The sequence below is a fragment of the Coleofasciculus sp. FACHB-542 genome, from assembly GCF_014695825.1.
Lineage (GTDB): Bacteria > Cyanobacteriota > Cyanobacteriia > Cyanobacteriales > FACHB-T130 > FACHB-T130.
Map to the genome: position 1 here is coordinate 1 of NZ_JACJPB010000026.1, position 115,343 is coordinate 115,343.

Consider the following 115,343-nt stretch of genomic DNA (forward strand, 5'->3'; position numbering starts at 1 on the left):
GTATTTCATTAGTTTTACTTATGAATTACCCGGGGTGAGCGTAGAAGACAGGTGAGCGAGCGCATAATTTCAGACCTCATATTACCCCAGCGACGACTTTTGCAAGAGGTCTATTGAATTACTCAAGCAAGCGGGTGCTACCAAGTCGCAAGATTTTTAATGAGAAGATGTAGCGATCGCATTCACCTTCCTGCCAGCACAAACAAAAAACGGGGATGAGTCACCTCATCCCCATATCCTGAATAGTTTTGAATTAATTCAAAACTCAAAACTATTTACAAAGTCGGCACAAATTGCTCTTTTTCTGGTACATCTGTGTACTCAGCAACAATTTGGCGAAACTCTTCACCGTCAATGGTTTCCTTCTCAATCAACAAGTCTACGAGTCGATCGATGACTTCCCGATTTTCGCTCATGATCTTGCAGGCATCTTTGTAGCATTTAGCAACAATTGACCGCACTTGCACATCAATCTGGGAAGCAATTTCCTCAGAATACTCGCTACGGCTCGTCCAATCGCGTCCCAAGAACACTTCACCACTCTGGCTTTCTAGGGACAGTGGGCCGAGGGTAGACATTCCAAACCGCGTAACCATCTGCCGTGCCAAACCTGTCACCTGTTGCAAGTCTCCGCCAGCACCTGTAGTAATCTCGGAATCACCAAAGATGACTTCCTCCGCCGCACGTCCGCCCAAAGCGCCCGTAATGCGTGCCAATAGCTGGGATCTGGAGATTAAGCCTTGATCTTCATTGGGAGTGAACCAGGTTAAGCCACGCGCTTGACCCCGTGGCACGAGGGTGACTTTTTGGACTGGGTCGTGGTCGGTCACTAGGGTACCGACGATTGCGTGTCCTACTTCGTGGTAGGCAATCAGTCGCTTGCTCTTGCTATCCACCAGCGGCGTGCCTTCCATCCCCGCTACCACCCGGTCAACGGCGTCGTTGATTTCCATCATCGTGATGGCCTCTTTGCGACGGCGAGCGGTCAAGATAGCAGCTTCGTTGAGCAGGTTCGCTAAGTCAGCACCTGTGAAGCCTGGAGTGCGTCGGGCGATCGCTTCTAAGGAAACTTCGGGAGCAATTTTTTTGTTCCGTCCGTGGACTTCCAGAACCGCAAGGCGTCCCTTCAGATCCGGTGCATCCACCATCACTTGTCGGTCAAAACGTCCCGGACGCAACAGCGCCGAATCCAGAACATCGGGACGGTTGGTCGCGGCAATGATAATAATTCCGGTATTGCCTTCAAACCCGTCCATTTCTGTCAAGAGCTGGTTGAGGGTTTGTTCCCGTTCGTCGTTCCCACCGCCGATGCCTGCCCCTCTTTGCCGTCCGACGGCATCGATTTCATCAATGAAGATTAAGCAGGGAGCGTTTTCTTTGGCTTTTTTGAATAAGTCCCGGACGCGGGATGCACCGACGCCGACGAACATCTCCACAAATTCCGAACCGGAGATGCTGAAGAAGGGAACCCCGGCTTCTCCTGCGATCGCTTTAGCGAGTAATGTTTTCCCAGTTCCGGGAGGACCAATTAACAGGACGCCTTTGGGAATTTTCGCACCTACGGCGGTGAATTTCTCTGGGAGTTTGAGGAAGGTGACGACTTCTTCAAGTTCTTCTTTGGCTTCTTCGATTCCGGCGACGTCGTCAAATTTGACGCCGGTTTTGGCTTCCATCTGAAATCTAGCTTTTGATTTCCCGAAGTTCATGGCTTGCCCAGGACCGCCAGGAATGTTGCTAGAGCGACGGAATAGGAAGAACAGCCCAGCAATCAACAAAATCGGAAAAATTAAATTCCCCAAAAATCCCCAGATCGCTCCATCATTGCGAGCGGGATGGGTATCAAAGCTGATATTTGCGTTTCTGAGCTTAGCAATCAATTCTGGGGCAGTGGTTGGCAAATCTACCCGCAGCCGTTGGATGCGGTTATCCAGATCCGGATCGACGGCTTCGACAATTGCTGTCCGACCCCCATCGTAGAGGTCAACACTGGTAACTCTTTGGGCATCTAGGTATTCCAGAAAGCGCCCATAGGTCATGCGGGTACTAGCAGTGTTTTTGCCCATATCGGTGGGAGCAGCAGCAAATGCCCCTTGCCAGAGGAAAAACCCTATGACTAAGGCAGGTAATGTCCAAAGTACTAATATTCTCCAGGAAAATTTCATAAATCGGTTGTCTCTAGATACGGCTAATAGAAGCAGATTCAGCGCAGATAAAGCGTTATCACAAACAAGGGATGAGAGCTGATTGAAGGAACTGAAACATTCCTTTTTTTACCTAATTGAGCAAGACTTTAGGCAGGAAATCCCAGCCAAAAGCTGGATTTGCTACCACCAGGACATTTAGGCTTGTCCCTATAGGGCGAACATTGGCACCTTAAACGTGAACTTAATTAAATTTAACTTAATTCTCATCATTGGATCAACTGACTGCTTTGCTTATATCCTTTGAGGACTTTTGTCAAGAGAAATAATCATTGCAGATATTCATCTGTGCGAATCTACGCCCACGCCTGAATATCTTGCAATGAATCAGGAAAATAACCTTCCTCCAAAGGATTGACGCGCCTGCTTCCCAGTTTCAATTCTGGTAAGACAGACGCGCCAGTTGGCTTGAAGCGAGCGCCATCAAACTGAGAAACCCAGTTTCTTTAAGAAACTGGGTTTTTATGAGAGTCAAGGAGAGACGACTAGGCAGGACTTCCAGCCAGTAGTAACCTAGTAGGTTTCTACGTGCCAACGACCAGCCTTCTTGATCGTTCTTTGGTATTCGCTCCAAGTCACCCCATCCTTGGCAGCAGCGGCGGAGAGGGCTTCATCAATGCCCCCTTCCATACCCTTCAAACCGCAGATATAGGTGTGGGTATTCTCTTGCTGAATCATTTTCCAGAGTTCATCAGCGTGTTCAGCCACCCGATCCTGAATGTACATTCTGCCGCCTTCGGGGTTTTTCTGTTCCCGGCTGATGGCATAGGTGAGGCGGAAGTTTTCAGGGTACTGCTGTTGCAGTTCTTCAAGTTCTTCCTTGTACAGGATGTTGGGGCTGGTGGGAATCCCGAAAATGAGCCAAGCTAAACCCTTGTATTCGTAGTCGGTGTTAACTGCTCTTTCATTTTCCTTGAACATCCGCCACAGGTAAGCGCGGAATGGCGCAATACCCGTTCCGGTTGCCAACATGATCACGTTGACATTCGGATCTTCTGGTAACAACATTTCTTTACCAGTTGGTCCGGTAATTTTCACATCGTCCCCAACCTGGAGATTGCACAGATGGGTAGAGCAAACACCATAGACCATTTCGCCCGTTTCTGGATGCTTATACTCTAGTTGCCGGACACACAGCGATACAGTCTTGTCATCAACCTTGTCGCCATGACGAGTCGAGGCAATCGAGTACAGTCTTAGTTTGTGGGGTTTGCCCTTGTTGTCATTTCCCGGCGGGATGATGCCAATACTTTGACCTTCTAAATAACGGAGATCCCCTTGGGAGATGTCAAAGATCAGGTGACGAACGGTGCCGATCCCAGCCTCACCAACTAACTCTTCATTACTCAGACACTTACCAATAAAGGGATTATTCGGGCGGTAGATATTAACGGGAATATCTTTTTCCGTTTTTTCCTTCGCTTGAGTCATAGGCTTACTCTCTTTTGGTGCTTGAGTGTCCTGTGCGACGGTTTGCGAAGTGGCAGGAGCATTCGTTGCACTTGACTCAACGCTTGCGGCAGCAGGGGAGCTGGGGGAGCTACCCTTAGAGCCATTTGCTCCGTTGTCAGCACCCAGAGGGTGGATGCTGACAATTTTGCCGCCCAAACGAGCGATCCGTTGCATTTCTTGATTCATGCGATTGTAGGGCACTGTGATAAACACGCTGCCACTACGACGAATCGGGTAGTTTACGTTGTCAGTTGCTTCGTTCTGACGCAGGCCCACCACTTCATAAACAAAGACGCGGCTACCAGATTCTGAATTGGCAGTACCGTTGGCTGCTGTGGAATTGTACATTGCTCTTAAATATCTCCGAACCCACCTTCTGTTAACATTCTGCTACAAAGCGGTCTTTCCACCACATATCGCTCTGCTGACCGAGGGCAGGTAAAAGAGGGCAATGACTGAATCTGGATAGTTTCTGGATAGTTAACGTCGCTAATATTAGGGATATTCTTCCTCGCCGGATGGCGATTGGGAAACCCTTCGCTAGCTTTTTTTAGGGTAGCCAGCAATTTATTTAAATAATGTCTCCATTGAGTCAATTTAATTTTTCCTTTCTAAAAATGCACGGCACGCCGTAGCATAAATACTGAGCGAGATGATTCCACTGGGGTTAGCTTGTAGCGTCTATCCCGTTCTGGTAAGATACTGTGTAACATCTAGTATTAAATACTTACTGGACGAAGCTTGAGTCTTCCCCAACGGGCCTTACTCTAGGGTGCTGTAAGCTCCTACTGGTTATGCCTTCTTGCTGTGTCGCAAGAGCTGCAAGAGTAACCAACGGGGTGCCCTCCGGGCTGAGGATTTAGATTGCTTAAAACTCAATGAGAAAAAATTTTTTGCGTTAGAGGGAAGCTATGACCAGTCAGCTGGATCGCGTGGTTCTAATTGGTGTTGCTGGAGACTCCGGATGCGGTAAATCTACATTTTTGCGCCGATTAACAGATTTGTTTGGGGAAGATTTCGTCACGGTGATTTGCCTGGACGATTACCATAGCCTGGATCGGAAACAGCGCAAAGAAACTGGAATTACGGCGCTGAACCCCAAGGCGAATAACTTCGATCTGATGGCCGAGCAGATCAAAGCGCTCAAGAACGGTCAGTCCATTGAAAAGCCAATTTACAACCACGAAACCGGCGAGATCGATCCTCCAGAGCGAGTCGATCCTAACCATATTATTGTGATTGAGGGGCTTCATCCTTTGTATGATGAGCGGGTGCGATCGCTCCTCGACTTCAGCGTTTATCTCGACATCAGCGATGACGTTAAGATTGCCTGGAAGATTCAGCGGGATATGGCTGAGCGCGGGCACCGATACGAAGACGTACTCGCTGCCATCAACGCTCGCCGCCCAGATTTTACTGCCTACATCGAGCCGCAGAAGGAACACGCTGACGTTGTGATCCAGGTGTTGCCGACGCAATTAGTCAAGGAAGAGAAGGTAGGTCAAATCCTGCGGGTGCGCTTGCTTCAGCGCGATGGCGTGGAAGGCTTTGAGCCAGCTTATCTATTTGATGAAGGGTCTACGATTGATTGGAGACCCTGCGGTCGTAAGCTAACCTGCGGCTACCCTGGCATCAAGATGTACTATGGCCCAGACTCTTACTATGGTCATGAGGTGTCCGTTCTGGAAGTAGATGGTCAGTTCGACAAGCTAGAGGAAGTCATCTACATTGAAAGCCACCTCAGCAAGACTGCGGCTAAGTACCACGGGGAACTGACCGAACTGTTGCTCAAGCATCGGGAATATCCAGGCTCTAATAACGGAACTGGCTTGTTCCAAGTGCTGGTCGGTCTGAAGATGCGGGCAACCTACGAGCGGTTAACGTCTGGAAAGAGCCAACCGTTGGCAGCGACGAAAGTATAAACTAGACCCCCAAGGGTAGGGATGCACGCTCGTGAGTCCCTACGACTGCGTTCAAAGCCTTCTAGCAAGGGCTATCTAAGTGAATTGCTGACGCGAGAGACTGACAAAAGGCTCTCGCATTTTATTTTAGGTATCTAGGTTTTAATAGAGATATAAATTTTGGGATTGGGTTGAGTAGAAATATGAGAGTGTGGGTTGCCAGTTTTTTGCTGCTGTTTGGCTTTGCAGAAATCTATCAGTGGTTGAAACAGTTCACGCTGCCGTTGCCGGTGTATATTCTGGGAGGTGCGTTTTTAGCGATCGCATCTAACTACGACAAACTATCTAGCTTTCCTTTTTTGCGAAGCCACGAAGACGAACCAGCGTCGATTAAAGACCAGACGCCGCTAGCCATGCGTTCTGTTTCTAGCCAATCTCCATCGAACCTCACGCCTCAATCGCCTCGTCCTATTTCTTTCAAAATCGAAAAGAAGAGGGAGAAAGGTGCGAATAGCAGCCACTCAATATAGTGCTGCTGGGTTGGGGAATTATAATGTTTACCGGCTTACCGAAAGGATTAAGAGCCAGCAACCACCGTTGAGTAAAGCAGTGAGAACTGCACCAATAATCACTCCTTTCATCAATCCCCATCTTTGTTGCCGTCTTAGAGAAAAACTAATTGGAATTACATAGAGAAATTGAAATAAACCAATACAAAGAATTGGTATTCCCAAAATTGGAGTAGCCGTAGTAAAAACAGATAAAAATACCACAATAACAAAAACTAAAATATTTATTCCTAATAGTAGGAATATACCGCCAATTATTCCGGAAATTTCATTTATCGACCTCATAATCTTGTTCCTATAAAGATAAGCTTTTTGCTCCTAGATCGTTGGGTTCTAAGATATAGCGTTTTACAAAGAACTAAAGTACAGTAAATAACAGCCCCCATTTAATAAAGCGGTAAGAACTGCACAAATAATCACCCCTTTCACCATTGCCCGTCGCTGTCGCCGTCTTAGCCAAAAAATAAGCGGAATCACATATAAAAGCTGCCATAAGAATATAGAAATAGCAGAAAACGCCCAAACGATTAAAATAGCGTATCCTCCTCCTAGCAAAGCAGCAATAGGAAAACTTACTAAAAATACTGCTAGACCGGCGATAAGATGCATACCTAATAACAACAGCATTCCGGAAAGTACCCCAAGAAATTCATTTTGATGTTCCATAAAACTCCTGCTGAATCAAATTAATATTTGTTGTTAATAATGGTTTTAGATAGATTAAACCAAGAGGGGACGATTATTAACCAAGTGATATCCAGCACTTCCCTCGCGGTAAAACATATTAAACGTATCAAATGGAATAATCCTCCCATCGGGATGCACAATGTGGATACAGGAACGCTTCACAGAACGGACATCGAAGTTAAAGGGGTCGAGAAACTGTACAATCATCACCCGGAATATATTTTCGTAGGTAATTCCTTCAGGAACAGGTAGTAGTGGCAAGCAACAAAGTAACTGTTTTAAAGATGTTGCAGAAGATGCGGGTGAATGGCTAGTGGAAAACAAATTAAAAATATTTCGCTTTAGCTCATCATCCTGTTCATAAAGAACAGAATTTGGCATGATTTTTACAAAATTATTTGGCTCCAAAAGCCCAGTTAAGGGTATCACTTTGCCCTTAACTTTTAGCGCGTAAGCCATTGCTAAACAATCGGGATGGCAAGGAACTGGGAGAATATCTTCTGGTTTAAAATAGGGACTCTGCTGTAAGATAGAGCGACGAACTTCTGTGAGAGTGTAGCGATCGCGCTCATGCTCAAATCCCTCCAGACGCCCTGCTGCCTGAATCGGTTGAAAGGTAACACCCCGCACGCATCGCTGTTGCAAGGCGTATTCAATGATTTTGCCAACTTCGCCGTCGTTTAGCCCTTTTTTCAGGGTAACGACCAAAGTTGTCGAAATGTTAAACTCGTTGAGATGCGCGATCGCTTGTTCCCGAATCTCTCGCAAATCTGCCCCCCGTAACTCCTTTAATGCTGCCGCCTCAAAGCTATCAAATTGGAGATAGACTTCAATTCCGGGCATATATTGACTTAAGCGATCGCAAAAATTTCGGTCTTTGGCAATTTTAATACCATTGGTATTGATCATTAAATGGCGAATTGGCTTACTTTTAGTAATATCCAGAATTTTAAAAAACTCTGGATGAATCGTTGGTTCGCCCCCACTAATTTGCACAACCTGGGGTTCTCCTTCATTCGCCACCACCGCATCAATCATTCTTTCAATTTGCTCTAAGGTGCGATGACGCCGGGATTGACTAGAATGTTGAGAAACTTCTTCTGTGCCCGAATCTGCGTAACAAATTGGGCAGGAAAGATTGCAGCGATCTGTTACTTCTACTAAAGTTAAACAGCTATGTTGTTCGTGATCGGGGCAAAGTCCGCAGTCATAGGGGCAGCCATATTTTATGGGAGTATTAAATTTAAGCGGCATATCCCCTGGTTTGATAAATTCCTGGGAGAGTTTGTAATAATCGATATCATCAGCAATTAAGACTTCTTGATGTCCGTGGGTAGGACAGTGCTTTACCAGGTAAACGCAATCATCTCGAAAAATAATTTTTGCCTCAACTTTAACCAGACATTTAGAGCAAACGCTGTTAGTTAAAGCATAGAAAAGGTAGTTTCGGGTAGGCATATATTTTTTGTTAAAATGATTACAATCGGTTGATCGGCTTTTTTTATTGATATTAGGTGTATAGATTCACAGGTTTCCAATTATAGGAAAATGCTTCGTTATCATTTGCAACTCAGTTATAAGGTTTAAGAGAAGAGATCGATCGTTGGAGAAATTAAAGGTTAAAGTGTTGGCATTACCAATTAGATAAGTTGTTTTTCAAGTCCATTGGATGTGTCCTAAATTATTAATTTCTGATTTTAGGTTTATCAATCCTTCCATTGTATTTAGTTCGGCAACGCCAGATAGCGTTTGAGATATCTCTTTAAGTTATTTCAAGAAACTACTTATTTCCTCAGTCCGTATATCACCCGAAAAATTAGCGTGATAGCCAGGTAAAATTATCCAAGTTTCTGAATTAATCCAATTTTTATCCCAATAATTGTCTGTATCGAGATTGTTATTCCTTGAATATCAATGATTACTTTTTCTTGCTTTCCCTTGATAGTAAATTGCATTGGATGATTGAAAAACGAACAATTTTAGAATACTGCTCCGATAATATAAAATTCCCAATAAACAAGCAAGTTGAATAGCACTCAGTCCCAAAATAGGGTGAGAATCGGGTTTTAGAAAATCTATTAAAAAGCGAAAACTCAAATAAGAAATCATGTAAAACTTAAATAATTCGCCTTCTTGCCGATAGTAGCGGCTGCGAATTTGTAAAAATATCATTAAAATTAGTAAAAAAATAACTTCATATAATTGAGTCGGATGCCGGGGAATGCCATCACCAAAATCTACTCCCCAAGGTAATTGAGTGGGAATGCCGTAAGTGCGATCGCTTAATCCCGTCAAAAAGCAGCCAATCCGTCCCACCGCCGTTCCCACAATCAAGGGATAAACAAAAACATCGCCGGTAGATCGATTGACACCAATCATTTTCTTGGTAATTTCTACACCAATCAATCCACCGAGTAACGCCCCTACGACCGTTTTTCCTTGAAGGAGAACCAAAAAGAATAGTTGCCAATTATTCCCAATTAAATCGATGTGCTGTAGTAAAACCAGCGCTTTCGCACCGACTAGCGCCCCTACCAAGCCACCGACAATTACCGAACTGCGCTGCGTGGGTGCGATCGCGTCTTTGCGAGCATTTTTGATTAATAAACGGAAAGCGATCGCATACGCCAACGACTCAAACAAAATATGAGGGTGAATCCGCACCGAACCCAGCCACAAATAAACCGGGAAACTCATTATTTGTATCTCCGCTTGAGGATAGTGCCTCCTCGTGGCTTGAAAATATACCCGACAAGCCCTGTTGCCTGGAGCTAGACAGAGGTTGCCTAGACGATATCATACCCACCCAAGCTTGTAGAAGCTATATTTCCTGGAACTCTTCACAGAAGATTGCTATCCTCTGCTAAAGGATTAAAAATTTCTTGCCAGCAATATATGGCAAGGCATTTTACATGCAAAATCTAAATCTTCCGCATGAAAATTGTTAATAACTGTCAAGTAATAAATAAAAAACTATATGATGTGTAAACATGCATCGCCAGATTTGAGAATTAATCAGGACTAGAGTCTCCGTCAACATCAGGGAAAGCATCAAGGAGATGATTTGAGCGAACTAGGTAGGTAAAGTGAAAAATGGCAATCCCAGCGGCAGAATCCCCAATTACCGAGAGCAGCAAAGTGGAAGCAGAGAATAATCGTTTCTTCACGCTCTCACTGGATATGTTTTTCATCGCTGGTTTCGACGGCTATTTCAAGCGACTGAACCCGATGTGCGAAAAAACGCTCCTGTTCACATCTGAGGAATTTCTAGCCAAGCCGTGGATTGCATTTATTCATCCCAAAGACCGGGAATCTACGCTGGTTCAATTGCAGGAACTATCCAGCACCGGGGAGACGGTCACTTTTGAAAACCGCTTTCGCTGCAAAGACGGAACCTACAAATGGCTGCTGTGGAATGCCGCCCTGTGCGCGGAAGAACAATTAATTTACGCCGCTGCCCGTGACATTACCGAGCGCAAACAGGCAGAAGAGGAACTACGGCAAAGCGAAGAGCGTTTCCGCTTGTTAATCAAAAATGTCAAAGACTATGCAATTTATATGCTCGATACCAGTGGGAAAGTTATTAGTTGGAACAAAGGGGCGGAGAGGCTGAACGGGTATCAGGCAGAGGAAATTATTGGTCGGCATTTCTCCTGCTTTTTTCCTTCCAGCGAGAGCAGGAGCGGCAAACCTGAGCAAGTTCTACAAAAGGCAGCATTAGACGGTCGGTGTGAATGGGAAACTTTACGCTTACACCAAGACGGGTCGCAGTTTTGGGCAAATGTTGTCGTGACAGCTTTACGAAGTGAAGATGGACGGCTGCGCGGCTTTGCCACAATAACGAGGGATATCACCGAACGCAAGCGATCGCAAGCAGCGCTGGAACAAGCAAATAACGACTTAGAAAGACGAGTCGAGGAACGCACCGCTGAATTAAAAGCCGCCAATGAGCTGCTAAAGAGGGAAGTTAAAGAGCGTCAGCAAGCGGAGAAAGCTTTGCGACAATCAGAAGCGCAATTGCGAGAAAAAGCAGCAAAGCTAAAACAAGCCTTAAGCGAATTAAAACAAACTCAAACCCAGCTGATTCAAAGTGCAAAAATGTCCAGTCTGGGACAATTGGTTGCTGGTATTGCCCACGAAATCAACAATCCTGTCAGTTTCATCTACGGGAATCTCGACTACGCCATTCACTATATTCAAAGCTTGATCGAGTTGTTGCAACTTTATGGAAAACACTCCCCCGAACCCCCTGAGGAAATCCAGGATCTGATAGATGAAATCGATCTCGATTTCGTGATCGCAGATATGCCGAAACTGCTGTCCTCAATGAAGTTAGGGGCTGACCGCATTCGGCAAATTGTCGCCTCTCTGCGGAACTTCTCGCGCCATGACCAAGCAGAAAAGAAGTCGGTCAACATTCACGAAGGCATTGACAACACTCTGAGATTGCTGCAAGACCGCTTAAAAGCTACCGCTACCCATCCGGCGATCGAGGTCGTTAAAGAATATGGCGACCTACCATTGGTGGAGTGCTATGCCGGTCAGTTCAACCAGGTATTAATGAATATCCTCAATAATGCGATTGATGCCCTGGAGGAGGCAGAGGGACCCAGAAGCAAAGGGGCACAGGAGATGGTATCTCCCTGGCTTTCTGGCTCCCCGGCTCCTCAGTCTTGTATTCGGATTTGTACCGAGGTCAAAGACAGCGATCGCATCGCCATCCGGATTGCTGATAATGGCCCTGGGATGAACGAGGAAGTCCGTCGTAAGTTATTTGACCCCTTCTTTACCACGAAACCGATAGGCACAGGTACGGGACTCGGCTTGTCCATTAGCTATCAGATTGTCGTCGAAAAGCACGGCGGTCAATTGACTTGTGTTTCCGAACCGGGAAAGGGGGCAGAGTTTTTAATTGAAATTCCGATTCGGCAGACTCGTTCGGAACCAGCTCTGTCTCGGTGCGCCTGAGAAACAATTAAAAGTTAGAAATTAAAGTTTTAATTGACTTGACAAACCCACTTCCAAAGCGGGTGACTTTGTCCTTGCTGGCGAATCCGATATACCTGTTGCTCTAAGCGATGTTGTTCCCGACTGGATATTCCTAGTAAAATATTCCGGCTTTGCCACACCAATACAGAAGCTGTCATGCCAATGCACAAAGCAAGTCCCAGAGCTGGCAGTGGATTGTAATAAAGTCCATATCGCACTGCCGCCCAGGTAAAGTATTCCCGCAATAGAAAAATTGGGTAGCGCAAGCCCCAGAGACTCAAGGGACCAATGGTAATCCAAAGCAACCCGGCGACCAACCACCTGCCGTAGACAGTCAGCCGGTGTAACCTTTGCACTTGCTGTTGGAAGCTTGGATCATCGGCATGGCTGAGGGGGTTGCGGGTCAGAGGTTCAGAAGGGCACAGGGGTAGAGGAGAAGTTGAATCTAGATTATCCTGTACTTCCCCGCTCTCCGGCTCTCCAGCTCCTCTGCGCCCTTGCTCCCAGCGATCGTCTCTTGCCTGATTCATTGCTTCTTGCCTTATGCCCTTCAGATTTCATCAGAAGCTTTGGGTTCCGTTGCCGCAATAGCGATCGCTTGACCCGTCCGTTCTCTCCACCAAGCTAAAAGGGTGCTCGAAATGAAGATACTGGAATAAGCACCGGCGGCAAACCCAACAATCAGAGCTAAGGCAAAGTTTTTCAGCGTTTCTCCACCAAAGAAAAAGATGGAAAACAAAGTCAGCAACACTGTAAAGGTGGTGTTAATCGAACGAGTCAGGGTTTGATTAACCGCGTCTTCGACAATCTGGTTAATATGCTCTCCAGGATTCAGTTTAATGACTTCCCGAACCCGGTCGTAGATCACCACCGTATCGTTGACCGAGAAACCGATGATAGTCAAGATAGCGACGACAAATAAGCTATCTACCTCAGTACCGAACACCAAGCTCAAGATGGCGAAAAACCCCAGGGTGATCAAAACATCGTGGAGCAAGGCAACAAAGGCGAACAAGGAGTAATCGAACTGGAAGCGAAAGGTCAGGTAAACAAAAATACCCACGAAGGAGAGCAAGATAGCCAGTAGACCAGAGGCAAACAACTGGCGTCCAAGGGTAGGGCCAACCGTGTCTATCTGAGTCTTTTGGGGATCGAAGGCTCTGAGTTGGTTTAAGGCATTTTGCAGTTTGGTACGTTGGTTAACATCCAACGCTTTGGTGCGGATGGACAAACCCGGCTGAGTTTGCCCTAAAGCGTTTTGAGTTAAAGCTTGGATGCTACTGTCACCCAAACCCTGAGCTGCGATAACTTCCCGAACTGCCCCGATATCAATCGGTTTATCGCAGTTATTTGGTTTAGAACAGTCGAGTTCAAACTGTAACCGCGTACCGCCGACAAAATCTAAACTGGGACGTAACGGCGCACCAATCTGCGTCCAGTTGATTGCCATTGCAATCAGCCCAACCAGGATAAGGACGGCAGAAATCGTCCACCAGAGCGATCGCCGTTTGATTAGATTTAGTTTCATGATCCTACCCCTGGCTCAGACTTCCTTGATGCTGGTAGATTTGGACAAAACCATTGTGGCTTGCGTAATTCTGGAAAGCTGATGGCTGTCATGAGCAGGGTGCGACTACAAGTAATCGCTGTAAACATACTCACTAAAACTCCAATTGCTAGCGTCAGAGCAAACCCTTTGACCAAACCCGAACCCAGCCAAAACATAAAACCACAAGCAATTAACGTCGTTACGTTACCGTCCAAAATGCTGGAAAATGCCCGATAAAAACCAGATTCTACCGAGCGATATAAACTCTTCCCGGCTCTTAATTCTTCTCGCGTCCGCTCAAAAATCAGTACATTGGCATCTACTGCCATCCCGATACTGAGAATAAAACCAGCAATCCCAGGGAGAGTCAAGGTAACGCCGAGTAAAACAAAGGCAGATAAGCACAATAGCGAATATATGAATAGGGCTATCCCAGCAATTGCCCCCGGTAAGCGGTAATAGACACCGATGAAGATCAACACTAGAATCAGACCGCCGATAGAAGCGTTGATACTGCTTTGGACACTATCTCGCCCCAGGGTTGCCCCCACGGTACGGTTTTCAATGATTTCCACTGGGTAGGGTAGGGCACCGCCCCGCAGCTGGACGACTAGCTCGTTGGCTTCTTCTAAGCTAAAGTTGCCTGTAATCTCGGCACCGCCGCCGCTGATGCCTTCTTGGGCATACTTCACTTCAACGGTAGCAGCGCTGAGCAGTTCTTCATCTAAGAAGATTCCTAAAGTGCGTCCCGTCCCAGCAATATTTTTGGTCAACTGGGCAAAGCGTCCGCCTCCTTCAGGATCAAAGGAAATGTTGACACTCCAGTTGTCGCTCGTCTGAAAAGGTCGAGCGGTGGCTCCTGTGAGGTTTTTGCCTGTAAGTGGGGGGTTGGTGCGCTCAAACAAAGCTGCGATCGCTTGGTTACTCCGCTGGAGAGCTTCCTGATTTTTCGCGATCTCCGCTTCATCTTTCGTCTTTCTCAACTCATCCTGCTTCGCTTTTAATTCCCGTCGCAGCTGTTGTTCAATTTGCAACTGGGTTTCCGAACCCGGTTTTTGTTCGCGGAAATCCAATTGAGCAGTGCCACCCAGCACCCGTTCTGCTTGCTCCGGATCGCTGACCCCCGGTAGCTGCACCAAAACCTGGTCTTGTCCGACCGTTTGCACGATTGCTTCAGAGACCCCAAGACCGTTAATCCGGTTCTCTACGACTTTCTGAACTGCTTCTAAATCTTCTCGCGTGATTTCTTTGCCTTCAGTGGGTTTCACCTGAAGCGTCAGTTGCGATCCCCCTTGAAGGTCTAATCCCAGCCGAATTGGAATCCTGGCAAGCACGGTGATAGAAGCAATCACCAGAACCAGAATTAAGGCTAATAAAGAACGCTGTCTCTGCATACCACGACCCGCTCAAACAAATGCTATGATAATCCCTTTTGGGCTGGTCGATCCGGATTGATTGTCAGCGGGCATTAGTCATTAGTCATTCGTCATTAGTAATTGACTTCGACTAGGGACTAAGGACTAATGACCGATCACACTTGGAGTGCCATCATCTTTTGCACGGCTTCCACAATTTGCTCTGGTTGGACAATCGTCAACCGCTCCAGCGCTCCGTTATAAGGTGTGGGAATATCCTGGGAAGATAGGCGCAGAACGGGCGCATCTAGCTCATCAAATAGCCGATCGTTAATTGAAGCTGTCAATTCTGCCGCAATTCCGCCGGTTTTCATGCATTCCTCCACGATAATCACCCGGTGGGTTTTCCGCACGGAAGCACCGATGGTATCGAAATCCAGCGGCTTGAGGGAAATTAGGTCAATTACTTCCGGATCGAAACCTTCTTTTTCCATCTGTTTTGCCGCTTGCATCACATGGTGACGCATCCGCGAATAAGTGAGGATCGTGACATCCTTGCCTTGCCGCACGACTTCTGCCTTATCTAGGGGCAGCACATATTCTTCCTCTGGTAAATCTTCTTTCAAGTTGTAGAGGAGGACGTGTTCAAAGAATAAAACCGGATTATCGTCGCGGATGGCAGCCTTTAACAATCCTTTGGCGTTGTAAGGTGTGGAGCAGGCGACAATTTTTAAACCTGGCACCGCTTGGAAATAAGCTTCTAGTCGCTGAGAGTGTTCGGCACCCAATTGACGACCGACGCCACCTGGCCCCCGAATCACCATCGGAATTTTGAAGTTGCCGCCGGAGGTATAGCGCAGCATTCCAGCGTTGTTAGAGATTTGGTTGAAGGCAAGGAGCAAAAAGCCCATGTTCATGCCTTCGATAATTGGTCTGAGACCTGTCATTGCAGCGCCCACTGCCATGCCGGTGAAGCTGTTTTCGGCAATGGGGGTGTCGAGTACGCGCAAGTCACCATATTTTTTGTACAGGTCTCTGGTGACTTTGTACGAGCCGCCATAGTGACCGACATCTTCACCAAGGACAAATACGGCTGAGTCGCGTGCCATTTCTTCGTCTATGGCTGCGCGGAGGGCGTTGAAGAATAAAGTTTCTGCCATCGGTACAGTAGAGGAGAGGAGTTTGATCGGGTCAGATTAGGATTTTAACCTCTTGAGGCTCTAGAATTTTGCCAGCGATCGCACATCGCTCTGGATTGATGAACCGGAAGCGATCGCACTTTGTTCATCGGCAAATCTATCGTAGTATTGACAAAAGCTTAAAAATATGCAAAAACCCGTTTTCTCAAAGAAGACGGGTTTTATGGGAAAATTATGATTAATCAACCTACAGCTTTCTTGACTTCACGTACCTTTTAAGAGCCACGCAAGTAAAAAGTGAAACTCAAACAATTTTTCCTTTTTACTTTTCCCTTTTTTAAAGCAGGCGGAAGGTGAAGGGATAGCGGTAGGGTTGATCGGGATTACCCAAACAGTGAGTAATTGCCAGAATCGTCAGTGCCCAATGAACGATAAACCCGATAGGTCCGAGGATAAAGCCCAATAAACCAAGGGTGATAAAAGTTAAGAAGGCAATAATCGCTCCATAGAACCAAACATTGAAGTGAAAGTTGATTGCTTCTTTGGCATTGTCTTTCACAACTGGATCATCGGATACAAATAACATCGCGACGGGTATCCCGATAGACACCAGTGTCGTACTAAGAAAGATCGAGCCATGAGATAGTACCGACAACAACTTTCGCTTGTCCGTGTCGTACATCTAAACCCCCTAATGCTTCTGTTGCGTTGCCTCTAGTCAAGACTGTAACACGCGATCGCTGGGGGTGAGCCGCACGCTAGCGAACGGCTTTCCGTACCCGAAAGACACAAAAGCTTCTGGTACTAAAGCAGAGAGAAGTTATCCTGAAACAGCGGCAGAATTTCGGTCACTGACCGCAGCCGTTTGCCGATGTTGCTGCCGAATTGGAATCGCGATTGCGAACTCCGCCCCCTGTCCCGGTGCTGAAACGCATTTCAAGCTGCCGCCGTGTTTTTCGACTACAATTTGATAACTGATAGATAACCCCAAACCTGTGCCGCTACCAACAGGTTTAGTTGTAAAGAAGGGGTCAAAAAGCTTTTGGCGTACCTCCTCCGTTATCCCAAGACCATTATCAGAAATCCGAACCACAACTTGACGATCGTCTTGAACTTCAGTGCGAATCCGAATCCAAGGCAGGGGCACTGGGGAACAAAGCTGCTGGGGAGAGTGTACCAAATTCTCCTCTGCACTTCTGCGCCTCTGTGCCTCTGCCTCTTCCAAGGCATCAATTGCATTGGTGATGATATTTATAAATACTTGATTCAGTTGCCTCGCATAACACTCGATAGGGGGCAGATTACCATACTCTTTAATAATTTCAATCGCTGGGCGTCCCAGTTTCCCTTTCAGGCGGTTTTGCAGGATCAGCAGCGTACTGTCAATGCCTTCGTGGAGATTAACCGCCTTCACCTCTGCCTCATCCAAGCGCGAGAAGTTTCGCAACGATAAGACAATTTCGCGGATACGGTTCGTCCCCGCCTTCATTGAGGACAGCATTTTGGGTAAGTCTTCCTGAAGAAAATCTAAGTCAAGGTTCTCCACGACTGCGGCAATTTCAGGAACAGGTTCGCAATCGTGTTGCTGATAGAGGCGAATCAGATGTAGTAATTCTTTTGTATATTGGTCGGTGTGAATTAGATTGGCGTAAATAAAGTTAATAGGGTTATTAATTTCGTGAGCAACACCAGCAACCAATTGACCCAAGCTAGACATTTTTTCGCTCTGAATCAATTGAGATTGGGTTTGTTTCAACTCACATAAGGTTTTTTCTAGATGAAGTGTCTGTTCTCTTAATTGCGCTTCCGATTTTTGTAAAGCGATTTCTGCCTGCTTGCGTTCGCGAAGCGCGGCTTGCCGTTCGCTAATATTGCGTACTATTACCAAAGCTTCTGATTCTAAGCTACGCGCATACCGAGCCTCATAATCGTGCTGGTTGCCGTCTAGGGAAGTCATTTGATACTCGTAGAGTTGTGTTTCACCGGAAGCGATCGCTTTCGATACGTTGTACATGGTAGCTTCAGCCAACTCAGCAGGTAATACCTCCCACACGCTTTTCCCCAAAAAGTGACTGGGAGGCATCGCCAGAGCATCTTCTCTAGGCGCTTGAAAGTCCATAAAAGTCCCATCACTACAAATCCGAAACAACATATCCGGTAGGGCTTGGATGAAGGCGCGATTTTTCGCTTCACTTTCCCGCAATGCCGCCTCTACTTGCTTGCGTTGAGTAATGTCGCTTGCTACGACTACAATCCCTTTACGGCTTCCATCTGGGTTGAATAAGGGCACCTTGGCGACATCAAACTTCTTCGCTGAACCATCGGGTAATAAAATCTCTTCTTCGTAATGGCTAATGGTTTCTGCACGCCACGCTCTTTCATCGGATTCTTGACAACCAAAAAGAGCTTCCTGATAAAATTCTGTATATTCTTCTAGTTCTGCGTCTGTCTTACCCTGATAATCGACACCTTCGAGCTGAAAAAGCTTCAGTCCTTCTTGATTCGAGATCAGCCAGCGTCCTTCACCGTCTTTCATATTCACCACGTTCGGAACCGCATCAATCAGGGTATTTAGCCAGTATTCTTGACTTCGCAGCTGCGCCTCTATCTGCTGACGTTCCTGAATTTCTGATTTCAGTCGGCGGTTGGCTTCCTCGATCTGAGCGGGACTGGGCAGTGCTAGGATGTTAGGAATCAATGACATCAATACGATACCTGTCGCCACAGAAATCACAGCAGCTACAGCTTTCACTAACCCTGACAGCCAATACATTGGGTGCCATAGGGTCCAGATTTCCAACACATGACTTGTCCCACAAGCGATGATGAAGCTGCCAAACAACAGAAATACCCAATCAAAGGGCAAATCGCCTCGCTTGCGGACAATGTAAACCAACAGCAGCGGAATTGAATAATAAGCCAGGGCGATTAAACCATCTGACAGAATATGCAGCCACACTAGCCCTGTTTTCCATAAGTAGCAGTGTCCGTGCGGGATAAATTGCCCGGAAGTAAAAAGATTGTGCAAGAGTGATGGCATAAAGTCTCCTTGGGGTTGCTACTTTATAGCTAGATATCGATATAGCTAGATATCGCTTGCTCGCGAGAGTTGGCATGGGCAGGTCTGCACCGGATAAATTACAGTTGTTTTGTAATCTGGCAAAAAGACGGTTGGTTTCTTAGCGTAGAACTTAAAAAAAAACTTGCTTTGCTTAGCGCCTTGTATTTGGATTCGTCAGCAGTGCGTAATTTTTGATAGGAGACGAGTATTAACGGAATATATCCGCTTAGAATTAAATTAAGTAGATAGATATAAAGAAAGTGCAACCTTAAACGAAACTTCCCTGCGTTCTCAGTTCACCCACAAGTCGGGGGAAGAAGGGTGAGAATTTTTATTGACGAAAGAGAGAAACTTTCTCCCTTTCTTGGGGCGAAAAGTCTAAACAGAGGAAACCTCTGTTAGCATTAGGTTCTCGCGAATGGAGGAGCAAAGCTTGTCAACACAGCAGGCGAATGGGCAAGGTCTTCCGGTTAATTGGACTTACCTCCTTAGACAAAACTGCTAGCGAATTGCGGCTAGCAGGAGTGAATCTAAATTTTTGATGAAGGTGAGAGTTGTTAATCGAGAATGTTACTGAAAGAAGCGATCGCGTCTTAGTCCAATCGGAACCCTAGAACGAATAAAAGTAAAAAGGCTATCTCCGGTTTGGGTTGTTCCGTCTGTTGTATACGGATACGCTTCATCGTTTCACAATCTAACCTTTTATAATTTTTGTTGAAAGTACCGAACCAGGCATCCGAATGTTTACTGATTTCCAGTCCCCAGAAGCAACCACTCAATCTGAAATACAAGCAGCGGTTGAGCGTCGGCGTAACTTTGCGATTATTTCTCACCCTGACGCCGGTAAAACGACGCTGACCGAAAAGCTGTTGCTGTACGGAGGTGCGATTCACGAAGCGGGGGCGGTGAAGGCGCGTCGAGCGCAAAAAAAGGCAACTTCTGACTGGATGGAGATGGAGCAACAGCGAGGAATTTCGATTACCTCGACGGTGTTGCAGTTTGCATATCACAACTGTCAGATTAATTTGCTGGATACTCCGGGACACCAAGATTTCAGTGAAGATACGTATCGGACGCTGGCGGCAGCAGATAATGCGGTGATGCTGATTGACGCAGCGAAAGGTTTGGAACCGCAAACACGGAAGCTATTTGAAGTATGCCGGATGAGAAAAATCCCCATCTTCACTTTTGTGAATAAACTCGACCGCCCCGGACGGGAACCATTGGAACTGCTGGATGAAATTGAGCAGGAATTGGGATTGCAAACCTATGCCGTAAACTGGCCAATAGGAATGGGCGATCGCTTCAAGGGCGTCTACGACCGACGGCAGCAGAAAATTCACCTATTTGAGCGCAGCGCACATGGCAAGCGGGAAGCCCTGGATACCGTTGTAGACGTGGGAGATCCCCGAATTGAAGAACTGCTAGAGCAAGAACTTTACTATCAGCTCAAAGAAGATTTAGAACTCCTGGAAGGCGTTGGCTCAGAACTGGATCTAGACCTAGTTCATCAAGGCACAATGACGCCCGTGTTCTTTGGTAGCGCCATGACCAACTTTGGGGTGGAGTTATTTTTGGATGCTTTTCTCGACTACGCCCTCAAACCCGGTTCAAGGCTAAGCAGCAATGGGGCAATTCCACCGACTTATCCAGAATTCACTGGTTTTGTCTTCAAGCTGCAAGCCAATATGGACCCGAAGCACCGCGACAGAATAGCATTTGTCCGCGTCTGTACCGGCAAGTTTGAAAAAGACATGACGGTGAATCATGCCCGTACTGGCAAAACTGTTCGTTTGTCTCGTCCTCAGAAACTATTTGCCCAAGATAGAGAATCGATTGAAGAAGCGTATCCCGGCGATGTCATTGGATTGAACAATCCGGGCGTCTTTGCGATTGGGGATACGATTTATACGGGTCAGAAGCTGGAGTATGAAGGGATTCCCTGCTTCTCGCCAGAATTGTTTGCTTATCTGAAAAACCCCAACCCTTCTAAGTTCAAGCAATTTCACAAGGGCGTCTCGGAATTGCGGGAAGAAGGTGCAGTGCAAATCATGTACTCCGTGGATGAAGGCAAACGCGACCCAATTCTAGCAGCGGTGGGACAATTGCAATTTGAGGTAGTGCAATTTCGCTTGCAGAATGAATACAGTGTTGAAACTCACACAGAATTATTGCCTTATAGTGTGGCTCGTTGGGTAGCCGGTGGCTGGGAGGCTCTGCAAAAAGTGGGACGTCTTTTCAACACCGTAACGGTGAAGGATAGCTGGGGGCGTCCGGTGCTGTTGTTCCGAAACGAATGGAATTGTCAGCAGGTGCAAGCGGATCATCCAGAGTTGAAGTTAAATTCTGTAGCGCCTGTAGCGGCGGGGCAACAACCAGTAGATTTTTGACCCAAGCGCTTGGTGAAAGCCAATACCTCACTGGTTTCCTGGGTCATGATTGATGTTTCCCAGCCTGAAACAGGCTGGGTGCCACTGTCCCGCCGGAGCCGGATATCAAAAAAGGTGGACACTTGCCCACCTTACCTACTCTCATCTTCCGTTTTATCTAGAAAGGGCGGGGTTTCCCCGCCCCTACTATTAGGCGTTCGTGTTAATACTCAGCAGCACCTCACCTTTGATCATCCGTTGGGCGGCATCGAGGAGCGCTTCTTCCAGATAAGGCTTGGTAAAGTAGCCCTTGGCTCCCAACTGAGCTGCCATTTGCTGGTGCTTGCTAGCGCCACGAGAAGTTAGCATGGCTACCGGCAGATGGTTGAGGCTGGGGTCTTTCTGAATCCGTGAGAGCAACTCCAGTCCGTCCATGCGAGGCATTTCAATGTCGCAGAAGACAATCTCGCAAGGCAGACCCGACCGAAGTTTATCCCAAGCTTCTTGACCGTCACGGGCTTGTTCCACTCGGTATCCTGCCTTGTTAAAGGTCATGGAGAGAAGTTCGCGCACCGTAATTGAGTCATCTACAATCAAGACCATCGGATCGGTCTTCACTGCTGGAGCCTCTACAGGAAGGGAAACACCCGCCTTATCCCACAGAGAAACGTTACGGTCTTTGCCAATCCGACCCGTCGCTAAGTCAATCAGCTCTAGAACGTCAGCAATGGGCATGATCCGACCATCCCCTAAGACAGTAGCACCTGCGACGCCTAGGGGCTTGGGCACAGGGCCTTCCAGTTGCTTAATCACAATTTCTTGTTCTCCCAGCACCTGATCTACTTGGACGGCGATAAAATTGCCAGCACTGCGTAGCACGACAACCGAAATCATGTCATCTTCCCTGTTTCCACCATAAACGGTGCCTCGACTGAGGTGACGCTGGTAGGTCAGTAGTTCCTCTAGAGGTTGGAAGGGCATGAGAGAGTCGCGCCAAGAGATACAGGTCTCACCTTCTGAGTTCGTTTGAATGCGGTCTTGGGGCACATCCAACATATCTTCCACCCCATCCATCGGGAAGGCAATGCGAGCTTTGTCACTCAGGCAACAAAGTGCTTTGCAAATACTTAAGGTAAGGGGCAGACGAACGGTAAAGGTAGTGCCCTTGCCTAGGGTGGAGTCTGTTGTGATTACACCGCGAATTTCGTTCAAACTGGTGCAAACCACATCCATCCCGACGCCGCGACCTGAGAAGTCATCGGCTTTGTCTTTGGTACTAAAACCAGGATGGAAGAGCAGATCGTAGACTTCCAGACGGGTCATGGACTTGGCTTCAGATGCGGTAATCAGCCCTTTTTCGACTGCCTTTGCCTTTACCCGTTCTGAATCAATGCCTGCGCCATCATCCGAGACGGAGATAACGGTTTGGTTGCCTTGATGGAAGGCTCGGATGGTAATCCGACCTACGGGAGGCTTTCCAGCGGCTATACGCACTTCTGGCGGTTCAATGCCGTGAGTGATGGCATTGTTCACCAGGTGCGTCATCGGGTCGTAGAGGTGTTCTAGGATCACTTTATCGATCAAGGTTTCCCGACCCTCAATTTGTAGCTCGGCTTGTTTGCCGCACTTCAGAGAAATCTCGCGGACGGCACGGGGCAAGCGGTCGGCAGTTTGGGCAAAAGGCACCATGCGCGATCGCGTCAATCCTTCTTGCAACTGAGTCGTCACCTGCCGCAGCATCCGGGCGACCTGGTCAGTTTCATCAACGAGGAATTCAATGTCAGCCGCCGACTCTCGGACGCGGACAATTAGCTCAATGATTTCTTGGGAAAGGCTGTGGAAAGGCGTAAACAGATCGAGTTCCAATTCACCCAAACCAAAACGGCTGTTGGCGGGAGCCTCCTGCGCTGCCGACGTATGGTCAGGTCGGGCGTTGAACCGATTGCTTTGACGACTGGCGAGTAGAGAGCTTTCTAGGAGCGATCGCTCATACCGATCCTGCATCCTCGCTCCCACGTCACTGAGTTGCTGTACCTGGTGCAGCAAGTTATCCAGAAATTGTCGCAGGCGTTCTTGATCCTGTTCCAAAGTGTTCCGGTTCACCACTAATTCCCCCACCAGGTTGCTGAGGTTGTCTAGGTGCTTAACCGGCACCCGCATGGTCTGTTCAAACACTTTAACCGGACGGGGACGATTAACCGGGCGAACTTGGCCTGGGCTTGTTTTCACACTACGTGGCCCACCCATCGTCTCCTCAGCCTGTCCCAACAGTTCCTCCAAATCCCCAAATCCATCGTCAAGGGCGTCTGCGGATGTAGCTGTTTCAGCTATCGGCTTCGTAGGAGAACGCTGCGATTGAGCAAATTGAGGAACAAGCTGAGGTTCATCATCCCCCAAGAGAGCTTCCAAGTCAGCAAACTCATTCATGTCTTCTGCATCAAAAGCCGCTGGCACGGATTCCTCTTCGCCTAGCAGTGCTTCCAACTCGTCAAACTCATCGTTACTTGCCAAGTTAGATGCTGGTTCTGCGAACACTTCCTCACCCAACATTGCCTCTAATTCGTCAAACTCATCGTTTTCCACTAATGAGATGGCTAAGTCTTGGTCTTGTTCTCCAACTGTCTCTAGCAAAGACAACTCATCTAAAACAGCAGCCTCTGAAGGATTTGCAATCTCTTGTTGTTCTGTCACTAAGTCCCAGAGATCGTCAACTTCCTTCAACTCATCTGCGTCAGACGCTTGGTTTTCTGAAGGAATTTCTCCAATTAACAGATTCTCTTCAAAATCCAATCCATCCCCAAACTCTACTGGTTCGCTACCTAAGAGATCCTCTAACTCGGAAGCTGCCTCTTGAGACACCGCTGCTGAGTCGATTCCCCACTCGGCATCGTCCATGTCGCTGCTAAATAGGTCTAAATCTGCTAATTCCAGCGCTTCTGGAGTCGATGCAGATGATGCTTCTTCTCCAAACATCGCTTCCAGATTCTCTGACTCCACTGGCACCGCAGCTAAGTCGATTCCCCACTCAGCTTCCGTATCGTTACTGCCAAATAGGTCTAGGTCTGAATCTGCTAATTCCAGCGCTTCTGGAGTTGGTGCTTCTTGTTCCCCAAACATCGCTTCCAGATTCTCTGACTCCACCGGCACCGCGGCTAAGTCGATTCCCCACTCAGCTTCCGTTTCGCTGCTAAATAGGTCTGAATCTGCTAATTCCAGCGCTTCTGGAGTCGGTGCAGATGATGCTTCTTCTCCAAACATTGCTTCCAAATTCTCTGGGGCTTCCGCAGGCACTGCTGCTAAGTCGATTCCCCACTCGGCATCGTCCATGTCGCTGCTAAATAGGTCTGAATCTGCTAATTCCAGCGCTTCTGGAGTTGGTGCAGGTGCTTCTCCAAACATTGCTTCCAGATTCTCTGACTCTACCGGCACCGCGGCTAAGTCGATTCCCCACTCGGCTTCCGTTTCGCTCGTTTCGCTGCCAAATAAGTCTGAATCTGCTAATTCCAGCGCTTCTGGAGTCGGTGCAGATGATGCTTCTTCTCCAAACATTGCTTCCAAATTGTCTGACTCCACCGGCATCGCGGCTAAGTCGATTCCCCACTCAGCTTCCGTTTCGCTGCCAAATAAGTCTGAATCTGATAATTCCAGCGCTTCTGGAGTCGATGCAGATGATGCTTCTTCTCCAAACATTGCTTCCAAATTCTCTGGGGCTTCCGTAGGCACTGCTGCTAAGTCGATTCCCCACTCAGCTTCCGTTTCGCTGCCAAATAAGTCTGAATCTGATAATTCCAGCGCTTCTGGAGTCAATGCAGGTGATGCTTCTTCTCCAAACATTGCTTCCAGATTCTCTGACTCCACCGGCATCGCGGCTAAATCGATTCCCCACTCAGCTTCCGGTTCGCTGCTAAATAGGTCTGAATCTGCTAATTCCAGCGCTTCTGGAGTCGGTGCAGATGATGCTTCTTCTCCAAACATTGCTTCCAAATTGTCTGACTCCACCGGCACCGCCGCCAAGTCGATTCCCCACTCAGCATCGTCCATGTCGCTGCCAAATAGGTCTGAATCTGCTAATTCCAGCGCTTCTGGAGTTGGTGCAGGTGCTTCTCCAAACATTGCTTCCAGATTCTCTGGGGCTTCCGCAGGCAACGAGGAATCTAAGAGATCCTCATCAAGCTCGAAAGCTGCGTCCACAGGTACTGCTGCTGAGTCGATTCCCCACTCAGCGTCGAATTCAGTAGCTAACAGATTTTCTTCATTTAAATCCAGCGCATCCAGCGCATCGGTACTGGAAGATGGCTCATCGCCTAACATTGTTTCTAGATTTTCTGCGGCATCCAGAGATTCTTGAGATGTTTCCTCTGACGGCAGCTCTAAAAACGCATCGGTTGTAGCGAAGAAATCATCGGAGGCGTCTGCCGAAACAAGGGACTCTTCCTGACTAGGATCGAACAAACTGGATAACGGCTCGCCTAGGCTAGCATCAAAAGCATCTGTATTTCCATCGGATAGGCTCATGCTGGCAAAGTCCAGAGAACTATCCCACTCAGTTGTTGCAGTTGCTTCTGGCTCTGCCTCAAAGAAGTTATCTAATGCGTCAAGTTGGGGCACTTCATGGCTTTCCCCATTCATGTCAAGAGATTCATCTAAAGATGCGAATTCTGTTGTTTCTAGCTCTGCTGCTTGCGACCCAAAGAAATCACCTAACTCATCTACCGAGACAGTTTCGGTAAGATTAGGAACAGCGTTTAGCGCCCCATTCGCATCTGCATCTTCTTGTAGCGCTAGGTTCTCGATCTCGCTACCAGTGCTTTCCGCTTCACTTTCCCAATCCAGGCTAAAGGGACTGGTTTGTGGATTGTCCAACTCCAACAAGTCCAGTGCTTCTTCGTTCCTTGCGTCTGAGGCGCTTGTATCCAGTGCAAATGCATCTGGAGACGCCCAATTGCTGGGAATATCTAAATCGTCTAAAGCTGAGAATGGCTCTTCAACCAAAGTTTCATTGAACTCCAGTTGGTTTTCCCAATCTTCTAGGTCTTCTCGTGCCGTTCCTGGCATTTGAGCTGCTGTTACTTCTGAGAAGCCCGCGGGTTGGATTGTCTCGTCCCACGCCAAGTCTGTTGCTGACCAATCCTCTAGGAAAGCTCTGTCAACGCTGCTTGTACTGGCATCGATATCTTCCACACCTGGTATGGCAGGCCAATTAAAGTCGAGGTTAACATCTCCTACCGCATCCGCTTCGATTTCGGGTGCGATCGCTTCTGACTCAAAGGGAGTTCCTATTGCTGCACTCAAGTCCAGCAAGTCGTTTGTCTCGTTTCTTGGCATCGTTTCTTCAAGCCACAGATCTGTGTTGTCATCCAACATCAGTTCATCGAGAACATCGCCATTGTCTGCTCTGGCGTGTGGGGTTTCAAACAGATCCAAGTTGCTAAAGTCGGGTTCTTCTTCCCAACCTGCTGCCGTTAAATCAACTTCATCTTCCAACAGGCTCCCCATCTCCAAATCGCCTGTCAAAGCTGTACTCGTACTCTGCTCATCCTCAAACACAAAATCTGGTAAATCGTTACCAGTCGTGGCGATTGGCTCGGCGGCAGCAACACTATCGAGTACCTGCAAATCCTCGCTCGACCAATCTGTAGTCCAGTCCGACCCTTCTGTAGACATGATCGATGGAGTTTCTAACTCTTCTGAAACTTCCTGGTTGCTGTTCTCGGCTGCTTCGCCAAACAGCGTTCCTGTTGTCATCAATTCCCAGTCTGACGACTCCTGACTCGCTGCTGCCTCGATCGAGTCATTTTCGTTAGTATCTATACCCGCAGCACCAAACAGATCTTCATCCGAATCCAACTCTAACGCTTCAGATTCTGTCGCCAAGAGTGCCAAGTCTAAATTCTCAGAGGTAAGAATGCCTAATAAATCTTCATCTGTAGCAGCCGCAAGCGACTCGCTTAAAAGGTTGGCATTCTCCTGTTGCTCAAAGCCTTCATCTTCTAAGAAACTGTCACTCCAGAGATTGGCTAAATTCTCTGATGGGGTTGCTTCTGAAGCTGCGCTTGGGGCATCTGCCGCAAACAGCAGGTCAGAAAAATCATCATCTCCATTTCCATCTCCATCTAACACGCTACCTGCGAACAATTGTGTAGCATCTTCCCGTTCGCTTTCGGCTGAAGGCGTTTCGCCTTCCTCTACTAAGTCTTCTCCAAATCCAAATAAAGTTAAATCATCTTCCTCGGTTGCTGAAGTGGCAGATTTTCCTAACCCATCTGTATCACCACCCAGTAAGTCAGAAAAGTCGTTTTCTTGTTCAAGATTCAACCATTCCTGACGCTCTGTGCCCATATTCTCTGCCCCATCGCCAATGACTTGTTCTTCTTGCCAGGTTTCATCCAGATCCGGGGCTTCCCCTTCAAACAAATCAGCAAGGCTATTGAGTTCTGCCATGCCGACTTCCGGCCCGTTGGGATCGGCTGGATGATTGGCAGATTCCTTACCCCGAGATGATTTGATACTCGGTTGAGAGAACGTCGTATCTGAATTCGCGGAGGTGAAGGAGGGTTCTTTCAAACCAGCCCCCGATTCACCAGCCGCAAACCGTTCTTCTTGGATAAACGTCTCTGAGTAGTTGAAACGGTCGGTTGCTTTTGGTCGGCTTTGACGGGTTCCGGCTTCTGCTGGGGTCATAGAATGCTGCGATTGTACAGACGCGATTCGGGTCTGTAAATCGGCAGTCGTTGCTCCAGCTAGTTCTTGGGCTGAATAGATGAGCGCGGGTTCGGCATCCAGTTGCTCCAAAAGCGATGGAGTGGCGGAGGATGGTAGGAGTGCCTTGAGCTGGGAACTCGGCTCAATTGAGCTAGCGCGACCTGCTAGCACCAGCTCTTGGGCTTGTTTAATTTCTTTAATAACGACAGTAGCCAGAGTGCGATAGGAATTTTCTGGATTTGCGATCGCGCTTGCCGAAGCCTGAATCAGTTCTGACCACTTCGGGCATTCATATTGTTCGCCCATCCGTTCCAAAGAGCCGCAGATTTCCTGAAGCTGTTGTCTGCATCTGGGTTGGTCGGTTTGTTTAAATAGCTGCAACATTTCGCGCAGCTGGTTGAGTACGTCGCTTTGAAAGCGTTTTTGGGCTTGCCCATCTCGAAGGTAGCCGCCTGCCGCCGTTGCCGCCCCTGTCTCTTGAGCGCCGCTAGCCGCCTCTAAGGAGACATTCCCGCCAGCCCCATTCACTAGGAATGCCATATGCTGGTTCAGTTCCTCAAACACTGGCTCGACGCCTGACATGATACCGTTAGCAATTTCCTCAGTCAGACCAAATGGGCCACTGAGTTGTTCTATCAGTTCCTTGAGGGTATCGGAAACCTTCAAAAAGAGGGACTCTAGTTTTTGGTCAATCTTCACCGGACACTCTTTGAGGACTTTGAAGCAGTCTTCTAAGCGGTGGGAGGTTCTCTGAATACTGTTGATTCCCAGCATTGCCGCCCCGCCTTTGACCGAATGGGCGGCGCGGAAAACTTCATTCACCATTTCAGAATCTTCAATGGTGCTTTGCAGATTCACCAATCCCTGTTCAATGGTATTGAGGTGGTCTTTCGCCTCCTCAATGAAGTAGCCCATGATTCGCTGTTGTTGCTCCGGCTGCATAGCAGTATCCTTCGAGAGTGCTGAGTGCTATTGACGCCCATACGGCGGCTTCCCGTAGGGAGTGCTGAGTAGGAGAAAGAAGATTTTTTCTCCACTAGATTGCTTTTAATGTACCCAATCTATACAGAATCGACATCATTGATTTTTGCCCGATTTGTAGAAACCCGATTAATCGCGTTTCCAGGGTGATTTTCAGTCGTTTTTGCCCCACAATTTCTGATTTCTCAATTTATTTCCCCTCCGTAGCTTCGATGCGGAAGCGTTCGACGGAAGTTAGCAGGTCTCGTGCCACTCCGACCAAGTTTTGCAGCGCAGTGGATACCCGTTGCGCTTCCTGGGAAGTTTCTTGTGCGGTCAGTTCCACCGATTGCATCACCTGGGCAACAGCAGAAGAAGTTTCTGTCTGTTCCACTGTGTCAGCAGTAATCGAGCGAACCAGGGCGTCGATCCGATTTGACACCTGAATGATGTCTTCCAAACTCCGCTTTGCCTGTTCTGCTCGCTTCGTTCCATCAATTACCTGTTGAGTGCCTTCCTCCATTGCCATCATCACCGAACCCGTTTCGCTCTGGATTTGCAGCACAATCTGTTCAATTTCCTTCAAAGCTTTCGCAGCTCGGTCTGCAAGTTGTCGCACTTCATCTGCCACCACAGCAAAGCCCCGACCCGCCTCACCGGCGCGTGCTGCTTCAATACTGGCATTGAGTGCTAGGAGGTTGGTTCGGGAAGCGATCCCTGAAATTAACGCGACAATCTTAGAAATTTCCTGGGAAGATTCAGCAAGGCGTTTAACTTTTCGAGTCGTTTCTGCAACGGTTTCCCGAATTTGCAGAATCCCTGCCACCGTTCGTTCTACAGATTCGCCACCCTTCAAGGCTGTGGCAGAGGCGGCGCGGGCGACTTCTTCTGCTTCTCTCGCATTTTCGGCAACCCGCTGAATCGAGCCAGTCATTACCTGAACCGAGTTGAGAGTTACCGCCAGCTCTTCTGCCTGTCGCAGCGCATCGGAAGACAAACCGCGAGCAAATACTTCACTGTCAGTCGCTCCTCTACTGACTTGTCGAGCCGCCATCTTCACCTGTTGAACGATTTCCCGCAGGTTTTGAATGGTCAGGTTAAAGGAGTCGGCAACAGCTCCCAAAACGTCTGCGGTGACTTCTGCCTGCACGGTCAGATCCCCACGGGCAGCACCTTCTACATCATCCAGCAGCCGAATCACTTGACGTTGCAAGTCTTCTTTTGCTTGTTCTTGCTCTTCAGCTTTGCGTTGAGCTTCGGATGTAGTGGTCAGGATGACGCGAGCCATTTGGTTGAACCCAGCGGCCAGGGAACCGAATTCGTCTTCCGAGTAAACGGTTGCCTGGGCATTAAAGTTGCCACCAGAGACAGACTCAAACTGGGCTTGGAGGTCTTCGGTGGTTTTTTTGATTTGCCGAGTCGTGATTCGTCCTAAAGCCAGGGTAGTCCCAAAGGTGGCGGCACCCGCTGCCAGACTCATCACCCAGCTGGTGTTACGGAGGTGGGAGATTGTAGTGTTTTTACTGTCTTGGGGAGCAGCACTCGCGGAGATGAAGCTGACAAGTGCAACGACAACGGCGGAGACAATTCCGGCAGCGGCGGCAGAGATCAGCGGCTTTTTACTCAGAGGGGCGTTTTCAAAGGCAGCCAAAGGGCCTTGTTCAATGGTGACATTTGGCTCTGCTTTGGAGCCTTCTGGAGTAAAGGAAATCGTTCCGGGGCTTTGTTCGGAGGTTCCGGTGATGCTGAATTCATCATCGTGAACGCCCAAGTTTGAACTTCCGGAGGATTCGGTAAAAGTTCGTGTCTCTACTTTCCGCTTGGAATCTCCAGATGCCCGTCTTGAAGAGGTTCCCAAGTCGGAAATTCCTGCGGAGAATCCTTGGCTATTGCCTTCTGAATGGGACAGATCGAAATCCGGAATGCTCCCTAAATCGTCTCCAAAATCACCAAATTCGTCTAAGAAGTCGCTGCTACTTTCATTGAGCCGGTTGCGCTGTTGATTTTCTGAGGAAAACGAGTCATAGCCAATGGCATCGTCAAAGGCTTCAAAGTCAAATTGGTCATTTCGGGTATTCCCGTTTTGATCGGAGTGGGCGACATAAGTAGCATCGTCTTCGTAGGGATGAGTCTCAAAGGGGCGGTGACGGGATCGGGTGGGATCGTTGCTACTGGTATAAGGTTCGGTATCGCCTAAGGCATCCTGACTGTCATATCCGAAACTTTCCTCCTCTGTTCTTCTGGATTCCAGCTCTCCGGATCTCATTAACAGTGTTTCGTCTTCCAGAGGAAAGTAATTGAAATTGGGTTCTTCTAAAGTGTCGGAAGGATTAGGAATTTCAAATGTCGAATTGTCATTCTCGAAGTTGCCCGATGGCATTTGAAATTCACGCTCCCCCGTTTGATCGAAGTCAGTAAAGGCGTCGAGCGGAAATGCCTCTGCATCAAAATCTGTATTGGTTGCGGGCGCTCCAGTCTCGTCATCCAGAGAACTGGGCGACCATGATTGTGCAAAGGGGTCGTGATAGGCTTCTGGTGTTTGTGCTGTTGCACTATCTGTATAGTCCGAGCTGACAAACGGATTTGCCGCTGAGTAAGACTCTATATCCTGAAAATCTCCAGAGTCAAAATCATCTAGAGAAGAGATGTCCTGGGTTGCTATCTCTGGTTCTTCTAGGGATGGCCATGCTGCGTTGGCTTCTGGAATCGCATAATCATCATGGTTGAGTGCAAATTCGTCTGGTTGCAACTCGCCACCAACCGGATCGGAAGTTGCACCAACCGATTCGGAGTAGTTTTGGCAAGAGAGGGCGTATTCTATTCCGTTGTTGGCACAATCGATAAACTCTTGGTCGTCGGTGAGCTGAGGCACCAACTCGTATTGTTCTTGCGCGATCGCGTACTGCTGTAATCCATAACAGTAAATATGACCCCGTAGAATCCGAGCATTTGGGTCATTGGGAAAATTTTCGACTAACCGATCGATGATGGCAGCTGCCTCTTCGTAGTTGCCCAGCGTGTAGGCCGAAAATGCGTGTTGATATTCTTGTGTGTAATCTGTACTTGATTTCATTTGCTTCCCCCAAAACAAGTAAAAATTAAAAATTAAAAATTAAAAAATTCATTTTGCCTTTTTGCTTTTTAATTTTTAATTGATTTCATGCTGCCCATCGCGCTGAGCGAACAATTGCGACTTGGTCTAATAGTCGGAGAAACTGATTTTTCTCTTTGTCTAATAACCACTCACCCTTAAGAAAAGGTGCCATACTGTCTGGAACGTTAGTAAGCATCTGTACCTGATCGATATCGAGCCAGTCCATGCCGACAATACGCTCAACGGCTAAGCCTAACATGGTGTCCTGGTCTTCAACGGCAATCACTGGAATCTCAGGTTTATCTGTGTTCAGGGCAGATGAATCCCCTAAAAACTGCCCGAGGTCTGCGACCCAAATCACTTGCCCGCGCCAGTTCAGCGTTCCTAACAGGAGGGGAGAAGCGTTGGGAATTGGAGTAATCCTGTCTGGTGATGGAGAAACCACTTCACGGATTCCACTGGCTCCTAGGGCAAATTCGTTACCGGATGGAACGTAAAACCGCAGGTGTAATTCACCTTCAGGACTCTCTAGTTCCTGAAATCCGGGTGAGTGATCTTGACCGCTGCCTGTTAAAAAGTCCGGATTGCCGACCATTCTATCTCCTTAGCTGTTAACTGTTAGCTGTTAGCTTTTGTTACTTCTCGAAACCTAAAAGCTACTAGAACTTTGGAGGTTAGTAGTTTTGGGCTAATGGCTAATGGCTTGTTAGCCTCGTAGCAGCTGTTTGACCGTCCCTATTAGCTCGGTTGGCTGAAAGGGTTTGGCTATATAAGCGTCTGCACCTTGTTTCATCCCCCAGTAGCGGTCAAATTCTTCTCCTTTCGACGAACACATTACCACAGGAACATTCTGGGTTTTTGGGTCGGCTTTGAGCCGACGACATACCTCATAACCGTTCATTCGGGGCATGACAATATCCAATACCACTAAGTCGGGACAAGACTTGAGAATTTGTTCCAAGGCTTCGACACCATCAGTGGCAATCGTTACAGTTAACCCACTTCCCTTGAGGAGGTCTGAGATCATTGCCCGTTGTGCGGGACTGTCTTCTACAACCAGAACTACACTCATAACTCCCTACCTACCTGTCTGCCGGTTCAAACATGAACGCTCGTAAGCCACGATTGGTTCACCCCTCAACCATGTCATGACTTAAGTATCCCATCTAACTTTAGACTCCTGTACGGGCGCTGTTTACGAGATATCTCCCCTGCTTTGGAGAGTCGCTGGTAAACGATTGCCCCCACGACTTGCTTAGTATCTGTAGTCGGTAGCCCGTCGTTGATAGTCCCTAGTCCATAGTCTATTCCTAATTTCATCATTGAATGAAGCCCCGCCTTATCGGTGGGGCAATTTTACCCGACTCGTACATCTGTTTCTTCTATCTCTCGATTTAACTCTGTAGGGTCTAAAGGTTCTGATATCGTTGATTCCTTTTCACCAGGGCCAATATATCTCTCTAGTAGCATTAATAACTCACTTTCTCCAAAAGGCTTGGTTAGGTAGTCGGTTGCGCCTACCATCCTGGCTCTGACTCGATCGATAAATCCATCTTTGCCAGTCAGCATGATGATGGGGGTCTGTCGAAAAGCGGTTGATTTCCGGAGCATGGCACAAATCTCATAGCCTTCGAGGTCGGGCATTGCAATATCACAAAGAATCAAGTCGGGTTTGAGTTGGAAGACGAGACTGAGTGCTTTGAGAGAATTGCTAATCGCGGTTGCCTCATAACCTTGTGGTTTTAGGATATATTCGACGGTTTTACCGATGGCAACGTCATCATCGATACAGACAACGCGAGGAATTTTGTTGGCTGGGGTCGAATCGGATTCTATGCTAATTCCGACTCGGCGACTGGCTGCTGTTTCGTCGCTGGTACAACTTTGCAGTTGTACCCAACCTTGTTGTACATAGGGATAAATGGCTCTTGCCACGGTTAAAATTTCACGATTCAGATATCGGGCTAGCTGCCGTAGGGAGGTTTTTCCATCTAGCTGGCGATCTAGGGTTTTAAAAGCATTTTCTGGCAGGGCAGCGCGTAAAGAAACTGCATCGGCAATGACTGGGCAGTGATTGGGAGATTGAATGTGGGGATGAAATTGTTTCCATTCCTGCACCTGCTTCATGATCTTGGCGACGAGGGGGGCAATTTCTAGGGTGGTAAGTTGCGGTGCTAGCGCTGGGCCAATGTCGAAGATGAAGGAGCCTTGATGAAGGCTGAGGAGGTCGAATAAGGTTTCATGCACCATACTGCGGATGATGCTGCGCCCTTGAGCAGGGGTCAAAATATGATTTTCCAACAGTGCCCACAAGTAGCCGTATTCGGGCGCATTAATCGCATCAATTAAGGGGACTTCCAGAGTTTTGAGGGAGGTTTCGGCTCGATAACGGCGTAGGTAGTCGCGCAAACGCAACAAACTGCCGGTTCCATCGCTAGCATAGGCGATTTGTCCGTTGAGGAAGAAGACAAACCAAAACGGCCCTGGTTCTTTGAGTTTCGCGTCTCGGTAGGGGATGCTGGTACGTCGCGCCCCTACATGCTCACCAGTTCCTTGGACGGGTGAGCTGTATGCCTCCACGAATAATTCACCTGTTCGCTGACCTAATTCGATCAGTTGCAGGATGCTGCGTATATCAATTTCATTTAACGTTCCCTGCATGTAATGAAAATGCGCTCCTAATAACCGTTTGAATCTGAGTTAATGTTGCATTTGTCAAGTTTTACGCGGTGCCTGCTATAAAAATCTTTACAATTAGGTAGTTTTTCTTTGAGTAAAGGATGGAGCCAGATAATACAGTACCAGGGAAAGAGATTCTGGCGAAGGCACAATCTTTACTGGCAGAAGTCAAACCCATGCAAGTGATTTGTCTGGTTGCTTTTGCCTGGGTTCAGTTAGCAATGGAACTAGCCGAGAATTGTCTGTGGCAGGATTGCCTAGGATTCAAGTTAAATATTAAATAAGAAAGAAATCGAAACATATTTAGTTTAATTTAAGACTTGACGTGGCTGCCAACACGGGCTAAATTACGGAGTCTTCAGGGAGAAACTGACCAAAAGGCGATCGCGTTTTAGATTGGGGTGTGAATTCAAAGGTGGAAGTGCCTCGTGGGTCGGCACTTCCACAACAAGGTCTGAAAAGGTTAGGATCGTTCTGGTATGAAGCCTGGGCGAGAATTATGGCGGTATGGCTCTGGTGGGACCAGAGATCGGTCAACAAGCGGGCACAAGATACATCAAGAGGACCATCAGCGTGCTGTATCTAGCAGAAGTACAAAAAAAGAGTGGCGGTGTTTTTGGTGGTGGCAAGGCCGAACTAAAACTGCTGGCTTGTCAGCAGAATGACCAGAGTTGGCGTGCTGCGTCTGATGAAGTGATTTCCGCTCCTGAAGAAGCCAATAATTTTAATGGTGGCGTCTTGGTGCTGGTTGAGCTAAGCGGGAATCGCCAAGTGCAGCGTCCGCCGACAGAGGCGGGGCGTCAGTTGGTGAATATTTTGCAGAATTTCTCTCGCCAACTGGAAAAGTCGAAAACTCAGGAAGAAGAAATTGAACAGTGGAAGCAGTCGCTGACTTATCAGAGTCAGGAGCTAAACCGGCGCGAAATGGAAATGGAAGCGCGGGTGGAACAGCTGCAACAGTTGGAGGAAGACTTTGAACGGTTGGAGGCGCAACGTCAAGAAATTGACAGTTCGCGGGAGGAAATTGAGCGACTGCGGGAAGAGTGCGATCGCAACCGCATCGAGATGGAGGGAGCGTGGGAACACTTGCGGGGCGAGCAGCGGCGCTTGGAGGAACGACAGGCGGAGTTCCAACAAGGAACGGTATTAGATGAGGAGCAAGGTCAAAAGATTCGGGAATTACTAGATCGTTTAGCTTCGGCGATCGCTCCTACGGAAGCAGTGCGAGAACAACTGAATCTGGCTTTTGAAATTGTCAACGGGCAGCAGGGAACCCTAGACCAGCACTGGCAAAATCTGGAGCAACAACGCAACAATGCCCAACAGAAGCAAGCGGAAGTAGACCAGCAAACTCAGGAACTGCAAAGGCGCACGGAGGAGTTAAAGCAGGCTCAAGAGGCTCTGGAAAAAGTGCGTTTAGAGCGGATGGTGCTTCAAAATTCCCTGGAGATCAAGCAGGAGTATGCTCAGATGCAGAGTCTCCAGTTGCGAAATCAGGAGGAGCTGTACGAGCAACTTCACCGTCTGGCAACAACTTCAACGGGTGTCAAAATTAGCCAAAAGGTCGATCTGGAAGCGCTGGAGAAAATGCCCCTAGGCGAGCTGCAAGAAACCGTGCAAAATCTTCAGCAAGATTTGGAAAAAGTGATGCGCTTTGTCAATGACCAAGAAGAAGAGTTGACCTTGCAGCGTCAAACGGTTGAGGAATTGCAGACGAAGATCGAGCAAGCCAGCGAGTATGACCGCCTCAGTTTGGAAAATGAGCTAGCAGAGGAGCAGGATTGCTACCAAATGCTGGATGAAACGCTGGTGGGCCAACGCATCTACCTGCGGGAGCGAGAAGAAGTTTTAAATCAACACTTGCGGGTGCTGCGGCGACGGCAAGGGATTGTGGACAATGAAGGGCAGGACAATCAAAAGATTGACTTGGGTCCGGTTCTGAGTCAGTTGGAAGGACAACGACAACAACAGGCAGAGGAACTACAAAAGCTGGAAAGCCAGATTGAGCAGGTGCGGATGAGCATTCAGCAAGCTCAAGGCATGATTGACCATCAAGCTGGCGAACAGGAGCAAGAGCGCCAGCAGATTAAGCAGCTAGAGCAGAAATTGCAGGAAATGAGGGCGGCGGCGGCGGAACTCGTGGGCAAGGTAAATACCTATCAGGAAACGCTACAGCCAATGCAGGATCGCCTGAATGAGATGCGGCAGAAGTTGGAGGCAATCGTGGGGACGTTGGCTCAGGTTCAGGAAACGGGTGACTATCAGCTGCAATCAATTACTGAGATGCGGCAAGTTCTCCTCACCTTGATCGGTGGTTAGTTGAATGTGGCATGAGAATTAAAAATTAAAAATCCAAAATTAAAAATGAATCGTTCTGAATTTTTAATTTTGGATTCTTAATTTTTAATTGAAATCCAAACTCCATCGACTTGTGCGATCGCACCCCCAGGAAAGGGATCGGTTTGAGAGCGGTTGGGGGCTGTAATTAAGGCAGTCAGTTTTTCGATTTGCTCGAAGCTGGGGGCGATGGGTAGAACTGAGGCGAGGAAGTGCCGCATGACGCGACGTTGCAGGGCTAGGGGGGCTTGACGCAATACGAAACGATTGAGTCTTTTGTTAGTGTTGAGTGTTGTAGAGCCGTCTCCCTGCCCATGCTGAGAGATAAGTGGCGAGTCTTCGTTTTCTAGGGCTTGTTGCAGCAGCTTCTGAGCGGCTTCTTCAAGATATTGCACATCTGCCCGTAAAAGTTCCGCTGTCTTCGCCAGTGTTTGCTCAACTTGGGGGTTGAAGTGAGTTTGTAAGTATGGCAGTAACTCCTGGCGGATACGGTTACGGGCATACTTAAAGTCTTGATTGGTGGAATCTTCCCAAACGGGAATCTGAAATTCTTGGCAAAATTGAGCGGTTTGTGCCCTAGTGACTTCTAGAAGAGGGCGCACCAGTTGCAGTGTTGGATGCAGTGTTGGAGTCAGCGGACGCTGCCAGGTTAGGGCTTGTAATCCATCGGCACCACTGCCGCGCATCAGGTTATAAAGGAGGGTTTCGGCGCGATCGCTCGCTGTATGACCTGTGACAATGTATGGGAAATTGTTGGTTTGGGCGATCGCACTCAAGGCTTGATAACGCCACTGCCGCGCCGCTGCCTCTGAGGCGATAGAGGGCATTTCTGGGGCGGTTTCTAAGTAAAAGGGGACTTGCCAGGTTTTAGCCAACTGTTCTACATGGTCGGCATTTGCTTGGGAATCCAGACGCCACCGATGATCGCAGTGAGCTATTCCTAACTGCCATCCCCACTTTGCCTGCAAATCCAGCAGTAATTTGATTAAACAGAGGGAATCTTGTCCCCCGGAGACTGCAACTAATAGCGGCTGGTTTCTCGGTAAGAGATGGCGATCGCGTAAAATTCGATGCAATTGGGCATGGAGAGGCGTCCAACTGGGAAGATTAGCCATTAGCTATCATCTTCTTTGAGTTGCTGACGAATATCCTCTAGTGGTGATTCTGGCTCATCAGGGCAAAATTCTAGACTTACTCTAACCTTTCCTTGTTTCCAGTTAGCACCGGGTTTTAGAACCTTGCAATCTATACCCTCACTAAACCACTTTATTTGCTCACCTGTTGCTCCTACCTGAGCCTGCATCTTGTTGATAAATTCACCCACTTGGAAAGTAGGGTGCTGAATTAAAAGTCTCTGAGTATTTGTATTGACACACAAAACATTGTCTGCTTCTATCCGCTCGAATCCATTGTTCATGTGAATCTCCAGTTCCAGCACTTGTTCTACATTTTTTCAGAAGTAGCCGCGAGTTTACTTGTTAGGCTGCGATTGGTTTTAATCAGTGCGATCGCTCGGTCGATAAACGTCACCAGGAGAGTGGTCGGGATTAATCTCAACCACCAAGTCTACCGTCCTAGGATTTCTCGTCAGCGGTTTGATAAATAACTCTGGGTGGAGCGATTTCCAGAAATACTTGACAAATTCATCAATTTCCGAATCTGTCATGCCAGATTTACCAGCAGCAATCATGTCGTGTTCTGCCTGCCGTCGCCACTGCACAGACAGACGATAATCAACGGGATACAGCATCATCAGCCGATCTAACCGTTCCCACAAAGGTACATAGTCCTGCAATCGGGCATTCATGTCACGGGCAAACGTTCGCTCAGTAGCGGTTACAATCGGCGGTGGCGCATTGTCAAAGGTAGCGGGGTCTATGGGACGGACGCCGACAAACCACCCTTCAAACAGGATGATATCGATGTTTTGGACAATTTCTGGCTGCGTCCTATCACCGGCACCTTCCCAGGCAGATTTATCAAAGCGGGGGACTGGAATCGGTTGCCCGGATGGCTGACGCAGACAGTCCAAAACGTCTAAACCCAATTGAATATCGTGGGTTCCGGGTGGCCCGCGCCAGATTAAGCGGGGGTCTTGCTTTCTTAAGGCAAGGCGATCTCGATAGGTTTTGTAAAGGTCATCCAAGGATAGGCTGAGTGTCGAGTTCCCTAGGTGTTTGAGAATTAAGGTAAGGACGGCTCCCAGAGTCGTTTTGCCAGTTCCCTGTCCCCCTAAAATTCCCTGGATGAGGGGGCGTCCTAACTGTTGCCGATCCTGCGCTAGTTTTGTGGCTAAGGGAAGCCAGAGGTTCCAAAGCGTTTCTAAACTAAGGACTAGGAACTGCGGGCTAAGGACTGAGGAAAGATGGGGATAGATTAAGAGGAACAAATGCGATCGCTTGCGGATGACTTCCTCCACATTGGCGGGTGCGATCCCAAAAGCTTTCGCCCGGAAGTCATCTGCTAGCGCCTGTGCTGCCAAATGTTCCAACTGTGCTGAAGTCGGCGTTTTTCTAGCGATCCAATCGTTAAAAATTTGGCGAAGAGAGTCCATCACGAACCAAGTTTAAAGGCTTCAATAAATAAACTGTAAGTCAGACCAATTTTCAGCGCATTCAACATTTCTGTCACTAATAAGCGGTTGGGAACGCCTTCACCTGTTGGCACAACTCGCCGGTTTCTGCCGTAAACGAACCGATTCACGGTTTCGGTGAAAAAAATTAAAAATCCAGCGGCAATCACATCCCAGTTAGCGGTTTGTCCCGCTGTTGTGGGAATAGCGGTTCCTAGAAACACGCCCACTAATAGGCTCATCACCACCAGCGATATCCGTCGCCAGGGATTGCGAAACCATCGCCTCAGCTGTTGGCTGACAACATCAAAGAGATTGTTGAGACGAGTCCTTTGCATCGTTGAGGCTGACTCCGAAGTAATGTCCTGCTTTCCAAAAGCTTTTTTTAATTATCTGATGCTCCTACCACTTCCTCGATTGGGAAGTTTTATAAAGCTGGAGGCGGCGATCGCGCTAAGCGCCGCCTTAATAAAGATTTGTGTTTGTAATATAGAGATTTATTTAGAATCAAAAAATTTCTTAAAAGTAAGGGCATTCTCAATACAGATGAGATGATGTGTCCGTGCCTTCTCCTATGCCAACCAGCATACAGATAGCCCTGGCAACGGTAATCAGGAGACAACTTAGGATTGGAGCGATCGCGCTGCGGCAATGGGGTAGCGATCGCTCCATTTTACATATCCAGCGTAGGTTTGCACTTACTCCAAATTCATTTTCTAATCGTGAGTAACTTATAAAACGCAATAAACAAAACTCAACACCTCTCATACGCTCTATAAGATTTAAAAATTGAATTCGGAGCTTATAGAAAAAAAGGTATCAATTCAATCTGTGTCAATTTCGCGACAACTTATGCCGGAGAAATTTCTCGAAAAAGCCTCCTCTCCTAGAATCTATCAATATCACACATCAATACTATACTTATCTAACTTCCAAAAAGAGCATCAACCTAACGGGTTATCAGCTTTCTCCTTTGCCCCTTCATGAAGGAGCCAAAACACTTATTTATCAGGGTATTAAAGAGGCTGAACTAACCTCTGTAAGTATAAAAGCCCTGAAAGCGGAATATCCCACTCTTGAAGAAATTTCTCGATTGAGACATGAATATAAAATTTTACGACCTTTGGATATAGAAGGGGTTGTCAAATCCCTGGCATTAGAAAACCATAACAACGGTCTAGCGCTGGTACTAGAATATTTTGATGGAGAATCTCTTGAAAAAGTTATCAATTCTCCCTTAGGGACTGATTTAACCCAGTTTCTTATGATTGCCATTCAGTTAGCAGATATCCTTGCCGCCCTGCATCAAAACCAGATTATTCATAAAGATATTAAACCCCACAATATCCTGATAAATTCTAAAAATGGTCAAGTTAAAATTATAGATTTTAGTATTTCATCGCGTCTTTCTAGAGAAACTCAGACACAAGGTAATCCCACTTTACTAGAAGGCACCCTTGCCTATATGTCGCCCGAACAAACAGGGAGAATGAATCGGTCGATTGACTACCGTACCGACTTTTACTCCTTAGGCGTCACCTTTTATCAAATGCTGACGGGAAATTTACCTTTCTCTTCTACTGACCCGCTGGAACTCGTTCATTTTCACATTGCTAAACAACCCGCTTCTCCCAACCAGCTCAATCCAAAAATCCCGGCATCAATTTCAGCGATTGTGATGAAATTATTAGCTAAAAACGCTGAAGCTCGATATCAAAGCGCCCAAGGATTAAAGGTAGATTTAGAAGAATGTTTCGTTCAATTGCAAAGACATGGCAAAAGTGAATACTTCCTTCCAGGTCAGCGAGATAAATCTGGGAAATTGTTCATCCCCCCAAAACTGTACGGTCGTGAAACTGAAGTAACCACCCTAATGGATGCCTTTGACCGAGTCAGTGCTGGAACTACCGAGATGATGCTAGTTTCTGGTTATTCAGGCATCGGTAAATCTTGCTTAGTTTAGGAATTTCATAAACCCGTTGTGCGTCAGCATGGATATTTTATTGCCGGTAAGTTTGACCAGTTTAAGCGAAATATTCCTTATGCTGCTTTGATTCAAGCTTTGCAAGAATTAATCCGACAACTATTAACGGAAAGTCAGGAACAAATAGTTTTTTGGAAGGAAAAGCTAGAAAAGGCTTTGGGAGCGCAAGGTAAGATTGTTATTGATGTTATACCCGAAGTCGAGCTAATTATTGGAGTTCAGCCAGAAGTTCCGCAACTAGAACCCAGTGAATCTCAAAATCGCTTCAACCGCGTGTTTCAACAGTTTATTCATGTTTTTACAAAGCCAGAACATCCGCTGGTTATTTTCTTAGATGACTTACAGTGGGTAGATTCAGCTTCTTTAAAATTAATCCAACTGCTGATGACTGAACCCGACAGTCAATATCTGTTAATGATTGGAGCCTATCGAGATAATGAAGTTAGTCAAAGTCATCCGTTGATGCTGGTTTTGGACGAACTTCAAAAAACAGAAGCAGTTGTCAATAACATTCTTCTTCGTCCTTTAAACATTGAAAATGTCTATCAATTAGTAGCTGATACCCTTCAAGAAACCCAAAGAGCGAAGGAAATCGCTGACATTGTCTTTCATAAAACTCAAGGAAATCCCTTCTTTCTAACACAACTGCTTCAGACTCTTCACTCCGAACGTTTTTTACATTTTGACTTTGTTGAAAGTCGCTGGCTCTGGAATCTTGAGCAGAGCCAAAGGATTGGGATTACAGATTATAACGTCGTCGAACTGGTTGCCAGAAATATCCAAAAATTGTCCGAAAAAACCCAGGAAGTCCTAAAATTAGCTGCTTGCATTGGAAACCAATTTACCTTAGAGGCCCTATCCATTGTCAATGAGCAATCTTTAATCAATACTGCTGACGATTTGTGGGAGGCGCTTCAGGCTGGTTTAGTTTTACCTTTGAGCAATACTTATAAAATCCCTCTATTTTTTGACCAATCAGAAAAAGGAGATTTACTGATTGAGGATATCAGGATTAGTTATAAATTTTTACATGATCGGGTGCAGCAAGCGGCTTATTCTTTAATTCTGGAAGAGCGGAAAAAATTAACTCACCTAAAAATTGGTCAGCAGTTGTTACATAAAACAGCTAAATATGCGCTGGAAGAGAATATTTTTGATATTGTTAACCAGCTAAATATCGGGGTAGAGTTGCTTTCTAACCAAGCAGACAAAGATGAACTTGCCCAACTCAATCTGATGGCTGGGAAAAAAGCCAATGCAGCATCGGCTTATGAAGCATCTGCCAGATACTTAACCGCAGGGCTAAGACTGCTTACTGAAAATAGCTGGCAAAGCCACTATGATTTGACGCTCACACTTCATCTTGAATCCGCGGAAGCAGAATACTTAAATATCAACTTTGAGCAGGCAGCTACTTTAGCTGGAGTTGCCCTAGAACAAGCTACAAGTTTAATCGACGAAGTAAAGGTAAACGAGCTACAAATCCAGATTTATATCTGTCAATTTCAGATGGTTAAAGCCGTCGATACAGGGCTACAAATTTTGGAACGGCTGGGAATTACTCTCGTAACGTTAACAAGTGACGAGAGTTTGGTAGTTGAGTTGCCCGGACTCGCGGACTTAGACAAGATTCCCCCAACGACAGCTTCGGATAAACTAGCCGGGTTGCGAATTTTAAAAACGATTTGTGCGCCTGTCTTCATGGCAAAGCCAGAGATTTTTCCGCAAATAATATTAACCATGATTAATATCTGCATTGAACATGGTAATTCGGCAATATCTGCTTTCGCTTATGGTCTTTATGGCTTGTTGTTGTCAGGGCTTGGAAAGATAGATGCTGGATATCATGCGGGTAAATTGGCATTGAAGCTTCTAGAACAATTTGATGCTAAAGAACGCAAGGCGAAAGTCTATAACTTGTTTAACGCCAATATTAGACCGTGGAAAGAACACGCTAAAAATAGTGTTGTTCACTTCCAACAAGGGCTTCAAAGCGGCTTGGAAACGGGAGATATTGAATGGGCGAGTTATTGTGGCGCTAACTTTTGCGGATATTTATATTTTACGGGCGATCGCTTAGATTCTATCGTGTAGCAACAAGCCCCTTACATTGAGGTACTTGTAAAGATAGACCTGCCTACGGGTATCCATTTTGCGAATATTTAGAGACGACTGGGATTAAATTTTCAAGGCAAAGCTGCGGATAAATTCCTATTGATTGGAGAAAGTTTTAATGAAGCCGAAACCTTGCCCCAGTTAATTGAATCGAAAGGTGGCACTGGCTTGTTTGTCGCCTATGTTGCCAAGACAATTCTTCTATATCAATTTAAAGATTACGAGGGCGCGATCGCTAACGCAGCTTTAGCCGCAGAGCAAGCTGGTTCTGCATTTGGTTTTATGCAGGTTGCCGTACTGAATTTCTACCATTCCTTGGCTCTTTTGGCTCATTATCCCCAAGTTAACGATACTGAGAAACAACAATACCTAAATACAGTAAATACCAATCAAGAAAATATGAAACATTGGGCGTATTATGCGCCAGTGAATTATCAACATAAGTACGATTTAGTAGAGGCAGAGAAGGCGCGGATATTAAAACAAACTTCTAGCGCGATGGAGTTGTATGAAATCAGCATTCAAAGAGCCAGACAGCAAGGATATATCCAAGAAGGAGCACTGGCTAATGAACTAGCGGCAGAGTTTTATTTCTCGCGCGGTAGAGAGAAGCTAGCTCAGTTTTATTTAACTGAAGCCTACTATACTTTTATTCGCTGGGGGGCAACGGGAAAATCTCAAGATTTGGAATCAAGATATTCTGAGTTTTTATCCCGGCTGCTACTTAGAGAAACGATTAGCATTGAGAGAACTTTGACGACGACCTATACAACAGTAACAGGTTCTGCTGCACTAGATTTGGCAGCAATTGTAAAAGCGTCAATTGCGATTTCATCAAAAATTGTTCTCGAACAATTCCTAGAAAAGTTGATCAATATTTTGGTTGAGACTGCCGGGGCGAGAAAAGGGATTGTTCTGCTAAAAGAAGCAAATCAATAGTTGCTATTTGCTAAAAAATTTTTGGGCAAACAAAGTTGTTTGGCTTTACCTTTAATTTCCCTTAAAAGTTGCGATGATTTACCGATTTCTTTAATTCAATACATCGAAAGAACTAAAGAAACGGTGGCTTTAGACTCCGCAACTACAGAAGGACTCTTTATCAATGACCCATACATTCTGAAAAACCAACCCAAGCCCATCTTAGGGTTGCCTATCTTTCACAAAAGACAGTTGACGGGGATTTTTTACTTAGAAAATGACTTAACTAAAGGAGCTTTTACCTCAGAACGCTTAGAAGTTTTAAAAGTATTGATATCCCAAGTCGCTATTTCAATAGAGAATGCCCAACTTTACAAAAACCTGCAAGGTTACTCTCACGCACTGGAAATTAAGAATAGCGATTTATCACAAAAAAGCCAGGAACTAGAACAAGCCCTTCACCAGTTACAACAAACTCAGACTCAATTAGTTCAAACCGAAAAAATATCTAGCCTGGGACAACTGGTGGCGGGGGTAGCCCATGAAGTAAATAATCCTGTTGGGTTCATTTCCGGTAATCTGCATCATGCTTCTGGGTATGTACACGATTTAATTAACTTAGTTAATCTTTATCAGCAACATTTTCCCGATCCACCTGCCGAGATTGAAGAGGAAGCTGAGACAATCGAGCTGGATTATCTGATGGAAGATTTGCCCAAATTTCTCACTTCGATGCAAGTGGGGACTGACCGAATTCGAGAGATCATGCAGTCTTTACGCAACTTCTCGCGGGTTGACGAAGCAATCGGAAAGCCTGCGGACATTCAGGCTGGGTTAGAAAGCACGTTGATAATTCTACAGCATCGTCTAAAAGCGAGCGCGGAGCGTCCGGCAATTGAGCTGGTGAAAGAGTATGGTGAGTTGCCGTTAGTGGAATGTTACGCCGGACAACTTAACCAGGTGTTTATGAATATTATGGCGAATGTAATTGATGCAATCGATGAGGTAATGAGTAAGAAGATACGGGGAATCGATAATCGACCCGAAAGTGCGAATTACCCCTTGCCAAAGATTCGGATTCACACGGAAGTAATTAATGGTGAGAAAGTAGCGATTCAGATTGCTGACAATGGACCGGGAATGCCGGAAAAAGTTCGGCAACGTCTGTTTGAACCCTTCTTTACAACGAAGCCGGTAGGCAAGGGGACGGGGCTAGGTTTATCCATTAGCTATCAGATTGTCGTAGATAAACATGGTGGGCAATTGAGCTGTGTCTCAGCGCCAGGAGAAGGGACGAAGTTTATGATTGAGATTCCGCTCAGGACAGCCCTCTCAAAAGTGTTATAGGGGCGGAAAACGCCCAAAGCTTAAGTGCCTAGAAGCGTCACCCAAGATTCTTGTTTTGTAGCGTAGATGAAAAATGGCGATGGGAGAGATCACTCACGCGAGGAGTCCATCTTTGGCGGAGCTTTTTGCCATTAAGGACGGTAAACTCCTGAAAGACTATCCAAAAGCTTATGATTTTAAAGGTTTACCCTGGGTTTCTGATTGCTGTGCTTTTAGGACTCATCGGGTTAGGACTGGGACTGCTTCAGGAGCGGGTGGAACTCAATTGGGCAAAGTTAGATGCTTCGTTGCTCTCAAAAACGAATGCTTCACTGCGGGAAAATCCTCCCGGCGCGGGAAAGTTGCCGAACTCTACACCAGTTGCCTCACCCACAGACGATCGACAAATCCCGCTCATTACGACTCGTCAAGGGCCTTTACGGGTGACGAATCAAACGGAGTATCCCCTGCGGCTGGCGTTGCTGACTTATCAGCCACCAACGACATCTTATGGAGAGCCAGCACACTGGGATTTTGCCCCAGGAGAAGGGGGGAGCCAGGGCGTGACCTTATCTTTGCCTGGAGGGGATTTGCAGCTAAAAAAGGGGGATATTTTGGTGGCATTTGCCCAAGATGGTTCCCGCCGGTATTGGGGACCGTATGTTGTGGGTGAGACGCCTCTGCCTGTCTGGAATGCTCAGGTGTCGGAATGGCAACTGGTTTTGCAATCTTAGGTCGTAGATAGTCGGGGGTCATTCGTTTATAGTCAGCAGTTAGAAGTCAGTTGTTTTTTCTTCTCTACGGACGAATTACCCATGACTTCTTATCAATTACCCATTCACCAATGACAATTTAGGGAACTCATAGGTTTTGCCAGAGTCAGGAAGTGCTGCTGGGTAGGTGGGAGTCATGACATCTTGCAATGGGTGCGCTGGCGTCGCATTTCCAGCTAGATTAAGGTCTGGGAAAATGCCTTTTGAGGTTGCCCATTACTGACGGACGGTTCGGGGGTTCATGAAATTTAGGGTTGAGCGAACGGTTAGAAGTTGGTGGAAATCTTGGGAGAAGCATCCCAGCGTGCTGGTGAGTCTATCGATTCTGTGGGTGCTAGTGGTTTGCTGGCTGGCTTTTGTGTGGAATTTAGGGAATATCGGTCTGGTTGATGAAACTGAGCCGCTGTTTGCTGAAGCTGCCCGCCAGATGACGGTGACGGGAGATTGGATTACACCGTATTTTAACGGGGAGACGCGCTTTGATAAGCCGCCGTTAGTTTACTGGCTGATGGCGATCGCTTATAAACTGATTGGCGTCAATGAATGGGCGGTGCGATTGCCTTCGGCGCTGTCTGCGATCGCTGTGACGGGATTAGGCTTCTATACGTTGCGCTACTATGGGCTTCCTTCTCCGAGTGCGGTGACGGGGCAAGCTAGGGATGGGATGATAACGCAGCGTCAGTTGTGGCTATCGGCTTTGCTGGGTGCAGCGGCGATCGCTCTAAATCCAGAAATGATTGTCTGGGGACGCACAGGCGTCTCTGATATGCTGCTAACCGGCTGCGTGGGTTGTGCGCTACTTTCTTTTTTTCTTGGCTATGTCAACACCAACCAACCCGCGATCCAAACTCGTTGGTATCTCGCTTTCTACGTGCTAGTTGCCTTGGCAATCTTGACGAAAGGGCCGGTCGGCATTGTCTTACCCGTTCTGATTATTGGGGCTTTTCTACTTTACCTGGGCAAGGCTCAGGAAGTGTTGCGGGAGATGTTTCCGATTCGGGGCTTGGCACTGGTGTTGGTTTTGGCAGTGCCTTGGTATGTTTTGGTGATTTTGCGGAACGGCGAAAACTACGTTAATAAGTTTTTTGGTTATCACAACTTGGAACGCTTCACAGGCGTTGTTAATCACCACTGGGCACCCTGGTATTTTTACTTCCTAGTGGTGCTGCTGGGTTTTGCGCCTTGGTCGATTTATTTGCCGGTAGCGATCGCCCGTCTCCGCTTTTGGCAGCGCAGCAAATGGCGGAACTCCCCCCGTTCCACTCATTTAGGTTTATTTGCTCTATTTTGGTTTGCCGGGATCTTTGGCTTCTTCACCGTTGCGGTGACAAAACTCCCCAGCTATGTGCTGCCTTTAATGCCAGCAGCAGGAATTTTGGTGGCACTTTTGTTCAGCGACCAATTGAGGACTGGGGTGAAAGGACTGAGAACTGAGGAAGAAGTCGGTAGTTCAGAATTAGCAGTTAACCAGCCGGAAGGAGAATTCCCCACTCAGTCCTCAGTCCTCAGTCCTCAGCCCTCATTCCTCCGTCCTTTGTTTTGGAGTGGCGTTGTCAATGTGGTGTTTTTATCAGTTCTGGCAGGTGCGCTTCTATACAGCCCAAACTTCTTAGGATATGACCCTGCCGTGCCCGATCTGCGCCAAATGGTTCAACGATCTGGTTTGACGGTGTGGGGAGGCATCATCTGGGGAGCAACCGCTATTTGGACAGGGTGGTTGCTGCTGAAACGACGGCGGTGGCGTTGGCTGTGGACTTCAAATCTAATCGGATTTATGGCTTTTATCATCTTTGTGGTAACGCCTGCCTACTTCATGATGGATCGAGCACGTCAGATGCCGCTGCGGGAATTATCGGCACGGATCGCCCAAGTCCAGCAGCCAGGAGAAGCCATATTAATGATTGGTTTCAAAAAACCGAGTGTCGTATTTTACACGCAGCGCCCGGTGAATTACTTTGCCAAAGTTAGCTCGGCAATGGAATACATTGAAGCGATCGCGGCGACTCAACCCAAGCCACCTTCGGTATTGATTTTGACTGAGCCTAAATATTTAGAGAACACAAAAATACAGCCCAAGGAGTACCAAAATTTAGGCAAAGCCGGTGCTTATCAACTCATTCGGTTGTCAAAACAAATCGTCGCCAGTGTCCAGCATCGACACTCTAGCTAAATGCTAAATTGTTAAACTGCCGCAGCTTGCAGTCATATCAAGCCTGGATAATTGCCCGTGATTAGAACACCTCACGCGCAATCCCTCTGTCTTTTCGCTTAGGGGTTGGGGGTGGAGAGGGCAGGAAATGCAGTGGTTCGGCAATGCTTGTTCGGCAAGCCGACTGGAATATTAGGTGAATAAAATTTCTGGTGGCATCATGATGAAATTCGGCGTTTTGGCACGACTGAGTTTGAAAGGATGAAAGCACCATCTTCAGGAAAAAGGAAAAATTTTTGGCATCAGTGCCGATTGCCGGTTGTTGGTAGCCTAATTTGTAGCCTAATTTTCCTTTGGCTTTTGCTAGCGATGCCGGTGCTCGCTGAAGATTTACCATCGCCGTCACCCGTCACAATAGAAACGCTGCGACAGATGCAGCAACAACTAGATCGGCAGCGGTCTAATTATTCTAAAGAACGCGATCGCTTATCAAAACTCCAAAAAGCCGCGAAGGGACAACTCAGTGGCTTGCAGCAAAACCTGGAATTAACGGGTACCCAGCTTAATGACTATCAGTACCAATTACAACGAGCCACTCAGGAATTAAAGACGTTGCAAGAGGATCTGGCGATCGCGGAACGCTCTTATCAACAAAAGCAAGCCGCCACAGTTGCCCGTTTGCGTTTCCTGCAACGCCAGCAACTCTCTCACCAAGGATGGGGAATCCTGCTTTCTAGCCAAAATCTCAGTCAATTTTCCGACCGGCGTCGCCAGATCAAATTGGTGTTTCAAGCCGACCAACAAATCTTGAAAAACTTGAAGGCGGAAGCTGACCAAATCGATCGCCAAAAAACCGAGATCGAACAGCAGAAAAACCAAATTGCTCTGATTACCCAGCAATTGCTGGCACAAAAAGCCGAATTTGAAGCTCAGACACAGGCTCAGCAGCAGCTCATTCAACGCTTGAATACTAACCGGCAAGCCTTAGAAGCAGCCGAGAACGTTTTAGCCGAGGATTCCGCAGGGATTAGCACTCTCATTCAAAAACGAGTTGCAGAAGCGAAGGCAAAAAGAGAAAGAGAAGCGGCAGCGAGCAAAGCCATTCTTCGCGGTCGCGACATTATTCGCGGATCGGGTATTTTCAGCTACCCCAGCGATGCGGGAATTACAAGCAATTTTGGTTGGCGAGTCCACCCGATTCTGGGCTACCGCCGTTTCCATTCTGGTCTTGACTTTGGGGGAAGTTATGGCAGCACGATCCGCGCCGCCAACAGCGGAGAGGTAATTTTTGCCGGATGGTATGGAGGTTACGGGAAGGCGGTAATCATCGACCACGGCAATGGCATCACTACCTTATATGGTCACGCCAGCGAAATCTATGTTTCGGAAGGACAATCTGTAAACCGAGCCGATGCAATCGCGGCGGTTGGTTCTACTGGCTTTTCTACGGGACCCCATCTCCATTTTGAGGTGCGTAAAAATGGCACACCTGTAGACCCGATTACCTTCCTTTAGGCTCATGAAAACTGACTCGTATCAGCCCTAAACTGGACAATTATCCGGGAATTTAACGGCAAACAATCAGATATTCTTAGTTTTATTGCGCGAGTAGTCTATTTCAACCAAACAAGTGTCAATCTCTTTCTCGAATCCTTCTAAAATCAGCAATTTTCAGAAAACACTGAATGTCATCGTCGTCGCCATGCCTGTGGTGGGATTTATCGCGGCGACCCTGGCTATCATCTTCTGGGAACGTGGGGTCCAGCCGCTGGATCTGAGCCTACTCGTAGGAATGTATGCCTTGACTTTCTTTGGCATCACTGTGGGGTATCACAGGTTTTTCACCCATCGTGCCTTTCAGGCAGGGGCATTTGTACGGGCTTTTTTAGCGATCGCTGGCTGCATGGCAGGTCAAGGCCCAGTCGCCAGCTGGGTGAGCCACCATCGCTGTCATCACCTCTACTCAGATACTCAACAAGACTTCCACTCACCAAATATTCACGGAGAAGGGTTTTGGGGAGTTGTTCAAGGCTTTTGGCACGCCCATACTGGCTGGCTGCTAAACGTCGATTGGACGCCCCCATACCCCTATGTCTCGGATCTCAATCGTGACAAAGTTGTCCAAAAAATCGACCAGCTCTACATCCTTTGGGTGCTACTTTCTCTGTTAATTCCGACGCTTCTGGGTGGAGTCTTAACCGGGTCGTGGTCGGGAGCATTGAGAGGCTTAATCTGGGGTGGAGGTATCCGGATTTTCCTCTTGCACCAGTTTACTTTTAGCGTCAACTCAGTCTGCCACCTTTGGGGAAAACGCCAATTTCCCACAGAAGATCAAAGTAAGAACAATCTTTTCGTCGCCATCATGACCCTCGGTGAAGGATGGCACAATAACCACCATGCTTTCCAGCACTCGGCAAGGTTTGGACTCAGATGGTGGCAACTTGATTTCGGTTGGTTGGGTATCCTCGCCCTCAATCGCTTAGGGCTTGTCTGGAATGTCAAAGTTCCATCCTCAAGCGAAATCGAACTGAAAAGCATCACTTCTTCAGTTGGATAGTAGGTGAATTTGACCCATTAGTCGCTGAAAGCATCTCATTTTGATATAAAACGCCTGGACTAACTCAAAAATGTTGTTAGGCGTTGTTAGAAAGCGTTAAACCCTGATATCCGAAAATTTCCTAGGGGCACGGCAATGCCGTGCCCCTACTTTTAGTGGAGATTACCTGCCTCTACAAATTAGGTTTATAGGGGTTTTCACTCTTAGTGCAATATAAAGAACCTTACCCGCAACCCCTCTCCGTGAACGGAGAGGGAATATTGAATCCCTCCCGGAAAAGCGGGCAGGAGTTGGGGTGGGGTTAAACCATACTGTATCCGATAGAGAATTGCTAGATTTTCTACCGCTATGTTTATGCAACTTTGGCGAATCTGCGATCGCGCAGTCGTCTCGCCTGCGATTAGACAGGTGTAGAAAAATTTCACGCGCTGTTAGTGATTAATGGTTATTCCTCTGTAGATATGAATGGTGCTGAGTTGAAAACTCATCATTAGTACCATTTCGGCGTTGTTGCTCTACATCGTCAGGCTAAGGTTGCCTCACCGTTGGGTGAGAGCAAATCCAAAATCCCCAATTGCTACTGACACATAACCATTAACACGCTAAATCAACTATGTCATATTCTTCTGTTCCTACCGGCATCCGAGATATCTTGAGCGAACGGTTTTCTCTACTGCCTCTGAAATTCTGCATCGATTGCTGGGGGACAGACAAGATAATGACCAATGAAACTTTTGATAACTCGCTTCCTCAACTCACTTTGCAGATTCATCATCCCGGAGTCATCCGGACGCTAATTCTGAGTCAAGATCCTTTGGTTCTAGCGGAAGCTTACCTTCGGGGCTTTTTAGACTTTACAGGTAACATCGACGATCTGATGCTCTTAGAAGCGCTTTCCTTTTCCCAATGCGATCGCAGCAAAGCAATCAAAGCTTGGATGGAAGCACTGAGTCTACCCCAATTGCCTTTATCGCAGCCAGAGAAATCACCTTGGCAGAAATTGATCGCTCATAGTCGCGATCGCGACTTGGCAGTTGTTCAATATCACTATGATGTTGGCAATGATTTTTACCGTCTTTGGCTCGATCCTTTACTCGTCTATTCTTGTGCCTATTTTGAACATCCTCAGATGAGCCTGCAAGAAGCTCAGCAGGCAAAGCTTGATTTGATCTGCCGTAAACTCCAATTAAAACCCGGCGAATATTTATTAGATATTGGCTGTGGCTGGGGAGCTTTGCTACGCTGGGCTGTAACTCATTACGGAGTGAAGGGATATGGTATTACTCTGAGTAAAGAGCAGCTGGCTTTTAACCAACAAGCGATCGCGAAAGAAGGTTTGGATACCCAGCTAAAAGTCGAGCTTCTCGACTATCGCAACTTACCCCAAACGCCAACCTTTGACAAAATTGTTTCAGTTGGGATGGTTGAACACGTAGGAATTAAAAACTACCCGATTTATTTTCAAAGTGCCTTATCTACCTTGAAGCCTGGGGGTTTGTTTCTCAATCACGGCATCACCGCGTCAGAAAAATGGGACGGTTCCAGCCTCAACGAACGCTTTGTTCAACGTTATATCTTCCCAGACGGAGAGCTGTCCAGGTTGTCCGATTCTTTAGCTGTCGCTGAAGAGACGGGATGGGAGATTGTCGATGTTGATGCTTGGCGGATGCACTACGCCAAAACAATGCGCTGTTGGGCGGCTAACTTGGATGCAGTGATGGAGAAAGCGATCGCCCTCAGCAGCGAACGTAAAGTCCGATTATGGCGGCTCTATCTCATCGGTTTCGCTCTTGCCTTTGAACAGAACCACATGGGGCTTTATCAAGTCCTATTGCGGCGACGAGCAGATAAAGCGTGGAAATTGCCGTTTACCCGTAAAGATTGGTTATATTAAGAGTTTTAATATTGCTTGTTTCTACTACAGAGTGATGCCACAGCCGTCACTTTGTACAATCAGAATACTCACGGCCTTGGTAGACCACTATGCCCAGAAAACAGCAAAGCTGGATTGTTTTTCAGGCATCAAGAGCAGAATCAGCGATTCTGACGCTGTGTTGCCAGAAGATTGAACATTTAAATACAGAAGTTCTTACACTGATTCCCCGTTTAAATTTAGTCTGCGTCATTACTTTTGTGGCTAACCTTATACCAAAGATAGGCTGACAGCAACATTTGTAGCCAGATTATTAACTTTGCACTTTGGCGAACGATTACTGTATAAATACCCTGGCATATTCCTGACCAGTCGAACACTGTATTTGACTCTAGTTACCAATTGAGACACAAACCAAATTATGCTAAAAATTCCAGGTTATACAATCACATCAAAAATTTACGAGGGAACAAAAACCGTTGTTTATCGAGGATATCGCCATCATGATGAGCAACCTGTTATTGTTAAGAGTCTTTGGCAAGAGTATCCAGCTCTCACGGAAATTGCCAAGCTTAAACATCAATATGAAATTGCTTATAACTTACCTATCCCAGGAATTGTTAAACCTTTAGAACTAGAAAAATATAATCAATATTGGTTTTTAATCTTGGAAGATTTTGGAGGAGATTCACTACAAAATTTCCTCTTAAAAAACAAAATTAATTTAAAAAGAAATATTCAAATAGTTATTAATGTTTCAGAAACAATTAGTCAACTCCATCAAAATAACATTATTCATAAGGATATTAAGCCTCAAAATATCCTTATTAATCCGGAAACGGGATTGGTAAAAATTACCGATTTTAGCATTGCCTCGCGTCTGTCTAGAGAAAACCAGATGATTGGCAACCCCAATTTGCTAGAAGGCACCCTTGCATACATATCACCAGAGCAAACGGGGAGAATGAATCGCTCAATTGATTATCGTACCGACTTTTATTCCTTAGGTGTCACCTTTTACGAAATGCTAACTGGAAGGGTGCCTTTTCAATCTAACGATCCGATGGAGTTAGTTCACTGCCATATTGCCAGCCTTCCAATTCCACCCAATCATCTGAATCCAAACATTCCACCAGCGGTGTCTGACATCGTAATGAAATTATTATCTAAAAATGCTGAAGATCGCTATCAAAGTGCCTTTGGACTCAAGGCCGATCTAGAGACTTGTCTAACCCATCTAGAAAGTACGGGGAAAATTAGCGATTTCCCACTCGGTAGACACGATATCTCTGATAAATTTCAAATCCCCCAAAAACTTTATGGTCGAGACTCCGAAATTGCTTCTCTCATGGCAGCTTTTGAAAGAGTCAGCCTTGGCTCGACTGAAATGATGCTAGTTTCAGGGTTCTCTGGAATTGGTAAATCAGCTTTAGTTAATGAAATTCATAAACCAATTGTACGGCAAAGAGGTTATTTTATCTCTGGCAAGTTCGATCAGTTTAAACGGAATATTCCCTACGCTTCCTTAATTCAAGCTTTTCAAGAATTAGTTCGACAACTTTTAACAGAAAGCCAAGAAAAAATAGACTTTTGGAAAACACAACTATTAGAATCTCTTGGTTGCAACGGTCAAGTCATTATTGATGTAATTCCAGAAGTGGAACTCATTATCGGCCAACAGCCACCAGTTCCAGAACTTGCTCCGACAGAAGCCCAAAATCGATTGAATTTAGTTTTTCAAAAGTTTCTCAGTGTTTTTACGACAAAAGACCATCCCCTAGTCTTATTTCTAGATGACTTACAATGGGCCGATTCAGCCTCATTAAAATTAATTTATCTGCTAATGACCGATCCGGATAGTAAATACTTACTCATGATTGGGGCTTACCGAAATAATGAAGTGAGTACAACTCATCCTTTAATGCTGACATTGGAAGAACTGAAAAAGAGCGATATTGCAGTAAATAATATCTCTCTTAACTCTTTAGTTATTAACAATGTTAATTCACTGATTGCCGACACATTTAAATCTGAATCAACAAAAACAAATTCTTTGGCAAAGTTGGTTTTTAATAAAACTAATGGTAACCCCTTCTTTTTAACTCAGTTTTTAAAATCTCTTTATGAAGAAAGTTTGTTTAATTTTAACTTAAAACAGGGATGTTGGCAGTGGGATCTTAAAAAAATTCGAGGAATGCAAATCACGGATAATGTAGTTGAGTTAATGGTGACAAAAGTTAAAAAGCTTTCTGATTCTACTCAGAAATCCCTAAAACTTGCAGCTTGTATTGGCAACGAATTCAATTTAAAAGTTTTATCGATTGTTAATGAAAAGTCTCAGGTAGAAACTTCTGTTGAACTTAGGGAAGCCCTTAAGGAAGGACTGATTATACCCATTGGGAATGCATATAAATACGTTCAAGATTATACAGAAGATACTTTAAATGCTTCTCTCAATAATGATTTAGCTGTTGCCTACAAATTTCTGCATGACCGCGTACAGCAGGCAGTTTATTCCTTAATCCCAGAAACTGATAAACAACAGGTTCATCTCAGAGTAGGTCAGCTATTACTTAAAAATACAGATCGAGAAGAACTAGAAGACAAAATTTTTGATATAGTTAATCAGCTTAATTGCGGCAAGGATATCATAAATAATCAAGAGGAAAGATATGAACTAGCAAATTTAAATCTAACGGCTGGTAAAAAAGCAAAGCTATCTACAGCTTTTGAACCGGCATTAAAATATATAACTGCTGGAATGGAACTGCTTTCAGAGAAGGACTGGGAATTCCAGCATCCGTTAATATTATCTCTTTATAAAGAACGCGCAGAATGCGAATACCTGAACGGAAACATTGATGAATGTGAAAAGTTTTTTGAAATTATTTTAAATAAAGCCGCGTCTAATTTAGAAAAAGCAAGTGTATATATTATGAAAATAATTATATATACAACTAACTTGATGAAAACTAAAGAAGCGATTGAAATTGGTAAAGCAGGATTGAGGTTATTTGGTATCTCCCTCCCGGATGGTGAAAAGGAACTAACAAAACTAATAGAATCTGAGACCCAAAAGGTTAAAGCTAATCTGGCAGGGAGAGAGGTTAAAGATTTGATTGATGCGCCAGATATGACCGATTTGGAGAAAGTAGCTGCTACAAAGATTCTTATAAATATGACTCCACCTGCCCGATTTATTGGCAAGCATATATTTGATTCAATAATGTTAAAAATGGTGAATATATCTTTAAAATATGGCAATTCAAATGTCACTTCTTTTGCCTATATGTCCTATGGATGGACTCTGGCAGGAAGAGATGAGTTTGAATCAGCTTATCAATATGGCGAATTAGCCTTAAAAGTGAATGAAAAATTTAATAATATAACTTTCAAATGTAAACTCAACATGATTTTCGGTTCGTATATTAGTCACTGGAAAAATCATTTGAGGACAGAGTGTGAGGGATATCTAAAAAATGGTTTTCAGAACGGAATTGAAATTGGCGATTTTCAATGGGCTACTTATTCAGCTTACTATCGAGCTGTTAAATTAACATTTAAAGGAGATAATTTGAATGAAGTTTATCAAGAAGCGCAAAAATATTTAGAGTTTACCTCTAAAAAGAAAATACGCTCTTTTATAGATATGTTTTTAGTCATCCAAAAGTTTGCTTTAAGTTTAAAAGGAGAAACAGAACAAGAAACAAGTTTTAACGATAATAATTTTAAAGAAGAAGATCATTGGGATGAATTGAAAAAAGTTCCAGCTCTTTATGTTACTTATTGTATTTTAAAGGCTCAACTACTTTATTTATACGAGGAATATGATGATGCGATGAAAGCGATCGCAGAAGGGGAAACACTGATCTCGATTCCTTTCGCGACCATCATGATACCGGAACATTATTTTTACTCTACTTTAATTCAAACAGCTTTTTATCCTACTTTGCTGGAAGCAGAGAAAGAGCAGGCAATGAAAAATATATTGATAAATCTGGAAAAGATGAGGAAGTGGTCTGAAGCTTGCCCAGACAACTTTTTGCACAAATATTTACTAATGTCCGCTGAAATAGCGCGAATTACCGGCAAAGAGGGGGAGGCTTTGGATTTATATGAAAAGTCAATTAACTCAGCTAGAGAAAATGATTATATCCAGAACGAAGCGATAGCCAATGAACTAGCGGCAAAGTTTTTTCTCGGTAAAGGATACACTGTGCTGGCAAAAGCCCATATTCTGGAAGCTCACTATGGCTATCTTAAATGGGGCGCGATCGCTAAAGTGAATGATGTGGAAGAAAAATATCCGCAGTTCTTTTCCGGAGTATCTGTAACCGGCAAAGCTGGGGGTCTAAGCAACATAATTTCTTCTAGTACTGGCAGCGATTCGGGATTGTTGGATGTAACGACAGTCGTGAAAGCCAGCCAAACCTTAGCAAGTGAGATCGTTTTAGACAAGTTGCTAGAAAAATTGATGAAAATTGTGATTGAGAATGCTGGAGCGCAGAAAGGCTTTCTCATTCTGGAACAATCAGGCAACTTAGCGATCGCTGCTGAGGGAGAAGTCGATCGGGCTGAGGTAACTGTTCTCCAATTTATTCCCGTAGAATCCAGTCATAAGGTTTCTCCTGCTATTGTCAATTATGTAAAAAGAACGAAGAATAATTTAGTTTTAAACGATGCCACTAACCAAGGCTTATTTAAATCAGATTCTTACGTTTTACAATATCAGCCTAAATCTATATTATGTCTTCCCATTATTAAGCAAACGCATCTAATTGGTCTGCTTTATCTTGAAAACAATCTGACGACTAATGCTTTTACACCTGACCGATTGAAAGTTTTGGAAATGCTGTCTTCTCAAATTGCTATCTCTCTAGAGAATGCCAAACTCTATGATGAGATGACAGCATTAAATGCTGACCTCAAGCAAGAAATTGACGAGCGCAAGCAGGCAGAAAATCGCTTACGCGAAAGCGAAGAGCGATTTCGATTGATTGCCGAAACTACTCCGGTTCCTCTACTGATAAGTCGTGTATCTGACAGCCAAATCCTGTATGCGAATATGGCGTGTAGCTCAACTTTGGGTCTATCCACGCAAGAATTGATAGGTCGTCAGGCACAAGAATTTCATTACGATCCTGAGGCTCGAAAAGAGTTGCTGAAGATACTGGCTAAAAATGGGTACGTCCGCAACTACGAATTTCAGGCAAAAAAGGTAGATGGAACGCCATTTTGGATTAATTTATCCATTCAGCCAATCGCATTCAACGGCGAGCAAGCAATGCTGAGTGGATTCCAAGACATTACCGAACGCAAACGGATGGAGGAGTTAAAAGACGAGTTTCTGGCAAATACCTCCCACGAACTCCGCACCCCGCTTAATGGCATCATTGGCATTACCGAATCTTTGATAGATGGTGTAACGGGGCATTTGCCTGAGAAGACAATTTATAATCTATCGATGGTAGTATCGAGCGCTCACCGGCTATCCAATTTGATCAACGATATCCTTGATTTTTCTAAACTGAAACATGGAAATCTACCGCTTAAAATCAAGCCGGTGGGAATGAGAGAAATTACCAACGTAGTGCTGACTCTCAGCCAGCCTCTAATTGGTAAGAAATCTTTGCAACTGCTCAATAAAATTGCTCCCAATACACCGTCTGTTAATGCTGATGAAGATCGGGTGCAACAAATTCTCTACAACCTGGTCGGTAATGCTATTAAATTTACAGATTCTGGTGTGGTAGAAGTGTCGGCATCTGTGGTCGAGGAGGGGCAGAAGGAAGATTCTTCTGACGCTGAATATTTACCTTATCTAGCGATTACCGTTGCCGATACGGGAATTGGTATCCCCCCAGAGAAATTTGGCAAAATCTTTGAATCTTTTGAACAAGCTGATGGCTCAACAGCAAGAATTTATGGAGGGACTGGTCTTGGTCTGGCGATTACTAAAAAGCTAGTGGAATTGCACAATGGGGAAATTTGCGTAGAATCTCAAATGGGCGTTGGTTCCCAATTTACGTTTACCCTACCCCTCTCAAAAGAGGTGAAGGTTGAAGAATTGAAGGTTGAAGAAAGGTTTAAGTTTAAAGAATTGAAACCTCGACTTGGAAACTTGCAACCTGCTAAACAGCAATTTGCAACCCAAAGTGGCGATGTCAAGATTTTGATAGTGGATGATGAGCCAGTTAACGTGCAGGTGCTGGTCAACTATCTATCGGAGCAAAACTATTCCTTAACTCAAGCCTTTAATGGCATAGAAGCATTGGCAGCGATCGCGCAGGGGCTAAGACCTGACATCATTTTATTGGATGTAATGATGCCGCGCATGACTGGCTATGAAGTTTGCAAGAAAATTCGCGAACAGTATTCGCTGAACGAACTTCCCATTTTGATGTTAACTGCCAAAAATCAAGTATCAGACCTGGTAGAAGGATTTAAGTCTGGTGCCAACGACTATCTCATTAAACCAATCTCGAAAAATGAACTTCTAGCACGCATCAACCTTCATCTTCAGCTATCTAATCTGGAGGCGCTGCGGCAAGCAGAAGCGCGAGAACGAGAGAAAGCACAACAGCTAGAACTCACTTTAAGCGCATTACAACGCACCCAAGCTCAGCTGATTCAGGCAGAAAAAATGTCTAGTATTGGGCAACTGGTGGCAGGAGTAGCCCATGAAATTAACAACCCAGTAAATTTTATTTACGGCAATCTTGCCCCTACAAATGACTATGCGCGAGACTTGCTCAATCTTATACAGATGTATGAGCAGTTTTACCCCGATCCAGTTCCAGAAATTCAGCGGGAGATTGAGACAATTGAATTGGAATATTTGAAAGAAGACTTCCCGAAAATCTTATCTTCTATGCAGGTAGGAGCCGAACGTATCCAATCTATTGTGCTGTCATTGAGAAACTTCTCGCGCTTGGATGAAGCAGAAATGAAGCCAGTAGATATTCATTCAGGCATTGAATCTACCTTGTTAATTTTGCAGCATCGGCTCAAACCCCAGAAAAACCGATTGGGGATTGAGGTGGTTAAAGAATTTGCTCGCCTGCCTAAAGTGGCCTGTTATGCGGGTCAGTTGAATCAGGTATTTATGAATATTCTCAGTAATGCAATCGATGCCTTAGAAGAGTTTTGTGGTTTATCGTTCGCGGGTCATGACCATGGACAATCAACCATGAATCATGAACAATCACCTACGATTTGGATTCGCACCTCTGTTGTAGAGGAGGATCGGGTTGCAATCCGGATTGGGAATAATGGGCCTAGCATGACAGAGGAAGTGCAAAAGAAGATATTTGACCCCTTCTTTACGACGAAGCCGGTGGGAGCTGGCACTGGCTTGGGATTGTCTATCAGCTACTCGATTGTGGTGGAACGTCACGGGGGACAGATTCGCTGTATTTCGTCACCCTTACAGGGCGTAGAGTTTATTATAGAGATTCCGATTCAGCAGCAAAAAAAAGGCTGATATAGACCAGAGCAATCAAAATGAAGACCTCTGGCTTCAGGTGCAAAGCGAATCATTTTCTTTGAGAGGCATCACCCAACCGCTGACCAATTTACCGTAAAGTAACAGCATCTGGAATGCCCGAATTGCTAAATCCCAAAAAATGTTATACTATTCAAGTTATTAGGGCATGTAGCTCAGTGGATAGAGCATCAGATTCCGGTTCTGAGGGTCGGGGGTTCGAATCCCTCCATGCTCGTTGAAAGCCCTAAAAAGAAGAGGCGCGATCGCGTCTCTTCTTTAGCCTTTAAACTTTAACCTTTCGAGTAAACGCAATAACCACTCGCCAAAATCCCTTTTAAAAATTTGGAAGGATTCACTTCCCGCTCGATATCTGGCGAAGCAGAAATATCAACTCCCCTCAGTTGTTCTGGTAGCAGGGCAGATTTATGGGGTTTTATCGTGTACTGGGGGCATTTTTGCGAGAGTTGGGAATTTTTCAGCAGCCAGTTGATTTCCCGCAACGAGTATTGCTTTAAATCGGCTAAATTGAGTCCGGATTTCCTGACTTTCCTCAAAACGTTATCCAGAATATTTGCCGGACAGTATCGGTTGTAAAATAAATCCTCAAAAATAAAGACTCCCCCTGGCTTGATGACACGAGCAATTTCTGCCAGGTTCTTGCTGAGTTGTTGTTTTTCTAGGTGAAGAAAAACACTACTTGAGATTACAAATTCTATTGAATTGTCCTCAAAGGGCAACTGACCCATTGGCATACAAATCAAAGAAAAATCCGATGAAGAGAATAAATTGTATGCCTTATGAAAGGTCAACATCCGACGCAGCATATTTTCGGAAATATCTATTCCGTAATACTGATTGCAGGTAATTTTTTTTTGTTTTGAAAGATAGGCAGCATGTCTGCCATATCCACAACCCAGATCCAAAATCGAATCAAAATGTTTGCCTGTCGGAATATTCTCCCAAATTTCTTTAGGAGTTTTTTGAGAAAGGGTAGTTTGTTCCCATTGCAGTGAAGCTTTCTCCCAGATTTGCTTCAGATTCAATCTGGAATCAGCTTCATAGTTTTTCGGGAAAAATATCTCATTGAGCAGTTGAAAATTGTTTAACTGAAGTTGAGATTTTTTTAAGGTCGGCATTTGACTCAATCTCCTCCCCTAGGCTGTGGTTGGATGAAAGCGACTATTTTGTATTCTTCAGTACCCCAGCCTTAAAGATTCGGGTAACTCCGTAAATATCCGGACTGATGTTCTTTATATTTAATCTTTCCTTCAAAAATATTGCTATGGCTGAGAGCTTATCTTTACTTAAGCTTTAAATAAAAAGAGAGCTGACCGCAGAAGTATAAAGTTTCTGTAAAGAAGACTGAAATTCTCAAGACAATAAATTCTGGATTTTCTCGTAAAATCAAGGCTTCTAGGCGATTTAACCGTTTTCAATCTGTTTCCAAATTAGGAAAAATGACCGCACTCCGGGTTGTGGGTGAGAAAATGCTTATATCCGTATATCTTCGGATATAAGCCTAAAGATAGAGTTGTTACCGATTCCAGATGCTGAAAGCAGTATTAGATTTCTGTATCGTCAGTGTTTTCCCTCATCCCTCTGACAATTCGGGAGAGTTCGCTCTTTTCATCAACCGCAATCCGAGTAGGAGAACCACTGATAATTCGTTCGTAATTCCGGAACGAATCCTTAATTTCAGCTCCTGCATCACTAATCGTGTACTCGCGGATGCCTTTTTCATGCCACGAACCCCGCATTTTAAAGACATTGATAGCGCGGGACATTTCACCGCGAATTTCCACATATTGCAGCATCAAAATCGTGTCTGTAATGGTGGAAATATGGGAATCCGTAATCGAGTGGGAACCCATAAAGTGGTCTGTGGTATTGGTAAAAAAGCCAGTGATTTCCTCTTGCTTGGCATAACCTGTAACCCCAATCACAAACTGCCGGAAGGCGTTGTTGCTGACGCCTCGAGCTAATGCCGAAAGCGAATCAATGGCAATGCGAGACGGCTTGAATTCAGCAATTTCCGACTTAATCATCTGCAAGTGGTCTTCTAACCCAGCCGACTCTGGATAGGTGCAAAGGATTCTCAGCAATCCTTTTTGTTCCATCTCCTCAAAATCAATGCCCCAAGAGTAGGCGTTGCGAGACAGTTGGGCACGAGATTCTTCGTAGGCAAACAAAATGGCACGTTCGTTGTTCGTACAGGCAACTTGCAAAAATTTGCTGACTAAAAGCGTTTTGCCAGTACCCGTGGCACCCGTTGTCAGAATGATAGAATCTTTAAAAAATCCACCTCCACACATTTCGTCGAGGGTTTTGACACCCGAAGACACCCGGACATTAGAAGAACGCTGGGTAAGCCGCATCGCTCCTAGCGGGAAAATATTGATGCCATTATTGGTCATGGTGAAAGGGTATTCCCCTTTCATGTGAGTGGTGCCACGAAGTTTAAGAATTTCAATCGTGCGACGACGGCGTTCTCCTTCCAAAACGTTGCGGACAATTGCCACGTTATCGGAAACAAACTCTTCTACTCCGAACCGCGCCACGGGGCCATATTCTTCGAGCCGTTCCGTCGTCATCACCGTAGTGACGCCAATTTGTTTGAGGCGAGCTACTAAGCGAAAAATTTCTCTTCGTACCACAGAAGCAGCATCATATTGCTGAAAAACAGCGGTGACAGAATCGATAGAAACCCGCTTAGCTTTGTATTTACGAATGGCGTACTGAATCCGCTCAATTAGGGCGGAAAGGTCAAAGTTCCCGACGACTTCCTGCCCTTCCGGATCGGGTGAAGCATCCAGAATAAATAACTTTCCTTCATCAATTAAGCGTTGCAGATCCCAACCAAAACTGGAGGCATTTTTGATGATATCGGTAGGAGATTCTTCAAAGGTAACAAATACCCCAGGCTCATCAAAATAGGCAATTCCATGATAAAGAAATTGAACGGCAAATAATGTCTTACCAGTTCCAGAAGTACCACTGAATAAGGTAGTTCTCCCTAAAGGTAAGCCTCCATGACTAATATCATCGAAGCCTTCAATCATCGTCCGGATTTTTTGTACTCCCACCGGAGCCAATTCGGCTTGTGGCTCAATCGGATTAGTTTTACTCATCGCTCTTCCGTCGCAAAAATTGGCTCTACTTGCAGAAACGGGCTAGGAAACCTACAACAGTTTAAAGTCTAAAGTCTCCAGTCCGAATTAAAGTTTATAAATCCGCTTCGGCTTCAGCAAGTTCTTCATAGAGAATATCTAGCCCTACCAAGACTTTTTCCCGATCTGAAAGATCCCCAATGATTTTGCGGACTGGAGGTGGTAATACTTTTGCTAAGGTGGGTGTGGCTAATATTTTATCTTCCTCTGCCAGTTGCGGATTTTTGAGAACATCGATCACTTTGAGAGCGTAGACACCTTGAAACTCGTGTTCGAGGATATTTTTGAGTGTTGTCAAAGCTCGTACAGAATTGCTAGTATTTCCAGCAACGTAGAGCTTGAGAACATAAGTTTTCTTTAGCGCACTCATAGCTTAGGGATTAGGGTAAGAGTTTTGGAGTGGGAAATCGGGATTGTCTAAAGTCTAAGGTTTTTTCGGAGTCTGCTTTAAATGAATCGCTTAAAGCGCAAACTCATGACTCTCTAGGAATGGAACGGCGATACATTTCGCACAGGTGAGCAATGACATCAATTAAAGTCAATCGATAGTCCAGTAATACTTCTTCACTCCGCCCCTCTAATTTCAGTTTTTTGGAAAAATCATCCATTAATTCCATGTGAATTTCAACAATTTGAGAAACAGAGAGATCGGCAAAAAAAGCCGTTGTCACAAATTGGTCGATTATTTGATTCAGTGTACTCTCTGTGGAAAAGTAACTGAGAACAATTTTGCGGTATTCTGCTCGGAGTTGCTGTAAAAGTTCTTGCTTCTCGGTTCGGGATAGATAGCGGAAAAAAGACTGTGGATTTCGCTTATAGTACACACCCAAATATCCTAATCGCTCCTTAAGTTTTTCAGACAGCCGTCGCTGCTGTAGCATGAGAAAATTTTGAGTATGCAACTCGGTGATGGGATCGACGGTGATGGAGCGATCTGGCAGGAGACAGGTGGGAGCAAGAGTAAGAAACTGAGCGATCGCCCGTTCAATCAATCGCGCGATTTTGTCTGCTTCGGTTGCAGCTACATAAACTTCCCCAGGGTGGTAGATGTAAGTCTCCAAGGCTTGGGTAGAATTCGGGGCGGTACGGGGGGGATTTTGCCCCTCTAGGGTGGTCGATCCCTGACTGGCTTCGTCCGCTACCCCGGATAAAATCACAACTGGCAGCAGTATGCCTTGTTCGTATAAACGATTGACGAGGGGGCGCAACGATGAGTCTTCTTGTAAAACCAAACAATCAATTTGTTGCTTGTACTGCTCAACCCAGTCAAACAACTCCGGTAAGGACGATATCTGGTTTAGAAGATAGCGATGTTCTATGGCGATCGCTTCTTTGGGGGATTCGCTGCACAATGAATCGCGTAAGGACTGTGCCAGCGACTCCGAGCGCACAAAAGTACAAATAGACAGCGGATGATGCAAAACTTTAACTATTCTAGAGTAGAAATTAAATTACTGTTTGTCTGGAGACATCGCTCAAGAGGAGGATCTCTCACCGGCATTCTTCATTAACTACTTAATATTAATTTAATCATTAATCCAATTGTTATTAATTGTAATTAGTAGGCTCAAGAAGCCCCCTCGACCGAGGCATAATTGAGCAGTACCTTGTTTTTGCTTTTTTAAAACTAGCTCTACGAAATTCAACCTTTGTCAACTCCTTTTTAAATACCTATAGGCTGTAGGCAGGGAAAAACCCAAGCGATCTCCGCACCTACTGAGCCTCAGCGATGAATTCGAGCGGCGACATACTGCGTGCGTTCTTGTTGCACTTTCCCCTAGCCAGGTTGGTCATGTCCATATCCACTCCCAGTTTAAAGGAATTTATCGAGCCAGTTCCCGTTTGCGAACAAACAGTGGCATTGGTGAGGGTGCTGGAGATTTTTAGCTCTGGTAGTTGCGATCGCCTGGTGGTGGTCAGCGAACAACAACATCCACTGGGAGTCATCAATCTGCGGGCAATGATGCCTCATCTTCTAGTAACAAATTCGTTCAGCCAAAAAAATTATTTAGTTGCTCCTTTGACGCTGGATTTACAGCAACCCCTGTGTCATCTAAATTTTCCGCTGATTGAACGGTTGACAACGTTACCGAGTCAGCTGTCTCTGAAGGAATTTCGCCTGTATTTGCGCTCATGCAATTCCCAAACACCGCAACATTGGGCTGTGGTCGATCCCACTCATCAATTCTTGGGTTTGTTAGATAGCCAGCGGATCTTGAAATTCATGGCAACCGCCGAAGGCAGCGAGGAATGGGGCATCGGCAGTAGTCAGAAGAGAGCTTCCCAAGCCTATACCCCAGAAGAACTCCAAGAAGACGCGATCGCTTTGCGGGAAGCAACCCCGCTCCGAGAAGCCGCCCTCCAGGCATCCGGACATCTACGCAAACCGCCCTTCCCTTGGTCAGTCGCAACAAACACAGTTCAACGCCCTGCTGCGGAGAAGCCGACAGGGGGACAAGTGGGGCAATCGCACGGCGGGCACAGAACCTTAGTGCAACTGTTGGAACAACTGCCATTGCCTTTAAGGTTGCAAACAAGTTCTGGACAAGCGATCGCCCAGAACCTAACTTGGCGTCAGCAGATTGGGGAAAGCTTTAACCCACCCGTAGTACAGCAAGAGGCACCTGCCAGATTAGATTCCTTGCCCTCGGCGTGGAGCGAGATATTCGTCGGAAGTTCTAGCGCCCAGGAAATTCAACCTCATCGGCGATGGGAGCCTTCAAAGCAAAGCAACCGAATCGATGTAGGTGCAGATGAAGCCTCTGTTAGCAGTGATTCTGCCAGCGTGATGTCAGCGACAGAAGCCACCCTGACTCTAAATAACCCTCTCGATAATTCCTCAGCAACCCAACCTTATAGAACCTGGAAAAAGAGCAACGAGCGCATTTGGCAGTTTGTCAAAATTCCCCTGTGGCAGAACGGGGTTGGGTTAGAACTTCTCGAAACCTTAGGCAAAACCCCAGTACAGGAGTTCCGAGGAAATTCTTATCTTCCCGCTTCTTCCTCTTCACTGAATCCTGACCCGCAATCTTCAGCACTCGGCACTGACTTATGGCTGGTGATGGCAACTGATATCACGGAACAGCAGCAGGTTGCCAAGGAACTAACGGCTAAAAATGCGGATTTGGTGCAACTCAACCGGATGAAAGATGAGTTTTTAGCCTGTATCAGCCACGAACTGAAGACTCCCCTAACTTCCGTGCTGGGTTTATCCAGCTTGCTCAAGGATCGGGTACTGGGACAGCTGAACGAGCGTCAGGAACGCTATGCAAAGCTGATTCATCAGAGTGGGCGTCAGTTGATGACGGTGGTCAACGATATTTTAGATTTGACCCGCATGGAGACGGGGCAGTTGGAACTGTCGCCAGAACCCGTGAATCTTCTGACAGTGTGCGATCGCGCCTTATCTCAAGCGAGACAACTCCAGACCTTGAAAGACCAACCGGCGACGGGGCATGAACCAGTCAGCAACGCCAAAGAGGAACTGGGTTTTACGCTCAGTATTGAACCGGGATTAGAAACGATTGTGGCGGACGATTTGCGTCTGCGCCAGATGCTCACGCACCTGCTTTCCAACGCCCTCAAATTTACTGAAGCGGGCGGCGAAACTGGACTGAAAGTTAGTCGGTGGGAAGGCTGGATTGCTTTTACTGTTTGGGACACCGGCATTGGCATCCCAGAGGCAAAACAACATCTAATTTTTCAGAAATTCCAACAACTAGAAGACCCGATGACCCGCCGCTTTGACGGGACGGGGTTGGGGCTGGTTTTAACCCAAGGTTTGGCTCGTCTGCACGGTGGGGATGTTTCCTTTATCTCCAAACCTGGTGAAGGAAGCCAGTTTACCCTGCTACTTCCTCCGATTCCGCCGACGCGCAAGGAGGAGGGAAGCCGGATGAAGGCTCAAAAAAATCGGGATGCATCCTTCGCTCCCCATCGTTCATCCTTGAACCGCAATCGGTTGATTTTGATCGTCGAAGCCGCACCCCAGTACATCGACCATCTCACTCAGCAACTCACCAGTTTAGGCTATCGAGCTGCGATCGCTCGTTCCGGGACAGAAGCCCTCGAAAAAGCACGGCGATTTCAGCCACAAGCCATACTGCTCAACCCTTGCTTGCCGCTGCTTTCCGGCTGGGACGTGCTGACTCTGCTCAAATCAGACGACCAAACCTGCCACATTCCAGTCATCGTGACAGCCGCTAACGCCGAAAAAGAGCAAGCCGCCTCCAACCGAGCAGATGGCTTTTTAACACTGCCAGTCCAGGCGGAAACTTTACGCCACAGCCTGACTTGTTTAACCAAGCCAAAGCAATGCACCAACGTCAGCCTGACGATTTTACATCTCACTTCTCTTGAGCAAGCCGCGATAGAATTTTCGCCCACCGCATTGGGACTCTCGCCAAATCACCGGGTTCTAGAAGCCGACGATCTAGAGCAGGCAGAACTTCTGGCTCGCGTTTGGCAGCCGGATGTCGTTATCCTCGATGGTGGGGGTCTAGAAGATCCGCTTGCCTATCTCCAACAACTTGCCTCACAGACGACCCTAGCTTCTCTACCTTTAGTAACGCTAGATCGCCCGACGACTGAGGCGGCAAATCAAGTGAGCAGTCTTTGTGTCTTTCCCTGTTTGGCAGGAGATGGGAACGATCACACCGCCGCCTTATTGCAGGTGATTCAGATTGCCGTCGGGATGAGCTGTAAGCCAAGCATTTTAGTCGTCGATGCGCGATCGCTGATGGATTTGTCGGCAAGCGTCAATCGCTACCCGACCACCGAAGCCTTCGACCCTCGATTGTTCGCGAAACCCCAGCGGGGCACCTCGAAGGCATCGCCTCTGATTCACTACCTACAAAAAGCCGGGTTTAGAAGTATACTTTCGCGCTCTTGGACTGAAGTATTGCGGCAACTTCAACAGCAAAACGTTGATTTATTGCTGATCGATCTGGCAGACATGGAGCTAAATCCAGCCTTGATGGAGGCGCTGGCTTCCTTGAGACAGATGCCTTTTCTGCCGCCGATTTTGGTGCTTGAGCATCAAAATGATGGGGTCGATGAAGCTACCTTAGAGTTGCCGGAAAGCCTCAGCGCGATCGCTACCAAAATTCTGCGCGTGCCCACCCTATCGATGGCAGAAGTGTTAGACCAAATTCACCAAACCCTTACCCAATCAACCTACTAACTCTCATCCCCACCTCACCTTCTCGTTCCCCGGTGCAGGGGTACGGCATTGCCGTGCCTGCTGAAATGTTGGCATGGGCGACTACCTACTCAAGCCATCTATAAGCAGTAACTTTTTATACACCTGTTTCCCGGCGTATTTTCCCTTGACAATGCCATAATTCCTTGAGTATATTGCACTAGTAGTAGAACATTTGTTCTATTTAAAGGCTGTGTTCCTGGTTAGATTGCGACACTCTGCTGTAGGAAATTTACCTACAACCGAGTAACTTTTTTATGGAGAAAAAGCATGAATAAAGTGGCATCCAAAGACAGCAAAGAACAGATTCTAGAAGCATTCAAACAACTGATTGCAGACAAGAAAAGAATCGAGTCAAAAATCGCGACTAAGGAACAAGAAGCAGAAAAAGGAAAGAACAAAGAAGTTCTTCAAGCAGCTTCTACTTATACCATCGATAGTATTGTCAAAGGTCTAGCCGATCTGCAATTAGAGTTTGGCGGAATTGTTTTTGGACTCTCCGCAAAATTAACGGGTGAAACTTCAAAGTTAGACGAACTAAAACGGGCGCTAGACATTGAAACGCAGCATTTGCAAGAACTTCAGCAAATCAGAGTCGTCGCAGATGCGCTGCACATCTTAACGCAAGAACACCAAGAAAACCTAAAATCACTTGAACAAAAAATAGCCAGCGAACGGGAAGCACTGGAAAAACAACAGTCTACCATCCGCAAATCTTGGCAAAAAGAGCAGGAAGAATTTGAAATAACGCTCCAAGAACAAAATGCTCTATTAACTGCCGAACGCCAGCGGGAAGTTGAAGAATATCAATACGATTTAGAACGTACTCGGAAAATAGAGACAGATGAGTACGAAGAAATTAAGCGAAACTTGGAACGGGAATTGCAACAATCTGAAAAAGAGAAAGAAAAACAGTGGTCAGAGCGAGAAAACAGTCTGACAAAGCGTCAAGCAGAATTTACGGAGCATCAAAAGAAAATAGAAGGATTTCCTAAAGAATTGGAGGACGCTGTTAAAAAAGCCAGAGAAGAGGCAATTAAAGACGTTCACCAAGACGCTAAAGTGCAAGCTGATTTGTATGAAAAAGAGTGGGAAGCGACTAAACAAGCGAATGAATTTAAAATTCAATCCCTAGAGCAGACAATTCAAAAACAATCTGAACAAATAACAGAAATGACTGCTCAACTTCAAGCTGCCTTGAAGCAAGCACAAGATATTGCCATGAGAGCCTTTGACAACTCCTCCGCTAAATTAACAGGCACGGAAAAGAGAAATTAGAAATTCGCTTTTATCTGGCTCCATAAATAGCGGTTCTCAAAAATAGGAGATTATCAATGGCAAGAAAACCCAACGACAAAAACACCAAGGCTGAAATCTTAGCGGCGTATGAGGAATTAAGTAAAGAGAAAGCAGCGCTAGATTCGCAACTGAAGCAACTGAATCAAAGTAAACCACCAGCGATTAAAGACAAACAACCATTGGAATCGAGGATAACAATGAATCAGGCTGCTGCGGATCAACAAAAAATGGAGCGGGTAATTGAAAGTCTGGCAAAGCTGCAATTAGGATTCGGGAGTGCTGTCAGCGAGTTGTCAGAGAAACTGACATTAGAAGCTTCTAAGCTACAAGAACTCAGGGGTTCAGTCGCCACAGAGGTTAAACAATTAGAAGAACTACATAATTTAGAAATCGCAGAAGGAATGTTGGATACGCTCATCCAACAGTATGAAGAAAGTTCCAAAACTTTTGAAGAGGAACTTAGCCAAAGACGTGAAAATTTAGAACAAGAAACACTAGAGCAAAAAAACGCTTGGTTCAAAGAGCAAGAAGAACGTAAACGCTCGATTAAGGAGCGCAATGAAACGCAAGCTAAAACGCGCCAGCGGGATGCTAAAGAGTATAAGTACGATCTAGAACTTCAACGCAACATCAACCAGGACGAGTACGATCAAACCAAGAAAGGTTTGTATAAGCATCTGGAAGAATTCCAACAAGAAAAGGAAAAACAGTGGGATGAGCGGGAGAAAGCGATCGCTGAACGAGAAAAACAATATGATGAGGCGAAAGCTAAGGTAGAAGTATTTCCTAAGGAACTGGAAGCGGCTATCAAAAAAGCCAAGGAAGAAGGCAAAGGCATTGCCCATTACCAAACCAAAATTAAGTCTGATTTGTATGCTAAAGATGTGGAAATGCAAAAGCGTTTGCACGAACAGAGAATTCAGTCGTTAGAGGAGACGATTCGCAATCAGGATGCGCGAATTCTCAGTCTCTCGAAACAACTCGATTCAGCCCTCAAGCAGGTTCAGGATCTGGCTGTTAAAGCGATTGAAGGGGCATCAAATGCTAGTTCCTATCAGTCATTGAAAGAAATCACGCTGGAGCAAGCGAAAACCCTCCAGAAAAACAAATAAGATGATTCGTTCGGTTGCATAGATTGTAGAGACGCGAAGCGGTGCTGCTTCGCGTCTCTCGCGTCTCTATAGAGGGAAAATTCTCGCGTCTTTTTACTAACCGAACTATTTATCTGCTGCTTCTACGGCGCAGCTAGCATGCCTCCTCCAAGACCCGCATCGTGCAACCTTTGGGCACCAATATTGCGGCTGAGTACCGCTAGTCCCGCCAAATGCGCTTGCAAACCGGCTGTGCTGGCGCAGCAGTCAGTTAGCACAAGTGGTTCAATGCCGATATCGAACAGATCCATTGCAATCTTCAACACGCACATATCGGTATCGATACCGACGACAGAAATCCGCTCAATCGAATTTTCGCGCAGGTAGTTCACCAGTTCTTCTGGCATTCCGCACAGTCCCGACTTTGAGAACACAAGTTCTGGTTTGGCAAAGGATTCGAGTTCTGAGACAAGGTTTGTTTCTGCGTCGCTGTCGCAGCCGTGCCAGTTCAGAAAGCGATAGTACGGCCCGTCGGACACATTGATAAAGCGTGTAAACAGAGTTGGCGCGTACTCGTGACGCTGGAGAAGGCGGACAACACGCTCCGGGATATGATGCGTGAAGTCGTTGATAAAACCAGATTGCACATCGACGATGAGTAATGGCTCGGACATCTAAACGCTTTCCTTCAACAGCCTTGCTTTCTACTATGAGCCGATTATCTCGTAACTGCCCCCTGTAGCCGCATCGTACATTAGAGCGATCGCGTCATCATCTTTTGACTGCACAGCTTTTGACTGCACAGAGAGAATCAATACAATTGCACCCAAATAATCGGGCAATTCCAGCGAGTCAAGCAATTCTTGTTCGCATACCGTGCTATCAATTGCCGCACAACTTCGGGAATGCGACAATTTTATTTTTTTTAATCCACAGTTTTCCTAGCGGAATATAGTATATTTTGGTGAAACCTCTTCAACGCATCCCCGCAACCAGCGTTCGGCAACCGTAATTGCGATCGCTCTGGATTTTCGTAGCTGTTTTAAAATTGGATGACTATCCATGACTGCTTCCCCGTTTTTATTACCTAGCTCTGCTCACCTGAAGCGACGTACATTTTCTCGGCGCTCTCTATTACCCTTAGAGCAGAATTATCTCTGGCAAATTGAGACTGGGGTCGTTCGCACCTTGACCTGGCTCGAAGACGGCACAACCATCACGCTCGGTTTATGGGGGCCAGGAGATATTGTTGGCAGAGTGCTATCTAAGGCTGACCCTTATCAAATTGAATGCCTAACCCTGGTAGAGGTAAAAGTTCTGCCGGTTAGCAAGTGTCAAGAAGCCACCGAGTCGATGATTCTGCATATTCAGCAATTTCAAGAATTCATAGAGATTCTGCATTGCAAATCAGTGGACGCTTCACTCCTGCGACTGTTGACTTGGCTGGCAAAGAGGTTTGGTCGTGAAATCGAGCAAGGGAAACAGATTGATTTGCGCTTGACGCATCAGGAAATTGCCGAACTCATCGGTGCCACCAGAGTCACGGTGACACGACTGCTCAATGAATTTGAGAAGCGGGGAATTATTCAGCGCCTACCTCACCGCTTCATTGTGCTGCAAGAGCAACAACCGTTCTGGCACTACGAAATTTAATCCGATTAAACTACATCCCTTTCAGGGGTATAGAGTGCGAACGGTGAGCGATACAAAAAGTAAAGGGCGGTAGAATTCATCGCGGGTGCGCGATCGCTTGGCAAACGAGCGCACCTATCTGGGGTGGATGCGGACAGCGATCGCTTTGATGGGTTTTGGCGTCGTCATCGTCCGCCTTCGCAACTTCTTTCCGCCCCAGGCGCACCGTCCAAGCAATGGCTGGAAGTTGGGTTTAGTCTTCTCTCTAGTGGGTCTGGTAACGGTGCTACTTTGTACTTGAGTCATTGCAGCACCTAACAGTAACGTTGTTTCTACTTAATTGCTCAATTTAATGAGTATGCGGGGAAGGTCTTGGCGTGTTGGGGTTTGACATAAACTAGCTGCTGGGGTTGCAGTTGCAACTGGTTTAAGCGATCGCGCGTAATATAAGCTGTGACTTCCTGACCATCCTTAAAACGCAACTCAATTTGAACTTCCCAACCTAGATGCACGATGCGGTTGACCTTGGCTGGGGCAGCATTTTCGTCAGGCACCGTATGGATCGCGACATCGTGGGGACGCAAAAACACATGAGAAGTTGGCGACTCCAAGTTCGACAAGCGAAAAAGACCAGCAGAACTTGGTAGAACATTCACTGGACCAACGAAACTCATCACAAACGGGGTTGCTGGATGGTCATAAATCTCTGCGGCAGTCCCGACCTGTTCCACCCGACCTTTGTTAAACACCACAATTTGATCGGCAAGTTCCATTGCTTCTTCTTGGTCGTGGGTAACAAACACAGTGGTGACATTCACTCGTTCGTGTAACTGTCGCAACGAAGCTCGCAATTCTTTCCGCACTTTCGCATCCAACGCTCCAAACGGCTCATCCAACAGCAAGACTTCAGGATCGACAGCCAAAGTTCTCGCCAAAGCCACCCGTTGCCGCTGTCCCCCAGAAAGCTGAGAGGGGTAGCGATCGCCAAAGCCATTGAGCTGCACTAAGTCTAAAAGTTCCTCTACCCGGTGTCGAATTCTGACTTTGGGCGCTTTGCGTAACTCTAGACTAAAGGCAATGTTTTGGCGAACAGTCATGTGTTTAAACAGCGCATAATGTTGAAACACAAAGCCGATGCCGCGCGATCGCACGCTTTGCTGGGTCACGTCCCGATCGGCGATTCTGATTCTACCGCTGTCTGGAGTCTCTAAACCTGCAATCAGCCGTAATAAAGTGGATTTCCCCGATCCAGAAGGTCCCAAAAGCGCCACTAAAGAGCCACTTTTAATATCTAAATTGACCCCTGAAACCGCCTGAAAAGAGCCAAATCGTTTCGATACGTCTTCAATCAAAATACTCATAGCGACTGTTTCCCAATTTTCTTAAAGTGCGGGTTTCCTTGACAAAAAACCGAATTAGGTTAGATGAATTCCCCTAATCTACGGTTTATCGCTCAACTTACTGTACATTTAATATCATAAAACTGAGAACACTTCTACCTGAAGGATGAGGGTGGCTGGTTCGATGAGGAACTCCGTCGGGAAGATCGCTCACGAGAACGTCGCTCACGCTTTGATTTCAAGGCACTGAGGGGCGAGGAGATGCCATACACACACACTCTTTTCTAATTCCTAAGTGCTGTAAGATTTAGGCAATTCAATCTACAGTTTACGGATCAAGATTCCTTAATTTGCGGTCAAAATCTCTTCTAATTCATCTTTTCTAGGCTGGCTAAACAAACTCAGCTAAGTGCGATGAAGAAGGGAAAATCGCATCCTGACGTACCCGTAGAGATAATCAAAAGCCCAGACTACAAGAATCGCATCGCTTCACATTGAAGCCGCGCCATATCTGACCAATGTAGGCGGCAGGACGCCGGAATCTACTGCAACTGAATTTACTTTCACCCCTCGCTCTTAAAAGTCCTAAAAGCGAAGTTATTGCTGCGCTGCATCTTGATTCGATGCAGCGTCTTTTTCCGGTGTTTTCGTCCGATTGTCATCGTGAAGACGAATCAAGGGAGACTTCTTGAGTTTCTTCACTCCACTAAGAACCACCAATGCAAATAGCGTTCCAATCAGACTCATTCGCCATAATCCACAGCCTGCGGCTGCTCCCAATCCAGCCGCCAACCAAATAGTTGCGGCGGAAGTTAGCCCCTTGACTTCGGCTTTTCTAAGTTTTTGATGAGATTGTTGCAGAATCATTCCCGCACCCAAGAACCCAACTCCCGTAGCAACGCCTTGGATGGTACGACTCAGAGCATTGGAAGAAGAAAAGGTATTGTCACCATCCACCTGCAAAGGAATCATTACAAATGCGGCAGCGCCTAAGCTAACTATCATGAAAGTTCTCAAGCCAGCAGGTCTACCAGGCTGCTGGCGGTTCATGCCAATCGCACCGCCAACCAGTAGTGCAGTGGTAAGCCTAAAAGTTACACTCTGCCAATCGCTTGGGCTAAGAAACATCGAACTCATTGCTGGAACTCCCAGAACAACTAGAATACCGATCCCTCAGTCCCCCAACGTACTGATTGAAAACTGGGCTATGGTACTCCAGTTACTTGTGACTGGCTAGGCGATATCTTCCCGATTTCACAGTAACTACGGTAATTCACTCGATTTACTGTACTTTAAAAATCAATTTAGGTTAAGAATCGGTTAAAAGCAACCATAAAACTAAACTGGCGATCGCTCTCTCCGTTTGCAGAGAATGTAGGGGCACCTCTGGTGGGTGCCCTACCTGGAGTGATGTCACCTCCCAGAGGTGCCATGAATGTTTTTACTGCGCGATCGCAAATAAAATAAATGCGATCGCTTCTTGCATCAAAGTATTAGCACTAAGTATTAGCACTAATGCACTGATACAACGACTCCAACCGTTGGTTTAAACCAGAACTGGATAATCCTGAATTTCCGGTTCTCGAAATAACGGTGTACTCAGATAACGTTCGCCAAAACTGGGTTGCACCATAACAATCAAACGACCTGCATTCTCTTCACGTTTAGCAATCCGAATTGCAGCACCTAAAGCAGCTCCCGCAGAGATACCCGACAACAACCCTTCTTCTCGACCCAAGCGGCGACCGTAATAAATCGACTCCTCATCCGTAACAGCAATCACTTCATCGATTAGCTCTGTTCGGAGAACTTCTGGGATGAATCCAGCACCAATCCCTTGAATTTTATGCGCTCCCGCCTGACCTCCAGAGAGAACTGGACTGCTAACTGGTTCTACAGCGATCGCTTTAAAACTCGGTTTTCGTGCCTTGATGACCTCAGCCACTCCCGTCAGCGTGCCACCTGTCCCAATTCCCGCAACCAAGAAATCTACTTCACCGTCAGTATCAGCCCAAATTTCCTCGGCTGTCGTTTCCCGATGGATTTGGGGATTGGCTGGGTTGCGAAACTGTTGCGGTACAAAAGCATTCGGAGTTGTCGCCGCAATTTGTTCGGCTCTAGCGATCGCTCCCTTCATGCCTTCAGCGCCAGGAGTCAGTTCCAGTTGGGCACCATAGGCTTTGAGCATCGCCTGCCGTTCTTGGCTCATTGTCTCTGGCATCGTCAAAATCAAGGCGTAGCCTTTCGCCGCCGCTACCATCGCCAGTGCAATGCCAGTGTTGCCAGAAGTCGGTTCAATGATAATCGTTTTTCTCGGCTGAATTAGACCCGCTTCTTCAGCAGCTTGAATCATGCTGACGCCAATGCGGTCTTTTACTGAAGCGGTCGGGTTCATCCCCTCCAACTTCGCAACAATTCGCGCTACACAGCCTTCAGATTGCGGAATCCGATTCAGCTCAACCAGAGGCGTATGACCAACTAATTCCGTGACATTATGAGCAATTCGCATCTTTACTACTCCGCCAAAGTTAGATGTAAAACATGGACTCAACTGTTGACTTTCATCCCATTTCGAGAGCAGATCCTGTAACGTCTCGCACTGCAAGACGGCGTGAAGCGATCGCCCGTAGCGAATCGCTGTTCTTGTCGCTTCCTGTCAAATTTCCTGAATCATAAAATCTTCAAGGGTTTGCGAAGCAGCTGGACTCAAGGGTTCCAAGCACCTCTCACACCGTAATTCGCTGGGGTTCCTCCGCCAACAAATACCCAGATGAAAGCGCCTTGTTGACTGAGGACTAAGCCGCAGCGCCACAACGTCATCAACACCTGCCTAAATAGCAGTCTAGTATTTGTTGACCGACAGCAATGTGGTCTATTTGCAGGAAGTCTCCCAGCTTCTGGTGGCTGGCTAGTTCTAAGACCAACAAAGCGTACCTCACCTTCCAGGACAGCTCCATCGCGTGGGATTATCGACAGCCAAGAACGTTTCCCAGTATACTACGGTTTGCCGATAGGAATTATGCACTTTTAGGGATTGTTTTTGCAGATAGGCTATGGCATACTCCTAACTTATGAAGAAATTACGGTATCCCTACCGAATTACAGGTAATTTAATTGTGCCTGCTGTCCATCTAACACTTGAAGGGAGAAGCGGCCCTTGCTGAAGACTGCGATCGCTGATTTCCAAATAATTTTTCAGCGCGACCCAGCGGCACGCAATTGGCTGGAGGTGCTGTTCTGCTATCCAGGCTTACAAGCACTTTTCTTTCATCGGGTGGCGCACTGGTTTTATTGCCTTGGGTTTCCCTTCATTCCTCGCTTGATTTCCCACTTGGCTCGTTTCTTCACGGGAGTTGAAATTCATCCAGGAGCCAAAATCGGCAAAGGCGTTTTCATCGATCACGGCATTGGCGTTGTGATTGGAGAAACTGCAATCGTGGGAGACAACGCTCTGATTTACCAAGGCGTAACGCTCGGTGGTACTGGCAAAGAAATAGGCAAACGCCACCCAACCTTAGGAGAAAATGTCGTAGTGGGAGCGGGTGCGAAGGTATTAGGAAATATTCACATTGGAAATAGCGTCCGTATCGGTGCCGGTTCCGTTGTTTTGCGGGATATTCCGTCTCATTCCACGGTAGTTGGCGTTCCGGGTCGAATTGTCCGCCGCAAAGATAATTTGGATGCTTCCGTTAACAATGAAAGCCTGCAAGATCCAGAAGCGGAAGTAATACGGGCTTTGTTTGACCGGATTCAATTTTTAGAGGAGGAAATTGAATCGTTAAAAATTCAAAGAAAGGTACCCGTTGCCATGCACGCTAGCCTTCAGAAGGCGATCATTTCAAATGCTTCTAATCGGCTGATTACGGAGTTCCTCGACGGGGCAGGCATTTAGATAATTTTAGATAATTTAAAACTTCAACACTGTTTTTTAGTAAGGCAGGATGGGGTTATTCCCAAAGTACTGAACCAACGCTTAAATTTACAATTCACTCAGGTTGTCTCGAAGCGATCGCTCTTGTTTTTTAACGGCTGCCAAAAGTTCGGCATTTTGGAGGATGACTCCAGCTTGATTATTAAAAATTTGCATATATTTTTGATCGCTGTCATCAAAACTAGCCCTAAAATATTCCGGAGCTTCCTCTTGTAGAAATGCCAACTGATCGGGACTTTCATATTCTGGAAAGTCTCCTTGCTTTCTTTTATTCACTAATTGAGTCACGCCAATCAAATCACCATCGGGGCTAAAAACTGGCATACATAGTAAGCTACAAGTGCGATAACCTGTCTGAAGATCGGTTTTTTTGGCTGTCTCCGAATCTGGGCGAGAATATAAATCAAAAGGAATATTCAAAGGCTCTCCAGATTCGGCAACTTTGCCAGCATAACCTTGTCCTACTTTCACCCGCAATTCTTTTACCGAGCCATCGTCAAAGGGAATCTGCGTCCACAATTCACCAGGCTTTTGATCTAAAATCCACAAAGTACTGCGGTCGGCATTCATCAGTTTCTTAGCTGCTTCCATCACCCGTTTGAGAATTTCTTGAAGATCCAAACTGCTTTGATTCACTGAACGAGCTGCTGCCATTAATGCGGCTGCCACTCGTTGCCCTCTAGCCGTTTTATGATAAGAGCGGAAGCTTTCTAAAATCATTTGAACCATTGGGGCATTTTCCGCAAATCGTTCTTCATCTGCTTTGGTAAAGCCCTGTCGATCGATTCTTTCTGCTAAGGATGTAGTCCGATCGCCAAATCGCTTTAATTTGTTGAGTAACTGAATAACTGCGACTAAATTTCCCTGCTCATTTAAGAGTGGCAACGCCAACATTGTATAAGTGCGATAGCCGTTTTTTTTGTCTTGCTCTTTTGCTGCATCAGAGCGAGGATCGTCATAGAAATCGAAGGGAATATTGATAACTTCTTTGCGGGCTGCCACTTCGCCCACAATTCCTTTATTAGCAGGTATCCGAATTTCTAAAGAACCATCTCCATCGGCTTCGGCGATAATTGACCAAAATTCATGTTTGTCTTCATCTAATAAAAAGATACTCGTGCGGTCGGCACTCAAAGATTTACCCATTTTTAGAGTAATCGAACGCAAGGTGCTATCTAAAATATCATCAAAACCCTGGTTATCCATGACACTATTGAGCATCGCCAGAGTTTGACTGACCACATTTTTTTGTTGAGATTCTGCCTCTTGTTTGACGCTGGCAAATTTCTGGGCATTTTGCAGAGCCACCCCCGCTTGAGAGTTAAAAATCTGCATATATTTTTCACTATTCCCATCAAAACTAGCCTTGAAGCATTCGGGGGCTTCGGGCCAATGATCTGGGTTATATTCTGGAAAAACACCCGGTTTCTTTTTATTCACTAATTGGGTAACACCCAGTAATTCACCATCAGGGCTGAAAACGGGCATACACAGTAAACTACAAGTTCGATAACCCGTCTTCTGATCTGTTTTCTTCGCTGTCTCCGAATCAGGATGCTCGTACAGATCGAAGGGAATATTTAAAGTTTCTCCCGATGCAGCCACTTTGCCAGCGAAACCTTGCCCTACTTTGACTCGCAAGTCTCGAACAGAACCGTCCTCAAAAGGAATCTTTGTCCATAGTTCATTTGCCTCTCGATCTATTAGCCAAAGCGTGCTGCGATCGGCATTCATCAGTTTTTTTGCCGCATCCATGACGCGACCCAAGACTTCTTCAGAATCGAGGCTGCTTTGAGAGAGCGATCGCGTTGCTTCTGTCAGTGCTTCTGAGGCTTGTAGTCTTTGGGTTAATTTGTAACAATACTGACATCTTTCTAGAATTCGTCGAATTGCCGGAGCATAGTCAGCAAACTGTTTTTGATCGGCTTCTGTGAAACCGTATTTATCAATTCTTTCTGAATAGCGAGCTTGTGGATTATTCGGCTGCTTTAACTTATTCAGTAATTGAACAACAGCAACTAAATCCCCCTGCTCGTTTAATATTGGTAAAATTAACTCGTTGTAGGTGCGATATCCCTTATTTGTATCTGATTCCTCCGCTTCCAACTCAGCGGGATCGTCGCAAAAACTAAAGGGAGTGCTGACAAATTTTTTGAAATATGTTAATCGTCCTTTAGTTTCTTTATTTGACAAAATTTGAAGTTCGGGATGATTTCCGTCTTCATGCCTAGCAATAATTGACCAAAGTTCACTTTTTTCTTCATCTATAAAGAAAACTGTTGTGCGATCTACACTCAGTAGTTCGCCCATTTTTAAAGTAATAGAACCTAATATTTCTGAAAGAATATCATCAAATGTTTTGCCTTCCATCACGCTAAGCATCGATAGAAGTTTTTGTTCTTGGGTAGCAACAACTTGCATGAAGTCGGCGTGCATATCCGCTAACGCCTTGTTTACCCACCTGTCGTTAAATACAGAGGCATAAATGCGGTTACATACCTTTAACTTCCCTTGCCGCTTGACAATTACTCCTGATAGTAGTATTTCGATTTGTTCTGGACTTTCGTCAAATGCTAATTCATCTTGTTGCAAAATTAACTGATAGATATCTAGTAGCGCACGGCTGCGCTGTCCAATTCGGAGAATGCGATCGCGTATCGTCTTTAGATGCGGTGGTTCATCCATTGCTTCCCAACTCTCGATGATCCGCGAGCGCACTAATCTCTCAACCCAATCTGGGATTTGGCTAATGGGTAATAAGTTTTGCTCTGCTTGTTGAAGGACTAATTTACAAAGTTTTTGGGTAAGAAACGGCTGTCCTCCCGTCCAATCTAATACCGCTTTTAGCACTTCTTGAGGATTGCTAATTTTCCCGGCTAACCCCCCCGCTAAAAGCTGCGCTTCGTGTAATTGAAAGCCATATAATTCAACCGCCCGACCGATATTAAAAGGAGTCCGGTTTTTATCTTGCATCAAATCAGAGGGACTCGCTACTCCTAGCAAGGCAAAAGTCAGACGTTCGTATTCATTGCAAGCGCGAATAAACGCAAAAAAGTCATCAGTCTTAAAATTTAAGCTAAGGACGTTATCAATTTCGTCGATAAAAATAACAATTTTCTGACTGACTGATGTTAGCAGCTCTTGTTCGATAAATTCACTCAAGCGCTGTACCGGAGGTAAAAAAGCGCGATCGCGCAACCAACTCTGTAAGTTAATCTTGTCTGAAAGCTGGAAACTCGTCACCAACCGCCGCATCACTCCGGCATACCACTGATCCGGCGTAATATCTTGGCTCCCAATTTTCGTCAAGTCTATCGCTGCACAGGCAAATCCTTCCGCTTGCAACTTGTGCATCGTTCGCACCCGCAAGCTAGTTTTCCCCATCTGTCGAGAATTCAACACATAACAAAACTCTCCCGCCTTCAACCCTTCGTAAAGGTCAAAATCTGCCTGTCGCACTACATAAGTAGGAGCATCAAGCGGTAAATGTCCACCCACTTTGTAGTTATAGGCTAAGTTTGGCTCTTGACTCATAAGGGGTTCTGATTGGGTAGAAAACACCATGCTTCTGACAAATGAGTTTTTTGTGAGTAATGAATAACTGATCTATACTTTTAGCTAACAGTTATCTAAAATTTGCCTAAGAGATAGCTCAACTATTAACTCAACTAATCCCTATTAATTTTTAGTTTTTAATTGACATTTTTAATTGACAAGCGATCGCTAAAATATTGCCGATATAAATCGAAGCGCGGCGTAACATAATTGCCCTGCAACTGTACCAGCCCCATACTATGCAATTTAAATGCTGGCACCGACTCTAATTCAATGGGTGTGTCTGCCATCACTACTTTAGCGAAAGCATCTGCTAACTCTGGATGTTGTTGCAGATTCCATAAATGTCTTCGCAAATGATCATCGTAAAGTCCCGCCTCTGTGGGTGCAGTTTCTAACAGTTGATCCAGCGTAATCGTTTGCTGCGCGATATGATAAAGCGCCAATCGGACTAAATAAGGATGTCCACCAACTAGCCTCATTAATTGCTCAACCTGCGTTGCATTCAAATTCAGTCCATGCCGCTGAGTTAAATCTTGCACCTGTTCCGGGCTAAAGTCCGGTAACTCAATCGGCAACCCTACATTAAACGGGGATTGATTGACATTCAGAGGGATATAAACTTCCGTTGAGTGTACCACCACCAGCCGGAGTTGTTGCCAGCGATCGCTATCGCCATTCCCATAGCCAGCTTCCTCGTACCAAGCCCGCAACAACCCAAAAAAATCGTCAGCAATTTTGGGATATTGAAAAACCCGATCCACTTCATCTAACCCTAATACTAACGGACTGTCAGATGCTGACAGCAAACAATCCTCAAAATAAATCGTGCAATTATCTTTACTACCAAAAGTATCCGTCCAATAATCATCTAATTGATGAGGAAGGCGCAGCTTTCGAGAAATTCGGGCACAAAACCACCGCAAAAGTTGATTTAAATCTGTAAAAACTGCCGTATCCGCGTGCTGAAAACTCAACGGTACCGTCCGATAACCTTGCTCGTTTGCTCGATAAAGAATCCTCGCCATCAGCGAAGTTTTCCCCATCTGTCTCGGTGCCTTGATCCGAATCAAAGCGCCTGGTTGCAAAATCTCCTTGTAACACTGAGTTTCATAAGGAACTCGCTCTACATAAAACGCAGAAGCCAGACGCACCTGACCATTGGGTAACTCTGGTTCTGCTACTGGCAGGGGTGCATCTGAAGAATGCAGGATGACGGATGTCCCTTCATCCTCCTGGGAAATTAAAGGAGTTAGGCTTTCAGGCTTCTCTAGAGATGAATCGATTGATTCCTCAGGTATCCCCACGGATATCCTAGTTAAATCTGCCTCTACAACGCCGGACTCCACGCTTCTTGCCAGTAAACTCAGAATTTTTTGCACAATACTTGGAGTGTCAGCAGGCGAGTTCCACTCAAATTGTTCATTTCCATCAAGATAGCTGCGTAAATCGTGATTTAGCGGAGTATTCGAGGGACAATTAACGCGAATTGTTAGCACGGCTGGCTTATTCTGAATAGAGCGCAATTCCTTCGCTCGTCGCAACTCTTCGATCGCCATTTCACTTACCGCCGTCTGGGGAGAAATTAGCAGCAAAAAGTAGTCGCATTGCTGTAACTCTGTATCAATTTGAGAGAGAAGAGGCGGCGCTGACCATCCGATTTTTTCTGAGGAATGTCTCTGACCCTCGCCTTTCTGGACATCCCTTGTAGGTGCGCCTACACTCGCCATAAAGGCTGTGTATCCAGAAGCATTCAGGGTTTCGTAAAATTGAGTTGCTAGTCCCCTATCTGGCTCCTGTGCGCGGTGCGAGATAAAAATTCTCTTCGTAAATACTTCTACCTCTTTTTGGGAATGGTTCTGGTTCCCGTTCGGTGGTAGTTCTGCTGAGTGCGACTCCTGCTTCTGAGCGCGTTCTATTGCCCCTTTGAAATTTTTTTTGCTAACTCTTTCCTCCAAAACTACCGAAAGCTTCTTCCATAATTTATAGCCAACATCTTTTTCTACATATTGAGGATTCAAAGGATAAATATCTTCATAAGTTTTTCCTTCCCAAGATCCTAGAAATATTTCCCTTTCCAGATCGTTTAAGTGCTTTCCTGTTTTAACAAAAATTAAATCGTCTATAAATTTTAATGCTTCGTTAATTTCCATGCTTGCTTGAAAGGGCTATTTGATAACAACTTTAGGTGTTCAGAAACTTCTTTTTTATCGTTTTCTTTTTGCTCTAGCGAAGAAAGTGTATAGCTCAATTAAGGCTAGTGCGTCTTTCGCGGTTTCTTAAAAACAGATTAAAAATCGAGCAAATTTGCTATATTTAACATTTAATAAATTTTGCAACCTGATTCACATAGGAAGGTTCATTTTAGAAGACTGAGCGATTAAATTTACATAGCGTTCTCAGCTCTTGTCAATAAAAATACTGAGCAGCTTTATCTGAAAATAGGAACTGATAGAATCAAAGGCTTATTTAAAATTGCACCTTGCGTATATTTGATAACTTTTTATAAGTGCAACCAAACAGTAAGCCTAGGATTACTTCCTATTATAAAAATGTAGCTGCCACAGCCCGTCGATGGCAATAAAGCGGACAAAACTCCCCTGAGCCAGGGACTCCTTCTTTCTAAGCTCTAAGGGAATCCTGATGGCTGAGTCTAAAGCGTAACCCTCTCCTGCTATTAATCTTGTTACACCTATTAGAGAATGCCTGAAAAGTCCTAATTGAGACGCTTAAACGGTAGAGATATCCCTTGCATCCCCGCGAAGCAGCGCGGATGCGCGAAAGGGATGTGCGATCGCGCATCCCTTTCCCACATCCGTGCCGCTACACGAACGCTAACGCTAGAAAAAAGGGCAACTTTTGACACTTCTCAGAGATTTTATTAGCTTTACTGGCACTATACTGGCGATTTTCTCTTTCTCCTCCTTGTTACTAGAGTAGCGGCGCTCCCATCGCAGCAATTCGTCGGCTCTGTTGCAGGCAATTACTGAAATGGTATTACACCATCTTGAGAAACCTTGGGAAAGTGCAAGCAAAAACAATCTCCTATAGCAGATAACAGAGGAAAGACTAGAGATTTCCTGAACTTTCCTGGGGTTTCCTGAATTAATTAGGTCTGATGTGTAACAGGGGTTAGCCAAACTGAATGCTCTCGTGTCTTCAGTTTTGCTGTAGCCTGAAAAACACTCAGAACTTCTGAGCTTTCCTGGTTGCGGTCTGCATAAAGGTAAGTGAAACTACTGATAGAAGTAGCAAGTAAGCGTGTTTTAATTTAGAAAATGAATAAAATTAAACGCCCTAGAAGAGTAGTTTTAGGCCAATCAGTAGACGCTTCAAAATTTTAATCAATTTATAACAATTGATTTTCTTTAATTGAATTTTCTAAATGCGCTCTCAATTTTATCAGGGGACTAGAGATGTTTAATCCCACAATGGTGATGATCGATACCTTCGTTGAACGCCTGCGAGCTGCCTATTGCCGCACTTACGGCGGTCTTAAACCAGACTACCCTGATATCATCGTCTGGGCTGGAAACATGGCTCTAGAAAATATTGCTAACAGCGACGCCCTTTATCACAACGTCGAACACACCATCTTTGTCACCTTAGTGGGACAAGCAATTCTGCGAGGCAAACATATCCGCTTTGGGGGAGTGTATTGCGAAGATTGGTTGCACTGTATCATTTCTTTGTTGTGCCATGATATTGGCTACGTGAAAGGAGTTTGCCTGCAAGATCGACCTAGTGAAAGGGTGTATGCCACAGGTATCGACAACTTGCTCATTTCGCTGCCAACCGGATTAACCGATGCTAGCCTTACACCTTATCATGTAGATCGCGGAAAACTGTTTATTGAGGAGCGTTTTGGCGGTCACAAACTGATAGATACAGAAACAATCAAGAACAATATCGAGTTAACTCGTTTTCCTGTGCCAGCAGATGCAGATCATCAAGATACTAATAACTTTCCAGGCTTAATTCGTGCCGCCGATTTAATTGGTCAACTTAGCGATCCGCGCTACTTGCAAAAAATTAGTGGATTGTTCTACGAATTTGAAGAAACTGGGGTGAATAAAACCTTGGGTTACAAAAATCCTGGAGATTTGCGGAGAAACTACCCGAAGTTTTACTGGAATGTCGTATATCCTTACATCCAGGATGGATTACGCTACTTAGAGATGACGCAAGAGGGAAAGCAAATATTAGCAAACCTCTATGCAAATATATTTGTGGTAGAACACGAATAGATTTTATGCTCAAAATTCATGCTCAAAGTTTAGCGTTGCTGACAATTGAATGACCATTAAAATTGTGTAGTAGCACCTCTTGTGGGTACTACTACACAATTTGCTTTGTTTTTGGGATACTCTGCTGGGAGAGAGGATGCGATCGCATCCTCTCTCCCTTGCCCTTAGCGCCTACCCCTCAACTCAACTGATTCTTGATATATTAATGACTGACACAGCGACCTTGTACTCATAAACTCAAACAAGTCTCCGAACACAAGCATCTACGCACCACTGGTTAGCGACAACGCGGCTGTTGAATGATAAGTAGCAATGCTCAGCCTGCGTCTTGTAACGAGAAGTTAACACGTTTGAGTCGCCCAAAAGTATTCAAAAAGGGTCGCAGTGCGTCAGAATCATCATTGATATGACAGAATTTTGAACCCGTTACTCAGGCTGCGACAAAAAGTAACCATCCTCGAAGGATAAAGCTATGCCCACTGCACCGGCAACCCCCGATACCGATAATCTCGATGCCAAACAGCTCCTGAGAACGCTCGTAGCTGTTAAAAAAGGTGACTTTTCTGTCCGGATGCCGATTGACCAGACTGGCATGGCGGGGAAAATTGCCGATACGCTCAACGACATCATTGAGATGAATCAGAGGATGGCGACTGAGCTAGAACGGATCAGCACGGTTGTTGGGAAAGAAGGAAAAATCGCCCAGCGTGCTTCGATTGGAACGGCAGGGGGTTCCTGGTCAGCAAGTGTAGATTCTGTCAATACCCTAATTACAGATTTAGTTCAACCGACCGCTGAAACTGCTCGCGTGATCCGGGCAGTTGCCAATGGCGACCTATCTCAGAGAATCGCACCGGAGATTGAAGGGAGAGCCTTGCAAGGGGAATTCCTCCAAACCGCACAGGTCGTCAACACGATGGTGGATCAGCTTTCCTCCTTTGCCTCAGAAGTCACACGGGTAGCCCGTGAAGTGGGCACGGAAGGCAAGCTGGGCGTGCAAGCAGAAGTGAAGGGCGTCGCAGGCACCTGGAAAGATTTGACCGATAACGTCAACTTGATGGCAGGAAATTTGACCGCGCAGGTGCGGAACATCGCCGAAGTGACGACTGCGGTAGCAAATGGCGACCTTTCTAAGAAAATCACCGTCGATGTCAAAGGCGAGATTTTAGAACTGAAAAACACCGTCAACGTCATGGTGGATCAGCTGAACTCCTTTGCCTCAGAAGTCACGCGGGTTGCCCGCGAAGTGGGTACAGAAGGTAAACTGGGCGGTCAAGCAGAAGTTCGCGGCGTTGCCGGAACCTGGAAGGATCTCACCGATTCGGTGAACTTGATGGCGGGGAACTTGACAGCGCAGGTGCGGAACATTGCAGAAGTAACGACGGCAGTAGCAAATGGCGACCTTTCCAAGAAAATCACGGTTGATGTCAAAGGCGAAATTTTAGATTTGAAGGACACCATCAACGTGATGGTGGATCAGCTGAACTCGTTTGCCTCGGAAGTCACACGGGTGGCGCGTGAGGTGGGTGCAGATGGGAAGTTGGGCGGTCAGGCAGAAGTGAAGGGAGTTGCCGGAACTTGGAAGGATCTCACTGATTCGGTGAACTTCATGGCGGGAAGTTTAACCTCCCAGGTGAGGAACATCGCAGAAGTGACGACGGCGGTGGCAAATGGCGACTTGTCGAAGAAAATTACCGTCGATGTGCGCGGGGAAATTTTAGAACTAAAAAACACCGTCAACACGATGGTGGATCAGTTGAACTCCTTCGCCTCGGAAGTGACGCGGGTGGCGCGAGAGGTGGGTACGGAAGGGAAACTGGGCGTACAAGCAGAAGTTGGTGGAGTTGCCGGAACCTGGAAGGATCTCACCGATTCGGTGAACTTGATGGCGGGGAATCTAACCGCGCAGGTGCGGAACATCGCGGAAGTGACGACGGCGGTAGCAAATGGCGACTTGTCGAAGAAAATTACTGTCGATGTCAAAGGGGAAATTTTCGAGCTAAAAAACACCGTCAATATCATGGTGGATCAGCTTTCTTCCTTCGCTTCGGAAGTAACGCGGGTGGCGCGAGAGGTAGGCGCAGATGGGAAGCTGGGTGGTCAGGCGGAGGTGCGGGGCGTTGCCGGAACTTGGAAGGATCTCACCGATTCGGTGAACTTCATGGCGGGTTCTTTGACCGCACAGGTGCGGAACATCGCGGAAGTGACGACGGCGGTTGCCAATGGCGACCTTTCTAAGAAAATTACCGTCGATGTTAAGGGCGAGATTTTAGAGCTAAAAAACACCGTCAATACGATGGTGGATCAGCTCAATTCTTTTGCCTCAGAAGTGACGCGGGTGGCGCGAGAGGTGGGAACGGAAGGGAAACTGGGCGTGCAAGCAGAAGTGCGAGGCGTTGCCGGAACCTGGAAGGATCTCACCGATTCGGTGAACTCGATGGCGGGGAATCTAACCGCACAGGTGCGGAACATCGCGGAAGTGACGACGGCGGTAGCGAACGGCGACCTTTCTAAGAAAATCACGGTTGATGTCAAAGGCGAAATTTTAGAGCTGAAAAAGACGATCAACACGATGGTGGATCAGCTTTCGTCCTTCGCCTCAGAGGTGACGCGGGTGGCGCGAGAGGTGGGTTCGGAAGGGAAACTCGGCGTGCAAGCAGAAGTGCGCGGCGTTGCGGGTACGTGGAAGGATCTCACCGACTCGGTGAACTCGATGGCGGGGAACCTCACCGAACAAGTGCGAAACATTGCGGAAGTGGCAACTGCGATCGCAAATGGCGACTTATCCAAGAAAATTACCGTCCAAGTTAAAGGCGAAATTTTAGAGCTGAAAAACACGATCAATATCATGGTGGATCAGCTTTCGTCCTTTGCCTCAGAGGTAACGCGGGTAGCGCGAGAGGTGGGTTCGGAAGGAAAACTCGGCGTGCAAGCAGATGTACGAGGGGTTGCCGGAACCTGGAAGGATCTCACCGATTCGGTGAACTTCATGGCGGGTTCTTTGACTGCACAGGTGCGAAACATTGCCGCCGTGACGACGGCGGTGGCGAATGGCGACTTATCCAAGAAAATTACCGTCGATGTCAAAGGGGAAATTTTAGAGCTGAAAAACACCGTTAACACGATGGTGGATCAGCTCAACTCGTTTGCCTCGGAGGTGACGCGGGTGGCGCGCGAGGTAGGCACGGAAGGAAAACTCGGCGTACAGGCGGAGGTGCGCGGCGTTGCCGGAACCTGGAAGGATCTCACCGATTCGGTGAACTTCATGGCGGGAAGCTTGACCGCGCAGGTGCGGAACATCGCCGAAGTGACGACGGCGGTGGCGAATGGCGACTTATCCAAGAAAATTACCGTCGATGTTAAAGGCGAGATTTTAGAGCTGAAAAACACGATCAACACGATGGTGGATCAGCTCAACTCGTTTGCCTCGGAGGTAACGCGGGTAGCGAGAGAGGTGGGAACGGAAGGGAAACTGGGCGTACAAGCGTATGTCCGGGGGGTTGCTGGAACCTGGAAAGATTTGACCGATAACGTCAACTTGATGGCGGGGAATCTAACCGCACAGGTGCGGAACATCGCCGAAGTGACGAAGGCGGTAGCAAATGGCGACCTTTCTAAGAAAATCACGGTTGATGTCAAAGGCGAGATTTTGGATCTCAAAGACACGATCAACGTGATGGTGGATCAGCTTTCCTCCTTCGCCTCAGAAGTCACGCGGGTGGCGCGAGAGGTAGGAACCGAAGGGAAATTGGGCGGTCAAGCGGAGGTGCGCGGCGTTGCCGGAACCTGGAAAGATTTGACCGACAACGTGAACTCAATGGCGGGGAACTTAACCGCGCAAGTGCGAGGCATCGCCAAAGTGGTGACGGCAGTTGCCAATGGTGACTTGAAGCGAAAACTGATGCTGGAGGCGAAGGGAGAAATTGAAACCTTAGCCGATACGATCAACGAGATGATCGACACGCTGGCAACGTTTGCCGATCAAGTCACGACAGTGGCGCGAGAGGTCGGAATTGAAGGGAAGCTGGGAGGACAGGCGAAGGTGCCTGGTGCTGCCGGAACCTGGAGAGCGCTAACCGACAACGTGAACGAACTGGCAGCGAATTTAACTACGCAGGTACGAGCGATCGCAGAAGTCGCGATCGCTGTAACCAGAGGCGACCTCACCCGGTCGATTTCCGTCGCCGCACAAGGTGAAGTCGCCATCCTCAAAGACAACATCAACCAGATGATTGCCAACCTGCGGGAAACAACGCAGAAAAATACCGAGCAAGACTGGTTGAAAACCAACCTCGCCAAATTTACCCGGATGCTTCAGGGACAGCGAGATTTGGAAACCGTCTCCAAGCTCATTCTCTCGGAACTCGCTCCTCTGGTATCCGCGCAACACGGTGTGTTTTACCTGATGGAAAGTGGCGAGCAACATCAGGCATTCCTGAAACTCCTGAGTACCTATGCCTACCGCGAGCGCAAGCATCTCGCCAATCACTTCCATTTAGGAGAAGGCTTGGTGGGACAATGCGCCCTGGAAAAAGAGCGGATTCTGCTCAGCGAGGTGCCGGACAACTATATCAAGATCAGCTCTGGCTTAGGGGAATCTACGCCGCTGAATGTCGTCGTGTTGCCCGTCCTTTTTGAAGGGCAAGTAACGGCAGTGATTGAACTCGCTTCTTTCCGACGATTTAGCGAGATTCACCTCACCTTCTTCGATCAACTCACCGAAAGCATTGCCATCGTTCTGAACACGATCGCGGCTTCGATGCGTACCGAAGAGTTGCTCAAGCAGTCCACCGCACTAGCAGAAGAACTCCAAACCCAGCAGAAAGAACTCACAGAAACCAACAAGCGACTGGAACAACAAGCCAAATCACTCCAGGCATCCGAGGAACTGCTCAAGAATCAACAGGAACAGTTGCAGCAAACCAACGAAGAACTGGAAGAGCGATCGCGCTTACTCGCCATGCAAAACCGCGAAGTCGAGCGCAAGAATCGAGAAATCGAACAGGCAAGACAGTCGGTGGAGGAAAAAGCCGAGCAACTGGCGCTCACCTCTAAGTACAAGTCGGAATTCTTGGCGAATATGTCCCACGAACTGCGGACTCCACTAAATAGCTTGTTGATTTTGGCTCGTCTACTTTCTGATAATCCAGAGGGTAACCTGACGCCGAAGCAAGTCGAATATACCCGCACCATTCATTCCGCAGGCACCGATCTGTTGGGACTGATTAACGACATCTTGGATCTGGCAAAAATTGAATCGGGAACGATGTCGGTTGACATCGATCAGATGTTATTTACCGATTTGCGGAGCCAGATGGAGCGAACGTTCCAGCAAGTGGCGCACGACAAAGGACTCGCCTTTACTGTGGAATCCGACGAAAGACTGCCCAAGGGAATGTATACCGACTCGAAACGGTTACAACAAGTCCTGAAGAATCTGCTCTCGAATGCCTTTAAATTTACGGATCAGGGTGCAGTCCGATTACGAGTCGAGCTAGCGACAGGCGGCTGGAGTTCCGAACAGGGGAGTTTAAATCGCGCCCAGACCGTCATTGCTTTTGCCGTCAGCGACACAGGGATTGGGATTGCACCAGATAAGCAGAGAATTATTTTTGAGGCTTTTCAGCAGGCGGATGGAACAACCAGCCGCAAATACGGCGGGACGGGTTTGGGCTTGTCAATCAGTCGAGAAATTGCCCGACTGCTGGGCGGAGAAATTCGTCTGGTGAGCAGTCCGGGACAGGGAAGCACGTTTACCCTCTATTTGCCGCAAGCTTATCAAGATGGGGCAGCAGGAATGAGTCCGGAAGTGCGAAGTATCCTTCCAGGAGCGAGGAGTCCCGTCGCCCCCAGTACCCTCGCACCCAGTATCCCTCAGACCCTTGATGTTCGACCGGCGATTCCATCGGCAACTCCACCAGCAACTCCACCAGCAACTCCACCAGCAACTCCACCGGCGAATCGAAACGACGGCGTTCGTTCCTCCAGTCTCGGAGAGGCAAGTGTCGCCGCGAGTCCCTACCCGCGTTCTGCACACATGGCTGACATTAGCGATGACCGGGACGATATCCAAGCGGGCGATCGCGTGTTGCTAATTGTGGAGGACGATATCAATTTCGCCCGGATCTTGTTAGATATGGCACGACAACAGGGCTTCAAAGGGCTGGTGGCGTTGCGAAGCGATACAGCTCTGGCAATGGTGCGAGAATATCAGCCGGATGCGATTACTCTAGATATCCGGTTGCCGGTGATGGATGGCTGGACGGTGTTAGACCGTTTGAAGCACGACCCAGGCACTCGTCACATCCCCGTGCATATCATCTCCGTCGAAGAAGTCCAGCAGCGCAGCTTGCAACAAGGAGCGATCGCTTATCTACAAAAACCTGTCAGCAGCGAAGCGTTAGCGCAGGCGCTATCTGACATTAAGGGATTTGTCGAGCGCCCCGTGAAGAACTTGCTGGTCGTAGAAGATGATGAAACTCAACGCCACAGCATTGTCGAGCTAATCGGTAATAGCGACGTGCAGACGACGGCGGTAGGCACTGGAACAGAGGCACTCGAAGAGCTGAGAACCGGGCACTATGATTGCCTGGTACTAGATTTGGGACTGCCGGATATGACTGGATTTGAGTTGATGGATCAAATAAAACAGGAGCCTAGCCTGACGACACTCCCGATCATTGTTTATACCGGCAGGGAATTAACCAAACAACAAGAAACCGAACTCAAGCGCATTGCCGAGACGATTATCATCAAAGACGTGCGATCGCCAGAACGTCTTCTGGATGAAACCGCCTTGTTCCTTCACCGAGTGCAGGCAAATTTACCCCGCCCGAAACAACAAATTCTGGAACAATTGCATCAAACCGATCCGGTTCTGACTGGCAAGAAAGTTTTGATTGTTGATGACGATGTGCGGAATATCTTTGCCCTCACCAGTATGCTGGAACTCCATCAAATGGAAGTGTTGTATGCCGAAAATGGCAGAGATGGCATTGCGAAGTTGCAAGAACGCCCCGACATTGATATTGTCCTGATGGACGTGATGATGCCGGAAATGGACGGTTACGAAACCATGCAAGCCATTCGCCAACTCGATTCATTCGCAACACTACCGATGATCGCTCTCACCGCCAAAGCCATGAAAGGCGATCGCGAAAAGTGTATTGAAGCGGGTGCGTCCGACTACATCACCAAACCTGTGGATACCGAGCAATTGCTCTCCCTGCTTCGCGTCTGGCTCTATCGATAAGGCAAAAGAAAAAAGGCAAAGAAGCGGCAAAAGTTCTTGCTGTTTCTTTGTCTCTATTTCTTTTACCTTTCTACTTTTTACTTTTTACTGTATGAACACGCCCAAAAATAGCAGCGAACTTGAAGATATTGAAATTCAGTTGCTATTGGAGGGCGTGTATCGTTACTACGGATTTGATTTCCGAAATTATGCTCCCGCTTCACTCAAGCGCCGCATCTGGAATGCGATTCGTGCGGAGCATTTAAGCAGTGTATCCGCGCTTCAGGAAAGAGTCCTCCACGATGCAAACGCGATGGAGCGATTTCTGCTCGGTCTCTCCGTCAACGTGACCGCCATGTTCCGCGATCCGACCTTTTATTTAACATTTAGAAATAAAGTTGTTCCCTTATTGCGAACATATCCATTTATTCGGATCTGGTGTGCAGGTTGTTCAACTGGAGAGGAAGTTTATTCAATCGCAATTTTGTTGCAAGAAGAAGAGCTTTATCACCGTTGCCGCATCTATGCAACCGACATGAATGAGATGGTATTAAGAAAAGCTAAAAGTGGCATTTTCCCCCTCCATTTAATGCAGGAATATACTCAGCATTATCTCAAAGCAGGCGGGATTAAGTCTTTTTCGGAGTATTATACCGCTGCTTATGATAGCGCTATTTTTCGGGCCTCACTCAAAGAAAACATTATTTTTTCTCAACATAATCTAGCGATTGATGGTTCTTTTAATGAATTTAATGTCATCTTATGTCGCAACGTCCTAATCTATTTCAATCCATTTCTTCAGGAACGGGTTCACAATCTTTTGTACGATAGCCTTTGTAGATTTGGGATTTTAGGATTAGGTCGTCAGGAATCCCTGAAAACCACTCTATACGAAAAACACTATGAGGAGTTAGAAAATCATGAAAAGATTTACCGAAAATTGGCTTAATTAAAACTTTCTAATTACAAATTACACATAAATGCAAGATTTCCCAAATCAATGGAATAAAAAGGAGGTGAACATTTTTTAGGTCAAGAGTAGTAGGTAATTGGAAATCCTTCACTACCCACCCGTTTTATTGAGTTTTGCCCATCTACTGATTCATGGTGAGTATGACTTTTGATATTGTTGTTGTCGGCACATCATTAGGTGGGTTACAAGCTTTAACCGTAATGCTCGCAGGTCTACCAAATACTTTCCCAGCGGCTGTGGTTGTCGTCCAACACCGTCACAAAGCCTCTGATAACACGCTGAGCTTCTTTCTCCAGCAGTACAGCACTTTGCCGGTGGCGGAAGCGGAAGATAAAGAAGAAATTCTGCCTCGACGGGTATACCTAGCTCCCGCTGATTATCACTTACTGGTGGAACCCCGACAGGCATGGGGACACCGCCAAGGTCGGTACGGAGGCATCGCCACATTAGCACTCTCCACTGAGGCTCCTGTATGCAATGCCCGACCGTCGATTGATGTGCTGTTTGAATCGGCAGCTGATGCTTATGCACAGAGAGTTATCGGGGTGATTTTAACCGGAGCAAGTCAGGATGGAGCGAAAGGCTTGGCAAAAATTAAAGCACGCGGCGGACGGGCTATAGTACAAGAGCCTGCAACAGCAGAAAGCCGGATTATGCCAGAAGCCGCGATCGCATCTGTAACGGTAGACTGGATTGTGCAGCTCCAAGACATTGCCCCTCTTTTAGTCAACCTTTGTCAATCGGCTGTGAGGTGAAAAAATCAGATATGTGACGCCAAAGCCCTAGTAGCTCAACAGCCGAATCTAGACACATCAAATCTTCATCTAAAAACCCTGGATTCTGGTTTCTAAAATTTGTAACTTTGGATAGTGGTATCAATAGCGAAACAGTGACAGGCTCGACAAAGCCGCTCAAACAAGTCCCGACCTTCCAGAAAATGCAGCCCGAAGAAATAGTTAACGTCCTCCTTGTGGACGATCACCCAGAAAATTTACTGGCTTTGGAGGCGATCCTGGGCAGCCTCGGTCAAAATTTGGTCAGAGCTACATCGGGCGAACAAGCCTTGCGATGTCTGCTTGAGCGGGATTTTGCCGTGATTTTGCTTGATGTCCAGATGCCCGGTCTAGATGGATTTGAGACGGCAAAGCTGATTCGACAACGACAGCGATCGCGCCACACGCCGATTATTTTCCTAACCGCATTTAGCAGCAGCGATTCTCTGGTTTTCAAAGGTTATTCTCTGGGTGCAGTAGATTACCTGCTGAAACCGCTGGAGCCGGAAATATTAACCTCCAAGGTGGGGGTGTTTGTTGACTTATTCAAGAAAACCGCAGAGGTGAAACGACAAGCGGCACAACTGACTGCTGTTAACTTAGAACTTAAGCAAAGTGAAGAGCGTTTTCGCTCGTTAAGTGCCTGCTCGCCCCTAGGCATTTTTATGACCGATATTGAAGGGCGCTGTACCTACGCAAATCCGCGCTGCCAAGCGATTTGTGGCTTAACGCCTAATGTAGAAACGGGAACTTTAGCCTCGCTCTACGAAGAAGGCTGGTTGCAGTCGGTACATCCAGAAGACCGCGATCGCGTCTATAGACATTGGTCTACTTGCATGAGCATCGGTCAGGAATGCTCCAACGAGTTTCGCTGCCAAACTCCGGAGGACATTGTGCGTTGGGTTTACCTGCGCTCCTCCCCGATGCTGACCGATACCGGCGAACTTATCGGTCATGTCGGCACCCTAGAAGACATCACCGAGCGCAAAGCCGCAGAGGAAGCCCGCGCTCAGATGATCCGCGAACAGGTGGCACGACAGGAAGCCGAGGCGGCAAACCGGATTAAAGATGAGTTCCTCGCCACCCTGTCTCACGAACTCCGCACTCCCCTCAACTCGATGCTGGGTTGGACTCAACTGCTCCGCAGTCGCAAGTATGATGAAAAGACGACAGCCCGTGCCCTGGAAACGATTGAGCGCAACGCCAAGTTACAGGCGCAACTGATTGAGGATATTCTCGATGTCTCGCGGATTATTCGCGGGAAGCTGCGGTTAAATATCTGTCAAGTTAATCTTGTACCCGTGATTGAGGCGGCGCTGGATGCGGTTCGTCCGGCGGCTGAGGATAAAGGGATTCAATTGGAAAGCGTACTCGATCGCGCCGTGGAACTGGTTCCTGGCGATCCTAACCGCTTGCAGCAAGTTGTTTGGAATCTACTCTCCAATTCGATCAAGTTCACGTCTTCAGGGGGAAAGGTGCAGGTGCGCCTTTTCAAGGATGGCGATCGCGCTCAAATTAGCATCAGCGACACCGGCGTGGGCATCAGCCCAGATTTTCTCCCCTATATTTTCGATCGCTTCCGTCAAGCAGATAGCACCACCACCAGGCGCTATGGTGGATTGGGACTCGGTTTGGCAATTGTCCACAACTTAGTGGAACTGCAAGGCGGCACGATTGAGGCAAGAAGTGAGGGAGAAGGGAAAGGGTCAACATTTATCGTGAAGCTGCCAGTAGTATCCGATCAGCTCAAGACTTGCGATTTGGAGTCTATCTCTTCAGGTAAAAAAGTCGCGATCGCGTCTCCTCCCTCTCTGGAAACGTTGCAGGTGTTGGTGGTGGATGACGATACGGATACCCGCGATTTTTTGAGGGCGGCGCTAGAACAATACCACGCTCAAGTGACGGCTGTGGCATCGGTTCAGGAAGCGATGCAAGCTCTAGAACACTTAAAACCCGATGTACTGGTGAGCGACATTGGAATGCCTAATGAGGACGGTTATGGCTTGATCCGCAAAGTTAGAGCTTTGGAATCTCAGCGAGGAGAAACGAGCATTCCCGCGATCGCGCTGACTGCTTATGCCAGGGGTGAGGAGCGATCGCAGGCACTCGAAGCAGGTTTCCAGGTACACCTGCCTAAACCCGTTGAGGCAATCAAATTAATTGCTTCTGTGGCAAACTTGGCGGGGCTGAGTACAAAGCTCGCAGACGTGTAGCAATCTCTAAACCAATCGTTCTTTCAATCAGGCGATTTCTATAACGAGATTGCTTGCTAGCCGCACGGCTGTAAGCGTTGGTTAGGCGATAGATATCCCGCGATGGGAGCAGGACTATCTGTTCGCGCCGATCGTCTTGTCGAAGAAGTCGAACGTCCGGTACAGCGCCTTGAGCGACGCTTCGCGTGTCTGCTTGTAGGTCGATCCGATGAAGCTGTGACCCATTCCCATACAAAAAAAGGCATAAAAAAAAGGAGAGCCACTTGGGCGACTCTCCCGATCATCAGGGTGCATCTACTAAACAAAATATATCACTTGGGGATGAGGGGTGTCACCCCTTATTTTGTTTTTTTCGTGAAGTTTCCTCGCTTTTATGTGAAGTGAAGACGAAGATAATTGTCAACATAAATCAGGCAAAGGGTTGTGGGGCAAATGTAGCAGATACGTATTTCTGCGAGCGATCGCCTGCACATCCGCTACATTTTCTACCAGCACCCGTTGCCTGGGCTTCAGCCTTGCGGAGTAGGTTTTGACGACTCCGCAAGGCGGTATATTTTGGCTTGTCTAACTAACTGTTCAACTTCTTAGCCATCATTTGGTTCGTGAGTTTCGGGTCAGCTTGACCTCCTGTTTGCTTCATCACCTGCCCCACAAAGAAACCCAACAGCTTAGTTTTACCGCTGCGATACTGTTCCAGCTCTTTGGGATTTGCCGCTATAACTTCATTGATGATTTTTTCCAGCTCACCCTTGTCAGAGATTTGCTTGACTCCTTTGCTCTCTACCAGTTCTTTCGCAGAACCCCCTTTAGACAGCAACTCTGGCAGAATCTCTTTAGCGATTTTGCCGCTGATAGTTCCGTCTTCAATTAAGGAGATGAGTTCCGCGAGGATCTGGGGTTTGAGGGCAATTTCAGCGATATTCAGTTTAGCGGTGTTGAGATAGGCAGAAATATCACCCATCACCCAGTTAGCCGCTTGCTTGGGATTCGCCTTGGCAGAAACCGCCGCTTCAAAATACTCCGACACCGATCTATCGTCGGTTAGGACGCGGGCATCGTAAGCAGACAAACCCAATTCACTTTCGTAACGATGACGTTTTTGCGCTGGCAGTTCCGGCAGTTCCGACTTCCACTTAGATAATTGCTCAGCGGAGACTTGTATGGGAGTTAGGTCGGGTTCTGGGAAGTAGCGGTAATCGCTAGAGCCTTCCTTCTTCCGCATACTCACTGTGCGTTGGCTACCTTCCTCCCAAAGCCTGGTTTCTTGAATAATTCGCTCGCCGGATTGGATGGCTTCAATTTGCCGGTCGATTTCGTACTCAATCGCCCGTTGGATGGCGTTGAAGGAGTTCATATTTTTGATTTCGACCTTCGTGCCAAACTCCTTCTGACCAACCGGACGCACGGAGATATTCACGTCGCAGCGCAGCGAACCTTCTTGCATATTGCCATCACTGACGCCCAGATAGCGGACAATCCGGCGCAGTTCTTGGGCATATTCAGCAGCTTCAACCCCCGAACGGATATCCGGTTCGGAGACAATTTCTACTAAGGGAATGCCGGTGCGGTTGTAGTCTACTAAAGAATAGGTAGAACCAGAGAGTCTTTCACTACCCGCATGAACCAATTTTCCAGCATCTTCTTCCATGTGCAGACGAGTGATGCCAATCTTTTTGCGGATGGGGTTGCCATCTGCGTCAGTTAACTCAATCTCCAGCCAACCATGTTCGGCAATGGGCAAATCGTACTGAGAAACTTGATAATTTTTGGGCAGATCGGGATAAAAATATTGCTTACGGTCAAATTTGCTATAAGGAGCGATCGCGCAGTTGAGAGCCAAACCAGCTTTAACCGCGTACTCCAGCACCTTTTGATTCAGCACCGGCAATACTCCAGGCATTCCCATACACACTGGACAGACATTCTGATTGGGCGTCGCACCAAATTCGGTGGAGCAATTACAGAAAATCTTGGTTTCGGTACTGAGTTGACAGTGAGTTTCCAGACCGATAATAGCTTCGTACTGAGTTTTAACCGGAGCAGCAGTCGTCATGAGCTTACAGAGTGCAGATAATTGCAACACTTCGGCTCTATTTTAGCTTTGTCTTAACCTCGCAGCCCTTAATTAATCAAAAACGACTTCTGGATTCATGTCTGCTGGTGATTTCCAATCGATTCCGTACTCTGCTTTTAAAATACGTTTCTTCTCAGCCCAGAATCGCTCGGCAAAGGCTGCGTCTCTTGGTTCGTTCGCCAGGTTTTCGTCTGCTTTTCGACCGGCGTCTGCAATCAGTTGTTCATATTTCGGAGCAAATTCTTTTAAATCGTGCTTGATTTCCCCTGGATTCTTCCCCAGGTTCAGCCTTATTTGAACTTCCCGAACTAGCTTAGGAAAAACAAAGGCAACATAGCGATCGCGATACTTCTCACCTTGACTGACATCATCTGGCGTTTTTTGGAGTCCTAGTCTCGCCCCGACTCCTAATAAGGTTAGGCTTAATAAAATTCCTAGAATAACCTTTGATGATTTCATCAACCAATTCTCCTAAATTAGGGAATGCCCAACATCTTAGCATCAGAACTAAAGATGTCTATCCGCTCATTTTCATCTGGATAAAGTAGAGGATGCACGCTTGCGATCGCGCGGTTCTAGTCCGGTTTAAATCTTGCAGCGAGAGATTAAAAACTGCGAACCGCCCCAATTCGGCGCTAGCGGGATTACTCTCAAATAATTCAGCTTCCGTTAGATAGTCAGAAGCCGAGTTGACTTCCAAAATGAGTCTATAAAAGCGAAATTTTTTAGCAATATAAATTTTGAAAGTATTACTAATCTAATGAGTGTCGATTTTATTTTTAGGGATATAAAATTAGTCGTTGCTTCGCAAGCGACGCCGAGGAAACAAAGGAACAGAAATAGATGAATTCACGACGGATCTAAATTTTTTGACGATTCAGGTTGAAGAAGCGCGATCGCTGAAATTCTCTCTTTTTGCATACGCCTTTTGGCTTGTGAATATGCTAAAAAAAACCAGCCACTCGCGGCGACTGGTCAAGCTTGCTGTGTTGGGAGGAGGAAAACCTGATGCCAAGACGAAAAAGCTATGCAATTATCCCGTAGATAGCCAACCTGCGTCTCGATACACTAAGTCGTCCCTTGTTAAGGAATGTAACACATTTTTTTCAAAAACTGCAATATTTATTTACAAACAGTCATTTGTGCGTGTGCCAACTTGTGCATTAAATGCCGAACAAAATAATGTAAGTTCCCCAAGCCGCAGCTAAACAGGCAATAATCGTTGACCAGATAGGGTGCCGACTGAGACTGGTAATGCCGCCTTGGGTTCGTAGGGTTTCTAAGTCAATCCAGGGAGTCGCGCCTCGCCGAAACCATCCAGTTGCAGTGACTTGCCGATTTACGAAGTCGCTGGGACGAGTGGACAAGGGTAAAAGATTACCAATAGAACCCAGCTGAGAGCAATAATGTAACTTAACCAAGCCGGTGTCGGTTTGTAGGATTAAATCCTGTCCCAGCCAGTTGCTAATCCCTTGACGCCCCAAGAGTTTTCCTTGCAGACGCACCGGCTGACTATCCACAGGTAAAGCATCGATCCGAGTCGATAAATCGGATAGGTTGGGGTTCGTTTGCAGAGTGGAAGCTTTGATATCTGGAAAGAAGGAATTGATCCGCAAAAAGGTGCCAATGCTAAAACCTATCGGCAGGCAACCGACAAGGATCGTCCAGTAATCGTCGAGTATCCATGCAAGTTGCCGGATTCCCAGCCAGCTGCCAATCCACCCCAACAGCCAGAACAAGCACCCCAAGGCTAAACCAGACAAAATGCCAAAGAAGGGGGCACCTTGTAACCAAAGTTTTGACTTTTTAGTTTTAAGCGAAGATGCTCGAATCCGCTGTTCGGACATTTGAGTGAAGTCAAGTTCTGTCTCTAGCTTCCAGTGGCGGGCATAGAGGCATAACAAGTACAGGCGATCGCCCATTAAAGGATGACTATTGTTGATGACCATCCACTGCCGATGGGGGTTGAGGTAGCCCCATTGCAACAGGGATTCCCAAGGCGTCTGGGCGGGAAAGCTGCCCAAGCTGATGGCTTGCCGATATCCCACTGGCGTCAGTAAATCAAAGCCTTCCAAAAGCCAGCGGGTAGACTGGTGTTTTTGGATATCAGCAGCAATGCCACGGGTAACTTTCAATAAAGCGCGGGAGAAGGCATTTGGGTTGCCAGTGATATCTGCCGCTATGCGATCGCTATAGATAATTCGCAGCCGCGACAGCCACAAACCGATAAAGCAAACTAGCCAAAATAAGCCGTAACTCAAAGCCGAAACAACCACCGCTGGAATCTTTAGCAGGGGGCTTTGTAAGCGGTCTCCCCACTGCGCGACTTGTCGGTACAAGGTGTAAGGAATCTGGGCGATTAGCATGATGAGGGACATCACTGCCAAATTCAATCCCAACGGTAAACAAGCCAGGGCAATCCACCAACAAGTCCAAGCCCAGTCTGAGTTCCTCAACAGGCTGAAAAAGCCTCCAATCAGGAACATTATGGTTGCCATCACCAAACCGACTAGCTTGTTTTGGACAATGTGTCCCAACTCGCTAGCATAAATTGTGGCAATTTCATCGTCTGCCAGTTGATCTAAGAGTCCTTGACTGACCACAATTCGGGCAGTGCGAGGCAGATTTCCATAAGTGAGTGCGACTGGGGCGCTGATGGGTAAGATCCGCAAAGTCGGCACGGGCAAACGGCGCTGTCCGCAATAGCGGGGTAGCATCTTGGCGGCTTCTGGGCTGGATTTAGACAGCGCTGACAGCGACAGCGGTTGCATCTTCTCAAATTGCTTGAGGAAGAAGTCTAGTAGCCAGGGAGACAGACACGCTAGCAGCACCAACACGGTCACGATAGGCCAAGTTGGGTCTTCGTAAAAAGCTGGGATAGGCTGCAAAAACGGCAGGTTGATGAGGAAGTTGTTCGTCGTCGTCATCAAGAACTGCACGAGAACGCGAATTACCCAGAAAAGCGCGATCGCAGTCCCTGCTTGAAGCAACCACAGACGTTCTGGTTTCACTGCTGGCATTGCTCGCCATCCTTTGGCGCGTCCTGCTTGACGCCAGCCAATAATACTGGTCGATTCTAGAATTTTCTCATCTGTTGGCGTCTCAGATGGCGTTTCAGATGGCGTCTCAGAAATGACCCCTGTGTCTGCTGCTGTATCTGGCGCAATCGGTGCTTCTGTCGGGGCGGCTACTTCTGCCTCTAGGTTGCTTTCCGCTTCTTTCCCTTTGCCCTGTACTAAGGGTGAGTTGGAGGGTGTTACCTTTTGTACTGGCTTAGTACTGTTCGCCCTGACGCTTTCAGAGGCAGGTTGAGCGGCTTTTGCCCCCTGTGCCGGTGAAGTGGCAGGCGTTTGCAAGGGGACAAACCCGGTCGCGTCTAGAGCAGGCGACACGGATGGCTGAGGCTTTTGAGGCGGTTGGTCTAAGGGAATAAATCCGGTGACATCTGACGCAGGCGCAGCCCCTTGTGCGGGTGAAGTGGCAGGTGTTTGTAAGGGGACAAACCCGGTCGCCTCCGACGTTGGTGGAGGGGAAGGCGTTTTTTGAAGTTGAGGATAACGATTGACCAAATTAGCCAAATTCCGCTCTCCCCAGTCCTTCACCTTGGGATATTTGCTTTGACTGAGGGTTTGACAAAGCGATCGCGCTTTGTCGATTTCGCCAGTGCGTTCATAGGCAACCACCAGCCCCATCTGAGCGCGAAGGACTGTCTTTTGACTCAACTCAAACTCGCAAACGCCTTCTAGGTGGGCGATCGCATCTGGATAATTTCCCTGTTTCAGGGCTGCTAGACCAGCTTCCAGAGAGGGATTAGGAACAGAAGCCATAAAAATTCAACAGCACTCGGCTTCCTTCCAAGATACCCTCACTTCAGCGATCGCCTATCATTCAGCCAATTTTCAATTTTCAACCGCAGATGTCTACCCGTTTCAGTTGGATTCACCAATTAAAGTAAAAGCCGCCCAGTCTCTAGGATCGGGGTGTTGTTTCATGGTTGTTAGCATCGCTTGCCGCAATGCTTGGGAGCGATCGGGGTTGAGCTGGAGGTTTTTGTAAAACTCGGTCATTAAAGACGCTGTTGGTGCATCGGGAACCGACCACAAAGAGACAATGACACTCGGAATACCCGCACTAATAAATGAACGTGATAAGCCAATCACGCCATCCCCGGTAATTTTTCCTCGTCCGGTGTCGCAAGCACTCAAAACGACTAATTCTGCATTAAGCTTCAGGTTTAAGATTTCAGCAGCCGTGAGCAAACCCTCATCTGAACCGGATGGAGCCAAAGCGATCGCACTGTTCAATCCCTGGATATCATCAAATATCCCATGTGTTGCCAGATGGATAATTCGGGCAGAAGGCAATGCTTGCGCGATCGCTGCTTTAGTCGCTTGCTTCCCTGTAATCGCCTGAGTCTTGAGCAGTTTAGCAATCTCTTTAGCTTCCTGTTCCGCCCCCGACAAGTTCGATAACTGCTCGGCGGGTTCTCCAGGTTTCAGCACCACCTTAGGCATCGTGGGATTGCCGACTATCAACGCATTCTTGCTAGAAAAAGTCCGTGTATCCCCCAAAACCCGTTTTGTGCGCTGATGGGTTAAATCCAGCATTTGAATTGAGGGAGCCGTCAGAATGGTATGTTTTTCTATCAGGTATTTACCAGAAGCATCTTGGAGAGCTGGAAATGGCGCGAGGAACAGCGCATCTTGTGGGATAAAAATCACGCGAGCATTTGGATCAACAGGTAGCTCTTCCGCAATGGGTTCAATCAGCAGTTGATGGAGTTGCTGTAATCGTTTGGTCGGGCTTTCTTCCTCTATCAGTTCCGCTACAATACCGCCACCGCGCCCCCTTACCCCTATAGATTCACGGGTGTTAGCAACAAGGTCTTGTAGAGAAAGATTCTGTTTCTGCCACAGGGGTTTGAGGTCAGATGTCCGAAACGTCACTTCACCTGTCGGTTTGATGACCCAAATATAGAGTTCTGATTCTAGGGTTTTTTCTTTCCCTTGAACTTTAAAATTATCGTAAATAATCGAATATTCAACAAGAGTTGCATTTTGTTCTTTGGCAACTTGTTTAATCAGGTCGATATTGGGTGGAGTAATGCTGAATTGTTCTTTTGGGTTAGGTTTTAATCGAGAAGCCAGTAATTCTACAAAAGCCCGCGCCCTTCCTCGTTCGGCAATTTCCAAGGCTTCATTAGTTTTATTCTGAGCAATTAAAACTTCTTGCAGTAGGCGGTAAGTCCGAGCTTGCCTTTCAAAGATTGACACTTTATTAGCATCATCTAATTTAATTCGGAGATTTTCCCAAATCTCAACTGACTTACGTAGGTTTTGTTCTGCTTCTGTGACCTTGCCAGCTTGACGCAGAGCATTAGCAAGATTATTCAAAGCATTGGCTTCGCCTTCCTTGTCTTCCTGTTGCCGTGCTTTTTCTAAACTTGAGGAGTGTAGAGCGCTCGCCTTTACCGCATCACCAAGGGTTAAGTAAGTATTTCCCAAACCTGCCAGGGCTTCAATTGGGTTAAATTCTTCTGCTTCTTTATAATATTGAAGAGCTTTATTATAGTCACCCAAGGACTGATAAATTCTTGCTAAATAGACTTTATCTTCTGCCACGCCAGAACTGTTTTTCTCTGCTTCGTCGATAGCTAATGCTTGCAAATAATCTTTAATTGCCTCGTCAGACTTACCTTGGGAGTTGTAAGCATTGCCTCGACCTCTGATAACTTCTGCTTTGCTTTGTTGGTCTTGGTTCTGCTCAAAGATTTTTAAGGCATCGTTGTAATACTGAATTGCTTTGTTATAGTCAGCCAAGGAATTATAAACGCTGCCCAGATTTGAGAGATTCTTCACCTGGATTTTGAAGTAATTAAATTCTTTAGCGATTTCCGATGCCTGGGAGTAGGATTCAATTGCTTTAGTGTAGTCGCTCAGGCAATAGTAAACATTACCCAGTTTTTCTAGGATATAAGCTTGATTTTCATCGTCGCCAATTTCTCGGTAAATCTTGAGTGCTTGTTGCCAAGGCTTGAATGCCGCCGCACAATTGGGGGCATAAAATTCTAAATCTTGCAGTCTGTCTGCTTCCGCTTTCGGGGAAGAAGAGGGGGCAGCTAAACTCAGAGTGGCTAACAGCTTGCCAGAGGTATCCCACACATGGGCAGTGCCATCCCATGATGCAGTGACAATTTGTTGTCCATCCAGACGAAAACTTGCACTATTGATATTGCCCTGATGTCCTTTGAGTTCGGCTATGAGATTACCTGAACTCTCCCACACACGGGCTGTGTCATCATCAGATGCGGTGACTATACGCTGCCCATCCGGACTAAAACTGGCGCTATTAACCGTACCCTGATGACCTTTCAGTTCAGCTATGAGATTGCCGGAAGTATCCCATACTCGGGCTGTGTCATCAGAAGACGCAGTAACTATACGCTGTCCGTCTGGGCTAAAATTGGCGCTATTGACCGAACTCTGATGACCTTTTAGTTCAGCTATAAGATTGCCAGAAGCATCCCACATACGGGCGGTACCATCATAAGATGCGGTGACTATATGCTGTCCGTCTGGGCTAAAACTGGCGCTATTGACCGAACTCTGATGACCTTGAAGTTCGGCGATGAGATTGCCTGAAATATCCCACACACGGACGGTGTTGTCAGCAAATGGTACGGTGATTATAAGCTGTCCATCGGGACTAAAAATAGCATTTTTGACTGAACTCCGATCTCTTTTGAGTTCAACGATCAGATTGCCAGAAGTATCCCATACACGGGCAGTACCATCATGAGATCCGGTGATTATACGTTGTCCGTCTGGGCTAAAACTAGCATTGTAGACCGGACTCTGATGACCTTGAAGTTTAGCGATGAGATTTCCTGAAGTATCCCATACTCGGGCTGTGTCATCATCAGCTGCGGTAACTATACGCTGCCCATTCGGACTAAAACTTACGCTATTGAGCTTACCCTGATGCCCTTTAAGTTCGGCGATGAGATTGCCTGAACTCTCCCAAACACGGGCGGTACCATCCTCAGACGCCGTAACTATACGCTGTCCGTCTGGACTAAAAGTTGCACTGATGACACTCCCTTGATTCTTTCTAAATTCTGCGAGTAATTGACCTGACAAATCCCACACCTGGGCTATGCCAAATTCATTTACAGTGATAATGCGTTTGCCGTCTGAACTCAAGCTAGCACTTCTGATTCTGACTGAACTCTCGCCTTGTGAAATAATTTGCGACTGACCAGAGTTATCTTGCAATTCAACAGCGTGGTCATTCCGTACAGTGACTAATAAATTGTCATTTGTCCTGGAACTCTCACTCCCAGCAATATCAGCTTGATGCCCTGTGAGTTCACCGAGTAAGTTGCCAGAGGTATCCCATAGCTTGGCAGTACCATCAGAGGATGCGGTGGTAATACGTTTTCCGTCAGGAGTAAAACGCGCACGATAAACACCCTTCTGGTGTCCTTGTAGAATTGCAAGTGGATTGCCAGAGGTATCCCACACACGGGCTGTACCATCCTCAGATGTGGTGACAATTAGCTTACCATCCGGGCTAAAATTAGCGCTGTAAACTAGGTCTTGGTGTCCTTGCAGAATAGCAAGCGGATTGCCGGAAGTATCCCACACACGGGCTGTACCATCACGAGAAGCAGTCACAACGACCTTTGCATCAGGACTAAAACTAGTACCTATAATCCTGTCTTGATGCCCTTGCAGGGTAGCCAACTGATTGCCGGAAGTATCCCATAGCTGGGCTGTGTTGTTAGAAGATGTCGTGATAATCAGCTTGCTATCCGGGCTAAAATCGGCTCTGCTGTACGTATCCGTTGATAGTTCTACCAAAAGCTTACCGGAAGAGTCCCACAGACTGAAGGCTGTAACGGATGAGGTGAGAATCAGATTCCCATCTGGGCTAAAAATTGCACTGCTGATGATATCCCCTGTGGGAAACACTTGCTCATCGGAGACTTCTTCTTGATCCAAAAAAGAAGTGGGAGATAACTCAGGTTGATTGAGTTCTGTATCGGATAAGTACCACATCCGGACTGTACCACCGGTTGATGCCGTGATAATCCGCTGTCCGTCTGAGCTAAAACTTGCCGTGTTGACCCAGCCCTGATGCCCTTTGAGTTCAACTAGTAGCTTACCTGACAAATCCCAGACATGGGCAGCACCATCTAAGGAAGTACCAGTCACAATCCGCTTGCCGTCGGGACTAAAACTGGCACTGTAGACAGGAAACTGATGATTGAGTTGCATTAGCTCCTTGCCTGACAAATCCCAAACCCGCGCCATGTTATCGTCAGCTCCGGTAACAATTAACTTGCCATCTGGACTAAAACTTACACTGTGTATATTCCTAAAGTTGCTGTCGGGAAATGCATTTTCGTCTATCTCAAGTTTCACGAGCAAATTGCCTGACAAATCCCATACTCGGGCTGTGCCGTCACTGGCTCCGGTGACAATCAGCTTGCCATCCGGGCTAAAACTCGCAGTTTTGACAAATGGCTGATGATTGAGTTCCACCAGTAGCTTGCCAGACAAATTCCATACACTCGCAGTGTTTTTAGATGCGGTGACAATCAGCTTACTATCCGGGCTAAAACTGGCCTTGTGCTCAAGAGCCGAATGTCCCTTAAATTCCGCTAGCAGTTTGCCCGACAAATCCCAGACCCGTGCGATACCATCATTAGATGCGGTAACAATTAGCTTGCCATCTGGACTGAAACTGGCACTATCGATACCGGATTGATGTCCTTTCAGTTCCCGGAACAATTTCCCAGAATCAATATCCCATACACGAGCAGTATTTTCCAACAATGCAGTGCTAACAATCAGTTTGCCATTTGGACTAAAACTCGCGCTGGTTAAACTGTTGGAACTCCCTCGCAGTTCAGTAAACAACTTGCTTTGTATATCCCATACACGGGCAGTACCGTCGCTAGATGCGGTGACAATCCATCTTCCATCTAGGCTGAATCTGGCACTGGTAACACCTCCCTCATGCCCTTGAAGTTTGCCTACCAGCTTCCCCGAAGGTTTCCACAGCAAGGCAGTTTTGTCAATGGATGCGGTGATGATTCGCTGTCCATCAGCGCTAAAACTAGCACCTGAGACACTGTCTAGATGCCCATGGAGTTCCGCTAACTGCTTACCAGACAAATCCCACACACGGGCAGTTTTATCATCCGATGCGGTAACAATTCGCTGCCCATCCGGGCTAAAGCTGGCACTCCAGACGGTGTCAGTATGCCCAGAAGGTTCCGCCAACAGCTTGCCGGACAAATCCCAGACACGGGCAGTTTTGTCAGCAGATGCCGTGACTATCCGCTTGCCATCTGGGCTAAAACTCGCACTGTAAACACTGCCTGAATGTCCTTTGATTTCCACCAACAGCTTGCCCGAAGCATCCCACACACGAGCGCTTTTATCAGCACCTGCGGTGACGATACGCCCTCCATCTGGACTAAAACTGGCACTATAAACATTACTTTGATGTCCAGCCAGTTCTACTAGCTGTTTGCCCGACAAATCCCACACACGGGCAGTCCCGTCAAACGATGCGGTGACAATGCGATCGCCATCCGGACTAAAACTGGCACTCCTGACACTCGCTGAATGCCCTTGTAGAGACGCGATTAATCGCGTCTCTACAGAATTGCCAGAGGTATCCCACACCCACGCAGTCCCGTCAGTTCCAGCGGTGACAATCAACTTCCCATCCGGGCTAAAACTGGCGCTGTTGACACTCCCCTGATGCCCTTTGAGTTCAGCTTCTTGTGCGAAGTAATCAATAAAGCTGTCCGATACAGCAGGTTTGGCGGCGGGATTTTGGTCTAATTTCTGGTTATGGGGGGTTTGCGCGATCGCCCTTTGTGTAGCCAATATTGCTGGAAAATAGACAGGCAAGGGGGTTGAGATACCGAAGGCGAACCAGGGAAGAAAAAATAGACCAATTCTTGGGAGACGCATAAATCTCAATTAGGGCAGCGCGATCGCGATTATTTACTGGAATACTTATCTCTCACAATTTGGCACTTATGTAATTTGCTCTCTAGTTTTTTGCCAGAAACTGGGTTTCTCAAAGAATTGCCCATGCAAACTGGATTGGGAAGGGAGCGATCGCCCTCTTCTCAACCAAATCTGGCGCTAGACTGGACAGTGTTGCCAAGAGTCCAACCCTATGTTGTATCCAGATAAACCCCTCACTTATCCCACTAGCCAAAAAGTCGATCAGGTTGATGACTATCACGGGACAAAGGTATCTGACCCTTACCGTTGGCTAGAAGATCCGGACTCGGATGAAACTAAGGCTTGGGTTGAGGCTCAAAATCAAGTTACTTTTAGCTATTTAAATGAAATTCCGGTTCGGGAAAAAATTAAGCAACGGCTAACACAACTGTGGGACTACGAAAAATATAGTCTTCCGTTTAAAGAAGGCGATCGCTACTTCTATTTCAAAAACAACGGCTTGCAAAATCAAAGCGTTCTCTATACATTAACGTCCCTGGATGGCGAGCCAAAAGTTTTGCTAGATCCCAATAAACTTTCAGAGGATGGCACTATTGCTCTGTCAGGTATTGCTATCAGCGAAGATGGGAATTTGATGGCGTATGGTTTATCCACCTCTGGTTCAGATTGGCAAGAATGGAAGGTACGCGATGTTGAGACGGGCGAAGACCTTTCCGATCATCTCAAATGGATTAAATTCTCTGGCGCGTCTTGGACTAAAGACAACCAAGGCTTTTTCTATAGCCGCTACGATGAACCGAACGAAACAACCAAATTAGAAGACGTTAATTACTATCAAAAACTTTTCTACCATCAGCTGGGTAAGCCACAGTCCGAGGATGTCCTGGTTTATCAGCGCCCTGACCAAAAAGAATGGGGATTTAGCGGTGGCGTTACCGAAGATGGACGTTATCTGATTATCAGCGTTTGGAAGGGAACTGACCCCAAAAATCTGATTTTCTATAAAGATTTAACCGATCCAAACGCTGAAGTTATAGAACTCATTAGTGAGTTTGAAGCTAGCTATAGTTTTATCGACAATGATGGCTCAATCTTCTGGTTTCGCACTGACTTAGATGCGCCTCGCGGTCGCGCGATCGCAATTGATACCTTCAATCTTCCCTCCTCTCCAGTAAGTAAGGAGGAATGGCAAGAAATCATCCCGCAGGCGGAAGAAGTCCTCGAAGGTGTGGGAATCCTCAATAATCAGTTTGTGACTGAATATCTAAAAGATGCCCGGACTCAGATTAAAATCTTTGAGCTGAACGGCTCCTTTGTGCGGGAAGTTGAGTTACCGGGAATTGGTTCGGCTGGAGGTTTTGGCGGTAAACGCTACGATACGGAAACTTTCTATAGCTTCACCAGTTTTACCACACCTGCCACTATTTACCGCTACGACATGGTTAGTGGTGAAAGTACAATTTTTCGTCAACCGAAAGTTGATTTCAACCCTGATGATTACAAGACAAAGCAGATATTTTATCGCAGCAAAGATGGCACCCATCTGCCCATGTTTATCACCTACAAAAAAGGGCTGCAACTAGATGGAAGCAACCCTACTTATCTCTATGGCTACGGCGGTTTTAACGTCTCCCTGACGCCTAGTTTCTCGGTTGGCAGTCTGGTGTGGATGGAGATGGGTGGTGTCTATGCCGTCCCTAATTTGCGCGGCGGCGGCGAGTATGGAGAGGAGTGGCACCAGGCAGGAACGAAGCTGAATAAGCAAAATGTCTTTGATGATTTCATTGCGGCAGCGGAGTGGCTGATTGCCAACGGCTACACAACCCCAGCCAAACTTGCGATCGGCGGCGGCAGTAATGGGGGATTGTTGGTGGGTGCGTGTATGACTCAGCGTCCGGATTTATTCGGTGCGGCACTGCCAGCGGTGGGAGTGATGGATATGCTGCGCTTCCATAAATTCACGATTGGCTGGGCTTGGACTTCGGATTATGGTTCTCCGGAAAACCCGGAGGAGTTCAACGCGCTTTATGCCTATTCGCCGCTGCACAACCTCAAACCTGGGACCTCTTATCCAGCCACGATGATTACAACAGCGGATCATGACGATCGGGTGGTGCCTGCCCACAGTTTCAAGTTTGCTGCCGCTTTGCAAGCAGCTCATACAGGTGTTGCACCCGTATTAATTAGAATTGAGACTAAAGCGGGACATGGGGCTGGGAAGCCAACGACTAAGATTATTGAGGAAGTTGCGGATCGGTGGGCTTTCCTGGTGCGGGAGGTGTTCGCGTAGCGGCGCGGATGCGCGAGAGCGATCGCTCAACTCAAATCGATTGCTATCTCACTCAATCATCAGTCATTATCTGCCTGGTTTGAAGAGCAAATCCAAGGAGCAATCCCCTATCAAACATCGCCAAAAAAGATAAGTTCCATGAATCTAAAATCAGCCCAGCGTTATCAGCAATCGGCGGTCATCCCCTATCGCATCAAAAACGGAAAAATCGAAGTTTTGTTGATCACTTCCTCAACAGGCAAACGCTGGGTGATTCCTAAAGGAATGATTGAGCCGTTTATGACCCCGCAAACTTCGGCAGCCAAAGAAGCCTGGGAAGAGGCGGGGATCATCGGTCAGGTGCTACCGACTTTGATGGGGACTTACGAGTATCAAAAAGGGGGAGGCACCTGCCGGGTTGAGGTATTTTTAATGCAGGTGAAAACGGTGTTGGAAGTTTGGCCCGAAGCTAGCTTTAGAAAGCGACAGTGGGTGAGTGTGAAACAAGCGGTTAAGCGCGTTGAGGAAGCCGAACTCAAACGCATTTTCATGACTTTCGCCGATACCTTATTCACTCTACAATCACCTCTCGAATAGCCTGAATCGTTGATGGGGCTAAGGTGTAGGTATTTTTCAGGAATCTTTGAAAATCGCGGCTTCTGCTAAAACTGAGTAAAGCGATCGCTCTTGTTGATGCACGCGATCGCTCTACTCCCATCGCTCAATATTTAGTCGCTAGACGAGAAGTAAGCGAAGTTATGCCAGATCGAAAACAACCCAATGGTTGCCGTAAAATGCTGCGGCGCACTTTTTTATTTTTAGTAGGTTTGGCACTTGCTCAATTTTTAACCGAATTCTTCTCAATTCCCCAAAACCGCTCCAATTTTGCTAGTCTCGTTCGTCAGTTATGGGAGAAAGCGATCGCTTTCTGGGAGTCTCAAAACGGAGTCGCTCAAAAACCTCTACCCAGTAGTACGCCAACCCCAATAAGTAGCGTTTCTCCTGAGCCTTTACCTTCGCCAACTCCAAAAACCAGCACCACTTCTAAACCATCTCAACCATCCTCCAAAACCAAAGTAAATCCCGCTGTTGCTAGAGGAAAACCCGTACAAGTTACCCAAAAAACAGTGGCTGGGGTGTCTTTTTATCAAACCACCATTGACCTCTCTGACCCCGAAACTTTCATCACTCTGGGATTAGCAAATAATGCAACTTATGCAAACGGGCCAACGGTGAGCAATGGTGATGAACCTTTTGCCAAGTTGGTAGCGCGTCAGAAGGCTGCTGTGGTAGCCAATGGCACCTTTTTTGATAAAAGTAACCAGAAGTGGGTGATGGGTAACATGGTGGCTGCTGGCAGATTTCTGAAATACAGCCGCTGGGAAAATTATGGGACTACCTTGGGGATTAAAGCAGGTAATCAATTAGAAATGATTACCGCCCGAACAGAAGGACAGCCGAATTGGGGTCAACACTGGTTTTCAATTACTTGCGGACCAAGACTGATTAAACAAGGAAAAATTTCTATCTCGCCGCAATCAGAAGGCTTTGCCGATCCTCATGTTCTCGGTGTAGGATATCGGACTGCGATTGGGTTTCCAGCGAATCGAAAACAGTTATTTTTAATTTCTTTTCTTGCTAGTCTATCTTTACAACAAGAAGCCAACATTATGAAAGCAATTGGCTGTATTGAAGCAATGAATTTGGATGGTGGTGCTTCAGAAGCTTTAGCTCATAATGGAAGAATTTTACTTCCCGCAGGACGGAACCTGACGAATGTAATTGTTGTTTATGACACTAATTATCCTGCTCCTTCAGCTTTGAAAACATCTTGGCAACGCTTTCAAGCAGGCGATCGCCCCTCGATTCCTTTATAGCCGTCCCAAATGATTCGTGAAGGAGAGATTACCCGACTTCTCCAGGAAGTCGGGGAGCTGAAGCACTAGCATCTCACCCCTAAAATAGGATTGCTTTATCAGCTTCCTCTTTAGATTTATCTTTTGTACAGCGTTAAGCATTCGCAGAGAGAAAAGGAATACTCTCAGCAAGCGGATCGTTAACACTTATCCCTTGTTTACTTGCCCAATACTCACTTAAAAAGTGAATTTGTCTCAAGCCAACAATTAGATTTAAACCTGGTACAAAAATCCACCAGACAATCAGTGGTTCTTTCATTCCAGCTTCGCTGTAGAGTTCGTTTACAGTTTTATAGAGTCTGAACTGCACAATGTAAATCCAGGCAATTCCCAGCAAGGAAAACCAACCAAACCAGCCAGGAACATCAGGATCGAATATACGCAATAGTTGGGGAACTGCTACCCCCAAGACAAAAGGCGCTAAGCATAAAGTTCCTGACCAACCATAACCTTTATAGCGACGTAATTCTTCTTGGATTATCCACTTATACCAACCGTAATACAGCATTAGGGTAATAATCGATAAAAGAATCACTTGCCAGAGGGGACGGGGTTTTCCTAGAGGCTTGCTAGACATATTGACGGCTGAAGTGCTAAAGTTTTGCTCTATTATTTAAATTTATTAATATACAGCAAACACCTCGCTAACGCCGCCTCTAATCTCACCCGTTTGTTCCACTTAGCTGCAACCCTGTGGGCAATCCATAGAGAGTCTTTTTGGTTTGCTCTAACCTGCTGCTACTTTTTATTAGCAGTTCATTCTCTAATTGGTGCTTATTATCAGCTTTGATTAAAGCATCCATCGCTTCATAATATAAATCGCGATCGTAAGCAATCAATATCAAATCGGCTCCGGCATTCAGCGCCTTGACGGTAGCATTTCTCAAACCATCTTGACTGTTGTAAACTGCATACATACAAAAATCGTCAGTGATTAAAACCCCATCCTGTTGCCAATCATTTCTAATCATGCTAATTACTCTCTGGGAAAAGGAGACGGGATGTTCAGCATCTACCGCCATCAATTTAGCATGACCCAACATTGTAAAAGCCTGAGAATTACTCATTAATGTCCGGAAAGGTACCCAGTCATCCTGCGCTAATTCATTCACTGAAGTATGCAATTCTGCACTTTCAAGATGGGTGTCGGTCTCTACTCTTCCCAATCCCGGAAAATGCTTAATCGTACATCTAACCCCATTAGCCTCTAACGTCTGACAATATAACAAAGCAAATTTTTCAACGACTTTTTTATCAGATGAAATAGCGCGCTTATAAATTTTAGAAAATTTATCGTTTGGATTAATCACTCCTTTGTTTAAATCCAACACAGGGGCAAAATTTAGATTGATTCCAATTGTAGATAGCTCACTTGCCTGAGTTTTGGCATACTTGATGACTTTCTCTTTTGCTTGTTCTATATTTGCCGACTCAGAAATAACTTTTGATAATTGAGGCAATTGGGTTAGAGGGGGAGATAATCGAGATACTACACCCCCTTCTTGATCGGTCGCTATCCATAAAGGAGATAAACCTTGACTGCGGCGAATCTCCTGCAAAGCACTAATTTCTTGCTTGATATCTTCTTGGGTTTTATTTCTAATATTTCTGGTTGTGAGAAATATACCGCCTATGGCTTTTTT

General features: G+C 46.5%; 71 protein-coding genes, 1 tRNA gene and 2 pseudogenes (1 of these 74 running past the window's edge). 31 read left to right on the forward strand and 43 right to left on the reverse strand.

Annotation, left to right across the window (positions count from 1 at the left end):
• Nucleotides 1-275: 275 nt before the first annotated feature.
• Nucleotides 276-2,162 carry an ATP-dependent zinc metalloprotease FtsH2 gene (gene ftsH2 / locus H6F52_RS08150; protein ID WP_190533566.1) on the reverse strand — a complete coding sequence of 629 codons (1,887 nt, stop codon included), beginning with the start codon at nt 2,160-2,162 and terminating at the stop codon, nt 276-278.
• A gap of 552 nt (nt 2,163-2,714) precedes the next feature.
• Entirely contained in the window at nt 2,715-4,001 is a 1,287-nt protein-coding gene (gene petH / locus H6F52_RS08155; protein WP_190414499.1) for a ferredoxin--NADP reductase, read from the reverse strand.
• Nucleotides 4,002-4,564: 563 nt separating this feature from the next.
• Between petH and H6F52_RS08160 the strand changes: the two genes are divergently transcribed.
• Entirely contained in the window at nt 4,565-5,575 is a 1,011-nt protein-coding gene (locus H6F52_RS08160; protein ID WP_190414500.1) for a phosphoribulokinase, read from the forward strand.
• A gap of 182 nt (nt 5,576-5,757) precedes the next feature.
• Complete coding sequence (locus H6F52_RS08165) at nt 5,758-6,084, forward strand: hypothetical protein (protein ID WP_190533569.1); 327 nt, start codon at nt 5,758-5,760, stop codon at nt 6,082-6,084.
• A gap of 27 nt (nt 6,085-6,111) precedes the next feature.
• Here H6F52_RS08165 and H6F52_RS08170 read toward each other — a convergent pair whose 3' ends face one another.
• From H6F52_RS08170 to H6F52_RS08185, 4 genes are all read right to left on the reverse strand, one after another.
• On the reverse strand, nt 6,112-6,408 hold the full coding sequence (locus H6F52_RS08170; protein WP_190533571.1) for a hypothetical protein: 297 nt from the start codon (nt 6,406-6,408) through the stop codon (nt 6,112-6,114).
• A gap of 63 nt (nt 6,409-6,471) precedes the next feature.
• Nucleotides 6,472-6,789: a hypothetical protein gene (locus H6F52_RS08175; RefSeq protein ID WP_190533574.1), complete on the reverse strand. Its 318-nt coding sequence runs from the start codon at nt 6,787-6,789 to the stop codon at nt 6,472-6,474.
• A 54-nt stretch (nt 6,790-6,843) separates the two neighbouring features.
• Nucleotides 6,844-8,268, reverse strand: coding sequence for a radical SAM protein (locus H6F52_RS08180; RefSeq protein WP_190533577.1), 1,425 nt, complete (start codon nt 8,266-8,268; stop codon nt 6,844-6,846).
• A gap of 453 nt (nt 8,269-8,721) precedes the next feature.
• Nucleotides 8,722-9,507: a prolipoprotein diacylglyceryl transferase family protein gene (locus tag H6F52_RS08185; RefSeq protein WP_190533580.1), complete on the reverse strand. Its 786-nt coding sequence runs from the start codon at nt 9,505-9,507 to the stop codon at nt 8,722-8,724.
• Between the two features lie 396 nt (nt 9,508-9,903).
• Between H6F52_RS08185 and H6F52_RS08190 the strand changes: the two genes are divergently transcribed.
• Nucleotides 9,904-11,778 (forward strand): PAS domain S-box protein, encoded by a 1,875-nt coding sequence (locus tag H6F52_RS08190; protein WP_190533583.1) that lies wholly within the window; start codon nt 9,904-9,906, stop codon nt 11,776-11,778.
• Nucleotides 11,779-11,807: 29 nt separating this feature from the next.
• Here the strand turns inward: H6F52_RS08190 and H6F52_RS08195 are convergent, their stop codons facing one another.
• From H6F52_RS08195 to H6F52_RS08225, 7 genes are all read right to left on the reverse strand, one after another.
• Nucleotides 11,808-12,224: a hypothetical protein gene (locus tag H6F52_RS08195; RefSeq protein WP_190533779.1), complete on the reverse strand. Its 417-nt coding sequence runs from the start codon at nt 12,222-12,224 to the stop codon at nt 11,808-11,810.
• A gap of 125 nt (nt 12,225-12,349) precedes the next feature.
• Nucleotides 12,350-13,327, reverse strand: coding sequence for a protein translocase subunit SecF (gene secF / locus H6F52_RS08200; protein ID WP_190414508.1), 978 nt, complete (start codon nt 13,325-13,327; stop codon nt 12,350-12,352).
• Nucleotides 13,324-14,742 carry a protein translocase subunit SecD gene (gene secD, locus H6F52_RS08205; protein ID WP_190414509.1) on the reverse strand — a complete coding sequence of 473 codons (1,419 nt, stop codon included), beginning with the start codon at nt 14,740-14,742 and terminating at the stop codon, nt 13,324-13,326. The genes secF and secD overlap by 4 nt, the downstream gene beginning before the upstream one ends.
• Before the next feature lie 137 nt (nt 14,743-14,879).
• Entirely contained in the window at nt 14,880-15,863 is a 984-nt protein-coding gene (locus tag H6F52_RS08210; protein WP_190414510.1) for an alpha-ketoacid dehydrogenase subunit beta, read from the reverse strand.
• 60 nt (nt 15,864-15,923) lie between these two features.
• Entirely contained in the window at nt 15,924-16,088 is a 165-nt protein-coding gene (locus tag H6F52_RS08215) for a hypothetical protein (protein ID WP_190533586.1), read from the reverse strand.
• 91 nt (nt 16,089-16,179) lie between these two features.
• Complete coding sequence (locus tag H6F52_RS08220; RefSeq protein ID WP_190414512.1) at nt 16,180-16,524, reverse strand: DUF4870 domain-containing protein; 345 nt, start codon at nt 16,522-16,524, stop codon at nt 16,180-16,182.
• A gap of 138 nt (nt 16,525-16,662) precedes the next feature.
• Nucleotides 16,663-18,882: an ATP-binding protein gene (locus H6F52_RS08225; RefSeq protein WP_190533589.1), complete on the reverse strand. Its 2,220-nt coding sequence runs from the start codon at nt 18,880-18,882 to the stop codon at nt 16,663-16,665.
• A gap of 761 nt (nt 18,883-19,643) precedes the next feature.
• Between H6F52_RS08225 and prfC the strand changes: the two genes are divergently transcribed.
• Entirely contained in the window at nt 19,644-21,293 is a 1,650-nt protein-coding gene (gene prfC, locus H6F52_RS08230; protein WP_190533593.1) for a peptide chain release factor 3, read from the forward strand.
• 189 nt (nt 21,294-21,482) lie between these two features.
• Here prfC and H6F52_RS08235 read toward each other — a convergent pair whose 3' ends face one another.
• The 5 genes from H6F52_RS08235 to H6F52_RS08260 form a co-directional block, all read right to left on the reverse strand.
• Nucleotides 21,483-28,916, reverse strand: coding sequence for a hybrid sensor histidine kinase/response regulator (locus H6F52_RS08235; RefSeq protein WP_199300476.1), 7,434 nt, complete (start codon nt 28,914-28,916; stop codon nt 21,483-21,485).
• A gap of 229 nt (nt 28,917-29,145) precedes the next feature.
• Nucleotides 29,146-32,007, reverse strand: a complete 2,862-nt coding sequence (locus H6F52_RS08245) for a methyl-accepting chemotaxis protein (protein WP_190533596.1) — start codon at nt 32,005-32,007, stop codon at nt 29,146-29,148.
• An 85-nt stretch (nt 32,008-32,092) separates the two neighbouring features.
• Complete coding sequence (locus H6F52_RS08250) at nt 32,093-32,623, reverse strand: chemotaxis protein CheW (protein WP_190414516.1); 531 nt, start codon at nt 32,621-32,623, stop codon at nt 32,093-32,095.
• 111 nt (nt 32,624-32,734) lie between these two features.
• Nucleotides 32,735-33,100, reverse strand: a complete 366-nt coding sequence (locus H6F52_RS08255; RefSeq protein WP_190414517.1) for a response regulator — start codon at nt 33,098-33,100, stop codon at nt 32,735-32,737.
• 284 nt (nt 33,101-33,384) lie between these two features.
• Nucleotides 33,385-34,689 carry a response regulator gene (locus H6F52_RS08260; RefSeq protein ID WP_190533600.1) on the reverse strand — a complete coding sequence of 435 codons (1,305 nt, stop codon included), beginning with the start codon at nt 34,687-34,689 and terminating at the stop codon, nt 33,385-33,387.
• Nucleotides 34,690-34,808: 119 nt separating this feature from the next.
• On the opposite strand from H6F52_RS08260, the gene H6F52_RS08265 reads away from it, so the two are divergent.
• Both H6F52_RS08265 and hmpF read left to right on the forward strand, forming a co-directional pair.
• Nucleotides 34,809-34,991, forward strand: coding sequence for a hypothetical protein (locus H6F52_RS08265; protein ID WP_190533602.1), 183 nt, complete (start codon nt 34,809-34,811; stop codon nt 34,989-34,991).
• A 223-nt stretch (nt 34,992-35,214) separates the two neighbouring features.
• On the forward strand, nt 35,215-37,026 hold the full coding sequence (gene hmpF / locus H6F52_RS08270; RefSeq protein ID WP_242031216.1) for a pilus motility taxis protein HmpF: 1,812 nt from the start codon (nt 35,215-35,217) through the stop codon (nt 37,024-37,026).
• Between the two features lie 77 nt (nt 37,027-37,103).
• Here hmpF and tilS read toward each other — a convergent pair whose 3' ends face one another.
• From tilS to H6F52_RS08290, 4 genes are all read right to left on the reverse strand, one after another.
• A complete protein-coding gene (gene tilS / locus H6F52_RS08275) occupies nt 37,104-38,159 on the reverse strand; it encodes a tRNA lysidine(34) synthetase TilS (RefSeq protein WP_190533605.1) in 1,056 nt (351 codons plus the stop codon).
• Nucleotides 38,159-38,461 (reverse strand): KGK domain-containing protein, encoded by a 303-nt coding sequence (locus tag H6F52_RS08280; protein ID WP_190533608.1) that lies wholly within the window; start codon nt 38,459-38,461, stop codon nt 38,159-38,161. The genes tilS and H6F52_RS08280 overlap by 1 nt, the downstream gene beginning before the upstream one ends.
• 78 nt (nt 38,462-38,539) lie before the next feature.
• Entirely contained in the window at nt 38,540-39,598 is a 1,059-nt protein-coding gene (locus tag H6F52_RS08285; RefSeq protein ID WP_190533785.1) for a glycerate kinase, read from the reverse strand.
• Nucleotides 39,598-39,954, reverse strand: a complete 357-nt coding sequence (locus H6F52_RS08290) for a DUF565 domain-containing protein (RefSeq protein WP_190414525.1) — start codon at nt 39,952-39,954, stop codon at nt 39,598-39,600. The genes H6F52_RS08285 and H6F52_RS08290 overlap by 1 nt, the downstream gene beginning before the upstream one ends.
• A 635-nt stretch (nt 39,955-40,589) precedes the next feature.
• Between H6F52_RS08290 and H6F52_RS26380 the strand changes: the two are divergent.
• From H6F52_RS26380 to H6F52_RS08315, 7 genes and pseudogenes are all read left to right on the forward strand, one after another.
• Nucleotides 40,590-43,694: pseudogene (locus H6F52_RS26380) on the forward strand (serine/threonine-protein kinase PknK).
• Nucleotides 43,695-43,814: 120 nt separating this feature from the next.
• A complete protein-coding gene (locus H6F52_RS26385; RefSeq protein WP_347276196.1) occupies nt 43,815-44,654 on the forward strand; it encodes a hypothetical protein in 840 nt (279 codons plus the stop codon).
• Between the two features lie 39 nt (nt 44,655-44,693).
• A complete protein-coding gene (locus H6F52_RS26390) occupies nt 44,694-45,980 on the forward strand; it encodes an ATP-binding protein (RefSeq protein WP_242037206.1) in 1,287 nt (428 codons plus the stop codon).
• A gap of 170 nt (nt 45,981-46,150) precedes the next feature.
• Nucleotides 46,151-46,693, forward strand: coding sequence for a hypothetical protein (locus tag H6F52_RS08300; RefSeq protein WP_190415911.1), 543 nt, complete (start codon nt 46,151-46,153; stop codon nt 46,691-46,693).
• A gap of 280 nt (nt 46,694-46,973) precedes the next feature.
• A complete protein-coding gene (locus tag H6F52_RS08305) occupies nt 46,974-48,902 on the forward strand; it encodes a glycosyltransferase family 39 protein (protein ID WP_190415912.1) in 1,929 nt (642 codons plus the stop codon).
• Nucleotides 48,903-49,142: 240 nt separating this feature from the next.
• Complete coding sequence (locus H6F52_RS08310; protein WP_190415913.1) at nt 49,143-50,396, forward strand: M23 family metallopeptidase; 1,254 nt, start codon at nt 49,143-49,145, stop codon at nt 50,394-50,396.
• A gap of 115 nt (nt 50,397-50,511) precedes the next feature.
• On the forward strand, nt 50,512-51,438 hold the full coding sequence (locus H6F52_RS08315) for an acyl-CoA desaturase (RefSeq protein ID WP_190415914.1): 927 nt from the start codon (nt 50,512-50,514) through the stop codon (nt 51,436-51,438).
• Nucleotides 51,439-51,641: 203 nt separating this feature from the next.
• On the opposite strand, the gene H6F52_RS08320 is transcribed toward H6F52_RS08315, so the two are convergent.
• Entirely contained in the window at nt 51,642-51,863 is a 222-nt protein-coding gene (locus H6F52_RS08320; RefSeq protein ID WP_190533611.1) for a hypothetical protein, read from the reverse strand.
• Between the two features lie 188 nt (nt 51,864-52,051).
• Here H6F52_RS08320 and H6F52_RS08325 point away from each other — a divergent pair, with 188 nt between their 5' ends.
• The 3 genes from H6F52_RS08325 to H6F52_RS08335 all read left to right on the forward strand — a co-directional run bounded on the left by H6F52_RS08325 (nt 52,052) and on the right by H6F52_RS08335 (nt 61,032).
• A complete protein-coding gene (locus H6F52_RS08325; protein WP_190533613.1) occupies nt 52,052-53,332 on the forward strand; it encodes a class I SAM-dependent methyltransferase in 1,281 nt (426 codons plus the stop codon).
• 400 nt (nt 53,333-53,732) lie between these two features.
• Nucleotides 53,733-60,794, forward strand: coding sequence for an ATP-binding protein (locus tag H6F52_RS08330; RefSeq protein ID WP_190533616.1), 7,062 nt, complete (start codon nt 53,733-53,735; stop codon nt 60,792-60,794).
• 165 nt (nt 60,795-60,959) lie between these two features.
• Nucleotides 60,960-61,032 (forward strand) — tRNA-Arg (locus tag H6F52_RS08335).
• A 55-nt stretch (nt 61,033-61,087) separates the two neighbouring features.
• On the opposite strand, the gene H6F52_RS08340 is transcribed toward H6F52_RS08335, so the two are convergent.
• From H6F52_RS08340 to H6F52_RS08355, 4 genes are all read right to left on the reverse strand, one after another.
• Nucleotides 61,088-61,933 (reverse strand): class I SAM-dependent methyltransferase, encoded by an 846-nt coding sequence (locus tag H6F52_RS08340; RefSeq protein ID WP_190415939.1) that lies wholly within the window; start codon nt 61,931-61,933, stop codon nt 61,088-61,090.
• A 426-nt stretch (nt 61,934-62,359) separates the two neighbouring features.
• Complete coding sequence (kaiC, locus tag H6F52_RS08345) at nt 62,360-63,925, reverse strand: circadian clock protein KaiC (protein WP_190415940.1); 1,566 nt, start codon at nt 63,923-63,925, stop codon at nt 62,360-62,362.
• Between the two features lie 94 nt (nt 63,926-64,019).
• Nucleotides 64,020-64,334 carry a circadian clock protein KaiB gene (gene kaiB, locus H6F52_RS08350; RefSeq protein WP_190415941.1) on the reverse strand — a complete coding sequence of 105 codons (315 nt, stop codon included), beginning with the start codon at nt 64,332-64,334 and terminating at the stop codon, nt 64,020-64,022.
• A 103-nt stretch (nt 64,335-64,437) separates the two neighbouring features.
• A complete protein-coding gene (locus tag H6F52_RS08355; RefSeq protein ID WP_190533618.1) occupies nt 64,438-65,385 on the reverse strand; it encodes a circadian clock protein KaiA in 948 nt (315 codons plus the stop codon).
• A gap of 371 nt (nt 65,386-65,756) precedes the next feature.
• Here H6F52_RS08355 and H6F52_RS08360 point away from each other — a divergent pair, with 371 nt between their 5' ends.
• The 3 genes from H6F52_RS08360 (at nt 65,757) to H6F52_RS08370 (ending at nt 71,575) form a co-directional block, all read left to right on the forward strand.
• Entirely contained in the window at nt 65,757-69,146 is a 3,390-nt protein-coding gene (locus tag H6F52_RS08360) for an ATP-binding protein (protein WP_190533621.1), read from the forward strand.
• Nucleotides 69,147-69,434: 288 nt separating this feature from the next.
• Entirely contained in the window at nt 69,435-70,442 is a 1,008-nt protein-coding gene (locus tag H6F52_RS08365) for a hypothetical protein (RefSeq protein WP_190533624.1), read from the forward strand.
• A gap of 56 nt (nt 70,443-70,498) precedes the next feature.
• Complete coding sequence (locus H6F52_RS08370) at nt 70,499-71,575, forward strand: hypothetical protein (RefSeq protein ID WP_190427690.1); 1,077 nt, start codon at nt 70,499-70,501, stop codon at nt 71,573-71,575.
• Between the two features lie 122 nt (nt 71,576-71,697).
• Here H6F52_RS08370 and H6F52_RS08375 read toward each other — a convergent pair whose 3' ends face one another.
• Genes H6F52_RS08375 through H6F52_RS26035 form a run of 3 tightly spaced genes read right to left on the reverse strand, consistent with a single transcriptional unit; the run spans nt 71,698 to nt 72,618 of the window.
• A complete protein-coding gene (locus H6F52_RS08375; protein ID WP_190533627.1) occupies nt 71,698-72,228 on the reverse strand; it encodes an isochorismatase family cysteine hydrolase in 531 nt (176 codons plus the stop codon).
• A gap of 33 nt (nt 72,229-72,261) precedes the next feature.
• The gene (locus tag H6F52_RS08380) at nt 72,262-72,468 is read right to left on the reverse strand and encodes a hypothetical protein (protein ID WP_190533630.1); all 207 of its coding nucleotides are present in this window, start codon (nt 72,466-72,468) and stop codon (nt 72,262-72,264) included.
• Between the two features lie 27 nt (nt 72,469-72,495).
• On the reverse strand, nt 72,496-72,618 hold the full coding sequence (locus H6F52_RS26035) for a hypothetical protein (RefSeq protein WP_277878406.1): 123 nt from the start codon (nt 72,616-72,618) through the stop codon (nt 72,496-72,498).
• Here H6F52_RS26035 and H6F52_RS08385 point away from each other — a divergent pair.
• Together H6F52_RS08385 and H6F52_RS25185 are read left to right on the forward strand one after the other, a co-directional pair.
• Nucleotides 72,617-73,207 carry a Crp/Fnr family transcriptional regulator gene (locus H6F52_RS08385; RefSeq protein ID WP_190533633.1) on the forward strand — a complete coding sequence of 197 codons (591 nt, stop codon included), beginning with the start codon at nt 72,617-72,619 and terminating at the stop codon, nt 73,205-73,207. The two genes, H6F52_RS26035 and H6F52_RS08385, sit on opposite strands and share 2 nt — an antisense overlap.
• A gap of 85 nt (nt 73,208-73,292) precedes the next feature.
• A pseudogene (locus H6F52_RS25185) lies at nt 73,293-73,484 on the forward strand (DUF202 domain-containing protein); the annotation flags it as partial.
• Between the two features lie 46 nt (nt 73,485-73,530).
• Here the strand turns inward: H6F52_RS25185 and H6F52_RS08395 are convergent.
• The 4 genes from H6F52_RS08395 to cysK form a co-directional block, all read right to left on the reverse strand.
• Nucleotides 73,531-74,547, reverse strand: coding sequence for a sulfate/molybdate ABC transporter ATP-binding protein (locus H6F52_RS08395; RefSeq protein ID WP_190533636.1), 1,017 nt, complete (start codon nt 74,545-74,547; stop codon nt 73,531-73,533).
• A 576-nt stretch (nt 74,548-75,123) separates the two neighbouring features.
• Nucleotides 75,124-75,663 carry an MgtC/SapB family protein gene (locus H6F52_RS08400; RefSeq protein ID WP_190533639.1) on the reverse strand — a complete coding sequence of 180 codons (540 nt, stop codon included), beginning with the start codon at nt 75,661-75,663 and terminating at the stop codon, nt 75,124-75,126.
• Nucleotides 75,664-75,830: 167 nt separating this feature from the next.
• The gene (locus H6F52_RS26040) at nt 75,831-75,959 is read right to left on the reverse strand and encodes a hypothetical protein (protein WP_277877695.1); all 129 of its coding nucleotides are present in this window, start codon (nt 75,957-75,959) and stop codon (nt 75,831-75,833) included.
• A gap of 113 nt (nt 75,960-76,072) precedes the next feature.
• Nucleotides 76,073-77,035 carry a cysteine synthase A gene (cysK, locus tag H6F52_RS08405; RefSeq protein ID WP_190533643.1) on the reverse strand — a complete coding sequence of 321 codons (963 nt, stop codon included), beginning with the start codon at nt 77,033-77,035 and terminating at the stop codon, nt 76,073-76,075.
• 32 nt (nt 77,036-77,067) lie between these two features.
• On the opposite strand from cysK, the gene H6F52_RS26045 reads away from it, so the two are divergent.
• Together H6F52_RS26045 and cysE are read left to right on the forward strand one after the other, a co-directional pair.
• Nucleotides 77,068-77,202: a hypothetical protein gene (locus H6F52_RS26045; RefSeq protein WP_277881920.1), complete on the forward strand. Its 135-nt coding sequence runs from the start codon at nt 77,068-77,070 to the stop codon at nt 77,200-77,202.
• 481 nt (nt 77,203-77,683) lie between these two features.
• The gene (gene cysE / locus H6F52_RS08410) at nt 77,684-78,418 is read left to right on the forward strand and encodes a serine O-acetyltransferase (protein ID WP_190533645.1); all 735 of its coding nucleotides are present in this window, start codon (nt 77,684-77,686) and stop codon (nt 78,416-78,418) included.
• An 87-nt stretch (nt 78,419-78,505) separates the two neighbouring features.
• Here cysE and H6F52_RS08415 read toward each other — a convergent pair whose 3' ends face one another.
• Nucleotides 78,506-81,991 carry a GAF domain-containing protein gene (locus H6F52_RS08415; RefSeq protein ID WP_190533648.1) on the reverse strand — a complete coding sequence of 1,162 codons (3,486 nt, stop codon included), beginning with the start codon at nt 81,989-81,991 and terminating at the stop codon, nt 78,506-78,508.
• A gap of 158 nt (nt 81,992-82,149) precedes the next feature.
• Nucleotides 82,150-84,165, reverse strand: a complete 2,016-nt coding sequence (locus tag H6F52_RS08420; RefSeq protein WP_190533651.1) for an AAA-like domain-containing protein — start codon at nt 84,163-84,165, stop codon at nt 82,150-82,152.
• 1,263 nt (nt 84,166-85,428) lie between these two features.
• Between H6F52_RS08420 and H6F52_RS08425 the strand changes: the two genes are divergently transcribed.
• From H6F52_RS08425 to H6F52_RS08445, 5 genes are all read left to right on the forward strand, one after another.
• The gene (locus H6F52_RS08425; RefSeq protein ID WP_190533654.1) at nt 85,429-86,259 is read left to right on the forward strand and encodes an Npun_R2479 family HD domain-containing metalloprotein; all 831 of its coding nucleotides are present in this window, start codon (nt 85,429-85,431) and stop codon (nt 86,257-86,259) included.
• Nucleotides 86,260-86,731: 472 nt separating this feature from the next.
• Nucleotides 86,732-93,511, forward strand: coding sequence for a HAMP domain-containing protein (locus tag H6F52_RS08430; protein ID WP_190533657.1), 6,780 nt, complete (start codon nt 86,732-86,734; stop codon nt 93,509-93,511).
• Between the two features lie 91 nt (nt 93,512-93,602).
• Nucleotides 93,603-94,439 (forward strand): protein-glutamate O-methyltransferase CheR, encoded by an 837-nt coding sequence (locus H6F52_RS08435; RefSeq protein ID WP_190411949.1) that lies wholly within the window; start codon nt 93,603-93,605, stop codon nt 94,437-94,439.
• Between the two features lie 164 nt (nt 94,440-94,603).
• Nucleotides 94,604-95,218, forward strand: coding sequence for a chemotaxis protein CheB (locus tag H6F52_RS08440; RefSeq protein WP_190411999.1), 615 nt, complete (start codon nt 94,604-94,606; stop codon nt 95,216-95,218).
• Between the two features lie 182 nt (nt 95,219-95,400).
• Nucleotides 95,401-97,449 carry a response regulator gene (locus tag H6F52_RS08445; RefSeq protein ID WP_190533788.1) on the forward strand — a complete coding sequence of 683 codons (2,049 nt, stop codon included), beginning with the start codon at nt 95,401-95,403 and terminating at the stop codon, nt 97,447-97,449.
• Nucleotides 97,450-98,017: 568 nt separating this feature from the next.
• Here H6F52_RS08445 and gatB read toward each other — a convergent pair.
• The 5 genes from gatB to H6F52_RS08470 all read right to left on the reverse strand — a co-directional run bounded on the left by gatB (nt 98,018) and on the right by H6F52_RS08470 (nt 109,515).
• Complete coding sequence (gene gatB, locus H6F52_RS08450; RefSeq protein ID WP_190533660.1) at nt 98,018-99,502, reverse strand: Asp-tRNA(Asn)/Glu-tRNA(Gln) amidotransferase subunit GatB; 1,485 nt, start codon at nt 99,500-99,502, stop codon at nt 98,018-98,020.
• Between the two features lie 72 nt (nt 99,503-99,574).
• Nucleotides 99,575-99,982 carry a hypothetical protein gene (locus H6F52_RS08455; RefSeq protein ID WP_190533663.1) on the reverse strand — a complete coding sequence of 136 codons (408 nt, stop codon included), beginning with the start codon at nt 99,980-99,982 and terminating at the stop codon, nt 99,575-99,577.
• 58 nt (nt 99,983-100,040) lie between these two features.
• Entirely contained in the window at nt 100,041-100,223 is a 183-nt protein-coding gene (locus tag H6F52_RS08460) for a hypothetical protein (RefSeq protein WP_190533666.1), read from the reverse strand.
• Between the two features lie 463 nt (nt 100,224-100,686).
• Nucleotides 100,687-103,350, reverse strand: coding sequence for a zinc metalloprotease HtpX (locus tag H6F52_RS08465; RefSeq protein WP_190533669.1), 2,664 nt, complete (start codon nt 103,348-103,350; stop codon nt 100,687-100,689).
• A gap of 102 nt (nt 103,351-103,452) precedes the next feature.
• Nucleotides 103,453-109,515, reverse strand: coding sequence for a CHAT domain-containing protein (locus tag H6F52_RS08470; protein WP_190533672.1), 6,063 nt, complete (start codon nt 109,513-109,515; stop codon nt 103,453-103,455).
• 211 nt (nt 109,516-109,726) lie between these two features.
• Between H6F52_RS08470 and H6F52_RS08475 the strand changes: the two genes are divergently transcribed.
• The 3 genes from H6F52_RS08475 to H6F52_RS08485 all read left to right on the forward strand — a co-directional run bounded on the left by H6F52_RS08475 (nt 109,727) and on the right by H6F52_RS08485 (nt 113,661).
• Nucleotides 109,727-111,805, forward strand: a complete 2,079-nt coding sequence (locus tag H6F52_RS08475) for a prolyl oligopeptidase family serine peptidase (protein WP_190533675.1) — start codon at nt 109,727-109,729, stop codon at nt 111,803-111,805.
• Nucleotides 111,806-111,943: 138 nt separating this feature from the next.
• Nucleotides 111,944-112,381 (forward strand): NUDIX hydrolase, encoded by a 438-nt coding sequence (locus H6F52_RS08480; protein ID WP_190533677.1) that lies wholly within the window; start codon nt 111,944-111,946, stop codon nt 112,379-112,381.
• A 161-nt stretch (nt 112,382-112,542) separates the two neighbouring features.
• On the forward strand, nt 112,543-113,661 hold the full coding sequence (locus H6F52_RS08485) for a phosphodiester glycosidase family protein (RefSeq protein ID WP_190533680.1): 1,119 nt from the start codon (nt 112,543-112,545) through the stop codon (nt 113,659-113,661).
• Between the two features lie 133 nt (nt 113,662-113,794).
• Here the strand turns inward: H6F52_RS08485 and H6F52_RS08490 are convergent, their stop codons facing one another.
• Both H6F52_RS08490 and H6F52_RS08495 read right to left on the reverse strand, forming a co-directional pair.
• Nucleotides 113,795-114,277: a hypothetical protein gene (locus tag H6F52_RS08490; RefSeq protein ID WP_190533683.1), complete on the reverse strand. Its 483-nt coding sequence runs from the start codon at nt 114,275-114,277 to the stop codon at nt 113,795-113,797.
• 85 nt (nt 114,278-114,362) lie between these two features.
• On the reverse strand, nt 114,363-115,343 hold the 3' portion of the coding sequence (locus H6F52_RS08495) for a glycoside hydrolase family 3 protein (protein WP_190533686.1). Its footprint extends 369 nt past the window's final position; the window shows 981 of its 1,350 coding nt (coding positions 370-1,350); its start codon lies beyond the right edge, outside the window; its stop codon occupies nt 114,363-114,365.

What these genes read in the sequence shown, in the direction of transcription:
- ftsH2 (WP_190533566.1), bottom strand. Translation starts at nt 2,162, where the DNA reads ATGAAATTTTCCTGGAGAATATTAGTACTTTGGACATTACCTGCCTTA.
- petH (WP_190414499.1), bottom strand. Translation starts at nt 4,001, where the DNA reads ATGTACAATTCCACAGCAGCCAACGGTACTGCCAATTCAGAATCTGGT.
- H6F52_RS08160 (WP_190414500.1), top strand. Translation starts at nt 4,565, where the DNA reads ATGACCAGTCAGCTGGATCGCGTGGTTCTAATTGGTGTTGCTGGAGAC.
- H6F52_RS08165 (WP_190533569.1), top strand. Translation starts at nt 5,758, where the DNA reads ATGAGAGTGTGGGTTGCCAGTTTTTTGCTGCTGTTTGGCTTTGCAGAA.
- H6F52_RS08170 (WP_190533571.1), bottom strand. Translation starts at nt 6,408, where the DNA reads ATGAGGTCGATAAATGAAATTTCCGGAATAATTGGCGGTATATTCCTA.
- H6F52_RS08175 (WP_190533574.1), bottom strand. Translation starts at nt 6,789, where the DNA reads ATGGAACATCAAAATGAATTTCTTGGGGTACTTTCCGGAATGCTGTTG.
- H6F52_RS08180 (WP_190533577.1), bottom strand. Translation starts at nt 8,268, where the DNA reads ATGCCTACCCGAAACTACCTTTTCTATGCTTTAACTAACAGCGTTTGC.
- H6F52_RS08185 (WP_190533580.1), bottom strand. Translation starts at nt 9,507, where the DNA reads ATGAGTTTCCCGGTTTATTTGTGGCTGGGTTCGGTGCGGATTCACCCT.
- H6F52_RS08190 (WP_190533583.1), top strand. Translation starts at nt 9,904, where the DNA reads ATGGCAATCCCAGCGGCAGAATCCCCAATTACCGAGAGCAGCAAAGTG.
- secF (WP_190414508.1), bottom strand. Translation starts at nt 13,327, where the DNA reads ATGAAACTAAATCTAATCAAACGGCGATCGCTCTGGTGGACGATTTCT.
- secD (WP_190414509.1), bottom strand. Translation starts at nt 14,742, where the DNA reads ATGCAGAGACAGCGTTCTTTATTAGCCTTAATTCTGGTTCTGGTGATT.
- H6F52_RS08210 (WP_190414510.1), bottom strand. Translation starts at nt 15,863, where the DNA reads ATGGCAGAAACTTTATTCTTCAACGCCCTCCGCGCAGCCATAGACGAA.
- H6F52_RS08220 (WP_190414512.1), bottom strand. Translation starts at nt 16,524, where the DNA reads ATGTACGACACGGACAAGCGAAAGTTGTTGTCGGTACTATCTCATGGC.
- H6F52_RS08225 (WP_190533589.1), bottom strand. Translation starts at nt 18,882, where the DNA reads ATGCCATCACTCTTGCACAATCTTTTTACTTCCGGGCAATTTATCCCG.
- prfC (WP_190533593.1), top strand. Translation starts at nt 19,644, where the DNA reads ATGTTTACTGATTTCCAGTCCCCAGAAGCAACCACTCAATCTGAAATA.
- H6F52_RS08235 (WP_199300476.1), bottom strand. Translation starts at nt 28,916, where the DNA reads ATGCAGCCGGAGCAACAACAGCGAATCATGGGCTACTTCATTGAGGAG.
- H6F52_RS08245 (WP_190533596.1), bottom strand. Translation starts at nt 32,007, where the DNA reads ATGAAATCAAGTACAGATTACACACAAGAATATCAACACGCATTTTCG.
- H6F52_RS08250 (WP_190414516.1), bottom strand. Translation starts at nt 32,623, where the DNA reads ATGGTCGGCAATCCGGACTTTTTAACAGGCAGCGGTCAAGATCACTCA.
- H6F52_RS08255 (WP_190414517.1), bottom strand. Translation starts at nt 33,100, where the DNA reads ATGAGTGTAGTTCTGGTTGTAGAAGACAGTCCCGCACAACGGGCAATG.
- H6F52_RS08260 (WP_190533600.1), bottom strand. Translation starts at nt 34,689, where the DNA reads ATGCAGGGAACGTTAAATGAAATTGATATACGCAGCATCCTGCAACTG.
- H6F52_RS08265 (WP_190533602.1), top strand. Translation starts at nt 34,809, where the DNA reads ATGGAGCCAGATAATACAGTACCAGGGAAAGAGATTCTGGCGAAGGCA.
- hmpF (WP_242031216.1), top strand. Translation starts at nt 35,215, where the DNA reads ATGGCTCTGGTGGGACCAGAGATCGGTCAACAAGCGGGCACAAGATAC.
- tilS (WP_190533605.1), bottom strand. Translation starts at nt 38,159, where the DNA reads ATGGCTAATCTTCCCAGTTGGACGCCTCTCCATGCCCAATTGCATCGA.
- H6F52_RS08280 (WP_190533608.1), bottom strand. Translation starts at nt 38,461, where the DNA reads ATGAACAATGGATTCGAGCGGATAGAAGCAGACAATGTTTTGTGTGTC.
- H6F52_RS08285 (WP_190533785.1), bottom strand. Translation starts at nt 39,598, where the DNA reads ATGGACTCTCTTCGCCAAATTTTTAACGATTGGATCGCTAGAAAAACG.
- H6F52_RS08290 (WP_190414525.1), bottom strand. Translation starts at nt 39,954, where the DNA reads ATGCAAAGGACTCGTCTCAACAATCTCTTTGATGTTGTCAGCCAACAG.
- H6F52_RS08300 (WP_190415911.1), top strand. Translation starts at nt 46,151, where the DNA reads ATGATTTTAAAGGTTTACCCTGGGTTTCTGATTGCTGTGCTTTTAGGA.
- H6F52_RS08305 (WP_190415912.1), top strand. Translation starts at nt 46,974, where the DNA reads ATGAAATTTAGGGTTGAGCGAACGGTTAGAAGTTGGTGGAAATCTTGG.
- H6F52_RS08310 (WP_190415913.1), top strand. Translation starts at nt 49,143, where the DNA reads ATGAAAGCACCATCTTCAGGAAAAAGGAAAAATTTTTGGCATCAGTGC.
- H6F52_RS08325 (WP_190533613.1), top strand. Translation starts at nt 52,052, where the DNA reads ATGTCATATTCTTCTGTTCCTACCGGCATCCGAGATATCTTGAGCGAA.
- H6F52_RS08330 (WP_190533616.1), top strand. Translation starts at nt 53,733, where the DNA reads ATGCTAAAAATTCCAGGTTATACAATCACATCAAAAATTTACGAGGGA.
- H6F52_RS08340 (WP_190415939.1), bottom strand. Translation starts at nt 61,933, where the DNA reads ATGCCGACCTTAAAAAAATCTCAACTTCAGTTAAACAATTTTCAACTG.
- kaiC (WP_190415940.1), bottom strand. Translation starts at nt 63,925, where the DNA reads ATGAGTAAAACTAATCCGATTGAGCCACAAGCCGAATTGGCTCCGGTG.
- kaiB (WP_190415941.1), bottom strand. Translation starts at nt 64,334, where the DNA reads ATGAGTGCGCTAAAGAAAACTTATGTTCTCAAGCTCTACGTTGCTGGA.
- H6F52_RS08360 (WP_190533621.1), top strand. Translation starts at nt 65,757, where the DNA reads ATGTCCATATCCACTCCCAGTTTAAAGGAATTTATCGAGCCAGTTCCC.
- H6F52_RS08365 (WP_190533624.1), top strand. Translation starts at nt 69,435, where the DNA reads ATGAATAAAGTGGCATCCAAAGACAGCAAAGAACAGATTCTAGAAGCA.
- H6F52_RS08370 (WP_190427690.1), top strand. Translation starts at nt 70,499, where the DNA reads ATGGCAAGAAAACCCAACGACAAAAACACCAAGGCTGAAATCTTAGCG.
- H6F52_RS08375 (WP_190533627.1), bottom strand. Translation starts at nt 72,228, where the DNA reads ATGTCCGAGCCATTACTCATCGTCGATGTGCAATCTGGTTTTATCAAC.
- H6F52_RS08385 (WP_190533633.1), top strand. Translation starts at nt 72,617, where the DNA reads ATGACTGCTTCCCCGTTTTTATTACCTAGCTCTGCTCACCTGAAGCGA.
- H6F52_RS26035 (WP_277878406.1), bottom strand. Translation starts at nt 72,618, where the DNA reads ATGGATAGTCATCCAATTTTAAAACAGCTACGAAAATCCAGAGCGATC.
- H6F52_RS08395 (WP_190533636.1), bottom strand. Translation starts at nt 74,547, where the DNA reads ATGAGTATTTTGATTGAAGACGTATCGAAACGATTTGGCTCTTTTCAG.
- H6F52_RS08400 (WP_190533639.1), bottom strand. Translation starts at nt 75,663, where the DNA reads ATGAGTTCGATGTTTCTTAGCCCAAGCGATTGGCAGAGTGTAACTTTT.
- H6F52_RS26040 (WP_277877695.1), bottom strand. Translation starts at nt 75,959, where the DNA reads ATGGCACCTCTGGGAGGTGACATCACTCCAGGTAGGGCACCCACCAGA.
- cysK (WP_190533643.1), bottom strand. Translation starts at nt 77,035, where the DNA reads ATGCGAATTGCTCATAATGTCACGGAATTAGTTGGTCATACGCCTCTG.
- H6F52_RS26045 (WP_277881920.1), top strand. Translation starts at nt 77,068, where the DNA reads ATGGACTCAACTGTTGACTTTCATCCCATTTCGAGAGCAGATCCTGTA.
- H6F52_RS08415 (WP_190533648.1), bottom strand. Translation starts at nt 81,991, where the DNA reads ATGAGTCAAGAGCCAAACTTAGCCTATAACTACAAAGTGGGTGGACAT.
- H6F52_RS08420 (WP_190533651.1), bottom strand. Translation starts at nt 84,165, where the DNA reads ATGGAAATTAACGAAGCATTAAAATTTATAGACGATTTAATTTTTGTT.
- H6F52_RS08425 (WP_190533654.1), top strand. Translation starts at nt 85,429, where the DNA reads ATGTTTAATCCCACAATGGTGATGATCGATACCTTCGTTGAACGCCTG.
- H6F52_RS08430 (WP_190533657.1), top strand. Translation starts at nt 86,732, where the DNA reads ATGCCCACTGCACCGGCAACCCCCGATACCGATAATCTCGATGCCAAA.
- H6F52_RS08435 (WP_190411949.1), top strand. Translation starts at nt 93,603, where the DNA reads ATGAACACGCCCAAAAATAGCAGCGAACTTGAAGATATTGAAATTCAG.
- H6F52_RS08440 (WP_190411999.1), top strand. Translation starts at nt 94,604, where the DNA reads ATGACTTTTGATATTGTTGTTGTCGGCACATCATTAGGTGGGTTACAA.
- H6F52_RS08445 (WP_190533788.1), top strand. Translation starts at nt 95,401, where the DNA reads ATGCAGCCCGAAGAAATAGTTAACGTCCTCCTTGTGGACGATCACCCA.
- gatB (WP_190533660.1), bottom strand. Translation starts at nt 99,502, where the DNA reads ATGACGACTGCTGCTCCGGTTAAAACTCAGTACGAAGCTATTATCGGT.
- H6F52_RS08455 (WP_190533663.1), bottom strand. Translation starts at nt 99,982, where the DNA reads ATGAAATCATCAAAGGTTATTCTAGGAATTTTATTAAGCCTAACCTTA.
- H6F52_RS08465 (WP_190533669.1), bottom strand. Translation starts at nt 103,350, where the DNA reads ATGGCTTCTGTTCCTAATCCCTCTCTGGAAGCTGGTCTAGCAGCCCTG.
- H6F52_RS08470 (WP_190533672.1), bottom strand. Translation starts at nt 109,515, where the DNA reads ATGCGTCTCCCAAGAATTGGTCTATTTTTTCTTCCCTGGTTCGCCTTC.
- H6F52_RS08475 (WP_190533675.1), top strand. Translation starts at nt 109,727, where the DNA reads ATGTTGTATCCAGATAAACCCCTCACTTATCCCACTAGCCAAAAAGTC.
- H6F52_RS08480 (WP_190533677.1), top strand. Translation starts at nt 111,944, where the DNA reads ATGAATCTAAAATCAGCCCAGCGTTATCAGCAATCGGCGGTCATCCCC.
- H6F52_RS08485 (WP_190533680.1), top strand. Translation starts at nt 112,543, where the DNA reads ATGCCAGATCGAAAACAACCCAATGGTTGCCGTAAAATGCTGCGGCGC.
- H6F52_RS08490 (WP_190533683.1), bottom strand. Translation starts at nt 114,277, where the DNA reads ATGTCTAGCAAGCCTCTAGGAAAACCCCGTCCCCTCTGGCAAGTGATT.